Origin of the sequence: Prevotella micans F0438 (assembly GCF_000243035.1) — a bacterium.
In the GTDB taxonomy this organism is placed as follows: domain Bacteria; phylum Bacteroidota; class Bacteroidia; order Bacteroidales; family Bacteroidaceae; genus Prevotella; species Prevotella micans.
The window spans coordinates 969,369-1,084,711 of sequence record NZ_JH594521.1 but is presented as its reverse complement, the minus strand read 5'-3'; the positions used below and the strand labels follow the sequence as shown (position 1 = coordinate 1,084,711).

Annotated in this window: 91 protein-coding genes, 1 tRNA gene and 1 pseudogene (1 of these 93 only partly in view); 16 read left to right on the top strand and 77 right to left on the bottom strand. The window is 45.2% G+C overall.

Annotated elements, in window-relative coordinates:
* Together HMPREF9140_RS04485 and HMPREF9140_RS04480 are read right to left on the bottom strand one after the other, a co-directional pair.
* Window positions 1–2,059 carry the 5' portion of a putative LPS assembly protein LptD gene (locus HMPREF9140_RS04485; protein WP_006952058.1) on the bottom strand. 773 nt of this gene lie to the left of the window's left edge, so the window shows 2,059 of its 2,832 coding nt (coding positions 1–2,059); it begins with the start codon at window positions 2,057–2,059; its stop codon lies beyond the left edge, outside the window.
* Window positions 2,060–2,367: 308 nt separating this feature from the next.
* Window positions 2,368–3,666, bottom strand: a complete 1,299-nt coding sequence (locus HMPREF9140_RS04480; RefSeq protein WP_006952055.1) for a DUF6383 domain-containing protein — start codon at window positions 3,664–3,666, stop codon at window positions 2,368–2,370.
* 259 nt (window positions 3,667–3,925) lie between these two features.
* On the opposite strand from HMPREF9140_RS04480, the gene HMPREF9140_RS04475 reads away from it, so the two are divergent.
* A complete protein-coding gene (locus HMPREF9140_RS04475; protein WP_040556348.1) occupies window positions 3,926–4,234 on the top strand; it encodes a hypothetical protein in 309 nt (102 codons plus the stop codon).
* A 694-nt stretch (window positions 4,235–4,928) separates the two neighbouring features.
* Here the strand turns inward: HMPREF9140_RS04475 and HMPREF9140_RS10730 are convergent.
* The 5 genes and pseudogenes from HMPREF9140_RS10730 to HMPREF9140_RS04455 all read right to left on the bottom strand — a co-directional run bounded on the left by HMPREF9140_RS10730 (window position 4,929) and on the right by HMPREF9140_RS04455 (window position 9,566).
* Window positions 4,929–5,396: a nucleoside deaminase gene (locus HMPREF9140_RS10730; RefSeq protein WP_238300892.1), complete on the bottom strand. Its 468-nt coding sequence runs from the start codon at window positions 5,394–5,396 to the stop codon at window positions 4,929–4,931.
* A 15-nt stretch (window positions 5,397–5,411) separates the two neighbouring features.
* A pseudogene (locus HMPREF9140_RS10725) lies at window positions 5,412–6,032 on the bottom strand (HD domain-containing protein); the annotation flags it as partial.
* Window positions 6,033–6,040: 8 nt separating this feature from the next.
* Complete coding sequence (gene menA, locus HMPREF9140_RS04465; protein WP_006952052.1) at window positions 6,041–6,928, bottom strand: 1,4-dihydroxy-2-naphthoate octaprenyltransferase; 888 nt, start codon at window positions 6,926–6,928, stop codon at window positions 6,041–6,043.
* An 11-nt stretch (window positions 6,929–6,939) separates the two neighbouring features.
* The gene (locus tag HMPREF9140_RS04460; RefSeq protein ID WP_006952051.1) at window positions 6,940–9,318 is read right to left on the bottom strand and encodes a putative porin; all 2,379 of its coding nucleotides are present in this window, start codon (window positions 9,316–9,318) and stop codon (window positions 6,940–6,942) included.
* Complete coding sequence (locus HMPREF9140_RS04455; RefSeq protein WP_018572246.1) at window positions 9,318–9,566, bottom strand: hypothetical protein; 249 nt, start codon at window positions 9,564–9,566, stop codon at window positions 9,318–9,320. Before HMPREF9140_RS04455 ends, HMPREF9140_RS04460 begins: the two co-directional genes overlap by 1 nt.
* A gap of 120 nt (window positions 9,567–9,686) precedes the next feature.
* Between HMPREF9140_RS04455 and HMPREF9140_RS10460 the strand changes: the two genes are divergently transcribed.
* The gene (locus HMPREF9140_RS10460; RefSeq protein WP_155799216.1) at window positions 9,687–10,301 is read left to right on the top strand and encodes a hypothetical protein; all 615 of its coding nucleotides are present in this window, start codon (window positions 9,687–9,689) and stop codon (window positions 10,299–10,301) included.
* 185 nt (window positions 10,302–10,486) lie between these two features.
* Here the strand turns inward: HMPREF9140_RS10460 and HMPREF9140_RS04445 are convergent, their stop codons facing one another.
* Window positions 10,487–11,539, bottom strand: a complete 1,053-nt coding sequence (locus HMPREF9140_RS04445) for a DHH family phosphoesterase (RefSeq protein ID WP_006952043.1) — start codon at window positions 11,537–11,539, stop codon at window positions 10,487–10,489.
* A 75-nt stretch (window positions 11,540–11,614) separates the two neighbouring features.
* Window positions 11,615–12,526: a sugar phosphate nucleotidyltransferase gene (locus HMPREF9140_RS04440; protein ID WP_006952042.1), complete on the bottom strand. Its 912-nt coding sequence runs from the start codon at window positions 12,524–12,526 to the stop codon at window positions 11,615–11,617.
* A gap of 185 nt (window positions 12,527–12,711) precedes the next feature.
* On the opposite strand from HMPREF9140_RS04440, the gene HMPREF9140_RS04435 reads away from it, so the two are divergent.
* Together HMPREF9140_RS04435 and HMPREF9140_RS04430 are read left to right on the top strand one after the other, a co-directional pair.
* Window positions 12,712–13,155 (top strand): hypothetical protein, encoded by a 444-nt coding sequence (locus HMPREF9140_RS04435; protein WP_006952040.1) that lies wholly within the window; start codon window positions 12,712–12,714, stop codon window positions 13,153–13,155.
* Window positions 13,155–14,405, top strand: a complete 1,251-nt coding sequence (locus HMPREF9140_RS04430) for a type IX secretion system plug protein (RefSeq protein WP_006952039.1) — start codon at window positions 13,155–13,157, stop codon at window positions 14,403–14,405. The genes HMPREF9140_RS04435 and HMPREF9140_RS04430 overlap by 1 nt, the downstream gene beginning before the upstream one ends.
* 158 nt (window positions 14,406–14,563) lie before the next feature.
* Here the strand turns inward: HMPREF9140_RS04430 and HMPREF9140_RS04425 are convergent, their stop codons facing one another.
* From HMPREF9140_RS04425 to HMPREF9140_RS04405, 5 genes are read right to left on the bottom strand one after another with little or no spacing between them, the layout of a single operon-like run.
* Window positions 14,564–15,079 carry a GNAT family N-acetyltransferase gene (locus HMPREF9140_RS04425; protein ID WP_006952038.1) on the bottom strand — a complete coding sequence of 172 codons (516 nt, stop codon included), beginning with the start codon at window positions 15,077–15,079 and terminating at the stop codon, window positions 14,564–14,566.
* A gap of 9 nt (window positions 15,080–15,088) precedes the next feature.
* Window positions 15,089–16,285, bottom strand: a complete 1,197-nt coding sequence (locus HMPREF9140_RS04420) for a glycosyltransferase family 2 protein (RefSeq protein WP_006952037.1) — start codon at window positions 16,283–16,285, stop codon at window positions 15,089–15,091.
* Entirely contained in the window at window positions 16,282–16,701 is a 420-nt protein-coding gene (locus HMPREF9140_RS04415; RefSeq protein WP_006952036.1) for a hypothetical protein, read from the bottom strand. The genes HMPREF9140_RS04420 and HMPREF9140_RS04415 overlap by 4 nt, the downstream gene beginning before the upstream one ends.
* Complete coding sequence (recR, locus tag HMPREF9140_RS04410; RefSeq protein ID WP_006952035.1) at window positions 16,698–17,309, bottom strand: recombination mediator RecR; 612 nt, start codon at window positions 17,307–17,309, stop codon at window positions 16,698–16,700. Before recR ends, HMPREF9140_RS04415 begins: the two co-directional genes overlap by 4 nt.
* A 24-nt stretch (window positions 17,310–17,333) precedes the next feature.
* Window positions 17,334–17,828: a hypothetical protein gene (locus HMPREF9140_RS04405; RefSeq protein ID WP_006952034.1), complete on the bottom strand. Its 495-nt coding sequence runs from the start codon at window positions 17,826–17,828 to the stop codon at window positions 17,334–17,336.
* Between the two features lie 202 nt (window positions 17,829–18,030).
* Between HMPREF9140_RS04405 and HMPREF9140_RS04400 the strand changes: the two genes are divergently transcribed.
* From HMPREF9140_RS04400 to HMPREF9140_RS04390, 3 genes are all read left to right on the top strand, one after another.
* Entirely contained in the window at window positions 18,031–19,737 is a 1,707-nt protein-coding gene (locus HMPREF9140_RS04400) for a glycoside hydrolase family 10 protein (RefSeq protein WP_018572250.1), read from the top strand.
* Between the two features lie 448 nt (window positions 19,738–20,185).
* Window positions 20,186–21,913 carry a single-stranded-DNA-specific exonuclease RecJ gene (gene recJ / locus HMPREF9140_RS04395; protein ID WP_006952032.1) on the top strand — a complete coding sequence of 576 codons (1,728 nt, stop codon included), beginning with the start codon at window positions 20,186–20,188 and terminating at the stop codon, window positions 21,911–21,913.
* Entirely contained in the window at window positions 21,910–23,832 is a 1,923-nt protein-coding gene (locus HMPREF9140_RS04390; RefSeq protein ID WP_006952031.1) for a RecQ family ATP-dependent DNA helicase, read from the top strand. The genes recJ and HMPREF9140_RS04390 overlap by 4 nt, the downstream gene beginning before the upstream one ends.
* 70 nt (window positions 23,833–23,902) lie before the next feature.
* Here the strand turns inward: HMPREF9140_RS04390 and HMPREF9140_RS04385 are convergent, their stop codons facing one another.
* Together HMPREF9140_RS04385 and HMPREF9140_RS04380 are read right to left on the bottom strand one after the other, a co-directional pair.
* Window positions 23,903–24,877 (bottom strand): endonuclease/exonuclease/phosphatase family protein, encoded by a 975-nt coding sequence (locus tag HMPREF9140_RS04385; RefSeq protein WP_006952030.1) that lies wholly within the window; start codon window positions 24,875–24,877, stop codon window positions 23,903–23,905.
* Window positions 24,874–25,938, bottom strand: a complete 1,065-nt coding sequence (locus HMPREF9140_RS04380; protein WP_006952029.1) for a bifunctional 3-deoxy-7-phosphoheptulonate synthase/chorismate mutase type II — start codon at window positions 25,936–25,938, stop codon at window positions 24,874–24,876. Before HMPREF9140_RS04380 ends, HMPREF9140_RS04385 begins: the two co-directional genes overlap by 4 nt.
* Window positions 25,939–26,488: 550 nt before the next feature.
* Between HMPREF9140_RS04380 and HMPREF9140_RS04375 the strand changes: the two genes are divergently transcribed.
* Window positions 26,489–28,819, top strand: a complete 2,331-nt coding sequence (locus HMPREF9140_RS04375; protein ID WP_018572251.1) for a glycoside hydrolase family 3 C-terminal domain-containing protein — start codon at window positions 26,489–26,491, stop codon at window positions 28,817–28,819.
* 166 nt (window positions 28,820–28,985) lie between these two features.
* Here HMPREF9140_RS04375 and HMPREF9140_RS04370 read toward each other — a convergent pair whose 3' ends face one another.
* From HMPREF9140_RS04370 to dnaN, 9 genes are all read right to left on the bottom strand, one after another.
* The gene (locus HMPREF9140_RS04370; protein ID WP_006952027.1) at window positions 28,986–30,188 is read right to left on the bottom strand and encodes a GDP-L-fucose synthase family protein; all 1,203 of its coding nucleotides are present in this window, start codon (window positions 30,186–30,188) and stop codon (window positions 28,986–28,988) included.
* A 5-nt stretch (window positions 30,189–30,193) separates the two neighbouring features.
* The gene (gmd, locus tag HMPREF9140_RS04365; protein WP_006952026.1) at window positions 30,194–31,279 is read right to left on the bottom strand and encodes a GDP-mannose 4,6-dehydratase; all 1,086 of its coding nucleotides are present in this window, start codon (window positions 31,277–31,279) and stop codon (window positions 30,194–30,196) included.
* Window positions 31,280–31,305: 26 nt separating this feature from the next.
* On the bottom strand, window positions 31,306–32,373 hold the full coding sequence (locus tag HMPREF9140_RS04360; protein WP_018572252.1) for a mannose-1-phosphate guanylyltransferase: 1,068 nt from the start codon (window positions 32,371–32,373) through the stop codon (window positions 31,306–31,308).
* Between the two features lie 88 nt (window positions 32,374–32,461).
* Complete coding sequence (locus HMPREF9140_RS04355) at window positions 32,462–33,256, bottom strand: DUF6261 family protein (RefSeq protein WP_006952024.1); 795 nt, start codon at window positions 33,254–33,256, stop codon at window positions 32,462–32,464.
* A gap of 481 nt (window positions 33,257–33,737) precedes the next feature.
* Window positions 33,738–33,808, bottom strand: a tRNA-Gln gene (locus HMPREF9140_RS04345).
* A 115-nt stretch (window positions 33,809–33,923) separates the two neighbouring features.
* Complete coding sequence (gene porD, locus HMPREF9140_RS04340) at window positions 33,924–34,808, bottom strand: type IX secretion system protein PorD (RefSeq protein WP_006952023.1); 885 nt, start codon at window positions 34,806–34,808, stop codon at window positions 33,924–33,926.
* Window positions 34,786–35,976, bottom strand: a complete 1,191-nt coding sequence (gene coaBC / locus HMPREF9140_RS04335; RefSeq protein WP_006952022.1) for a bifunctional phosphopantothenoylcysteine decarboxylase/phosphopantothenate--cysteine ligase CoaBC — start codon at window positions 35,974–35,976, stop codon at window positions 34,786–34,788. Before coaBC ends, porD begins: the two co-directional genes overlap by 23 nt.
* 10 nt (window positions 35,977–35,986) lie before the next feature.
* Window positions 35,987–36,841, bottom strand: coding sequence for a 3'-5' exonuclease (locus HMPREF9140_RS04330; protein ID WP_006952021.1), 855 nt, complete (start codon window positions 36,839–36,841; stop codon window positions 35,987–35,989).
* 23 nt (window positions 36,842–36,864) lie between these two features.
* A complete protein-coding gene (gene dnaN, locus HMPREF9140_RS04325) occupies window positions 36,865–37,989 on the bottom strand; it encodes a DNA polymerase III subunit beta (RefSeq protein ID WP_006952020.1) in 1,125 nt (374 codons plus the stop codon).
* A 194-nt stretch (window positions 37,990–38,183) separates the two neighbouring features.
* Between dnaN and HMPREF9140_RS04320 the strand changes: the two genes are divergently transcribed.
* Window positions 38,184–38,591, top strand: coding sequence for a DUF3127 domain-containing protein (locus HMPREF9140_RS04320; RefSeq protein ID WP_018572254.1), 408 nt, complete (start codon window positions 38,184–38,186; stop codon window positions 38,589–38,591).
* A 93-nt stretch (window positions 38,592–38,684) separates the two neighbouring features.
* Here the strand turns inward: HMPREF9140_RS04320 and HMPREF9140_RS04315 are convergent, their stop codons facing one another.
* From HMPREF9140_RS04315 to lepA, 24 genes are all read right to left on the bottom strand, one after another.
* Window positions 38,685–39,647, bottom strand: coding sequence for a glycosyltransferase family 2 protein (locus HMPREF9140_RS04315; RefSeq protein ID WP_006952018.1), 963 nt, complete (start codon window positions 39,645–39,647; stop codon window positions 38,685–38,687).
* A complete protein-coding gene (locus HMPREF9140_RS04310; RefSeq protein WP_018572255.1) occupies window positions 39,644–43,030 on the bottom strand; it encodes an AAA domain-containing protein in 3,387 nt (1,128 codons plus the stop codon). Before HMPREF9140_RS04310 ends, HMPREF9140_RS04315 begins: the two co-directional genes overlap by 4 nt.
* A gap of 8 nt (window positions 43,031–43,038) precedes the next feature.
* On the bottom strand, window positions 43,039–45,063 hold the full coding sequence (gene porZ / locus HMPREF9140_RS04305; protein ID WP_006952016.1) for a type IX secretion system anionic LPS delivery protein PorZ: 2,025 nt from the start codon (window positions 45,061–45,063) through the stop codon (window positions 43,039–43,041).
* The gene (locus HMPREF9140_RS04300; RefSeq protein ID WP_006952015.1) at window positions 45,060–45,644 is read right to left on the bottom strand and encodes a non-canonical purine NTP diphosphatase; all 585 of its coding nucleotides are present in this window, start codon (window positions 45,642–45,644) and stop codon (window positions 45,060–45,062) included. The genes porZ and HMPREF9140_RS04300 overlap by 4 nt, the downstream gene beginning before the upstream one ends.
* Before the next feature lie 56 nt (window positions 45,645–45,700).
* Entirely contained in the window at window positions 45,701–46,684 is a 984-nt protein-coding gene (locus HMPREF9140_RS04295; protein WP_006952014.1) for a YitT family protein, read from the bottom strand.
* A 4-nt stretch (window positions 46,685–46,688) separates the two neighbouring features.
* A complete protein-coding gene (locus HMPREF9140_RS04290; protein ID WP_006952013.1) occupies window positions 46,689–49,739 on the bottom strand; it encodes a leucine--tRNA ligase in 3,051 nt (1,016 codons plus the stop codon).
* A gap of 916 nt (window positions 49,740–50,655) precedes the next feature.
* Window positions 50,656–54,099, bottom strand: a complete 3,444-nt coding sequence (gene mfd / locus HMPREF9140_RS04285) for a transcription-repair coupling factor (protein ID WP_006952012.1) — start codon at window positions 54,097–54,099, stop codon at window positions 50,656–50,658.
* Window positions 54,100–54,106: 7 nt separating this feature from the next.
* The gene (locus HMPREF9140_RS04280) at window positions 54,107–55,408 is read right to left on the bottom strand and encodes an NCS2 family permease (protein WP_006952011.1); all 1,302 of its coding nucleotides are present in this window, start codon (window positions 55,406–55,408) and stop codon (window positions 54,107–54,109) included.
* A 155-nt stretch (window positions 55,409–55,563) separates the two neighbouring features.
* A complete protein-coding gene (locus HMPREF9140_RS04275; RefSeq protein WP_006952010.1) occupies window positions 55,564–57,354 on the bottom strand; it encodes a bifunctional metallophosphatase/5'-nucleotidase in 1,791 nt (596 codons plus the stop codon).
* 252 nt (window positions 57,355–57,606) lie between these two features.
* Window positions 57,607–58,077: a hypothetical protein gene (locus HMPREF9140_RS04270; protein WP_006952009.1), complete on the bottom strand. Its 471-nt coding sequence runs from the start codon at window positions 58,075–58,077 to the stop codon at window positions 57,607–57,609.
* A complete protein-coding gene (locus HMPREF9140_RS04265) occupies window positions 58,067–58,579 on the bottom strand; it encodes an RNA polymerase sigma factor (RefSeq protein WP_006952008.1) in 513 nt (170 codons plus the stop codon). The genes HMPREF9140_RS04270 and HMPREF9140_RS04265 overlap by 11 nt, the downstream gene beginning before the upstream one ends.
* A gap of 81 nt (window positions 58,580–58,660) precedes the next feature.
* Complete coding sequence (speA, locus tag HMPREF9140_RS04260; protein WP_006952007.1) at window positions 58,661–60,553, bottom strand: biosynthetic arginine decarboxylase; 1,893 nt, start codon at window positions 60,551–60,553, stop codon at window positions 58,661–58,663.
* Window positions 60,554–60,571: 18 nt separating this feature from the next.
* Window positions 60,572–61,144 carry a shikimate kinase gene (locus tag HMPREF9140_RS04255; protein WP_006952006.1) on the bottom strand — a complete coding sequence of 191 codons (573 nt, stop codon included), beginning with the start codon at window positions 61,142–61,144 and terminating at the stop codon, window positions 60,572–60,574.
* Between the two features lie 20 nt (window positions 61,145–61,164).
* On the bottom strand, window positions 61,165–63,516 hold the full coding sequence (gene topA / locus HMPREF9140_RS04250) for a type I DNA topoisomerase (RefSeq protein WP_018572256.1): 2,352 nt from the start codon (window positions 63,514–63,516) through the stop codon (window positions 61,165–61,167).
* A 319-nt stretch (window positions 63,517–63,835) separates the two neighbouring features.
* Window positions 63,836–64,342, bottom strand: coding sequence for a 5-(carboxyamino)imidazole ribonucleotide mutase (purE, locus tag HMPREF9140_RS04245; protein WP_006952003.1), 507 nt, complete (start codon window positions 64,340–64,342; stop codon window positions 63,836–63,838).
* Window positions 64,343–64,355: 13 nt separating this feature from the next.
* Complete coding sequence (locus tag HMPREF9140_RS04240) at window positions 64,356–64,973, bottom strand: phosphatase PAP2 family protein (protein ID WP_006952002.1); 618 nt, start codon at window positions 64,971–64,973, stop codon at window positions 64,356–64,358.
* Window positions 64,974–64,994: 21 nt separating this feature from the next.
* Entirely contained in the window at window positions 64,995–66,500 is a 1,506-nt protein-coding gene (gene rpoN, locus HMPREF9140_RS04235; protein ID WP_006952001.1) for an RNA polymerase factor sigma-54, read from the bottom strand.
* A 93-nt stretch (window positions 66,501–66,593) separates the two neighbouring features.
* A complete protein-coding gene (locus HMPREF9140_RS04230; RefSeq protein ID WP_006952000.1) occupies window positions 66,594–68,258 on the bottom strand; it encodes an AMP-binding protein in 1,665 nt (554 codons plus the stop codon).
* A gap of 278 nt (window positions 68,259–68,536) precedes the next feature.
* Window positions 68,537–69,457 (bottom strand): hypothetical protein, encoded by a 921-nt coding sequence (locus tag HMPREF9140_RS04225; protein WP_006951999.1) that lies wholly within the window; start codon window positions 69,455–69,457, stop codon window positions 68,537–68,539.
* Between the two features lie 116 nt (window positions 69,458–69,573).
* Window positions 69,574–70,140 carry a nicotinate (nicotinamide) nucleotide adenylyltransferase gene (gene nadD / locus HMPREF9140_RS04220; protein WP_006951995.1) on the bottom strand — a complete coding sequence of 189 codons (567 nt, stop codon included), beginning with the start codon at window positions 70,138–70,140 and terminating at the stop codon, window positions 69,574–69,576.
* An 11-nt stretch (window positions 70,141–70,151) separates the two neighbouring features.
* Window positions 70,152–70,727, bottom strand: coding sequence for a guanylate kinase (gene gmk, locus HMPREF9140_RS04215; RefSeq protein ID WP_006951994.1), 576 nt, complete (start codon window positions 70,725–70,727; stop codon window positions 70,152–70,154).
* A gap of 2 nt (window positions 70,728–70,729) precedes the next feature.
* A complete protein-coding gene (locus HMPREF9140_RS04210; RefSeq protein WP_006951993.1) occupies window positions 70,730–71,608 on the bottom strand; it encodes a YicC/YloC family endoribonuclease in 879 nt (292 codons plus the stop codon).
* Between the two features lie 814 nt (window positions 71,609–72,422).
* A complete protein-coding gene (locus HMPREF9140_RS04205; RefSeq protein ID WP_006951992.1) occupies window positions 72,423–73,019 on the bottom strand; it encodes a Crp/Fnr family transcriptional regulator in 597 nt (198 codons plus the stop codon).
* A 43-nt stretch (window positions 73,020–73,062) separates the two neighbouring features.
* A complete protein-coding gene (lepA, locus tag HMPREF9140_RS04200; RefSeq protein ID WP_006951991.1) occupies window positions 73,063–74,844 on the bottom strand; it encodes a translation elongation factor 4 in 1,782 nt (593 codons plus the stop codon).
* A gap of 186 nt (window positions 74,845–75,030) precedes the next feature.
* On the opposite strand from lepA, the gene purB reads away from it, so the two are divergent.
* The 3 genes from purB to asnS all read left to right on the top strand — a co-directional run bounded on the left by purB (window position 75,031) and on the right by asnS (window position 79,384).
* A complete protein-coding gene (gene purB, locus HMPREF9140_RS04195) occupies window positions 75,031–76,377 on the top strand; it encodes an adenylosuccinate lyase (protein WP_006951990.1) in 1,347 nt (448 codons plus the stop codon).
* Between the two features lie 109 nt (window positions 76,378–76,486).
* On the top strand, window positions 76,487–77,905 hold the full coding sequence (locus tag HMPREF9140_RS04190; protein WP_006951989.1) for a pseudouridine synthase: 1,419 nt from the start codon (window positions 76,487–76,489) through the stop codon (window positions 77,903–77,905).
* A 90-nt stretch (window positions 77,906–77,995) separates the two neighbouring features.
* On the top strand, window positions 77,996–79,384 hold the full coding sequence (asnS, locus tag HMPREF9140_RS04185; RefSeq protein WP_006951988.1) for an asparagine--tRNA ligase: 1,389 nt from the start codon (window positions 77,996–77,998) through the stop codon (window positions 79,382–79,384).
* 630 nt (window positions 79,385–80,014) lie between these two features.
* Here the strand turns inward: asnS and HMPREF9140_RS04180 are convergent.
* From HMPREF9140_RS04180 to HMPREF9140_RS04045, 28 genes are all read right to left on the bottom strand, one after another.
* Complete coding sequence (locus HMPREF9140_RS04180; RefSeq protein WP_006951987.1) at window positions 80,015–80,221, bottom strand: hypothetical protein; 207 nt, start codon at window positions 80,219–80,221, stop codon at window positions 80,015–80,017.
* Window positions 80,222–80,565: 344 nt separating this feature from the next.
* Entirely contained in the window at window positions 80,566–81,681 is a 1,116-nt protein-coding gene (locus HMPREF9140_RS04175; RefSeq protein WP_006951986.1) for a nucleotidyltransferase domain-containing protein, read from the bottom strand.
* A 4-nt stretch (window positions 81,682–81,685) separates the two neighbouring features.
* Window positions 81,686–82,945, bottom strand: a complete 1,260-nt coding sequence (locus HMPREF9140_RS04170; RefSeq protein ID WP_006951985.1) for a DegT/DnrJ/EryC1/StrS family aminotransferase — start codon at window positions 82,943–82,945, stop codon at window positions 81,686–81,688.
* A gap of 20 nt (window positions 82,946–82,965) precedes the next feature.
* The gene (locus tag HMPREF9140_RS04165) at window positions 82,966–83,607 is read right to left on the bottom strand and encodes a PglD-related sugar-binding protein (protein ID WP_006951984.1); all 642 of its coding nucleotides are present in this window, start codon (window positions 83,605–83,607) and stop codon (window positions 82,966–82,968) included.
* A 1-nt stretch (window position 83,608) separates the two neighbouring features.
* A complete protein-coding gene (locus HMPREF9140_RS04160) occupies window positions 83,609–84,217 on the bottom strand; it encodes a sugar transferase (protein WP_006951983.1) in 609 nt (202 codons plus the stop codon).
* Window positions 84,218–84,364: 147 nt separating this feature from the next.
* The gene (locus HMPREF9140_RS04155; protein ID WP_006951982.1) at window positions 84,365–85,498 is read right to left on the bottom strand and encodes a glycosyltransferase family 4 protein; all 1,134 of its coding nucleotides are present in this window, start codon (window positions 85,496–85,498) and stop codon (window positions 84,365–84,367) included.
* The gene (locus tag HMPREF9140_RS04150; RefSeq protein ID WP_006951981.1) at window positions 85,495–86,580 is read right to left on the bottom strand and encodes a glycosyltransferase; all 1,086 of its coding nucleotides are present in this window, start codon (window positions 86,578–86,580) and stop codon (window positions 85,495–85,497) included. The genes HMPREF9140_RS04155 and HMPREF9140_RS04150 overlap by 4 nt, the downstream gene beginning before the upstream one ends.
* Window positions 86,577–88,304, bottom strand: coding sequence for an HAD-IIIC family phosphatase (locus tag HMPREF9140_RS04145; RefSeq protein ID WP_006951980.1), 1,728 nt, complete (start codon window positions 88,302–88,304; stop codon window positions 86,577–86,579). Before HMPREF9140_RS04145 ends, HMPREF9140_RS04150 begins: the two co-directional genes overlap by 4 nt.
* An 11-nt stretch (window positions 88,305–88,315) precedes the next feature.
* A complete protein-coding gene (locus HMPREF9140_RS04140) occupies window positions 88,316–89,110 on the bottom strand; it encodes a polysaccharide deacetylase family protein (RefSeq protein ID WP_006951979.1) in 795 nt (264 codons plus the stop codon).
* On the bottom strand, window positions 89,085–90,170 hold the full coding sequence (locus HMPREF9140_RS04135; protein WP_006951978.1) for a glycosyltransferase: 1,086 nt from the start codon (window positions 90,168–90,170) through the stop codon (window positions 89,085–89,087). The genes HMPREF9140_RS04140 and HMPREF9140_RS04135 overlap by 26 nt, the downstream gene beginning before the upstream one ends.
* Before the next feature lie 1,053 nt (window positions 90,171–91,223).
* The gene (locus HMPREF9140_RS04130) at window positions 91,224–92,177 is read right to left on the bottom strand and encodes a glycosyltransferase family 8 protein (protein WP_006951977.1); all 954 of its coding nucleotides are present in this window, start codon (window positions 92,175–92,177) and stop codon (window positions 91,224–91,226) included.
* A 75-nt stretch (window positions 92,178–92,252) separates the two neighbouring features.
* The gene (locus tag HMPREF9140_RS04125) at window positions 92,253–93,134 is read right to left on the bottom strand and encodes a glycosyltransferase family A protein (RefSeq protein WP_006951976.1); all 882 of its coding nucleotides are present in this window, start codon (window positions 93,132–93,134) and stop codon (window positions 92,253–92,255) included.
* Window positions 93,128–94,279 (bottom strand): EpsG family protein, encoded by a 1,152-nt coding sequence (locus HMPREF9140_RS04120; RefSeq protein WP_006951975.1) that lies wholly within the window; start codon window positions 94,277–94,279, stop codon window positions 93,128–93,130. The genes HMPREF9140_RS04125 and HMPREF9140_RS04120 overlap by 7 nt, the downstream gene beginning before the upstream one ends.
* A gap of 7 nt (window positions 94,280–94,286) precedes the next feature.
* On the bottom strand, window positions 94,287–95,249 hold the full coding sequence (locus tag HMPREF9140_RS04115; RefSeq protein ID WP_006951974.1) for a glycosyltransferase family 2 protein: 963 nt from the start codon (window positions 95,247–95,249) through the stop codon (window positions 94,287–94,289).
* The gene (locus HMPREF9140_RS04110) at window positions 95,246–96,085 is read right to left on the bottom strand and encodes a glycosyltransferase family 2 protein (protein ID WP_006951973.1); all 840 of its coding nucleotides are present in this window, start codon (window positions 96,083–96,085) and stop codon (window positions 95,246–95,248) included. Before HMPREF9140_RS04110 ends, HMPREF9140_RS04115 begins: the two co-directional genes overlap by 4 nt.
* 207 nt (window positions 96,086–96,292) lie before the next feature.
* Window positions 96,293–97,087 carry a hypothetical protein gene (locus tag HMPREF9140_RS04105; RefSeq protein WP_006951971.1) on the bottom strand — a complete coding sequence of 265 codons (795 nt, stop codon included), beginning with the start codon at window positions 97,085–97,087 and terminating at the stop codon, window positions 96,293–96,295.
* A gap of 162 nt (window positions 97,088–97,249) precedes the next feature.
* On the bottom strand, window positions 97,250–98,329 hold the full coding sequence (locus HMPREF9140_RS04100; RefSeq protein ID WP_006951970.1) for a glycosyltransferase family 4 protein: 1,080 nt from the start codon (window positions 98,327–98,329) through the stop codon (window positions 97,250–97,252).
* The gene (locus tag HMPREF9140_RS04095) at window positions 98,320–99,291 is read right to left on the bottom strand and encodes a glycosyltransferase family 2 protein (RefSeq protein ID WP_006951969.1); all 972 of its coding nucleotides are present in this window, start codon (window positions 99,289–99,291) and stop codon (window positions 98,320–98,322) included. The genes HMPREF9140_RS04100 and HMPREF9140_RS04095 overlap by 10 nt, the downstream gene beginning before the upstream one ends.
* A gap of 311 nt (window positions 99,292–99,602) precedes the next feature.
* On the bottom strand, window positions 99,603–101,063 hold the full coding sequence (locus HMPREF9140_RS04090) for a lipopolysaccharide biosynthesis protein (RefSeq protein ID WP_006951967.1): 1,461 nt from the start codon (window positions 101,061–101,063) through the stop codon (window positions 99,603–99,605).
* Window positions 101,064–101,072: 9 nt separating this feature from the next.
* Window positions 101,073–102,335 carry a hypothetical protein gene (locus HMPREF9140_RS04085; protein ID WP_006951966.1) on the bottom strand — a complete coding sequence of 421 codons (1,263 nt, stop codon included), beginning with the start codon at window positions 102,333–102,335 and terminating at the stop codon, window positions 101,073–101,075.
* Window positions 102,332–103,429 (bottom strand): acyltransferase, encoded by a 1,098-nt coding sequence (locus HMPREF9140_RS04080; protein WP_006951965.1) that lies wholly within the window; start codon window positions 103,427–103,429, stop codon window positions 102,332–102,334. The genes HMPREF9140_RS04085 and HMPREF9140_RS04080 overlap by 4 nt, the downstream gene beginning before the upstream one ends.
* Window positions 103,430–103,440: 11 nt before the next feature.
* A complete protein-coding gene (locus HMPREF9140_RS04075) occupies window positions 103,441–104,163 on the bottom strand; it encodes an SDR family NAD(P)-dependent oxidoreductase (protein WP_006951961.1) in 723 nt (240 codons plus the stop codon).
* Window positions 104,164–104,353: 190 nt separating this feature from the next.
* Window positions 104,354–105,568 carry an ANL family adenylate-forming protein gene (locus HMPREF9140_RS04070; RefSeq protein ID WP_006951959.1) on the bottom strand — a complete coding sequence of 405 codons (1,215 nt, stop codon included), beginning with the start codon at window positions 105,566–105,568 and terminating at the stop codon, window positions 104,354–104,356.
* Entirely contained in the window at window positions 105,568–105,792 is a 225-nt protein-coding gene (locus HMPREF9140_RS04065; protein WP_006951957.1) for an acyl carrier protein, read from the bottom strand. Before HMPREF9140_RS04065 ends, HMPREF9140_RS04070 begins: the two co-directional genes overlap by 1 nt.
* Window positions 105,793–105,797: 5 nt before the next feature.
* Window positions 105,798–106,364, bottom strand: coding sequence for an acyltransferase (locus HMPREF9140_RS04060; protein ID WP_006951954.1), 567 nt, complete (start codon window positions 106,362–106,364; stop codon window positions 105,798–105,800).
* Window positions 106,361–107,470, bottom strand: a complete 1,110-nt coding sequence (locus HMPREF9140_RS04055) for a DegT/DnrJ/EryC1/StrS family aminotransferase (RefSeq protein WP_006951952.1) — start codon at window positions 107,468–107,470, stop codon at window positions 106,361–106,363. Before HMPREF9140_RS04055 ends, HMPREF9140_RS04060 begins: the two co-directional genes overlap by 4 nt.
* Window positions 107,467–108,612, bottom strand: coding sequence for a UDP-galactopyranose mutase (gene glf / locus HMPREF9140_RS04050; RefSeq protein ID WP_006951950.1), 1,146 nt, complete (start codon window positions 108,610–108,612; stop codon window positions 107,467–107,469). Before glf ends, HMPREF9140_RS04055 begins: the two co-directional genes overlap by 4 nt.
* A gap of 294 nt (window positions 108,613–108,906) precedes the next feature.
* Complete coding sequence (locus HMPREF9140_RS04045) at window positions 108,907–109,329, bottom strand: hypothetical protein (protein ID WP_006951949.1); 423 nt, start codon at window positions 109,327–109,329, stop codon at window positions 108,907–108,909.
* A gap of 554 nt (window positions 109,330–109,883) precedes the next feature.
* Here HMPREF9140_RS04045 and HMPREF9140_RS04040 point away from each other — a divergent pair.
* From HMPREF9140_RS04040 to HMPREF9140_RS04025, 4 genes are all read left to right on the top strand, one after another.
* Window positions 109,884–110,417, top strand: coding sequence for a helix-turn-helix transcriptional regulator (locus HMPREF9140_RS04040; protein WP_006951948.1), 534 nt, complete (start codon window positions 109,884–109,886; stop codon window positions 110,415–110,417).
* A 61-nt stretch (window positions 110,418–110,478) separates the two neighbouring features.
* Window positions 110,479–113,175 (top strand): DNA gyrase/topoisomerase IV subunit A, encoded by a 2,697-nt coding sequence (locus HMPREF9140_RS04035; protein WP_006951946.1) that lies wholly within the window; start codon window positions 110,479–110,481, stop codon window positions 113,173–113,175.
* The gene (locus HMPREF9140_RS04030; RefSeq protein ID WP_006951944.1) at window positions 113,165–113,962 is read left to right on the top strand and encodes a DUF3316 domain-containing protein; all 798 of its coding nucleotides are present in this window, start codon (window positions 113,165–113,167) and stop codon (window positions 113,960–113,962) included. Before HMPREF9140_RS04035 ends, HMPREF9140_RS04030 begins: the two co-directional genes overlap by 11 nt.
* The gene (locus HMPREF9140_RS04025; RefSeq protein WP_006951943.1) at window positions 113,959–114,963 is read left to right on the top strand and encodes a S41 family peptidase; all 1,005 of its coding nucleotides are present in this window, start codon (window positions 113,959–113,961) and stop codon (window positions 114,961–114,963) included. The genes HMPREF9140_RS04030 and HMPREF9140_RS04025 overlap by 4 nt, the downstream gene beginning before the upstream one ends.
* Window positions 114,964–115,343: the final 380 nt, after the last annotated feature.

Here is a 115,343-nt window from a genome sequence, read left to right as displayed (position 1 = left end):
ACATGCTTGCGCCGAGCTCGTCAATGATACTTATTTTTCGGAAGCCGGTGGAGTCTTTGTCGCTCTTGATTTTCATTTCGATATTGTTGCTTATATCCCAGGTAACCATGCCTGTTTTACCACGTCCGGGCACGCTGTAGATTTCGTCTTGATAGGGGGAGTAGTCTATTAGTTTAACCTGTCCGTTGGCGTCGGTGTATTGGTAGCTGGAGTAGTAGCCGTAAAAAGGCGTACTGAAATCGGGTGAATAGGTGAAACTTACTTGCGGTGTGTAGACGTGGCGAATTACTTGGATTTTGTCGCCGAATATTTTTCTGTTCGGTGTCCAGAAACCATATCTCTTAGTACTGGCCGAGACGCTCATTCGCCAGTCGTAGATGTTGTGAAATCCGAAGGTTGTGTCGCGTACTTCGGTTTGTCGGGTGTTGTCCCACGAGCGCATTACTTTCCGGGTGTACATGCGGTCGTTGAGATTCATCGAGAGCGACATGTTTATATACTTGAAGAGTGTGAATGTGCCTTGGATTGGTATGCTGTGTTGCATGCCGTTCTTCCAATCTTTAAGGAGATTACTGTGTAGGATCCGATTTTCTTTTGTTGATATGGAGTTTGAGATTTGCCCGGTGTAACTCATTGAAATTTTCTCATACCAGCGTTCTTTTCCAACGGCTTTCTTGCGTTTGAAGGGATAGAATCGGCTCAGGTTTATGTTCAGGTCGGGAAGTGTGAGTTGTATGGTTGAGTCGCGTGTGTTTTGCGACAGATTCATTGTAGTGCTAAGTGAGAGGCCGATGCTCGAGAAGTTAGTACTCCAGCTCACCGACGATGTTCGAGTGGATTGTGTCATGAGCTGTGGGTTATACATACTGTTGAGATTATTTCGTTCGTAGCTTGATGTTGCGAAGTTCACGCTTGCCGAAAGCGACGAGAATGGGTTGGCTTTCGGATCTTGTCTGTGGCTCCATTGTATTTTGAAGCTTTCTTGTTCGGTGAAGTCGGGTAATCCTTTGTCGCCTGTCTTTGTATCTTGATAACTCACCAGGAGCGAACCAGAGTATTTGTAGCGTTTACGGTAGTTGCTGGCTGCACTCGCGCCCCATGAGCCGAGGGTATAGATTTCGCCGAGGAGTTTCAGGTCCCATTTGTCGTTTATGGCGAAATAGTAGCCGCCATCGCGAAGATAGAATCCCAGCGTACTTTCGTCGCCATAGCTTGGCATGATGAATCCGCTGGAATATTTCTTTGAGAATGGGAAGAAACCGTATGGTATAGCGAGTGGCAGCGGAACGTCGGCCACCACAAGATAGGCTGGTCCGAATACCACGTCTTTGTTTGGTCTTACTTTGGCTCTGGAGAGCGCTATGTAGAAGTCGGGATGCGGAGCGTCGCAGGTTGTATAGCGTCCGCGCTGTATGTATATAACTCCCGATGAGTCACGTTTGGCTCGTTCGCCGGTTAGGAATCCATCTTCTTGTTTGGTGTATACTCCACTGATGAGTCCTTTTTTCGATTTGAAGTTGAAGGCCATCGTGTCGCTTTTGTATTCGTCTTTTCCCATGGAGAAGAGTGGTCTCCCTTTTTGTCCGTCGTCGGCTGTCGAGTCGGGTGTTCCGATTGCGGTTACGGTATTCTTGGCCATATCGATACTCACTTTGTCGCTAGTGAGTTTCATGGCTTGATAGTCGACCTTCGAAGAGCCGTATAGATAGGCCATACCGCTTTCGGCGTCGTAGACCAGCGAGTCGTTGGCCGAATAGGTTACCGGCGATTCTATTCCATTCGATTTCATGCGTTGTAGACTGTCGGCTCGAATTGAATCGTCGACCGATTTATTGTGCATGTATATGGCTCGTGCGAGTGAGTCCATTCCGATGGTGTCTAGGGTAATTGATTGGGGAGCGGTTGTTGGTTTGATGTTCCGAATGAGAGAATCGACTGCCACTTCGATGCTGTCGTTAACCATTCGTCGGGGCGTCGTCCTTGAACTTGACACCTCGCGACTGGCTACAGCAAACATCACGGCTGAGAGTAGAAAGAATATGATTGTCTTATTTCTCATTTGGTTTGAAGAGTTGCAAAAGTAAATAATAAAGTCGAATAACTCCATGCTAGCCCTTAGGCAGCCTATGTATTAGGGATGTTTGGCGGGTAGCATTTCATCGGCCTGGCATCAATAACAATTATTACGTGAGTTCGGGAGGAATGTTGAATGGGGTTATGTACGTAATATTACCGGAATGCGACGTTCCGATAAACCTTTTTAGCCCCTGAAATAAAAAAATTGGGGCCGGTTCTCAATAAGAGAACCGGCCCTGTGTTTATGTTTACTCCACAAATAGGAGATGGATGATGATTGTTCAAAACAAACTAGCGTTGGGTAGCAACTTTGAGTGATTTTCCGTTAATGGAAATGATATAGACACCCTTTGAAGGCAATTCAAATGTGAAGTACGGAGAGGATATAAGGTGATTGACTACTTTCTTTCCATCGGTAGAATACACGGTCAGCATTTCGTTTATTGGGGCATTGTCGATGATGACTCTAAGATTGGATACCTTGACTTTGATGTCGTTGGTAGATACCTTGTCAACCTCGGTGAATATATTCACACCCAGTTTGTTCTTGGAATTTACTGCCACATTGCCGTTTGCCGAGATGATGGTTCCCTCGGGAATGACTATGTTGCAGCCTCTATTCGGAATTTTCACGCCGCCGAAATCGCAGAAAACAACCCATTTCCCGTTTTCTTCGGTTAGTGTTGGGGTAACTTCTTTAATCAGATTGTCGTCTGTGTCGAACAGTTGGATCTTCGGGTTGGGCGAAAGCATGATGGGTCGGTCGTAGAAGAAACGAACCTCTCCGAGCACGTCGGTGCTGTCGCGCTGGTCGTAGAGGCTGCACCATACATAGGTTATCGAGTCGGCCGGCTCGGTATATCCTCCGATGAAATCAACTCTTGCTTCTTCGTTGGTTATGTCTGTTCGGAATCTGGGGCTCAGGCTTCCTTCGGGCATCACGACAGAGTAGTGAACGTCTCTTTCGAAGTTAATTGGAGTTCCGAAGTCGACATACGCCTGTCCCAAGTTCCAATCCCAGCCCACATGAGCCTCGAAGGTTCTCACGGGAACTCCCTCACGATACAGTGTCATGGTTGGTTTTCCAATCGGTTCGGTCTCCGTTCTGTAGTAGAACCAAATCATCTGTTCAGAGTTTACATAGGAACCGTTCTTAACCGAACATTCGGCGCCTGTAATCTTTTCCGGAACTTTGAAATCGATTTTGAGATTTCCTGTTTTAACGGCTGGATTTTCTTTCAGATAAATTGCTCCCGATGGGATTTCCAATTTGTAGGATTTGCCTTTGGGAAGAGCAATATTGTCGAAGGTTATGATGGCGAAGCCTTCCGTACTATCTTTCGTATGATAGTCGTAGGATGTAATTGCACCGGTTGCCATTGTTTTGTCGCCGCACGTAATGATTGCTTTTGCGTCTTTGGCAACAGCAATGCTGCCAATGAATGCAATGCTAACCTCGTTTATAGGTTCGTACACGAGGCTGTTTTCAATGTTGCATCGGTTTGGGATGAGCGTTTCATCACCGTTGGCATAAGAGGGTGTTACGAACATTAATAGTCCGATAAAACCAAGGAATAAATGTTTTTTCATAATCAAGTTCCTTTCTTATAAATTAATTAATACTAGGGTTTGTGCCCTGCTTGTGGAGGTAAACTTTCAGGATGAATGATGGGGTTTCTTGCATATCGCGTGAATTGTTTATTGAGTTATGATTCGGAATGGAATAGTCGGTCGGAACCTTTGTTCACAAATTTAGGTAAAATGTTTTATATCACATAATTTCAGGAGATTATTCCCTTAAGTATGTTCAAGCTCTTGAGAATTAAAACGGTTCAAACCGGTCACCGGGTTGGCGTCCCTGAAACTCGGGGAGCAAAAACCTGCCACCGAGTTGGCGTCTTTGAAACTCGGGGAACAAAAAACGGTCACCGAGTTGGCGTCTTTGAAACTCGAGGAACAAAAAACGGTCACCGAGTTGGCGTCTTTGAAACTCGGGGAGCAAAAAACGGTCACCGAGTTGGCGTCTTTGAAACTCGGGGAGCAAAAAACGGTCACCGAGTTGGCGTCTTTGAAACTCGGGGAGCAAAAAACGGTCACCGAGTTGGCGTCCCTGAAACTCGGGGGGCGAAAATCGGTCACCGGGTTAGCTTTATTTTAACCCGATGGCATGATAGATATATGTGAATTCGGTTTAATAGAGTCTCCCACTCGGGCGCTAGCCCGCATGTAGGGACAGACCCCGTGTCTGTCCGCACCCGGACGATGGGGAAATATGTTATGCGGTCGGTAGACCGAGTTGGCGTGGAGGCGGACAGACACGGGGTCTGTCCCTACATGCGGGTCTTCCGCCCGAATTGGCATCCGTTGTTTGGCACTCTGTGACGGAAAAACAAAAATGATTTTCGACCGCTGGCACTCTGTGACGGAAAAACAAAAATGATTTTCGACCGCAGACACTCTGTGACGAAAAAACAAAAATGATTTTCGTCCGTAGACACTCTGTGACGGAAAAACAAAAATGATTTTCGACCGCAGACACTCTGTGATGAAAAAACAAAAAATATGCGAGCTCAGTTTGATAGAGGCTCCCACTCGGTCGGAACGACCGCATGTAGGGACAGACCCCGTGTCTGTCCGCATCCGGACGCTACAGGACTAAATATTGTTATGCGGTCGGTAAACCGAATTGATGTGGGGCTCGGACAGACACGGGGTCTGTCCCTACATATGCGGGCTAGCGCCCGAATAGGCATCCGTTGTTACACATTGGCTCATCGGAGGCTTAAGCTGGTTCTTAAACCGAACTCGGGTATAAGATATATAAGTGAGGACGGTTTATTAAAAAGGAGGGATTAGTATTCGGTCTTGTCGCTTTTCTTCTGCCACTGTTCAAAGGCTACGAGGGCGGCAGAACGCATGATGGTTTCGGATGGTTTACTGCGATATTGCGGTTGGAGGGCTAATTCTTTGTAGAGGAATTCGTCGTCGAACCCGATAGCAGCGGCGTCTTTGCGAGTGTTGGCATAGAGTATTTTGTCGAGCCGGGCCCAGTAGATTGCACCGAGGCACATTGGACATGGTTCGCATGAGGTGAAGATTACGCAACCCGACAGGTTGAACGTGCCCAGGTTTTGGCAGGCTTTACGGATGGCCGACACTTCGGCGTGGGCTGTGGGGTCGTTGCTTAGAGTTACACTGTTGCTTGCTTCGGCTATGATTTCGCCGTTGCGTGCGATGAGGGCGCCGAACGGTCCGCCACCATTAGCCACACTCTCAATTGAGAGTTCGATGGCGCGCTGCATTAGTTGTTCGTTGTTCATCAGGTGGGATGTTTCTTGCAGATAGATTCTGTCGAAGATGCTTTTGAGGGTTTCTTCATTGTCAATTGAGAAGCGAATATTTTCGAGTTTTCGGGCGTTGGGCGAATTGGGAATCCAGAGACTTATGTAGCCGTTTCGACCATATTTTTCGTGGATGTGTCGTTTGAACTGTTGCCATAATTTGTCGACCGGAGCATTTGGCGAGTTCTCAATGGCGAACTGTATGGCTCTGGTGAATACTATTTCGGGCTCCAGGTCACGGTCGGCCTCCGCAATAATTTTTCCGTATATGCTTCTCGGTGTTCGCGAACTGCTGGCCCGATGGTCTTCAACGGCTTCGCGCATGATGCGAATCTGTTCGGCCGAGAACCATTTGCGCAATCGGGCGTCGTTTTGGAGAATTTTTCCTCCGGTGAGATGATGAATTGCACGCGGACCTTCCATTCCGAGGTCGTGATAGGCTGCCACGATATAAACCATGTTGCGGTTGGCGCCGGTTATCTGTGCCAGTTCGAGTGAGTTGTTGATGACGCGCTGAACGTGTATCAGTCCGTGGGCTTTGTCGAATGTGGCATAGCGTGGCAGAATTTGCTGCTCTACGAAAGCTACTAGGTCGAGGTTTGCGTTTTGTATCATGAGAGTTTTTATGTGAGGATTATGATTGCCGAGACGATTATGCCGTAGATAAACATGTTACGGGCGGTTATGCCGAGGATTCGGTTGAGTTGTTTTCCGTGATTCGTGGCACACATTTGCCTGTAGGTAGCGATGTGTAGAGTTGCGTAGACCACGAGTGCCGTGGCTTTGATATCTGCAATTATTATGGCTTGAATTATACTGGCCACTAGGCCGAGCCACAGGTAAAGCTGTTCGGCCAGTCGACTGCCGATTCGTACAACCAGAGTTTTCTTTCCGTCGCGTCGGTCGTTGTCACGGTCGCGATAGTTATTCACAACGAGCAGAGTGTCGATAACTATTCCGCAAGCAATCGAGGATAATAATATTTCCATCGAAAGGATACGCGAGCTTACATAGGCCGTGAGACAAACGGGAACGATACCGAAGAATATGAGCACGAGCACATCGCCCAGTCCGAGATAGGAAAGTTTTGTGGTGTAGAGGAAGCAGAACAGTAGGCACAATGCGCCTACAGGAATCATTTCCCATCCGCCGAAAAGGATGAGCGGCAAGCCGAGTAGGGCCGAAACAATACTTGTGATGATTATGCCCAGGCGCATGGCTCGTACGGTTATCCATCCTTCGCTACAGGCTCGGCGTGGACCGATTCGGGTGGTTGTGTCGTCGTTGCCTTTGAGGAAATCGAAATAATCGTTTACCAGATTCGCGTCGATTTGCATCATGAAAGCAAATAGCATACAAAGCAATGCGGGCAGAGCACGAAACTCGTGCCATCCGCTAGTTTTCAAGGCATAGCTGGCACCAATCATCACAGGCACGGCGGCTCCGGTGAGGGTTTTCGGGCGGGCTGCAAGAATCCATGCCCTAGGCGAGTTTGTCTTGACATTTGTCATTCGATGGCAGATTAGTTAAAGAAATTCCAGCTTAGACCGACGCGGAATATCCGACCGTTTAGAGGATAGTGGGGCGTAAAGAAATATTCGCCGCCGCTGTAGTTGTTAACATGCGACATCATGATGAAGAAACGTGTGTGTTGAAGCAGGAAGTTTGCGTAGACGTTCACAACTGGGTAGTTGCCAATCTTGGTGCGACTGGCGGCGGTTTCTTGAATTCCGAAAGCTCCGATGCCGGGAATATATTCCGGAGCGTAGTATTCGGTGAAATATCGCAGGTCGGCACCGAGATCGCAATGCAGCACCTTGGCTATCTTGAACCGCAGGTAAAGGTTGGTGTAAGCATTGAACAATGGGACTGGCAGAACATCTTTCTTACTGGATTTCTGTAGTGTGAGTACGTTTTCCCAGTTTAGCGGACCGATGCTGAAGTTTTGTTGCAGTTGCAGTGTGAGCAGGCTTATGGCCGACGATTCCTGTCGAACATTCGTTTGAAGATTCTCGATGAGAAAATTGTCGCCGTTTGCACGTCGGTTGTTTTGTAGGCCGAAGTAGGTGTAGTTTTTCAGCAGGTCGTATCCCACGCGCACTTTCGTTCCTATCTTTTTCAGTGCAAATTCGCCCATGACGCGCGAATGTATCATTTGCTCCAGATTATTGTCCCACCAGAAGTGTCGCGAGCGGAAGGTATTCATATAAAAGGATGCGGCCGAGCGATGTAAAAAGGCTGTGGCTGCTAGTCTTACGGTATCGCCCAGTAATGAGAAGTTGAGGTCGGCGTGCCCGTCGATATGCAATTGTCCGGCTCGGTCGCCGGCTAGCCATGCTTCGGCGGCGATGTCGTAGTGCAGAGCTTTTCCTTCGGATTTCAGTAGCTGTCCGCCTATTGAAATGTCGTGTTTGTTCCAGCTTTCGTAACCGTTGAATTTAACTGACGGCGAACCTATAGGTACGTCGGTTGTGGGTAGTTCGTAGTGACGCAGCTCATGCGATGCAAATATTTTCACTCCGGCCTTTGCCCATTTATTAAATCCCTCGAGCAGGGCTACGGCAACCGTATTTTTGAGCGACCAATGGCGGGTGCGGTCATAAATGGAGTCGCCGGAAAAGGTGTTCGATGCGTAATAATTGTTCGCATAGAAATTGGCAGGTGACTGATATGCCTGGTACAGTCTTCGGAAATTGTCGAATCGCGCCGTATGAATAAAGCTGGTTACGGGTACATATTCGTCTTTCATCCACTGCGAGGCGGTATCTTTTTTTGTTGTTGGAATCTTGGCCAACTCGGCCATCTGTGCTGAATCCTGTAGGCTAACTGTGAGTCGGTCGTCGTTTGCTTTGGGCTTTGCTACCGGTGCATCGCCTGCAATACGGGCGTCGTCGGGCCTTCCACTCGAAGTGTTTTGCCGTTCGAATTCTTCTTCGTCGAATTCTTCGCCGTTTTTTTCGGCTTCTTTGCGTGCTTTTTCTTTAGCTTTTTGTTTTGCTTGGGCTTGCTGTGATTTGATGGCAAATTTCCGGGCTTCGATTTCTTCTTTAGTCATTGGAACTTTACGGAAGAATCCCAAGCTGTAGCGATGATTGTAGAATATGTGCTGATTATCGTTGCGATTCCAGTTTTGTTTCAATATGGTTGGAATTTCGTCCTCGCTATACGAGTCGCTGAACGATTCGGGATGAGTTATATAGGCATCGCTTGCAATTCCACCGTTTTCGGCTACTTTTTGATGATTAAGCGAGAGTAACAAATTGGATTGATAACGCTCGCCCTGATAGGCTGCCCACATGGAGTAATTGATGTGTGAGGTGCTTTGATTGGCATAGTATCCGCGTCCGTAGAGATAGTCTAATTGAAAACCTGCGCCCAGTTTGCGTCCGGCGTTTACGGCAAAGAGTACATTAAAATGGTCTTCGCCGTTGGTACGGTTGCCGGCTGTGTTGTAGGATGCTACCGTGATTGGCGACAGGGTTGAGGTGAACAGTACTTCGCTAGGGCGTTTTACGATGAAGTTGTATGGGTCGGTGAAAAGAAATTCCGATACGCTCGACCGGTCTATGAATATCCTGTTTTGCCGCGGTGCACCCAGATTACCCAGGGCGTTGAATTCGCTCCGCAGTCCGGTGGTGAAGATGCTGTTCATGTACATGTACGACATTGTGTCGGGTACGGCGGAGTGTTTATCGCCGAATCTCTCGTCGATTGTCCACACTCTAAGTCCTCGCGGAATTATTTTGTGATTATTCTGAATGGAATCCGAGCGGCCGAAATTTCGGTCGTTTCTATATCCGTCGGCTGCGAACGAATCGTCGTTACGATTATTCACATCTTGTGCTTTGACTACTGATGCAGCTATCAACAAAAGAATAAATGAGAAAAGTGTTCGATTCATCAACGGATAATTCGGAGTGCGGCTTCGGCGAGTTTGAAAACTATAGCGACAAGAATGATAATGGTGCCGACGGTTCTTGTTTCGGGACTTAGATATATAATTACTCCGACAATGGCTCCGAGCATAAAAATTGCGTTGAGCCATTGTCTAAGTTTCAGGAAACGGTCGTTTTTCATCGGTTCACGTCGTCTGTTTGGTCGTCGTGCCGTTGAGTTTTGTAGTTCTTCGTTCATTGTTTTGCGTTTCATTTTGTGATGGCCGAAATTCGGTTATATACCTAATTGTCTGCCTTTTTAGGTGAGCAAAGGTAAGATAATCTAAGATGAATTTAATCTGCGTTATAGCTCTTTATAGATATCGAATTCTACGTGAGAAGATTATTACGACATTCAGATTCCAAACTGTTTGGTTTCTTGCTTGCAACATTGTTGCAAGGCCCAAACTGTTTGGTTTCTTGTTTGCAATGGTGTTGCAAGGCCCAAACTGTTTGGTTTCTTGTTTGCAATGGTGTTGCAAGGCCCAAACTTTTTGGTTTCTTGTTTGCAATGGTGTTGCAAGGCCCAAACTGTTTGGTTTCTTGCTTGCAACATTGTTGCAAGGGGCAAACTTTTTGGTTTCTCGTTTGCAACGTTGTTGCAAGGCCCAAACTTTTTGGTTTCTTGTTTGCAACGTTGTTGCAGGGGCCAAACTTTTTGGTTTCTCGTTTGCAACGTTGTTGCAAGGCCCAAACTTTTTGGTTTCTTGTTTGCAACAGTGTTGTAAGGCTCAAACCTTTTAGTTTCTCGCTTGCAATGGTGTTGCAAGGCCCAAACCAAACGGTTTCATCGTTGCGGGAGTTCCGCGAGAGTCAAACCAAACGGTTTCATCGTTGCGGAAGTTCCGCGAGCATCAAACCAAATGGTTTCATCGTTGCGGAAGTTCCGCGAGCATCAAACCAAATAGTTTTATCGTTGCGGGAGTTCCGCGGGCATCAAACCAAATAGTTTTATCGTTGCGGAAGTTCCGCGAGCATCAAACCAAATAGTTTTATCGTTGCGGAAGTTCCGCGAGCATCAAACCAAATAGTTTTATCGTTGCGGGAGTTCCGCGAGCATCAAACCAAACGGTTTCTTTCTGCAGAGGCTTTAAGCGGGTTAATTTGAATTATGTTTTGGGAGTCGGCGCGAGATTATCTAGCCGACTTTTGCTGCAATTCGTTTTTATAGGCCAGGAGGGCGCGGAGGGTTATTTGTTCGGCTTCTTCGATGGTGCAAAACAGTTTGCCGCCCGATGCATCGGCATGCCCGCCGCCGTTGAAAAAGCGTGTGGCCATGGGTTGGCAGTGGAATCCGTTGCTCGAACGAAGACTAACCAGGATTAGGTTCGGTCGTTCGGTATCTTCGCGCAACGATATGCTGAGTTTCAGGCCGCGAATTTTTTGCGGAATGTTCACCAAACCTTCCATGTCGCCCTTGATGAAATGAAATTTTCGCATTTCGTCTTTGGTAACGGTGAAATAGGCGGCGTGGAGTTCTTCGATTACGTTGAGCTTGTTTAGTATTATGTGGGCCCGGAGTTTGATGGCGTTGGCCGAGAAGTTGTGATAGACGAGGTTGTAGATTTCATCTTTATTGATGCCTTTTTCGAGGAGTTTTGAGATTATGAAATAGATTTCGGGCCGGGTGGAATTGTAGGTGAATCCGCCCGTGTCGGTCATCATTCCGCAGTAGATGCAGGCGGCGCAATCGCAACTCATGCTGTCGTAGGCGCCCAGCTGCCAAATGAGGTCGAATATTATTTCGCTGGTGCTCGACATTTCGGGGTGCGAAATGGTGAGTGCGCAATTGGTGTCGGGGTCGAGATGGTGGTCGATAAGTATGCGTGGGGCTTGCGAAAGTTCGAGTGCCGCTTGCATATCGTCGAGCCGGGATGATTGGTTGAAGTCGAGACAGAACACGAGGTCGGCCTTATGGAACACTTCTTTAACCTTGTCAGGCCCCCTGTCGTAGCGTAGAATTTGCCGGTGATTGGGCAGCCAATGCAAGAAGTCGGGCGTTTGGTCGGGCAAACAAATCTGGACTTCGGTTTTCCCCGTATTTTCAAGATAATTTTTCCAGGCCAGCGCAGAGCCAACTGCGTCGCCATCGGGCGATTTATGCGCGCAAATCACTATGTGCTGTGCCTGTGATATGGTGTTTTTCAAAATATCTAGTTGCTGCGGGTTTAGTAGCGATATGTTCATCTTGTGTTTTGAGATTGAAAAGTGAAATAAGGCAGGCCGGTTTATTTTTCTTGTACCGGCCTGCGTTTTGGAGGGTTAGAAGAGTTTTGAGGGATAGGTTCCGTCGTCGACGAGGGCTTTGATTCTCTCGACCACTCCTTGGCGGTCGGCCGAATAAGTAACGCCGAACCATTTACTTGTGGTGTCGAGCACGTCGACTGTAGCAGTGCCGTCGGTAACAAGCTTGTTGACCATTGTAGGAATATAAAACTCCGATTTCAGATTACTGATGTTCTTCGGGTCGGAGAGGAATTGTTTGAAATACTCCTCACTGTGGTCGAAATATTCGGGCGTGAATCCCCATACATTCATTGAAACGGGCGTGTCGTCGGGTACAGGCACCCATAGGCCTTCTTCGTCTTTGAACATCACTTGTCCGTTGCGCCGTTCAATATCTTGACGCTCTACAACCGAAGTGAGATGTCCCTGCCCATTCTTGGTGCAGATACCGCGTGTAACGGTTCCGTTTTCGCTTAGCGTGTTGCTTATTCTGAAACCCACCATGGCATATTTGTTTTTTGAATCCTTGGGTAGGTTGGTGAGAAATCTGGAAATCACTTCAAAGCTGTCGCGGTTGTAGAAATCATCGCAGTTAATTGCACAGAAGGGTTCGTTTATAACATCTTTTGCCATGAGCACGGCATGGTTCGTGCCCCAAGGCTTTTCGCGCCCTTCGGGCAGAGCGAATCCTTCGGGCAGCGAGTTAACGCTTTGAAACACCAGTTCGGTGGGAATATGGTTCTCATATTTCGTTAGAATTTGCCGGCGAAACTGTTCTTCGAAATCTTTCCTGATGACGAACACAATCTTTCCGAATCCGGCACGAATAGCGTCGAAGATAGAATAATCCATAATGGTTTCACCGTTCGGGCCGAGACCGTCGAGCTGCTTTAAACCACCGTAGCGGCTACCCATTCCTGCAGCGAGGAGCAATAATGTTGGTTTCATAATTCTTATTGATTTTTGATGTTGTTATCACTGGATTTATGCCATGCAAAGGTAATCAGGCATCGATAATTATCTATAAGCATCGCTCTCTTAAAACTCATAATTGCCGACGTTTGATGACCGCCGATGTTTTCTCGTGGAAAAGATTACCTTTGCGCGGACACAAAAAACAAACACACAATCGAATGAAACAGGCAGAACAAACACAATTGCAAATCGAACGTTTCGTGCGTAAAATAATTCAGAAGTTTCCGCAAACCGATGACCTCTGCACAATGACCGACATTCACATCAGAGCCTCGCAGGAAAGCGGAGACCTCATGGCGTTCGACGACGATGATGAGGAAATAACCCGATGTGTCGTAGATGAGTGGATTGAAAATAAGTCGGATAATTTTAACAACGAGGCCTCCGTCCAACTGCAGACCATCTTGCATAAACTTAGCGGCGAAATCGAAAACATGGGAATAATGAAGCCTTTTAGCTTCGTGCTTGAAGACGACGAAAAAGAAAATGTGGCAGAACTCTTTCTCGTCGACGACGATATAATGATTGTGGGAAACGAACTGATGAGCAGCCTCGAAGATGATCTCAATACCTTCCTCGAAGACCTGCTTAAAAAAGAATAATGAAAAAACATCTTAACCTTATATTGTATATACTCTCGATACTCACTCCCGTGAGCATCGAGGCACAACGCCATGAAATAATCTCACAGCGAATCAAAACTCTACAAGTAGTGGCCGATGGCGACTGGCTTCAACTTCCGGTGACTGAACTCGGACGAGGCGAAATAACGATAGATTTCGACGATCTAACACACGAATACAACCGCTACACCTACACCCTCCAGCATTGTGAAGCCGACTGGCAACCATCTGTCGCTCTCTTCGAAGCCGATTTCGTGGATGGATTCGCAAGCGGAAATACTATCGACAACTTCCAGCAGTCCGAATTCACCAACACTCTCTACACCCACTATCGAATCACAATTCCCAACGAACGCTGTAAGCCTCGAATATCTGGCAATTATATTCTCACCGTTCTCGATGACAACGATGAACCCGTGCTCAAAGCCTGTTTCATGCTCACTGAACCCAAGGACAGAATGATGCACCTAGGTCTCGCGGCCACTTCTAATACCGACGCAACCGTGAACCGTGCTCATCAGCAAGTCGAAATGACACTGGCCTACGGCTCATATCGTGTCACCGACCCAGCAAAACAAATCAAAACCGTTCTGTTGCAAAACAAGAGATGGAGCGATGCTCGAATCAATATCAAACCGCAATTCTCAACCGTTGACGGAATGCGCTGGAGTCATTGCAAAGACCATATCTTTCTGGCCGGAAACGAATATCGCAAATTTGAAATTCTATCCACAAAAGTGGCTTCCATGGGAATCGAACGTGTCGCATGGGATGGCCAGAACTATAATGCTTTTCCATTCATAGCCACCGAACAACCTAATTATCTCTCCGAACGCGATGCCGATGGAGCTTTCTGTATCCGTAACTCTGACAATTGGAATAATAACACGGCAAGCGACTATCTCATAGTGAATTTTCGATTTGACAGCCCTCAACCTTTAAAAGAAGAAATTTATTTGAATGCCGATTGGACATATGACCGCCTCATGCCTGAATATCGACTCTCCTACGATGCAGAAGCTCGGCAATATAAAACTGCCATCCTCCTGAAAATGGGTTACTACAACTACCGATTCATCCAACTTGACTCCCGAAATAATGCACGCCCACTTGAAACAGACGGCAGTTTCTGGCAAACCGAAAATACCTATCAAGCCTTTGTTTACTATCGTTCTTCTGCCGCCCGTACTGACCAACTTGTGGCCTATACCACTATAAAAACACCCTAGATCTGAATATCTTCCAGATATATATTGTCTCTTTCTACGTCAGACGTGAAAAAAATACACATCAACTTTCTACCCTAGTTGAATACGTACAGTTCCTAAGTTTTATGTGTGTAAGATGTAATGTTGCGTTTAGGCTTTTGATTTGTATTCTTCGTTGATTATAGGAAATATTGCATGAAGAGTGCATCACGATATATTTCGCCATCGAAAAGCCATTGGGGAAGGAGAGCTGTGGTGCGAAATCCGGCTGATTGAAAGCAGCGCACAGAAGGGAGGTTGAGAGAATCAACGCAAGCATATATTTGGTTCAAACCAATGTTGGTATGCGAGTAGTCGAGTAATTTTTTTATGGCTGCATGGGCGTATCCGTTATGGCGATAGGCTGGTTTAATGATTATTCCAATTTGAGCACGATGATGACGGGGGTCAAAGTCGGTTAGGTCGATGAGACCGATAGTTTGCGAGTGGTTATGCTCAATGATGAGGCGTAGTTGACGGTCGGTGTATATGTCGTTAGTTGAGTTGGCAATGTAGTTCCGGAGTACGAATCGGCTGTAAGGTACGTTGGTTGTGCCGGCATTCCATGTATCGGAGTCGTTTTCGATTTCATAGAGCTCGTCGAGGTCTTCTGGCTCCATTGCTCGTAGGGTTATGCTTAGATCGGCAGTTTGCATGAGAAGAGATTAGTTCATGGTTTCGTTTATGGTTATGATTCGTTTTGTTTGTCGGTTGTATATTCCCATTGTTAGGTTATCAATTGGATTTCGGGCGAATATGTCAAGTATTTGTTGGTTGGTATAGGCATCGTTATCGTAAACCACGCATTGCGGTTGACTAGTATCTATTTGGTCGGCAAAGTCTTGGTGACCGTTAGGCATAGAGCGATTGTTGCCTTTGATGAAATGTGCGGTGAGTCCGTGATTTCGAGCGATGATACGACAGTGGTCAATGGTGCTTTGTTCGCCTATGAAGTGGTAGGTTGTTGCAGTGTGTCTGGATGGGCGGAAAAATCCGAGTGAAATCATTACTCGTCTATTGAGCATTTGGAATAGTGAGACGATAGCCTTGAAGTAAATGGCGGTTTTGATAGGGATGGTGAAGAGGAAGTTTTTGCGGGAATAGTGTTTCTTGAGGAAGGTTAGCATTGCACCGTAGAATACATGCACGTAGCGGAAACTTGATTTCTGGGTGCTTTCGCCTTTGTAGTGCAGGATTCGTTGTGGGATATACCAGTTTGTGTAGCCTCCTTTGAGTAGTCGGCAACTGAGGTCGATATCTTCAGCATACATGAAGAAGCTTTCGTCGAGGAGTCCGATTTTGTCGAGCGCGGTGCGGCGTAGCATACAGTAGGCTCCACTTATGATTTCTATTTGTGCGGGTTCATTCCAGGGGAGGTTACTCATGTAGTAGTGCCCGAACTTTGGGTGTTTGGGAAATCGGCGGCACAGACCGGTCATTTTGTAAAATGCAACCATGGGTGATGGTAATCCGCGTCGACTTTCTAGAGCTTTTGTTCCGTCGGCGTTTAGCATTTGCACTCCTAATCCGCCGGCATCGGGATGACGGTTCATGAATTCTATAGATTCGCGAATGGTATTTTCGGCCACGAGCGTATCGGGGTTGAGCAAGAGTACATAGTCACTTTCAGTTTGGCGGATAGCAAGATTGTTAGCCTTTGCGAATCCTATGTTGTGAAGCGACGAAATGAAGTGAACACCAGGGAATAGTGGTTCGAGATATTCGATGGAACCGTCGGTTGAGTTATTATCGACGACATATACTTGTGCATCTACGCATTCGAGCGCTGGAACAAGACTGTGAAGGCATTGCTCGAGATAGTATTTTACGTTGTAGTTTACGATGATAACCGTTAGTGTCATTGTAATTCTTTTTTGCAACGTGTTTCGGAGGGATAGACAAGGAAGAGACAAATGCCCAGAATTAGGAACATATAAAAATGGCCCGTTGAGAATCCCGTGGAATAGTAGAGCCATATATTTGTCACCATAGGTACACATAGCATTTGTATGCGCAGTGTCCCCCAGATGGAGAGTGCTTTAGGAGATGTGAGATTTCTCCTGATAGGGGCGATTTTAAAAAGATAGAGGGCGATGGGGCACGCCGCGAGAGTGACAAATTGCATTATGAATTGCACGATGGTAAGTTTGGCTGACTCGTCGTTGCTGAAGAGCGTACCCGGCAGGATGAGTTGAGTTTCGTAGAGAATGATTATTACTATCGAGAGCAGGGCGGCTACAAAGAGTTGGATTTGCAGTATTCGTTGTGTTTTTTTCATATGGTTTCGAGCGGGGTTCTGTTGATAATGCTTCGTCCAAGAGTCACTTCATCAGTGTATTCGAGTTCGTCGCCCACTGATATTCCGCGTGCAATTACGCTTAAGCGAACATTTGAATCCTTGAGCTTGCGGGAGATATAGAAGTTTGTTGTATCACCTTCCATAGTACTGGCCAGAGCGAGAATAACTTCGCTGATTCCATCGCAGGCCACTCTTTTAATGAGCGAATCTATTTCGATATCATTGGGCCCAATTCCGTTCATGGGCGAGATTATTCCTCCGAGTACGTGATATAGACCGGCATATTGTTGGGTGTTTTCAATGGCCATGACATCCTGGATGTTTTCAACGACACAGATAGTTGTTGTGTCGCGTTTCGGATTGGAGCATATCGGGCAGATTTCTGTGTCTGAGATATTGTGACATGTTTTACAGTGTTTGATTTCGTGTTTTGCTCTTGAAAGGGCTTCGGCGAACGAGTCGACTTGTTCGGGTGTGTTGCGAAGCAGGTGCAGAACCAGTCGGAGAGCTGTTTTCCGACCGATTCCAGGTAGTCCTGCAAATTCGTTTACAGCTTTTTCGAGTAATTGCGAAGGGAGTTGCTGCATGTCTCTAGGGTAGGGAGAAGGAGATTAATCATCGAAGAGATATATGCCTAGTCCGAGCTTCAATCCGACAGTTGAATAGTTACTGCCTTTGAAGGAATGGTCGTAGTAGAGTGATGGCTCGATGGTAACGGAGCGATTGATGAAGAACGCGTAGCCTATTTCGATTCCGGGCATGAGATCGTTGTAGTTGTGATTCGCGTGTATGAACTTTCCATTGAGCCCGAGGTAGAGTCCGTTCTGCATTATGTAGTAGCGTGCTCCGCCTCCTACTGCGATATGGTCGGCAACAGCTTCAGAGCCGTTGTGTTCAGCACTTAATGTTCCGAGAAGCATGAAGTTGTCGAGGGCAAAATATCCAGCTTTGAGTTCTAGACCGATATTGAGTCCATCTGCTGCATTGTAGTGTAGGTCGAGGCCGGTTAACGACGCTCCGAGATAGCCTTTTCCTTCTTGAAACTGTGCGTTTGCTCCTAGGGTGATCATGAGTGCTGTTACGAGTAGAATGATTTTTTTATTCATTGTTGATTTTTGTTTTGTTGCTCCTTCCGCCGGATGAGATTAGGTAGGAAGAAACGGAAATAATAATTGTATACTCTTTATAAGAATGTATGTAACACGGAGGCAAAGGTATCGGTTAAAATCGGATTATAAAAATATTGCATACCTTTGCGAACCCTTGTTTCAGGCACTTTTAGAGCCTTTTTCAATCTTTTTTCATCACATGAACAAGTCGTTAATTTTATCACTTACATGCTGTTTAGCATCCACTTTTTGCGAGGCTCAACAGAACAAGAATCCACAGCAAAATTTCAATTTGCAGAGTGCACCGAAACGCGAGGTACGGGCTGTTTGGATTACAACTCTCTCGAATATGGATTGGCCGAAAACTTATGCCAATTCGCCAGAAGGAATTCAGCGCCAGAAGGCTGAACTAATTGGTATTCTAGACCAACTATCGGCTGCAAACATAAATACGGTATTACTCCAGACTCGGGTGCGGGCGGCAACGATATATCCATCTGACATTGAGCCGTGGGATAGATGTATAACTGGACGTGAAGGACAGGCGCCGGCCGACGACTACGATCCCCTCCGGTTTGCAATCGACGAGTGCCACAAACGCGGAATGGAACTGCACGCGTGGATTGCAACCATCCCCGTTGGCGCCTGGAATTCGCTAGGCTGCCGCAGTTTGGTTGCAAAAGGATTCCGAATTCGCCGATATTCCACTGGCGCCTACATGGATCCGGGAGAAGAGCAGATGGCCGAATACATTGCCTCCATTTGTGCCGAGATTGTGCGCAAATACGATGTCGACGGAATAAACCTCGATTATATTCGATACCCCGACGGATGGCCCCAGCCGAACTACAAAAACAACGATACGCCGGCCAAGCGACGCGCCGACATAACACGAATCGTTACCGCAATCCATCGCGAGGTGAAAGCTCTTAAACCGTGGGTGAAGATGTCGTGTTCGCCGATCGGAAAATATTCTGACCTGAGCCGCTACTCATCAAGAGGGTATAACGCTCGCGACCGAGTTTTCCAGGAGGCGCAGCAGTGGCTCAAGGACGGATTAATGGACCAGCTCTACCCGATGCAGTATTTCAGGGGCGATAACTACTATCCTTTCTGCGCCGACTGGATGGAAAACTCGGACAACAAAGATGTCGCAACCGGACTTGGAACTTATTTTCTCGACCCGCGCGAGGGAAATTGGACTGCCGAAGAGCTTCAGCGACAGATGTACGTCAGTCGGCAGCTCGGAATGGGGCACGCTCACTTCCGAGGAAAATTCCTGCTCGACAACCGACAAGGAATCTACGATTTCGAAAGGATTTTCAACACCTCGCAGGCCATTCTTCCGGCTATGACCTGGGTGAAGAACATTCCCCAACCATCGGTTCCCCGTCCGGCTGCACGCTCTCTGATAAGCATCGACGAAATCGGTCGGACAAGTTTAAGTTGGCAGAGCAATGCGCCATATTTTAACATCTATATGAGTTCCACTTCGCCCGTCGACATATCCGACGCCCGAAACCTTGTTATGGCTCGCTTCACCGGCACATCGTTCATCCTCGCGCCGAGTACTGCCGAGCGTCATTTCGCAGTCACGGCAATGGATGTTTACGGTAATGAGAGTGCGCCGCTCCAGAGTTCGGAGCCTGCTAAAATCAAGAATCGTTTCATGCCCAACAACGGTAAACTGCTCATTATTCCGAACCGTTTGCAGCCTATGGACATAGATTATTATATTGTTGAAACAACCGTTGGCCGGTTTGTTAGGCGCATACGTACACCCAAGCATAAGCCTAACGAGCTCAACGTTTCTTCACTAAAGAATGGCGCCTATGTTTTGCGTGCCCACTCATCCAAACGCGATGTTAGTCATCGCCTCAGCTTTTTCATCATTAAACGCCGTTAGTTTCCTCGTGTTCGAGGTTAAGTGGAGCAAAATACGGGTCGTAGTCTGCTCTGCGACGTCAGGAAACGCCCGAATTCTATCCGAATCTACATTGATTCGGCCGTTAGGCCGCATATAGGGACAGATACGGGGACTGTCCCTACATGTGGCCGTTCCACCCGAGTTGGTACGGGGCGAGTCGCGACAAACGAAATTCAATTCTTCAAGGCGGTTGGACAAGTCAAATACGGTTGTATTTTCGTTCTCCTGGTGAAAGGACAAGCCGAACCCCTTGGGGTTTCTATTCTCCTGATAAAAGGACGGCCAAATACGGTCGTATTTTGTTCCGCGCTATTAAAAACCGCCGACAACAACATCGTCGCCGGCCGCTGCATGGCCCGGTAAGCCGACGGTAGAAATGTATTAGGCCTTTTCTTCTTACCTTTACGGGCAGAAAAAAGAAATCAAAATGCAATCTAAATGGAATTATCTCCGACAGACTAACGAACAGGAAATCGAAGCCAAAGAGCTCGGAGAAAAAATAAATATCAGCACGATTCTTGCAACATTGCTCATCCGAAGAGGAATAAAAACGGAGAGCGCAGCCAAAAGATTCTTCCGTCCACAACTGTCTGACCTCATCAACCCTTTCCTTATGAAAGATATGGATGCCGCTGTTGACAGACTCAACGACGCGATGGGACGAAAAGAACGTATTATGGTGTATGGCGACTACGACGTGGACGGATGTACGGCCGTTGCATTGGTGTATAAATTCTTGAGACAGTTCTACTCGAATATAGATTATTATATACCCGACCGATATGACGAAGGATACGGATTGAGCAAGAAAAGTATAGACTTCGCCCGAGAAACCGACGTGAAACTCATCATAATACTCGATTGTGGCATAAAAGCTACCGAAGAAATAGTCTATGCAAAAAAATATGGAATCGACTTCATTATTTGCGACCATCATATGCCCGACGAAATCCTACCGCCAGCCGTGGCAATATTGAATCCTAAACGAGAAGACGATTCATTCCCATTCAAAGAACTTTGTGGATGTTGTGTGGGATTTAAATTCATGCAGGCATTCGCAAAAAACAATAGTATTCCATTCACGCGACTTATTCCACTGCTCGATTTCTGCGCGGTGAGTATCGCAGCCGACCTTGTGCCGGTTGTCAACGAGAATCGAATACTCGCTTTCCACGGATTGAAGCAGCTGAATCAAAACCCCAATATCGGACTTAAAGCCATAATCGACGTGTGCGGACTCAACAACCGAGAACTTTCGATGACAGACATAATGTTCAAGATTGGCCCACGAATAAATGCCAGCGGACGGATGGAAAGTGGGCGTGAAAGCGTCGATTTACTTGTGGAACGCGACCTGAACGAGGCACTTAAGAAAGCAAAACACATAGACCAATACAACGACAAACGAAAAGACGTAGACAGACAAATGACCGACGAAGCTAACCAAATAGTAGCACGTTTGGAAAGCCAGAAACACCAGTCGAGCATCGTGCTCTACGACGAAAATTGGAATAAAGGCGTTATTGGTATTGTGGCTTCGAGGCTAACAGAAATTTATTATCGGCCCACCGTTGTACTCACCCGCGACGAAGACTTCGCAACCGGCTCGGCGCGCAGCGTAGCCGACTTCGATCTCTATGAAGCAATAAAAAGTTGCAGCGACCTGATGATGAACTTTGGAGGACACACCTATGCAGCCGGTCTCACTATGAAATGGGAGAACGTTAAAGAGTTCCGCCGCAGATTTCAGGAATATGTTGACAAGCACATCCGCCCCGAGCAGATGGAACATGTTCTTGACATTGATTCCATTATTGACTTCAAGGATATCACCAAGAAATTCCACAACGATTTGGCTCGATTCGCACCGTTTGGCCCGGAAAATCCAAAGCCGTTTTTTTGCACGAAGAACGTGTTCGACTTCGGAACAAGTAAAGTTGTCGGGCGCGAACAGGAACACATAAAACTCGAGCTGGTTGATTCGAAATCAAACAGCGTTATGAACGGAATAGCCTTCGGACAAAGCGCATCCGTACGCTACATCAAATCAAAACGCTCGTTCGACATCGCATATACTGTGGAAGACAACGTATTCAAACGAGGTACAATACAATTGCAGATAGAAGACATCCGGCCTTCTGAAAGCGAATCATGAAATACGAGGAAATACTTAGAAAATACTGGGGCTATACCCACTTCCGCGGAATCCAGAAAGAGTTAATCGAAAGCATCGGCGCCGGGAAAGACACAATGGGACTTATGCCCACAGGCGGTGGCAAATCGATAGCCTTCCAAGTTCCGGCATTAGCCATGGAAGGAGTTTGCTTGGTTGTAACTCCACTCATTTCGCTCATGAAAGACCAGGTTGACCGCCTGCAGAACCAACATATCAGAGCTGCCGCAATATATTCTGGCATGTTGCACAGCGAAATGATAACAATTCTCGAAAACTGCGTCTTCGGAGCAATCAAACTCCTTTACGTATCACCAGAACGACTCGGCTCCGAACTCTTCCAAGCAAAACTGAAACACATGAACGTGAGCTTCATCACCGTCGACGAAGCCCATTGTATCAGCCAATGGGGCTATGACTTTCGCCCGGCTTATCTCCAAATAGCAAATATTCGTAAGCTCGTTCCGCAAGTACCTATTCTAGCGCTCACCGCCACGGCCACGCCGATGGTTATAGACGACATTCAGAATCAGTTGCATTTCCGTGTAAAAAACGTCTTCAAAATGAGTTTTGAACGGAAAAACGTAGCCTACGTTGTACGAAAAACCGATAATAAAATTTCCGAACTGCTCCATATTCTCCAGTCGGTTCCTGGTACAGCCATTGTTTATTGTCGAAGCCGAGACCGAACTAAACAGATTGCACAGAACATTGAAAGATTTGGAATTAGTGCGACATGGTTTCATGCTGGACTAGAGCGTGCCGAAAAAGAACAAAGGCAAAACGATTGGCAAGGCAATAAAATCAGAGTCATTGTCGCCACAAACGCTTTTGGAATGGGAATTGATAAACCTGACGTGAGACTTGTTGTGCATGCCGATTTTCCCAGTTCGCTCGAAGCTTATTTCCAAGAAGCCGGTAGGGTAGGGCGCGACGGAAAGAAAGGCTATGCAGTGTTGCTATATTCACCCGGAGCCGACGAACGTCAGCTGAAAAAACGCGGTACCGATACCTTTCCACCAAAAGATTATATCCGCACTGTCTACAATCATCTAGCCTATTTCTATCAAATCGGTGTGGGCAGTGGTTACGGTGCAAGGATGGAGTTCCCGATAGATAAATTCTGTGGTATATTCAAGCATTTCCCTATTCAGGTGAACTCTGCTCTGCACATTCTTCATCGCGCCGGCTATATATTTTACGAGGAGGACCCTGACACCCGAGCTCGCGTGCATTTCCTTCTCGAGCGCGACGAACTCTACAGGCTCGACGCTCTATCCGAAAAAGAAAATGAAGTCATTACCTCGCTACTCAGAAACTATGGCGGTCTTTTTTCTGAGTTTAGATATATCGACGAAAGTTTATTGGCTCACGAAGCCTGTATCGACCGTAACGAGGCCTATATGATTCTAAAAGGTCTGGCTAAGAAACGCATCATCGACTTTATCCCGCGAAAAAATATTCCCCTCATAACCTATACCCGTGATCGTGAGGAAACCTCCCGAATTGTATTCACAAAAGAGGTCTACGAGCAAATCAAAGAACAATATGAAAACCAAATATCGGCTATCATGGAATATGCCGAGAAGGATTATATCTGTCGGAGCCGGCAGCTGTTGCGATATTTCGGCGAAATAAAATCGAACGATTGTTGTATATGCGATGTGTGCCTCTCCAGCGAAAGACAACCGGAGGCAAAACTGGTGAAAATGAAAGAACTCATTCTCGGTATGCTTTCCGATGGCAAGAAACATCTCGTAACCGAGCTATTGCAATTCCGTTCTAAAACACCCGAACTTGAGAAAGAAGTAATTTCGCCAGTATTGCAATCTATGCTAGCCGAAGAAGAAATAATAATGGACGGAAACTACATCTATATATCTCGTATGAGAGATGAATAATTTTCTTAACCATCTACGTTCGTGCAATCTTTAATCTTCCTGTATAAATGGGACAAGGGGAAGGAAACTACTAAAAGATTATTTCAAGAACCAAGGGAAGATGGTCGCTGAAACCGTTGTTGAAACGCATGCCGAGATAATTTCGGCGAGGTTTTATGCCACCATATTGCTCATCTGGCTCGGTGAGAAACGGTTGGTCGTTGATTGTGCAATTATTGACGCGGTGGGCCAGATTCGGGCTAACTAGAATGTGATCCAAACTGTGCCAAATTCCTTTATATCTATATGTGCCCTGTGCGCCATTACTACCCTTGGCATCATGTGATACATTGAAGAGATTGTGTGAATAAGCAATTTGTAGAGCTTTGCTGTCGGTATAGTCGTTGAAATCTCCCATAACGATGATGTTCGCTTTTGGATTTGCGACAAGTAACGAGTCTGTAGCAACGCACAATCGGTTAATTACATGCACTCGGTAGGGACGTGATACTATCTCACCGCCCCATCGACTGGGTGAATGAAGGACGAAAACATGCAAGGTGTCGTTGTCTACAGTTCGACCTGTGACGTGCAGGATATCGCGCGTAGGGCGCATATTCTTGAGTGGGGTTATGCGCATAGTGTCCACCCGGAGACATTGAAAAGTGAAAGGCGAATAAAGCAAGGCCACATTTATTCCGCGCAGGTCGGGAGACGACGTAACAACATATTCGTAACGGGCTTTCCTCAGTAGCGAACGGCGTGTGAGGTCGAACAAAACACTGTCGTTTTCCACTTCGCAAAGCGCTACTATATCGGGCAGAGGTCGGCCCGGAAAATATTCGCTGCATGAGATTATTTCTTTCCCAATTCGATTGATTTTCTGCCAATATTTCAGACTGTTCCAATGTCGCGGCGAGTCGGGCAGAAACTCTTGGTCGTTTTTCAGAGAGTCGTGTATCGTGTCATATAGATTCTCAGTGTTGAGCTCTACGGCGATTAAGCGTGTTTGCGCACATACCGGTATATATATTATGAGGATGACAAGCAGGAAAATATTTTTCATTTGTTTATCACGGCGAGCTGTTGTCGTATGCTTTCTTCGTGTATATGTTCGAACACACTAGCTGCAAATTCAGGGCTCATTCCACATTTCTCGGCCTGGGCTCCCCGACTTTCTAGGAGTTCGTTATAGCGTGTGGCCTGCAGAACGGTCATGTTATGCTCCTTTTTGAATGTTCCGATTTCGCGGCAGATACGGAATCTTTTAGTGAGAAGGTCCATCAGTATGTCATCTATCTCATCGATTTCAGAGCGTAGTTGTCGCAAATCTTCTGTGCTCACGGTTTTGTCGCGTATAATCAGTTGTTCGATTACGTTGCCAAGTTGCTCCGGTGTAATCTGTTGTTGGGAGTCGCTCCAGGCTTTATCGGGTGCGATATGCGATTCTATTATCAATCCGTCGAAGCCCAAATCCATGGCCTGTTGTGAGAGCGGGGCGATGAAGTCGCGACGGCCACCAATATGACTAGGGTCGCAAATTATCGGCAGATTCGGAATTCGTCGCCGCAGTTCTATTGGTATTTGCCACATTGGTTGGTTGCGATAAATTTTCTTGTCGTAGCTCGAAAATCCACGGTGAATCACGCCGATCTTTTTCACGCCAGCCTGATTGATTCGTTGTAGCGCGCCAATCCAAAGTTCGATGTCGGGGTTCATGGGATTTTTTATCAGTACCGGAATGTCCACCCCGCGTAATACATCGGCCAGTGCCTGCATGGCAAACGGATTAGTTGTTGTTCTGGCACCTATCCAAAGAAAATCCAACTCATGTTTCAACGCCAGTTCAACATGTTGTGGTGTTGCTACCTCGGTTGAAACGAGCATTCCAGTTTCGTTTTTCACGTTTTTCATCCACGGTAACGCCATTTCGCCATTGCCTTCGAATCCGCCTGGTTTGGTGCGTGGTTTCCAAATTCCTGCTCGAAAAAGCCGATATCCCTGTTCTGCTAGTGCCAATGCCGTTTGGAGTACCTGCTCTTCGGTTTCGGCTGAACAAGGGCCTGCAATAACAATAGGATGGAAGGAAGGCGTTTGAAGTTCGAGAGGTTGCAAATCTAATTCCATTGGTGTGTTTTCTCTTTCTTTGAGTGTTTGCAAACTTACAACATTATCGTTCGTCCCACCGAGAATATAAGCTCAATTCCTCTCTTTATCCTTTACCTCTTATTATAATATCCCTCGCGCGTATATGCATAGAGATTTTGATTTTTCTGTGATAGTTCGGTAGTATCTGTCCGCGCGCCCATCCGATAGGACGGGATGGATATCCGGAATTATAGGTCCGAATATGTTATGCGGTCGGTAGCTGATATTTCTCCAGACCAGACAAAAAAAACCGGAATGATCGCAATCAATCCATATAAAGTGTTTAATACTCCTTTGGCGGAAGCGTGTTATTTAAATATTTGTTCTCATGGTGGAAAAACCTCCAAATACGATTGTATTTTGCTCTGTTGAGATGGGCTGTCTTTTCGAATATAATCGAGATTTGCCAGGTGCAGCGCGGATTTCCAAACAGAGATATGTTTAACTAGCTCTTAGAGGGCCTTTTTTCACACAGATGTTTGGATGTTCTTTTGGCTATCTTTGCCACAGTATTCAATTCAAGATAACAATGAAACGATTATTTATGACTGCACTTGCTGCAGGTTTTTTATCAATTTCAATGATGGCGCAGAAGAATCCAAAACTCAATGCTGGGAACATCGATGAGGTTCTCGCGGCTATGACGCTCGAAGAAAAAGCACAACTGCTGGTAGGTGGAGCTAACAACTTTTTCAGTCAAACAGCTGTGATGGGCAACTTCGCTCAAACGGTGCCGGGAGCTGCCGGTACAACAGCTACTATCGAAAGGTTGGGAATTCCGGAAACTATCGTTACCGACGGTCCCGCGGGAGTGCACATTGACGGAACTCGGCCCGGAACATCGAAAACTTTCTATGCCACAGGATTCCCTATCGGAACTTGTTTGGCATCTACCTGGAATACCGAGCTCGTGAAAGATGTAGGGCGGGCAATCGGTAATGAAACCAAGGCCTACAAATGCGATGTTATCTTAGGACCGGGAATGAACATTCATCGCAATCCGCTTTGTGGACGAAATTTCGAATATTATAGTGAAGACCCTATACTCACTGGACGAATCGGTACGGCTTACGTACAAGGTGTTCAGAGTGAAGGCGTGGGCGTGAGTCTTAAGCATTTTGCTGTTAATTCTCAGGAAACGCAACGTGTTGTGGTCGACGAGCGACTCAGTGTTCGGGCATTGCGGGAGATTTATTTACGCGGCTTTGAAATGGTAGTACGCGAGGCTAACCCGTGGACAGTTATGAGTTCGTATAATCGGATTAATGGAGTCTTCGCACAGGGAAATTACGACCTTCTCACAAAGACTCTGCGTGAGGAATGGGGATTCCGTGGAATTGTGATGACCGACTGGATTGGTCGTCGTACAGCCTTGCCAGTGAAGCAGTGTGTTTGGGCTGGAAACGATTTGTTCATGCCCGGGCAGCCGGAGCAGTCGAAAGATATTGTCGACGCGGTTAACAACGGTACGCTCAATATCAAGGATGTCGATCGCAATGTGCGCTATATGCTCGAATATATCGTCAAGACCCCGTCATTCAACAAAACTACGGGTAACGAATCGCCCGACCTGAAAATACATGCTCAGATAACTCGCCAAAGTGCAACTGAGGGTATGGTGCTGCTTAAGAATCAAAACGCAACTTTGCCGATGAAGAACATCAAAACCGTTGCACTGTTCGGCACTGGTTCCTATCATTTCCTCTCGGGCGGTGTCGGTTCGGGCTGCGTGCACACGCCTTATATTGTCGATATGGTTGAAGGACTGAAGAACGCCGGAATATCTTCTACACCGCTCTTGACAGATATATATCGCAAGTATATCGACTATGCCAAACTGAAATTCGAGGCCGACCGCAATCCCATGCGCTGGTTCGAAAACTCCAATATGGGTGACCAGAAATATCCCGAAATTGCAATAAGTCAACGCAGCATTATAAGCGAAGTGAGCAAAGCCGACGCTGCTATAATAACCATAAGCAGGCAGGCGGGTGAAGGAGTAGACCGTATAATCGACGAAGAGTTCGGTTTGACAACCGACGAGAAGAACTTGGTGAGCGATGTTTGTGCTATATATCACCAGGTAGGTAAGCCAGTGATTGTTATCATCAACTCCGGAAGCGTACTCGAAACAGCCAGTTGGCGCCATCTGCCTGACGCTATCCTAGTGGCTTGGCAGCCCGGTGAAGAAGGTGGCAATTCAGTGGCCGATATTCTTACGGGAAAAGTTAATCCGTCGGGACGTCTGCCCATGACCTGGCCTCTATCGGTCTACGACCATCCATCGACGGCTAACTTCCCGCAAGACAAGGTGGAAATTTACGACTACGAGACTTTGAAGAGCTCGGGATATGATATCCCTAACCGCGACTACACTATGCACTCAGAAGATATATGGGTGGGCTATCGGCATTTCGACACGAATAACAAGCCCGTTGCCTATCCGTTCGGGTTCGGACTGTCTTATACAACCTTCGAATATGGTAAGCCTGCTGTTAAACGATCGGGGAACCAGATAACGGTTAGTATAACGATTCGTAACACCGGTAAAATGGCTGGCAAAGAAGTGGCTCAAGTCTATGTGTCGGCCCCGAAAGCAGCTTATGAAAAGCCGGCTAAGGAACTGAAAGCTTTTGGAAAAACCCGTCTGCTTGCTCCCGGACAAAGCGAAACGCTTAAGATGACGCTTAACGTTCGTGACCTCGCCAGCTTCTCCGAAAAAGATAACCAATGGGTAGCTGATGCGGGTTCCTATACCTTTATGGTCGGTTCGAATGTCGAAAACATAAACGGCTCGGCAACTCTTAACCTAGAAAAGTACACTGAGAAAGTAAGCGACGCGTTTGTTAGCAAAAAATAATCGCCTTCCATATAAAAAATAACGAGCTGCTCTTCTCTCGTGCGATATTTAGTCGGCGAACGAAAACCAGCTTTTTATATTGGGCAGCTTATATTCAAAAACAAGTAGGAGGAAAACTATTTAGTTTTCCTCCTACTTGTTTGTAACTGGTTGTAAAATTAGATTATTATAGCGTACTGCGATACCATTCATAGAGGCGGCGGATGCCATCGGCAATTTCAACTTTATGATGCCAACCCAGGTTGTGGAGCTTAGAAACGTCGATAAGCTTGCGAGGTGTACCGTTGGGTTTAGTGGAATCCCACAGTATTCGACCGTCGAAACCGATGGTTTCGGCAACCATTTCAGCGAGATGAGCAATGGTATGCTCACAGCCGGTTCCGACGTTGATGTGGCAGTTGCGAATCTCACCCAACGAGGGGAGAGCTCCTCCGCGAGCATCGGAGTTATTGCGGTCTACCTCGCCATCAGCCTTTGTTCCATAGAACACCGAGCTGTATTTCTCTATGCCAATAATATCCTTGAAGTCGATGTTAAGGAGAATGTATACGCTGGCGTCGGCCATATCTTCGCTCCAAAGAAATTCGCGCAGAGGCGTACCGTCTCCCCAGAGATTCACTTCATTGTCCGAGATTCCGTAGAAATGTAGTGCGCTCAATATTCGTTCATCGCTGTCGGCACCACTGATATTGCCCGTTCCGACGAGAGCCTGCAGTTTAGCTGGAGGGTTTATCGGTCGGCGATTCATATCTTTTCTCAGACTATTCCAATCATTGTCGTGAATGAGCTTTGCGAGATAGATTTTGCGCATCATGGCTGGTAGAACGTGCGAGTTTTCAAGATGGAAATTATCGTTCGGACCGTAAAGATTGGTGGGCATTACGGCGATATAGTTTGTTCCGTATTGAAGATTATAGCTTTCGCACATTTTCAAGCCGGCAATTTTTGCAATGGCATATTCCTCATTCGTGTATTCAAGTGGCGAAGTGAGCAAGGCATCCTCACGCATGGGTTGCGGGGCGTCTTTGGGATAGATGCAGGTGGAGCCGAGAAATAGCAGCTTTTTGACTCCATATTTGTAGGCCGACGATATAACATTACACTGCATTTTCATGTTCTGCATGATGAAATCGGCTCGATAGAGTTGATTAGCCATTATTCCGCCCACAAAAGCAGCGGCAAGTACAACGGCGTCGGGACGTTCGAGGGCAAAGAAATGCTCAACGGAGGCCTGATCGGTTAGGTCGAGCTCGGTATGAGTTCTACCAATTAGATTAGTGTAGCCCCGCGCCTGAAGGTTGTTCCAGATGGCAGAACCAACAAGGCCGCGATGACCCGCAACATAAATCTTGCAATCTTTTTTTAGCATAATCTTTAGTCTTCCATCTGTGTTTTAAGGTGCAGTTTGCGAACAAACTTCATGTCGTGTTCAACCATGATTTGCACGAGTTCTTTGAAGCTGGTTTTGCGAGGATTCCATCCCAATTTTTCGCGAGCTTTTGTGGGGTCGCCGAGTAGTTGTTCTACTTCGGCCGGGCGGAAATATTTCGGGTCTACTTCAACTAGTGTTTTACCTGTTTTACGGTCGATTCCCTTTTCGTTCACGCCTTGACCTTCCCATTGGAGTTCGATTCCGGTCTCGGCGAATGCCATGGTGCAGAACTCACGAACGGTGTGCATTTCGCCGGTTGCGATTACGAAATCGTCGGGTTGTTTTTGTTGCAGAATGAGCCACATGCACTCTATGTAATCGCGCGCATATCCCCAGTCGCGCCGGGCGTCGAGGTTTCCGAGATAGAGTTTATCCTGATGTCCTTGTGCGATTCGTGCTGCTGCGAGGGTTATTTTGCGGGTGACGAAGTTTTCGCCGCGTCGTTCGCTTTCGTGATTGAAGAGTATTCCGTTGCAGCAGTACATATTGTAGGATTCGCGATAGTTTTTCACAATCCAGAATCCATAGAGCTTGGCCACAGCATAGGGAGAGCGTGGATAGAAAGGAGTTGTTTCGCGTTGCGGAACTTCTTGCACTTTTCCGTAGAGTTCGGATGTCGATGCTTGATAGATTCTGCAGGTCTTGTCGAGCCCACAGATCCGAACGGCTTCGAGCAAACGTAGCACACCCACAGCATCGGTGTCGGCGGTGTATTCTGGCACATCGAAACTCACTTTTACGTGGCTCTGTGCGGCTAGATTATAAATCTCGGTGGGTTTAACTTCGGCGATAATCCGGATGAGCGACGAAGAGTCGGTCATATCGGCCCAATGCAGATTCACGAGCCTTTGTTTCTTCATATCGCGCACCCATTCGTCGAGATAGAGGTGTTCAATACGCCCGGTATTGAACGACGAACTGCGGCGCAATAGGCCGTGGACCTCATAACCTTTGTCGATTAAAAACTCGGCCAGATAGCTTCCGTCCTGCCCGGTGATACCTGTGATGAGTGCTACTTTTCTTTCCATTCTGATGTTATGTTTTATTATTAATCTTATGATTCTTCCGAGAATTGTTTTATCCGTTGCTCCTCGCTCATTCGGCAAACCAGCAACACGTTGTCTTTTTCGGCCACGATGTAGCCGTCCAGCCCCTGTACCACAACCATTTTTTCTTCGGTGGCGTGCACGATGGTATTTTTCGTATCGTATAGATGAATATTTTGTCCGATGGCAGCGTTGCCGTAAAGGTCGCGCTTTGATTGCAACAATAGCGACCCCCATGTACCAAGGTCGCTCCATCCGAAGTCGGCCGGACAAACAAAGATTTCCTCGGCTTTTTCCATAATGGCATAGTCAACCGAAATGTTCTCACATTCGCCATAGACTTCGTTGATTATTTGTTGTTCGGAGGCTGTTCCAAGTTGGTCGATTATTCGTTCAAAAATCCGTGCAATACCTGGCTCGTAGATTCTGAAGGCATTCACGATTGTCGATACGCTCCACACGAATATACCTGCATTCCAAAAGAAGTTGCTCTGTTTTATGTAGCGTTCGGCCGTTTCGAGATTTGGCTTTTCACGGAACTGGTCGACTCTGAATATTTCGCGATTGCGAGCCGATGAGGTTGTTAAATCGGCTTGGATATATCCGTAGCCTGTTTCTGGTCTGTTAGGCTTTATTCCCAGTGTCACAATGGCATCTGTTTCCGCAGTGAATTGTAGGCAATTCACAACTATCCGACGAAATTCCTCGGGATTGGTTACAATATGGTCGCTCGGTGTTACAACGATATTCGCCTTTGCGTTCAATTTTTTAATTCTCCAGCTCACATAGGCAATGCATGGAGCAGTATTTCGTCGGCACGGTTCGCTGAGCACGTTTTCTTTCGGAACCTCTGGCAGTTGTTTTTCCACCAGTTCGGTGTAGTTCGCATTTGTGACAATCCATACATTCTCTGGTGGCACGATGGTTTTGAATCTGTCGTAGGTTAGTTGCAACAGCGAGCGTCCTACGCCCAGCACGTCGATAAATTGTTTCGGACATTCGTGTGTACTCATCGGCCAGAATCGGCTTCCGACTCCTCCGGCCATAATCACAAGATGGTTGTTAGTTAGCGTCATAATCTAAAATGTTAATATGTTATTAAATGCTGAGATGCAAATGTAGGCAGATGTTCACAATTAAACGTATATATACATTTTCAGTTTGTTATAATGGGCTAGACGGGGGGGCATCTACCTGCAACTCGATTTCTTTTTCATTGAATTCATCATCATTCTGTTCTGACTGATTTTTCGGGATTTTTTTGGCCCTTTTCCGTTTCTTCCTCGTGCCGACAGATTTAATCTTCACGTTGAACCATTTAATCAGCAGCTCAAGGGTTTCGGAGCTTTCGATGACGAAGAGCGCGTTTATTTTTTCAACCAGTTCTCGGTAGATTCTTTCAGTCTCGACGCGTGCTTTCCGAACTCTACCTGCAACTTTCCCTGCCCGCTCCTGATTTCGGCTATCCATCAGCGAAATGAGCAGCTCGTTTTGCTTCTGAAGCTCTTCGATAACAGTTTCGAGCGAGAGCGCGGCTATGTCGTCTTTATAGATGTTTTTCAGTTTAGCTAGCATATGCATCAATAGACCGCTTTTCCGGTCGCGCTGCATTTTCAAACTGATTCCATAATTTTTAAGCAACTGATTGAGCTTTTTCGCCGAGCTTCTCACATTTTCCATGGGGTGTTTGAGCCAGGTTCTCACCGTAACCCGAAATATGCTATAGAGTTCTCCGCGTCGTTTTTCGGCCTTGTTGATGCTGTCGGTTATCAAACTTTTTCTCGATACTCTCATCGCTTCTTGCTCCTCGTCTACGGCGGCCTTAAATTCCTCTAAATCGGTTTTTAAGTGCTTATTGAGGCTCTTCGAAGCATTGATTTGCTGCAGAACTTGTGTCATGAACATGAGATGCAGACCATTACTGACTGAATGTAGGTCGATGTTTTTAATCTTTCTCATTTTGCAATTATGTTACAGGCTTGAAATCTTTTTCAAAGATATATTATTCTTATTTTACATTCGGCATAAGATTGCGGATTTTTAATTTCTTTATTAAAATACATCATCCGCAATTTCGGTAATAGTATTTATTAATGGAATTACATCACACGATATTTCGGCAAATGTATTTCCAAAAAGAATTTAATCTGCCGAATATTCGGCAGTCGTATTTCTTTAAAGAATTATATCTGCCGGATTTCCGTTTGATGTATTTCTTCCTCGAAATTAAATATCCGAACTTTTCAAGATATTGTTTTGATCTGAAAAATAGTTTCCTAAAGAAGAATATGGTCTGTTTACTTTGAATAACAAACAGATGAAACTTGATTCTTGTCTGTATATGATTTTTTTAGCGGTATATAAATTTTGCACAGGCCTATATACAAAAAGAGAGCTCCGATTTTCTCGAAGCTCTCTTTTGTTTCTTTTTCTCTTGTTGTTGGGATACCCGGATTCGAACCAGGAATGACAGGACCAGAATCTGTAGTGTTACCATTACACCATATCCCAAAAAATTTTTTATGTGTTTCACCTCTGTGATTGCATCGGCAAAGGTAGAGTCTTTTTGTTTAAATGCGCAAAGGGTGTTCGTGTTTTTTACTTTTAGCAGATGGCGGCGAGCTTATCACTGTTTTATTTTTTCCCAGGTGTTGTTTTGGCTGGCGTTGATGCTGAAAAGTATGCTGTAAACGGTTTCTTTTTCTTTTTGGGTGCCTTTTCCTTTGTAGATGTTGGCGAGTTCATCTTTCTTGAAGTCGGTCCAAATTTGCGGTAGCATGCTGAGTGGACGGTCTTCGTGGGCCTTTTTGAGGTTTTTCTCGAGTGCGGCGGTTATGTTGTTACGTCCGCGTTCGGCGTTGTTAGCCATTTCGTCGAGCCCGTTTCTGTAGTATTCGTATTGAAGTTGCCGGAATGGGCGCATTGCTCCGTCGAGGTAATCGTTTATGATTGCAAATCGGTTTTTGGAGTTATCGAATGCTTTCCATCCTGTAAAGTTCAGATTCTGCGCGTTGTTGGTGAGATTCATGCAACGTTGAAGAATGTCTTCGCCGCCCATCGGTGAGAATGAGTCGAGGTCGAGGCCTATTATGAGATAGGCGTAATAGGCTATGAGAGCTGTTAGCTGGTTGTCGATGTTTTCTTCGTTGAAGATGAGCTGGTCGAATTGTGCGAACTCGAAGTTGAAATCTCCGTCCTGGTTGTTGTAGAGCATTGTTGTGTAGGCGGAGTTGAACACGGGGCGGTTGGCCTGAATGAGGGCTGTGCAGGTGAAGGTGTTTGAACTGGGGTCGTATTTCGTAACGGTTATGTTGAAGTTGCAAACGATGCGTTCTTTCTTTTGGAATTTGAGGGCCGTCCACTGTCGTTCGTTTATGAATTGTTCGAGGGTTTGTTGCAGATTTTCGAATAAGGAAGCGTCGGTACCTTGAATTTGATTGCGGTTTATGGTTACTTTGGCTTGCAATTCCTGTGCTTTCAGGGGCTGACTAAAGAATAAGAGCAAGCTCATCGATGATATCGCTAGCCACCTCGTTTTTGGATTTTTTCTCATAGCTTTTCTTTCCTTTTTTTGAGATGATGGTTATTTGATTGTCGTCCGATTTGAATGTTGTGCCTGGATTTTGTGTTGAGTTCAGCACCACAAAATCGGCGTTTTTCTTTTCGAGTTTGCGCAGGGCATTTGCTTCTTCGTTCTCGGTTTCGAGTGCAAAGATTATCAATCGCTGGTCGGTACGCTTGGTTCGGCCTAGGGTTGACGCAATGTCGCTGGTGGGTTTGAGACGGAGTTCGAGTTGCACGTCGGTGCGCTTGATTTTTTGCGCGGCAACTTCTTCGGGAGTGAAATCGGAAACGGCTGCACAAAGAATCGCGGCGTCGGCTATAGGATAGTTCTTTGTTACTTCGGATAGCATTTCTTGACAGCTTTCTACGTTTATTCGGTTGATTTCCGATGAACATTCGAGATTCACCGGACCGGTGATGAGCGTAACTCTGGCTCCGCGTTTTCTGCATTCTTCGGCTAGCGCAAAGCCCATCTTACCGGAAGAATAATTGCCGATGAAGCGTACAGGGTCTATTTTTTCGTATGTCGGTCCGGCTGTTATTAGGATATTTTTTCCTTCAAGGTCGTGAGCTCTACCAATTCTTTCGTCCAGGATTTTCACGATAGCCATGGGTTCTTCCATTCGTCCTTTTCCTTCGAGTCCACTTGCAAGGAATCCTGTTCCAGGCTCAATGATGGTAGTGCCGTAAGAACGAAGCATACGGATGTTTGCTTGGGTTGCAGGATGGCTGAACATGTCTAGATCCATTGCCGGGGCAATGAACACGGGCGCTTTCATCGATAGATAGGTTGTGATGAGCATATTGTCGGCTACTGCATTTGCCATTTTCCCGAGCGTTGCGGCAGTGCATGGGGCAATGAGCATGGCATCGGCCCACAGTCCAAGGTCTACGTGCGAATGCCATGTTCCGTCGCGCTGTGCAAAGAAATCGCTAATCACGGGTTTGGAGGTTAGCGCCGAAAGAGTCACGGGGGTAATGAATTCTTTCCCGGCTGGGGTGATGACTACCTGAACATCGGCGCCACGCTTGATGAACTCGCGAATGATAATACAGCTTTTGTATGCGGCTATGGAACCGGTTATTCCTAAAACAATCTTCTTTCCTTGAAGCATGACCGAGTTTTTATTTATTGTTGAATTCACGAAGGCGGATTCGGGTGAGTACCTGTTTTGTGTCGTAGGTGAAATCGCTGGAGAGAATCCAACTGTAGTATCCGGGGTCTTTTCTAAGTACTTCAGAGACGTCCATTCCTTTGTATTTCCCGAAGTTGAAAACTTCGTGCTTTCGTGGTTTATTTTGTTTGTCGAAGAGCACTTTACCATTTCCATCTGTTAGCTCTTTCCACACTATTCTTCCAGCGAAATCAACAAAATCGTTCATTCGCGAAAAGGCATCGAGTTCGTCCATGTCGTTTCGTAGAATACGCTCTGGGTCGTCTTGCTTGTCGGGCGAATACATGTCGAGTTGTCCTTGCAATACGCGCCATGTGGCCTCAGTGTCCTGGTCGGCGCGATGGGCTTTGAAGTCATCGTCCATGTTTCGGTTACAATAGAATTTATATGCGGCAGCTAGGTTGCGTCGTTCCATCTTCTGGAAAATATTCATTGCGTCAATTTGCCGGCATTTAGAGAAATCGAAATCTATTTCAGCACGCAAAAACTCTTCGGCTAGGAGCGGCAGGTCGAATCTGTTGGAGTTGTAGCCTGCAAAATCGCATCCCGTGAATCGATCGGCCAATTCTTTGGCTTTCTCCTTAAATGTCGGAGCATCCTTAACATCTTCATCATTAATCCCTGTCAATTCGGTAACGATTTTTGGAATCGGGCATTCGGGATTGATGAAAAGATTATCGCGCTCTTCCTTTCCGTCGGGGTATATTTTGATGAAAGAAATTTGGATTATTCTGTCCCTAACAAGATCAAGCCCCGTTGCTTCGAGGTCGAAAACAATCAGGGGCTTAGTCAGATTCAATTTCATAAGGTATAAGGTTTAAATACCTTTTAATCGTTGAGCAGCATGGGCATTATGAGCATCAGAATCTCTTGGTTTTCTTCCTGCCCGTCGGGCTCAATAACACCAGCTCGCGATGGGTCGGCTAACCGAACGGCAACATTCTCGCTCTGTAGGTTATTCAGAATTTCTAACATGCTCGAACCTTTGAAACCAATCTGCATCGGAGTGCCTTCATATTCGCATGTGATACTTTCTTTCGCACGTGTCGAGAAGTCAACATCTTCTGCGCTAAGTTCAAGCTGCCCATTACCAACTTTGTAGCGAATGAGCTGTGACGAGTCGCTCGAAAATGGAAGTACACGACGTAATGCACCAATGAACGACTTGCGGTCAATCACGATGTGATTAGGATTATCTTTCGGAATAACGCTATCGTAGTTCGGATAACGCCCTTCTATCAAACGGCAATTTAGCTTTCCATCAGTGAATGTTATCTCGGCTGAATGTTGGTCGAAGCGAATCATTACGTTGCTACCATCTTTCACAAGCACATTCTTTAACAGCGTTGCAGGTTTCCTGGGAAGAATGAAAGCGGATGGAGCATCACTTTTAATGTTCAGATTCTTGTTGCGCACCAACTTGTGTCCGTCACTTGCAACGATGGCTAGATAGTCGGCTGTAAGGTCGAAATAAATACCATTCATCACTGGTCGCAGCTCATCCTGAGCGGTTGCAAAGAGTGAACGCGAAATATTGTCGGCTAGCACACCCGAGTCGATGGTCATAGAAATTGCCCCCTCGTCTACAGCCTGTACCTGAGGATATTCCTCTGCATTTTGTATCGGAAAATCGTAGTAACCATTTTGGTAGGTTACATAAATTTTCAGTTCTCCCAGATTGATGTCTATGTTAAGTGGTTGCTCAGGCAGTTCCTTCACCGCATCAATGATAGTCTGACTATTAACCGCAAACATCCCTTCGCCTTCGAAACTTTCAAGAGGCATTGTTGACTGCATCACATTCTCGCTGTCGGATGCCGTAACAATTAATTGCCCGTCGCGAACTTCGAAAAGGAAGCAATCAAGAATGGGGAGTGTGTTTTTGCTGTTTATAACTCGCGAAAGAGAAAGCAATCTGCTATTGAGTGCAGTGCTCGAAATAGTAAATCTCATCAGTATACTTATTTTAGTTATTATTTCGTGTGGGGAATGTGTGTGAAACAAATGGTTCTTATACCACGTTTTTTCTGTTCACAAAAATACGAAAAACGGGTGAGGCACAAAAAATAATAGTGAAAGATTCCCCTACTAGGCTCTATTTTAGTAATTTCGCGAACACATAAAAATATACTTTAATACACGTTCTAATGGATTTACAAGGAAAAGTTATTGCAGTTATGGAGCCTCGCGAGGGTACATCAGCTCGTGGCCCATGGAAGAGTCAAGATTATGTTATAGAAACCCATGATTCATATCCAAAGAAGATGGTTTTCTCAATCTTTGGCGCTGACCGCATAGAGCAGTTCAAAATTAGGGCTGGAGAAGAAATCATAGTTAGTTTCGATATTGACGCCCACGAATATAATGGTCGTTGGTTTAACAGCATTAGAGCTTGGAATATTCAGCGTTTAGATTCGGCTGCCGCACAAGCTGCCGCTGCTCCCGTGGGTGCAATTCCAACAAGTACTCCTCAACCTGCAGCCCCAGTAGGAGGTACACAAGCCCCTTTCCCGCCGACAACGGAAAGTAGTTCAACCGATGACCTCCCTTTCTAAGAAAGTTTTTGTTATACTTAAATTCTCCGAGTCTCTTCTTTTTTGAAGAGACTTGTTTTTTTTGTAATTGTTTGTTCTCAAGTTATCTTGTCTCTAGAAACGAGAGTAAATATAGAACTTGCGATATAAAGAGAAGAGTTTGTCGGGGATGGAGAATGAGAGAGTGGGGGAATGGAACATGCGGAAGAAGAGTTTATCTATGGGATTCTTTGAATGGTAGTTGAGAATTTTGTCGATTTCAGAGAATAAACTAAGTGGAATGCGATGACGGTGAGCGTCGCGATAAACAGTTAGCATGCCAAGGTTGATAGCATTACGATAGTATCTGCGCTTGTCGTGCTTGATGAAATAACGATTCACAACTACGTTGGCGCGAGCTCCCGAGAGAATCGATTTTAAGTTGATGCGATGGGTGTACGATTCGAAGTTGTTGCAGCGATAGTTGTAGACAACATCGTCTGTCCATGTTCGCCGGCCTTTAAATAACAAGCATGGCAGAACCGAATAGTCTTCCGAAAAGCTTATTTGGTCGCTGAACCCAATGGAATTGTCTGTAAACAAACTGCGACGGAACAGTTTCGCCCAAATGAATCCGTTGCCCTTGTGGCAAAGCAGCATTCGCAGCCGCTTTTTGGAAGACACGTGTTGTGGTAGGACGTTCTTTTCGTGCTTGCAACCTATTTTACGATAGGCTCCTTCGATAATGTCGAAGTTGCCCGATTCGGCTTTAGCTACTAGACTTTGAATGGCGGTTGGGGGTATGAAATCGTCGCTATCTACAAAGGTTATGTATTCTCCCGTGGCTGCATCGATGCCCTTTTGTCGTACAATTCCGATGCCGCAATTGTACTCGTTATGAATGATGCGTACTTGCGCTTGTCGGTTGGGATGCCTTTCTATGCAGGTTTTAAGAATGTCGATGCTGCGGTCGGGCGAGCAATCGTCTACAAATATGTATTCAAGGTTGTTATAGGTTTGCACGAATAAACTTTCGACGCATTGTTCGATGTATTTTTCTACGCCATATACGGGAACGAGGACTGAAACTTTCATCATTTCTTTTCAGAATTAAAATATTTTGGCGGCAAAGGTAGTGCTTCAGCGTCGAGATAACCGCCGCTTTGGCGCGTACTGTCTATTAGCTTGGCGAATATTTCAGATTGCTGAAGGATTTGTTCGTTGCCAGTCATTATGAGTTGCTTTCGTGCTCGGGTTATGGCCACGTTGAGTTTGCGATCTATTATCTGCCCGTTTTCTACAAATGTATTGGCCGTGAGGAAGTCGAGTTGGTAGGTCCGCTGAACGGTGAACGAGTAGATTATGATGTCGCGCTGACTGCCTTGGTATCGCTCCACGGTGTCGATGGTTATGTCGAGCAGTTTGGGTATTTGCAGTTTATGAATGGCCTTGCGAATCATGGCTATTTGGTTTCGATATGGCACGATTACGCCCACCGACTGTGGGGAAAAATCGGCTCCGAGCATGCGATGTACCCTACTAAGCACGAGGGCGGTTATATCGGCTTCGTGAACGTTTACCTTGTCTGAAAGATTTGGCTGACGGCAGTTTCTTGAGGGAATGAAAATCATTCGGTGGGCAGTTAAGAATCTGTCGAACTCACTCGTTGCCGGTTGCATGTGAGAGATGTTGCTCTCGGTTTGATGTGCCAGTGGAACGGGCCTTAGTTGTTCGTTGGCATAGAAATGGGCTGACGGAAATTGGGCTATGTCGGGGTGCATGCGCCCTTGCTTACGCAGCGTGCCGATGAATTGCTCTCGATTGGCGGCACGCTCAATTCTTATTAATCGTTCGAAAAGCGAATCGGCGCAGTTTGTTAAATGGATGCCGTTTAGCAACGAGTTATTTACTTGTGCCTCGGCTGTGCTTTGCTGCACTACGGCGGGCAGCTGTTTGTAGTCGCCTATGAGGATGAATTTTCTAATTTGGCACTCGCCGTCTTGATGGGCGGCGAGTAGGCCAATGATGTTCGGCTCGAGAATCTGACTCGCTTCGTCGACTATGGCCAGGTCGAAATGCTTAATCTTGAAAAGATAATCGCGCGCGCCGACGGTGGATGTCGTTCCTACGATGATGCGCGTGTCGGCAATGAGCTGTTTGATGGCCGAAAGGTTGGGCTGCTTTTCAACAATTTCAGAGATTAAATGCGGGGCGAATTGCGGATCGCAGCTCAGTGGATTGCCCAAGCGGATATAGTCGAAACCTGAGGTAGAGAGCATGACGCAAATTTCGTCGACGGCGCGATTGGTATAAGCCATAAGGAGGATGTTTCCGTCGAGATGTTCGCTAACGAGAAACTGCAGCGCCTGCGATGTTTTGCCGGTTCCGGGAGGGCCGATGAGCAGGAAATAATCTTTGGATTGGCGGGCGCGTAGAATTATGTTATCGTAGTCGGCGCTGTATGTTTTCGATAGCTGCACATTGTTGTCGGCCTGTGGTTCGCGCATTCCGAAAAGCAATTTCCTACGTTCAGCGGGCGTAGTTATAAAGGTGTATAGTCCGCGCAGAGCGGTGGTGCCGCTTATGTCGCTTGAGGCATGCTCTATGGCGAAGCAATCGTCGGAGATGAGGTCGGCGTTTTGTTGCCCGTCGTTCAGTTTAATAATTATTCGTTCGGGCATAATTTCCTGCAACGTTCCTTTGAAAAGAATGCTTTTCCGCACGTCTGGTTCGTTTTTCGGTTCGTAGGCATACAGGTAAATCATGTCGCCGCGACGAAAGTTGGGTAAGAAGTTTTGAGTTTGCTGCGGCTGAATATCCAATGTTATAATGTCGAATCCGCTGAACTCTGTGCTAGCTTGCTTGTCGGCAATGGTTAAGTCGGTAAAGATGTTGCCGGTTTCAATCTTTTCGCTCAGCGGCATGTTCCAAAGGTCGGCGTGGCAGCTCGATACCCCTTCGCGTGCGCCGACTTTTGAAATAAGTTGCTCTTTCATTACGAAAGTTATCATGCGCGAAAGGTAAGCCCGTTCGGTTTCGGGCATTTGGTGAAGCGGATTTAGAATTTTATTGAGCTGCGGAAGTAGATAACGATGATAGAATGTTGAATTTAAACCATTGACATTTAGATTTTCTGGTGTAAGGCGGTCAATCACACCTTCGAATCCGTTTTGTGCAATCCAATATTCGGTAGCTACGGTTGTATTGCGAAATTTAATGGCCTCGGCCAGCAGTTTTCGTAGCGGCGATACGTCGAGTAATCCGCTCGGCAGAGGATATTTTGAGTAAAGCAGGCTAATGTGAGCCTTCTTTGCGCTCACGCCGAAGTTGTATTGCAGTATGCCGAAGTAAAGTAGCAGCTGAACGTAATGCTTTTCGATGTGCAGCGAGCCGTAATGGTTGCCCTGCTTGCGCTCGATGAACAGATTTTTGCCCGACTTTTGCTCAACTAATAGTTTAAAGTCGGTCGTCATGAGGTCGACCCTCCCCTGGATACCCAGCTTTTCGCATACAAACGAAGGTTCGAGTAAAGCTTTTTCTCTACTGAATTCGCTGAATAGTTCTTCGGTTATGGCTTCGATATTTCTGGCTTGACGGACGCATTCCTGCTTGAATTCTTCGCTCGAGAAATCAGTGCAGGCTGCAAAGTCGAGTGCCTTTTTGCGGAAGTTAGCTCGAAAAGTATTTGTAATGTCATAGTTGTTGGGATGGTTAATGATGTCGTCGAGCGCCGCGCCGGCAAAGTTTCCCAGTAAAGTGTACTTGTTGTTAGGCCTTTCTGAAAACCGTTTTACGGTGAATAACAGCGGATGATGACCATACTCTTCGAAACAGTTCGCGATGGCAGAGATGTCTAGCAGATAATCAGGTTCAACCACAATCATTCCAGGAATAATCCGCCGTCTCTTTATTCGACAATCCAGTAGATTGAGTTGCATGCCCTCGCATAGAATCCGGCGTAGATACGAATGGTCGATATAATCCGGCGTGTCCGAATAGTATACTGTTAGCAATTGGTTTCTGTAGTCATTACTAATCACGGCTACATGAATGGTGTGGTTATCCCATGAGCGTACCACACAACGAATATATTTATGGTCGATTGTTTGTCTGGCTGTAGTTTGTCTGCCAACTGCTGGAATCTTTTGCAATAAGTCTGCCGGGATGTCTTCGTTGAATATGGCAGAAATGAATATGGCTAACGCTCGACAATCGAACAACAAATCGTCGGGCAATATTCGGGCCATTGAATAGCTGTGTCGTTGCATAGTATTTATCGCTGCGGTATCTTTTGGATTTATTTTTTGATCGCGACAAAGTCTATCCACTTGAGATGCCAGATTACCAAACCCGTATTTTGAATCTTTTAATGCTTCTCTGCAAGCTGTTGCAAGCGTTTGGTACATTAGCCGATTTTGTATTTCGGGCTCGGTCGAAAGGATTTCATTTATCTGTGAGAATAATTCTTCGGAGATTGTCATATGTGTGGTTAATTCACTACGGCTATCTTGCAAACGGTACCTTGTTTCCCGTTCTGGTCGGCCGAGAGAACCATATAGACACCTGAACTAACACGCTTGCCATGCCTATCGTTACCGTTCCATGTGAATGTGCCGCCGTTTGCCATGCCTTCGGCTACGAGAGCTCCGGTAGAAGTGACAATCTTTACGGTGGCGTTGTGGACAAGACCTCCTACGGTTATCAGGCCTTTGTAACCTGGCTTAACCGGATTAGGATAGGCATAGGCGGTTGCAGAACCCGGATTGTCGGGCGATTCGGTGGCATCGGATGCGTATGAGCAGAGGCCCTTGTCGGTACCGAAGAACACCTCGCCCGTTGCGTGGTTTATGGCGATAGACTGGATGTTATTCGATAGGAGCGGACTGTTTGTCGAGAGGAAATGCTGCAACTGGGTCATGTTGTCGGAGCTGATGAGATAGACTCCGTTATCGTTTGTGCCGAACCATTTACGACCGCCGGCATCAATGGCAATGCAGGTTATGTCTACTCCCGATAGCAGGTAGTCGGCCAGGTTGGTACCGTCGTTGCGCGGAATTTTTACTTGCGTAAATATGGGGTTGTCGAGGTTGGAAAACTGCGATGTTTCGAGCACGATTGGGCCCACGTTGGTACCTAGCCAGATGTTGCCCTGATGGTCTTCGGCTACGCAGTGCGATATGCTGGCCTGCACTTCGCGGCTGTCTTGATTATAGAATCGCCTTACTGAGAAGAGGGTGTCGCGAGCGATATTGTAGCAAAACAGGCCCTTGTCGTCGTAATAATCGTTACAAAACCAAAGTAGGCCGCGACTGTCTACAAGGGGTGATGAAAGAACGGTTAGACTTCGGCCGTCTTCGATGATTGTTCGTTGCGAGTGCGAGGTCATTTCGCCGCCGAATGGAATGCTTAGAATGTTCTGATTGCGGGCCTGACTGTTTAGAATCCAAAGCGTGCCATTAGGTGCAAAGGTTAGTCCGTTGATAAGCACATAGTCGTTGCCGAGTTCCTTGTTTTTGTTGTCGATAGCCCCGCCTAGCAAACTGTTATCGCGATTGTAGAACTTGGCCAACTGGCCGTTATTGAATTCGTATAAGCCGGTTCGCCCGCCCACGAACACGCGATTGGGGTTGCGCGGGTCCACGGCTATGGTATTGTTGTCTTCATATGCGTAGCCGGTTGTTGAAGATACATTTTCCTGGAAGATGTTCCACTCGCCATTGCGCAGTACTTGAACGATTCCGGGTAGGTTGAGCTGCGATTTACCCGACTGGTATAGGCCGCCCACGGTGTAGAGTGCGCCAGATGTGAAGCGCATAAAGGCAAAGTGGTTGTATTTAGGACCGCCGGGTTGGAGAGTTTTCACGATGTCGAGCAGTTCGGCGGGTATGGTTCGTGGTTGGGCTTTGTAGTTGTCGATGAATTGCCAGTTGCTTTTATCTAGTAGGTTCGAGGTGTTCCATCCCCTGAACAGACCTTTGGTTCGGCAGGCTGCATAAACGGCGTCGCGGTCAGTGTAGCAATAATCCACTTTGAATCCCAGCTTATAGGTGTCGCTTATTTCAGCTTGGGCTATGTTGAGTTTCATAATTCCGAATCCGGTAGAGATGTAGCAGTACGGGCCGCTCATGTAGAGATGGTTAACGGTTTTGTCTTCGGGCATCGATTTGTTTTGATAGTCGGATATGTTGACCACTTCGCCCCGGTCGTCGAGCAAATCGATATTATAGTTGTCGTAGACGATAACAAGCTTGCGCACGCTACTGTTCCATGCTATCATGTGGATTCCACAATCGTTGAGAACGTTTGTTTTATCGAACGTTTCGATGCTTTGGTCGTTACGGTTGTAGGCGTAGAGATTTCCCGACGCAAGTACATAGAGCTTGTGTGCGGTGGGCTCTATCCACGTTACATCGCTATAGGCCATGTGGGCTTTCCATGAGCCGATGGCCTGTGCGGTGGCGTTGGTTGCGATGAGGATTATCGACGCCAGGCTTAGCAGGATTTTTCTTTTCATACGTGTTGCTGCTTTATGTGTTCGGCAAGTTTTCTGACTGCGCGTGCTCTGTGCGATATTTGATTTTTTACCTCGTCGCCCAGTTCGGCGAAGCTTTTGTCGTAGCCATCAGGAATGAACACTGGGTCGTAGCCAAATCCTCTCACGCCGCTTGGCTGGTGGGCTATACGCCCTTCGACAATTCCTTCAAAGCGATGTTCTTTGCCGTGGACTATTAACGAAATAACGGTTCTGAATCGTGCTTTGCGGTTGTTATTGTTTCCTAATTTATCAAGTAGTTTGGCCATGTTGGCTTGGCTATCGTGGTCGGTTTCTTTGGCGTATCGGGCCGAGTGTACGCCAGGTTGCCCGCCGAGGGCGTCAACTTCGAGTCCGGTGTCGTCGGCGAAGCAGTCGAGAGCGTATCGACTGGCGATGTAGTTTGATTTCTGACTGGCATTTTCTTCGAGCGTGTCGCCGGTTTCTGGAATGTCGTCGTGGCATCCGATGTCGTTGAGCGACACGATGTTGAATTCCTGGCCGAGGATATTCTTTATCTCATCGAGTTTGTGTTGGTTGTTGGTTACGAATACTATTTTCATTGTTTCGTTATGCAATTTTATGGTGAGGAGTGTCCGAGGGCCATAACGGAAGTTATTTAGGACCTGGGGGCTGATTCGTCATCCAATACATCTTCGGGTATCTGATAACGCTTCTTGGTTTTTACTTTGATATTGTCGAATCCTTCACCGAACACACCGATAACCGAGCTTTGACTCACAAAGGCACGGGGGTCGATCATTTTTATCAGTCGAAAGATGGTTTGACTTTCGTTGCGTCGGGCTAGGAGGCAAATAACCTTGATGTCTTCGCCGGTGTACCATCCATGACCGTCGAGAATTGTCAAACCGCGGTCAGTTTCACGAGTAATTGCTCTGGCGATACGTTCGTGTTCGCGCGAGTATATCATGAATTGAACAGATTGGCGCCGCATATTCATCACATAATCCAGCATGAAACACTCGATGAACATGGTGCAATAGCCAAACACCATCTTATGGATTCGCTCAACGTAGGTGCCGAATTGGGGGAAGAGCAGGCAGCTACCGATAACCATGATGTCGACGAGCATGAGTACCTGGCCGAGCGATATGTCGTAGTACTTGTTGACGCAGGCCGCGATGATGTCCGTTCCGCCAGTACTGCTGTTGTTGAGGAACACTATTGCGAGTCCGGTTCCGGTGAGACAGCAACCCACGATGAGCGACATGAACTCCTGACCTTCGCCAAGAATCTTGACAAAATGACCGGAACCATCAACCGGCATGAGCTCTTGCGCAAACTTAAGCATAAAGTAGAGTGCAACAATGGCGTAGATGGTTTTCACCATGAACTTGAAACCGAGTATTTTCAGCGCTACAACCAGTAGGGTGAGATTGATTATGAGATAGCTGTTCTCGATTTTGAAACCGGTGGCGTAGTAGATGATGGCCGACATACCGGTGACGCCGCCCGTTACTATTTCATAGGGCAACAGAAAAACTGTCCAACTGGCGGCATAGACCAACAAACCGAGCGTGAGGAAAATGTAGTCCTTTGCCTCGGCGTAGAATATCGCCTTGTCTATCTTCAGAGCATTCATAAGCTTATTTCAAAACTATATTGATGATTTTTCCAGGCACAATGATGACCTTCACAATGCTTTTTCCCTCGAGATAGCGACCTGAACGTTCGTCGTTTATTGCTGCTTTCTCGATGGCTTCCTTGCCGGCATCGGTGGGGAGAGTTATTTGGTAGCGCGCCTTACCGTTAAACGAAACGGTGAGATTCATCTCGTTTTCCACCAGATAGACCTCGTTATATTCGGGCCATGGAGCGTTGTAAACGGTTGTTTCGCCGCCGAGCCGGCCCCATAGCTCTTCGGCAATATGGGGAGTGAACGGGGCGATGAGTAAAACGAGCTGCCGAAGTATGTCACGGTTGGTGCAACTCTGGGCAGAGAGTTCGTTCACGCAAATCATGAAGGCCGACACGGCGGTGTTGTAGGAAAACTGCTCGATATCTGCAGTGATTTTCTTGGTGAGTTTATTGATGCTTTTGAGCATATCGGCTGATGGGGCGTCGTTGGTGAGTGGCTGCTGACAGAGCTTCCAGAACTTTTTGAGGAAGCGGAAACAGCCGTCAATACCGTTCGTGTCCCACGGCTTACTAGCTTCTACCGGCCCTAGAAACATTTCGTAGAGGCGAAGCGTATCTGCACCATATTGCTCAATGATGTCGTCTGGATTAACAACGTTGAACATCGATTTGGACATCTTTTCTACAGCCCATCCGCAAATATATTTCCCGTCCTCGAGAATGAACTCGGCGTTGCTGTATTCCGGTCGCCACTTTTTGAAAGCGTTGAGGTTGAGCACATCATTCTTCACGAAGTTTACGTCAACGTGGATCGGGGTGTATGATATGGTCTTTTTACTATTAGCAATTAATGAATTTAAAAGCCTTTCACAAATGAATGTCGGATATTCTGTAGAAAAACTTATAGCCTTTTTCCTTAAGTGAATGACAGTATAGCCTTCAGGTACACCTTTATTAATTGGCCTTCGTATTTTTCTAGAAGCATATATATACTTATTCTTATGGTCAACAAAGCAGTTATTAATCCCATTAAAGGCTTTGTAAAACTTCCGTTTTATTCTTCTATCTATATTCTTAGTATTAGCTAAGCGATAAACGAAGCTCGACCGACCTTGGATCATTCCCTGATTGATGAGTTTATCGTAAGGTTCCTCCTTACAGCTGTAACCATAGTCGAAGAGGAACTTATTCCAAAAACGCGAATATATAAGGTGGCCAGTAGCATGCTCGGTTCCGCCAACATAAAGGTCAACATTCTGCCAATACTCATCGGCCTCCTTGGAAACGAGCTCTTTGTCGTTGTGCGGGTCCATGTAGCGCAGATAGTAAGCCGAACTGCCAGCAAAGCCCGGCATGGTGCACAGCTCAAGGGGGAAGATATTCGTTCCATCGATGAGACTCTTATCGACGACTTTCTGCTCGGCTTCGTTCCAGGCCCATTTGGCGGCCCGCCCGAGTGGTGGCTCGCCCGATTCAGTTGGCTCGTATTTGTCAATCTCTGGGAGTTCGAGCGGCAGGCATTTCTCGGGAATCATGTAGGGCAGGTTATTTTTATAGTAAACTGGGAATGGTTCGCCCCAATAGCGTTGCCGTGAGAAGGTGGCGTCGCGCAAACGGTAGTTGGTCTTGATACGCCCTATGCCAGTTTGCTCGAGATACTCTTTGGTGCGAGAGATGGCTTCCTTCACCGTGAGCCCGTTGAGAGTGAAATCACCTTCCTTTGGGTTGCGCGGACTGTTCATCATGATACCTTCCTTAGCGTCGAAGCTCTCTTCCGTTACGTCGGCGCCCTCAATGAGCGGAACTATCGGCAGGTTGAAATGGCGGGCGAAGGCATGGTCGCGACTGTCGTGCCCAGGTACGGCCATAATTGCGCCGGTGCCATAGCCGGCAAGAACGTATTCTGAAATCCAAATAGGAATCTGCTCACCTGTGAATGGATTTACGGCAAACGAACCCGTGAACACGCCCGTAACCTTGCGGTCGCTCATGCGCTCGAGCTCGGTGCGCTTCTCAACGTAGGCGAGATATTCCTTTACGGCATTTTGCTGCTCGATTGTGGTTAGTTTGTCGATGAGCTCGGACTCTGGTGCGAGAACGATGAATGTTACTCCGAACATTGTGTCGGCACGAGTTGTGAACACGGTCATATGGCCTTTTTGTTCGCCATCGGCTGTGGGTGTTATGGTTTTGAAGTTTACTTCCGCACCCTCCGATCGGCCAATCCAATTGCGTTGCGTTTCCTTTAGAGAATCGGTCCAGTTCACCGTTTCCAGTCCGTTGAGGAGTCGTTCGGCATAGGCCGACACGCGCAGGCACCATTGCTTCATCTTCATTTGTACAACGGGGAATCCGCCTCGTTCGCTCACTCCATTCACCACTTCGTCGTTAGCCAGAACGGTACCTAGTTCGGCGCACCAGTTCACCATCGTTTCGCCGAGATAGGCAATGCGATAGTTCATCAGAACCCGTTGCTGTTCGTCGTTGTTCATACTTAGCCAGTCACGAGCTGAAAATATCTTTTCCTCGCTCTGTGCAACGTTCATGTTGAGCGTACCCTCTTCTTCGAAGTGGCGAATGAGTTCGGCAATCGGACGGGCTTTCTGTTGTCTGTAGTCATAGAACGAATTGAACATTTTCTGGAAGGCCCACTGTGTCCAGCGATAATACTTTGGGTCGCATGTGCGCACTTCTCTGCTCCAGTCGAATGAGAAGCCTATGCGGTCGAGCTGACTGCGATAGCGTGCGATATTCTCTTCGGTTGTTAGGGCCGGATGCTGTCCGGTTTGGATGGCATATTGCTCAGCAGGTAATCCATAAGCGTCATATCCCATGGGGTTAAGTACGTTATAACCGCACATATGCTTATAACGAGCATATATGTCACTGGCGATGTAGCCTAGCGGATGTCCAACGTGTAGTCCTGCTCCTGAGGGGTAGGGGAACATGTTGAGTACATAGAATTTCTTTTTGTCGGCTTGCTCGGCGACGCGATATATTTTGTCTTTGTTCCAGCGTTGTTGCCATTTCTTCTCAATGTCTCTGAAGTTATATTCCATTTTGTTCTATATCTGTTTTATTCTTATTTCGTCTACGTTCGTTCTCCAATTGGTATATCAGGTCGCTGATAGTCTTCTTTTGTTTTTCTTTCTGGGTACTATGATTTCCTTTTTATAGGAATTGATTCGGTTGGAGGATTCTACATCGCTCATGATTTCCTGCTTCATTGTCTTGTATTCGTGACTCATCTTCAAAGTAAATATCTGGTTTTACGACGATGGGTGGTATTGTTGACCTTTGGGTACGTCATCGGCAGGTAAGGGATAAATAAAGGTCGTATTGGTTGGAGTGAATGCAAAAGTACGTAAAAAGAAAGAGATATTTCCATTTGTCAAACCTCCCGGAGTGTTGGCGGTGTGATGATGACGGGTAAAAGGATGTATTGTATTTCTCTGTCCGCCCGATCCGGTAGTATGAGATGCGTCACGCGGCAGTAGACTGAATCGGTATGGGAATCCGGACAGACACGGGGGATGTCCCTACATACGGGCGAGCGCCCGAGTTAGCCCCATGTCCGTCATCCACCATCTCCTCCGAGGCTTATGCAGGTTCTTAAATCTAACTCATGTTATTTTAAGCCGTTCGGGAGAGATAGTGTCTGTCCTGTATGACCGATATAAGGAGTCGATGAGGAGTCCTTATAGGAGTTGTCGAGGATTCCCACTGGGGAAGGTTAAGGATTCCCACTGGGGAAGGTCAAGGATTCCCATTGGGAAAGGTCGAGGATTCCCATTGGGGAAGGTTAAGGATTCCCACTGGGGAAGGTCAAGGATTCCCATTGGGAAAGGTCGAGGATTCCCATTGGGAATAGTCAGGTATTCCCAATGGGTATGTAATTGTGTTGATATTGATTGGTATCTGAGAATGCCTTTGCGAGTGAATTCCGGAAGATGATGGGTGAGAGTGGGGGATGAACTAATCTAGGCTTTCTATTTCTTTGAGAATCTCGACTGCGGCAGTAACGGTGGGAACTTCGGTTATGAGCATGGAACGCTTGTTGTTTTTTTCTTTCAGATTACAACGACGGGGCTGGGAGGTGATGAAAGTGAGAATCTTGCCGAATGCCTTACTGCGGTAGTAGAAACTCGTGGGAATAGACACGAATTGAAGTTGCATGAAGTTTTGCTTGAGGATGATTTTTTCACAGCCGAGCTTTTTGCCTATCCTACGGAGGAGTACTACCTGGAGAAGCTCTTCGCCTTGCTTAGGTATGGGGCCGAAACGGTCTTCCATTCGTTTACGGTATTGAAGAAGGTCATCGTCGCATTCGATGGTGTCGAGTTCTCGATAGAGTAACATTCGTTCGCTGCTTCCTGGTACGTAGGTTTCAGGAAAATACATTTCAAGATCGCTTTCAATTGCGCAATCGTCCACGAAGTCGGTAGTTGAGTTCCCGGATGCATTGCTTTCGATGAGATCTTGAAATTCGTCGTTCCGGAGTTCGTTCACAGCCTGGCGGAGTATTTTTTGATAGGTTTCATATCCGAGTTCTTGCATGAATCCGCTTTGCTCGGTCCCGAGGAGATTTCCGGCTCCACGAATGTCAAGATCTTGCATGGCTATGCTGAATCCACTTCCGAGTTCAGAGAATGTTTCGAGCGCTTCGAGTCGACGTCGGGCATCAACGCTTAGGGCTGCGAGTGGCGGTGCTATGAGATAGCAGAAAGCCTTTTTGTTTGCTCTACCTACTCGTCCACGCATCTGATGGAGATCGGATAGACCGAATTGATGGGCGTCGTTGATGATAATTGTGTTTGCATTGGGAATGTCGACTCCGCTTTCAACGATGGTTGTCGAAACGAGCACATCGTAATCGTGGTTTATGAATCCCATGACGATATCTTCGAGTTCTTCGGGTTTCATCTGGCCGTGTCCTATTGCCACGCGGCAGTCGGGAACGTATTTCTTTATCATGGAGGCTAGTTGTGGCAGTTGCGATATTCGCCGGTTAACGATGAATGTTTGTCCGTTCCGGCTCATTTCGAAGTTTATGGCATCGGCTATGACTTCGTGCGAGAAGGTACTTATTTCCGTCCATACTGGGTGACGATTGGGTGGTGGAATGCGCATGATGCTCATGTCACGTGCTCCCATGAGAGAGAATTGAAGTGTACGCGGAATAGGAGTTGCGGAGAGGGTGAGGGTGTCGATGTTAGTACGTAGCTGGCGGAGTTTTTCTTTTGTTGTGACTCCGAATTTTTGTTCTTCGTCAATGATAAGAAGACCGAGATCTTTCCAGACTATATTTTTACTGATTAGTTTATGCGTTCCTATGAGGATGTCGATTTTTCCTTCAGCAAGATCGGTAAGCACTTGTTTTGTTTGCCTAGCTGTTCGAGCTCTCGAGAAATAATCTACTCTTACGGGCATGTTTTCTAGTCGGTAGGTAAAAGTTCTGTAGTGTTGGAAAGCGAGCACGGTTGTGGGTACTAGTACGGCCACTTGTTTGTTATCGGCTGCGGCTTTGAAAGCAGCCCGAATGGCAACCTCTGTTTTTCCGAATCCTACGTCGCCACACACTAATCGGTCCATTGGTCGCGAGCTTTCCATATCTTGTTTTATTTCGTTGGTTGCTTTCAATTGATCTGGGGTATCTTCATAGAAAAACGATGCTTCGAGTTCGTGTTGCATAAAAGAATCGGGCGAGAATGCGAAACCCTTTTCGTGTTGACGCCGAGCATAGAGTTTAATCAGGTCGCGTGCAATATTCTTTATATTCTTTTTAGCTTTCTCTTTGAGTCGTTCCCATGCTCCGGAACCGAGCACGGAAAGCTGAGGCGGCTCATTGCTTTCGGCACGACGATATTTACTGATTTTGTAGAGCGAATGTATGGAAACGTCAACAATATCACCTCGCTGATAAACTAGACGTATAACTTCTTGATAGGATTCACCCGAAGGTACACGTACCAGTCCAGCAAATTTTCCGATTCCGAAATCGATATGTACAAGGAAATCGCCTGGGTCCATTTCCTGAAGTTCTTTCATCGTGAGGGCGGCTTTCCCGAGTCGTGCTTTGTCTGATTTCAGATTGTATTTATGGAATCTGTCGAAGATTTGATGGTCGGTGAAGAAGCATTCTTTTTGTGTGTTATTGATGAATCCTTCGTGTAGGGTTTGGTTTATTGGGGTGAAAGGGATGGGTGTTGCTCGGTGCGAACTGTCCATCGTATCGAAGATGTCATGTAATCGGTCGGTTTGTTTCTTACTGTCGGCAAGGATGTAGAGTTTGTAGCCTTTGGCAATGTAGTCACGCAGCGTTCGTGCAAGCAGTTCGAAGTTCTTGTGGAATAGTGGTTGAGCCATTATATCAAATGTTAGAACGGCGTTGTTTTCTTCGCGTTTAGATGCTTCGATTGTACTGCTGGCTCCGAATTCCACGCGCCTGAAGTGTTCGGCCAGTTCGGTAAACCAAGTAGGCGAGACCAATTGCAGTTCTCGTTGCAGTTCTTTCCTGATTTCTTGCTGTTCAGTTTCGGTGTGGTTTGCAAGCTGTTCGTCAAGAGCTTTAGCAGAGAATCCTTCTTCGTAGATTCGGCCGACTGCCTGACACATGTATTTAAAATCTTTCGTTACGAGTAGAGCATCCTTCGGCAAGAGTTCGAAGAAAGGTACTTTCCCGCTAGGAGTTGACGAGAGCTCTGGTAGAATTTCAATCCGTTCACGTTGTTCGAGTGAGAGTTGATTTTCAATTTCGAAGGTTCGAATACTGTCTATTTCATCACCAAAGAAATCTATGCGAAAAGGTAGTTCGCTAGAGAACGAATAAACGTCGAGAATACTTCCGCGAAGAGCAAAATGACCGGGTTCGTAAACATAGTCAACGCGTCTGAAACCTAATTTGAGTAGTTGTTTCTCTAGGTCAACGATGTCTTTTCTGCCACCTTTGCGTAGCGATATTGTTTGCTCGTCGATTCGCTTCTTCGAAACAACAAGTTCGGCTATAGCCGATGGTTCTGTGACGATGAAAAGAGACGTTCTGCTTTTGTTATTGAATGCACCAAGTGCGGCCATAACCTCTGTTCGGAGAATTTCGTTTGCTGAGTCGCGTTGTCCATATTTTACCGAACGTTTGTAGGATGAAGGCAAACAAAGTACTCTTGCGATAGAGTCGTCGCTTTCAGAGGCGATTATTGTTTTGAGGTCGTTATAAAAATATCCAGCCTCGTCGTTGTCATTCAAGACAAAAAGAATCGTTCGGTTAATCTTCCCGGCAATTGTTGCGAATAGCATTGGGGCCGATGAGGCTACAAGTCCTCTGAGATAGAGTGTTTCCTTAGAGTTTTTTGCCAGCATCGTTTGCAAGGCCATTGCTTCGGCCGACGTTGCATAGCGATTCTTTATGTCTTGAATATTCATAGAATTTTTAGCCGAAGATGAAGTTCAGAATGAAAAGTATGGATAGTATACAGAGTGTCCAATTGAGGCTTTTAATTTTTCCGGTACAGAGCTTCATTATTACATAGGAGAGGATACCTAGGCATATTCCGTCAGCTATCGAATAGCATAGCACCATAGTTATCATGGTTATGAACGCTGGGAACGATTCGGTGATATTTTCCAGGTCGAGTTTCTTTACCGAGTCAAGCATCAGCACACCAACCATCACTAGTGCTCCGCTTGTTGCCGAACTTGGAATAAGAAGGAAGATGGGCGATAGAAATAGCGAAATGATGAAAAACACACCGACAACGAATGCCGTTACGCCCGACCGTCCACCTTCGGCTATTCCGCTAGCGCTTTCAACATAGGTTGTCAGGGTTGAGCTGCCCAGCACCGCACCACAGGTTGTTCCTATGGCATCGCTCATCATGGCTTCTTTCACTCGCGGGATGGTTCCATCAGGTTGCACGATACCGGTTTTGTCGGCCAATCCCATAAGTGTACCAATGGTATCGAAAATATTGATGATTAGCAGCGAAAACACTACCAGAACGGTTTTGAGATTAAGCAGTCCGCTGAAATCGAACTTGGCGAATATGGGCGACAAGTTTTGCGGAATCGAAACCGGTATCCACGAGTTAGGGAGCTGTGTTACGCCCATTGGTATACCTGCAAGCGTGGCTACGATTATGCTCCAGAAAAGTGCGCCCTTAACGTTATGTGCCATGAGGATTCCGCTGAGCAATATTGCCAGTATACCAAGCAGACATGGGCCTGTGAACGCACCAAGACCAACGAACGTTCCTTCATTAGCTACGATTATACCGGCATTCTTCAGTCCGATGAAAGCGATGAACATTCCTATTCCGGCCGATATGGCATAGCGTAGATTGGCTGGGATGGAGTCGAGAATTATTTCCCTGACGTTGAAGAAGGTTATGATGATGAACACAACTCCCTCGATGAACATTATAGCGAGCGAATGTTGCCACGTGAAGCCCATTGCCTGACAAAGCGTGTATGCGAAGAATGCGTTCAATCCCATTGACGGTGCCTGCGCAAAAGGAAGTTTGGCCATGAAAGCCAGTAGTAGAGTTGCAATTGCTGCAGATAGAGCTGTGGCTGTGAATAGCGCGCCTTTGTCCATTCCGGTAAACGATAAGATTGAAGGATTCACGGCTAGAATGTAGCTCATGGTTAGAAAGGTTGTTGCGCCCGCAATAAGTTCGGTGCGTAGTTTCATGCTTTTAGGGTCGAATCCTAAAGCTTTTTCTAAGAGTCTCATTATGTGTTGTATAAGGGTTTGTTATTTCGTTTTCGATGAAAGGTAATATCGTTTCTGATGAAAGGTACTATCGTTTTCAGAAAAAGGTACTATCGTTTTGGGCAAAAAGTACTATCGTTTTGGGCAAAAAGTACTATCGTTTTTGGTAAAAGGTACTATCGTTTTTGGTGAAAGGTACTATCGTTTTTCTGAAAGGTACTATCGTTGTCGCCGAAAAGCAGTTTACGGTCGCGAAGTGCAGCCGGAATTGTCCACTTCTCGGGTACGAATTTCCAGTTGCCTAGCGGTTTCGGATTCATCTCGCCGGCTTTCTTGATTTCTTCGATTAGATAGTACCGCTGGTCGCGCTCACTTTTCCAAACTATTCGTCCTTTGAGTGCATCGTGAGCAATACCGGCTCCTTTAGTTAGGAGTTCGCCACCACCGTTACCGCGATAGCTGTTTATAGCGACATTGTAGAACTTATTTTCGTCGAACGGTTCGCCGCTGCTCATTCGTATTATTCTTACCTTCTTGCCGTTGGGTTTGGTTACATCGACTTCATAATCTATTCCGGCAGCCGAGTCGAAGTTGAATGCCAGATTCTTGAATCCGGCTCGTTGTGAATCGTTCTTTGTATTAGCCAGAAGCAATAAGTGGTCGTCGGCGCTACGCATAGTGTTAGTCCACAGAGCATAGCTCATTTCGAGATATTGCTTTATTTCGCGTCCAGTTAGCCGCATCACATAGAGTCCGTTTTCATATTTGTAGAGCTTGAACATGTCGGCAATCGTTATCGGACCGGCTTTTATTTCCGTATTGAACTGCAACGGCGCATTGAAAGCAATATCGGAATGTGTGATGTCGAGCTCGAGTTGAAGAATAAGGTCGTTGAAAGCCGAACTGCCGAAATAGCAATCTTTGCTTGATATTGTTTCTTTGAAACGACCGATTTCCTCGGCAGACCATGCTTTTACCTCGTTGATTTCGTTTTTGAAATGTTCTTCGAACACACTGTCGGGTTCCAGTTTCCGAACATCAACTAGTTCGCCAGACTTTTCCTTTATCTCAAACCTCCCTTTTCGTTTCACCAATCTAACTGTTGCCAGCGCAACTCGCATAGCATTATTAGCCGGATTGAGACACAATACCGTTCGCCCGTCTTCGTGTTTCACTACTGAGTTGTGTATTGTGTGGTCGTGCCCGAAGAAAATTACGTCGAATCCCTGTACTTGTTTCGCCACCTGTTCAGCTGCATCCTCGTCGTAGGTTTCAGTTTTGATTCCTCCGTTCCATCCCGAATGAAAGAGTCCTACGATTATATCGGGGTGCTCTTTTTTCTTTACCTCATCAATTGTTCGTTGTGCACACGACACGATTTCCTCGAAGCTTATACCGCTCCAAAGTTCTTCCTCAAGCCAATTAGGAATTGCGGGTGTGAGCATTCCGATGATGCTTATGCGCACGCCATTTCTCTTCACAATCGTTGTATAGGGAAGAAAATAGGGCCGACCGCTTCTTGTGTTGATAACGTTAGCTCCGAGCAACGGGCAGGTAAGTTCATTTTTCCATTTATCATAGACAGCATGCCCCGTTTCAAGGTCGTGATTACCGATGGTTGCAGCGTCGTACTTCATGAAATTCAGTACTTCAGCTGCGATATTATCTCGGTTGGTTTGTACATAGTTATAATAATATGATATGGGTTGTCCCTGAAGAATGTCTCCATTATCGAGTAGGCATACTGCATCGTTGCCAATCTTATTTCTTACGTTGTTTACAAATGTCATCACTCTGGCCATCGAACCTTTTGCTGGTTGTTTAGCCAGGAAATCATATGCAAAGAAAGCGCCATGAACATCCGATGTTGCTATCAATTTTATGGTTGTTTCTGAGCCCTTATGTGCTGATAATACGGCACTGCTTGTAGTCAATAAAGTCATAGTTACAATGATGAATCGTTTCATATTATGTTATTGAGTAAAATATTGCATGCAAAAGTAACAATAAGTGCCTGTAAGCATATTATGTTCTCGTTGTATCTCCTTATTTTAAGTTTAGAAATCCGACGGTACCTTTTTTCTAAAGTTTAGTCATTTATTACATATAAATATTCGCATTAGTAGTCGTCTTAAAATAAGAACCGACATCTTTTTTAAGGATGTCGGTTCTGGTTGTTTTATTAAACACGAATTGTTTATAGAGAAAGCATAAAATTTCTATTTGATGATTGGAGCCTCTGCCGGAGTATTGTGTTGCAGAGAGTCGGTTTTTGTAGAGTCGGCCTTTGCAACCGATGGGCCTTCTTGAGTTTTATTTATTCTAGCTGTGTTTGAAACGTTCTGTGTTGTGTTTTCTGTGAATGCATTCTGTATTGCGTTGCCGAGTGTCAGTATTATTGCTACAATAGCTGCGGCTTTAAAGAGGGGCATGAAGCGTTGGTGTATTGTGATAATGCATGCTTTGACCGGTTTTTCATTAATAATGGACAGGATTTTTTTGTCAAAATCGTCGTTTAATTTGACAGTATCTTTCTCGGAATGTTCGTAAATGAATAAATCTTTATAAGATACCAAACCTACAGGAACATTCTTTTGTGAGAAGAATGTACGTAGGATTTTCTCTTCTTGAAGTGAGGTTTCGCAGTGCCAATAACGCTCCAGCAATTGCTCTATATACTTATAATCCATAATCTTCTATTTTCTTGTATTTCTGCTTTACAGTTTGACGTGCTCGGAATATATTCACTTTGACTTGTTCTTCCGTTATATCAAGAATAGCAGCGATTTCTTTATATTGTTTCCCCTCAAAATCGCGTAGTTGCATGCAACTACGTTGTTTTTCTGGAAGTGAGTCGACGATTTCTTTTATGAGCCGAACTTTATCCCGCTGAATCATTCTGTCTTGCGGAGTATATGAGGTTTGCGGTTCATCTATGTTCACATCCTCAAGGGAGTTATTGTTGTTGTCTCTGAGTTTGCTTCGATCGAGTGCTAGATTATGGCATATTTTCAAACTGAATGCTTCGATCGATTCTATTGTTTCCCAGTCGGTGTGTTTATTCCAAACCTTTATCAGTGTATCTTGCACGATGTCTTCTGCTTCTGCACTATCGAGAGTTATACGGAAAGCCAATCTAAAGAGCTGATTCTTCATTGGCAGTATATCGTTTCGGAAACTTATCTTGTTCATTCTCTCTATTTCAATGACGATTTTGATAGGGATATTGTTACAAGCAAGATGTGTTTTAACTTTATTTTAGAATGTTGTATATTATTCGAGGTAGGTATATCCGTATAATCCGCTACGATAGTTGCTGAGGAATTCTTTTCCTTCTTCGAGTGATATTCTGCCCTGTTTGACGCTTTTTGTAACCCATATTTCTAGTTGGCGAACTAGTTTTTTGGGGTTATACTGTACGTATTCCAACACTTCTTCTACAGTTTCACCATCGAATATTTGATCTATGTGATAAGAACCATCTTTCACAGAAACATGTACTGCATTTGTGTCGCCGAAAAGATTATGCATGTCGCCGAGTATTTCCTGGTAGGCTCCGATGAGGAATACTCCGAGGTAATATGGTTCCGTGCGTTTTAGTGGATGTACGGGTAAGACGTGTCCAATACGATTACCGGTAACAAAGTTGGTTATTTTCCCGTCACTATCGCAGGTAATGTCTTGTAGGGTTGCATTTCTCGAAGGGCATTCGTTTAGTCTTTGGATTGGCATAACAGGAAACAGTTGGTCTATAGCCCAACTGTCGGGCAGAGATTGGAAGAGCGAGAAGTTACAGAAATATTTATCTGCTAATAGTTTATCGAGATTACGAAGCTCTTCTGGGACATGTTTCATGTTCTTTGCGATGTTATTGATTTCATGACAAACGCTCCAGTACATCGCTTCTATTTCGGCCCTAGTTTTAAGGTCTACCATTCCATGTGAGAAAAGTTCGAGTGCTTCTTCACGGATCTGTTCTGCATCGTGCCAATCTTCAAGCATGTTTCGTGAGTCAATATTGTCCCAAATATCGTATAGGTCACGTACTAATTGATGGTCGGATTCTTTTGCTTCAAATTCTTCAGGCATTTCGGGTAGAGAGGCTGTTTCCAACACGTCTATGATAAGCACTGAATGGTGTGCAGCTAAGCTTCTTCCGCTTTCGGTGATGATATTTGGATGTTCTATTTCACTTTTATTTGCAGCATCGACGAATGCATATACACAATCGTTCACATACTCCTGGATACTATAGTTTACAGAGCTTCCACTGTTTGATGAGCGTGTCCCGTCATAGTCGACTCCTAATCCACCACCACAATCAACGAAATCAACATTATATCCCATTTTTCGGAGATTGACATAATATTGTGCTGCTTCTGTAAGCGCAGTTTGAATGCGACGTATCTTGGTTATTTGTGAGCCAATATGGAAATGAATAAGTCGCAGACTATCGTGCAAACCTTTTTCGTCGAGAGTGGTCAAGGCTTGCAGAAGTTCTGAGGAGGTTAGTCCGAATTTCGAAGCATCACCTCCACTTTCAGCCCATTTACCCGAGCCACTTGAAGCGAGTTTGATTCTGATTCCGAGATTCGGCTTGACGTTGAGCTTTTTTGCAGCTTGCGCTATGATATCTATTTCGTTGAGCTTTTCAACGACAATAAAGATGCGTTTCCCCATCTTTTGGGCCAACAAAGCAAGCTCAATATAGCTTTGGTCTTTATATCCATTGCAGATTATTAGAGAATCGCTTTGACACTGCACAGCAATGACGGCGTGAAGTTCTGGCTTTGAACCGGCCTCCAATCCGAGGTTGAATTTGCGACCGTGCGAAATAATCTCCTCCACGACCGGTTGCATCTGGTTCACCTTTATGGGATAGATGATGAAGTTCTCACCTTTATAATCATACTTCTGTTTGGCCTTCTCAAAACAATATGATGTTTTTTCAATGCGACTGTCTAGAATGTCCGGGAAACGCAACAATACTGGAGGAGTTACGTCGCGGAGGATAAGTTCATCCATGATATCGCGGAGATCAATTTCAGTGTTGTTTTTGCATGGTGTGACATAGATATCACCTTTCGAATTGATTCCGAAATAGGATGTTCCCCAGCCGCTTATATTATATAGTTCTTTCGAATCTTCTATTGTCCATTTCTTCATTAGATACGAGTGTTTTATTTAATTGTCGTGTTTGTCGGCTTTACAGAAAAGCAAGCTATGTATCTGCTCAACCGAAGTTTGAATTTTTTCGTAGTTGTCCAATAGGCTTACGTCAAGAATGTACTGTGCCTTTTCATAGAAAGGTGTACGATTTGTGAGTTGTTCAACGATAAATTCTTTCATTTCTTGCTCGCTCTTATCTAAGATCAATGGTCTTATACTCTTACCCATTTTGAGATGTCTGAGAAGGACTTTAGGCTCAGCTTTCAGATAAACTGTTTTGCCCTGATTGTTGAGATAATCCATATTATCATAAAAGCAAGGTGTTCCACCACCGCATGAAACAACCACGTTCTCGAACTCTGCAACTTCGTGTAGCATATTGTGTTCTATGGTGCGAAATCCTTCTTCGCCTCGTTCGTCGAACAGTTGTTTGACAGTTTTTCGCATACGACTTTCGATATACCAATCTAAATCGTAGAATGCAAAACCTACCCGTTTTGCCAGTTCTATTCCTACAGTTGTTTTTCCGGAACCCATATAGCCGATGATGATTACTCTAGTTACTTCGGTTTCTGTGGCTTTTATCATGATGTTTGGAATATTTATGTTTATTGTTTCTTTCCTCTTCTTGGCTTAGGTTCGGGGGCATTCTTTACGATATCCACGCATTGTTCGTAGGTGAGTTCGGATGCTTTTTCATGAAAATTCTTTGGGATGCGATAGTTCTTACCGTTGTGTAAAATATATGGTCCATATTTGCCGTTCATCACCTCCATATTTTCATCTTCTTCGAATTTTTTGATGTGACGTTGAGCCTCCAGAGCACGTTTATTCTGGATTAAATGAATAGCTGTGTTTAGCGAAATTGTGAACGGGTCTTCTTCTTTAGGAATCGAAACATATTTTTTGTCGTGCAACACATAAGGACCGAAACGACCGGTTCCAATAATTATATCTGCTCCTTCAAACTGTCCAACTGTTCTGGGTAGTTTGAAAAGCTCGAGGGCTTCTTCTAATGTTATGGTTTCCATGCTTTTGCTTGAAGGAATTTGCGAAAAGCGGGGCTTTTCCTCGTCGTCAGCTGTGCCTATTTGAATAACAGGACCATAGCGACCTATTTTCACGAACACTGGTTTATTTGTTTTAGGATCTATTCCTAATTGACGCTCGCCTGCCTTATGTTCTGAACGGGTATTCATAACCGAATCAACTTCGGGTGCGAAGTTTTTATAGAAACTCAGCATTTCTTTATGCCATTCGGCCTTACCTTCAGAAATCTTATCGAAATCCTGCTCTATTTTCGCCGTGAAATTATAGTCCATAATATTTGGGAAGTGCCCGAGTAGGAAATCAGTTACGACTATTCCGATATCAGTGGGGATTAGTTTGCCTTTATCGGCCCCAGCCATTTCTGTTTTGATGCATGAATTGATTTGTGAATCTTGAAGCGTGTCTACAACATACTCCCGTTTCGTTCCTTCTTTATCGCCTTTCTGAACATATCCCCGTTGTTGAATTGTCGATATGGTAGGAGCATAGGTCGATGGGCGTCCGATTCCCAATTCTTCTAGCTTATGTACCAAGCTAGCTTCTGTGTATCGGTTTGGTCCCATTGAATGGCGTTCAGTCGAAACGATTTTGTGACGTTCTAGTTCTTCTCCTTCGTGCATCGAGGGTAGGATGTGCGATTCTTCTTCGTCCTGTTCGTCGTCGTCTTTCGATTCGCGATAGACTTTTAGGAATCCGTCGAAAACCATCGTTTCACCTACGACGATGAACTGCAAATCTTTTAGGGCGTTCTTCTCTGATTCGGGAGTTATGCTGATGCTAACGGTTGTTTTTTCAATCTGTGCGTCAACCATCTGCGATGCGGCTGTGCGTTTCCAAATCAAGTCATAGAGACGTTTTTCCTGATTGGTTCCTTCTATCGCGGTTGTTTTCATATAGGTGGGACGAATGGCTTCGTGTGCTTCCTGAGCACCTTTACTATTGGTATGATATTGTCGTACTTTACTATAATTCTCTCCATAGAGTCGGGTAATTTCTTCCTTGCTCGTGTTTATGGCTAAGCCTGAAAGATTCACACTATCTGTTCGCATATAGGTTATTCGACCGGCTTCGTAGAGGCGTTGGGCAACCATCATGGTTTGGGCTACGGTAAATCCCAGTTTACGAGCTGCTTCCTGTTGCAGGGTTGAGGTTGTGAATGGTGGAGCAGGGGTGCGTTTCAACGGTTTTTTGGTAATTGACGAAACGATGAAATGCCCGTTTTTGCATTGTTCCAAAAATGCCAATGCTTCTTCATTATTTGAGAAGCGTTTGTTCAGTTCTGCATGTATTTCACTCTTTGTACTATCTTGATTTTCAATTACGAACACTGCATTAACCCTGTAATATGCCTCTGATTTAAAGTTTTGTATTTCGCGCTCGCGTTCAACGATTAGTCTTACGGCTACGCTTTGCACACGACCTGCACTGAGGGCTGGTTTGACTTTACGCCATAGTACCGGCGAGAGTTTGAAACCTACCAAGCGATCGAGAACCCGGCGTGCTTGTTGTGCGTTGACAAGATTCATGTTTAGGTGGCGTGGGTGTTCGATGGCTTCGAGGATTGCAGGTTTGGTTATTTCGTGAAAGACTATACGATTTGTGTTTTTTTCGTCGAGTTCGAGTACTTCGCACAAATGCCAGCTTATGGCTTCTCCTTCGCGGTCTTCATCGGATGCGAGCCAGACTTTTTTTGCGGTTTTTGCATTTTTCTTCAGTTCGCTGACGACTTTTTTCTTTTCGTCAGGCACCTCGTAGTCGGGCATTAGGGTGTCGACATCTATGCTAAGTTCTTTTTTTTTCAAGTCGCGAATGTGTCCGTATGACGACATCACTTTATAATCTTTTCCCAGGAATTTTTCGATGGTTTTGGCTTTCGCCGGACTCTCGACAATCACTAAATTTTCTTGCATAACAATCAGTATAACATTTCTTAAGGGCGCAAAAGTAGCTAAACTTTCTACTTGCACTAATCTTTTCTAGAATTTTAATTGGGTGCCTGTTTATTATTATTACGGGTCATTGAAGTCTGTTCTTATATACTGGTTTTGGATAAGAGAACTTATGTTGGCTGTCAGTTTGGTAGTTCGAATGCTGTTTTTGGAAACCTCGGAACGCTGTGTTCCAGCAATTACGTTCATAAAATCATTCATTTCTTAGCAGTAAACTTGCATAACCTAAACCTTGCTTTTTCCGGAACGATGCATTTTGCAAACCCGACACCAATAAAGCTCAACATTTGAATTTATAGTCGCTTATTCCGGCAAGTTCCTTATTTGCTTGTTCTATTTTCAAACCGAGAGACGATTTCCAAATCTTCACCTTCTGGGTAATCTGTTCATCACCTAAAGATATCATCTCGGCAGCCAGTATGGCAGCATTTTGTGCACCGTTCACACCAACCGTGGCCACCGGAATTCCGGGTGGCATCTGAACAATCGATAGCAGAGAGTCCAAGCCGTCGAGCATTCCTTTTATTGGTACTCCGATAACCGGCAACGATGTAGATGCGGCTATCACTCCTGGCAGAGCAGCAGCCATTCCGGCACCGGCAATAATCACTTTAACTCCGCGGTGTTCGGCTTCGTGAGCGAATTGCTCCACAGCCTCTGGAGTACGGTGCGCAGAGAGAGCATTCATTTCGAACGGGATTTCTTGTTCTTCTAGCCATTTACAGGCTTTTTCCATCACGGGTAAGTCGCTTGTCGACCCCATGATTATACTAACTAAAGGTTTCATTGATATTGATATTTTAAATGAGAATAATCGTAATAAAAGAACTAACCAGTCCTAGTAATAAGCCGCATGTGACCTGTGTTTGACTGTGCTGACGTAAAATTATTCTGCTCGACCCAACCACTCCCGATACCACAATGGTTAGGCATAGCCACCAAATTGGATTAAAATTCAGCAGTATCGAAAAAGCTAGTAAGGAACCCACTACACCGCCGACAGCCGCCGTGTGAGTCGAAATTTTCCACCACACATTTATCACCGCACACAGAATTTGAATCACGAGGGCTACCATTAGAATCGAAGTAAGAAGATGGGGTAGGTGCAGTCTGTTCATTATATAGAAACACGTCAGATAACACATAATCGACATCACATAGGGCACCATTCGTCGTTCACGTTGTCCGAGTTGAATGAGAGTCCAGCCATGGTATGTCCTATAAATATGGATGAGAAGTGTAGGAATGAGAACCGTAAAAAGGTAAACCATCAAAACGAGCGACAGTTTGGTTTGCCACGGAAACATATTCAGATAACTGAATATAAAAACAGCAATCACACCCATAACTGGTAAGTAAAAAGGTGTGATAAGCATACTAGCCACTCGGGCTGCGAGAATGATATTCTTTTCGGTCATTATTTCTTTATGATGGCTTTTTTAACGGCGTAGTCTAGCAATAGGCAATCCGAGTTGTTCACGATATTTGGCTACTGTTCTACGGGCAATTGGAAAACCTTTTTGTTTCATGATTTTTGCTAGTGCTTCGTCGCTTAGCGGATTGCTTTTATCTTCTAGGGTAATTACTTCTTTGAGCGTCATCTTAATTTTACGAGTCGACATTTCCTCGCCTTCGTCGGTTGTATAGCTGTCGGTAAAGAAAAATCTAAGCGGAAAAGTTCCCCAGCGTGTTTGAGCATATTTGATATTGCTCACTCGCGAAATGGTTGATATATCAAGCCCAGTAATATCAGCAATATCTTTCAAAATCATAGGTTTGAGATCGGCCTCATCACCATCCTGGAAAAATTTTCGCTGAATTTCGATGATGGCCTGCATAGTTATACGAAGTGTTTCGCGACGTTGCTTTACTGCATCGATAAATCCTTGTGCCTTATCGACCTTTTCCTTTATATAGAGCAATGCCTCCTTCGCCTGCCGACTCATACTTTGCTTGTTATCGCGATAAGCTGTAAGCATCTCGGCAAAAGCTGTCGACACATGTAATTCAGGCAGATTTCCATTATTGAGTGTGAATGTTATGTTACCGTTGTCGTCGGTCTCAACAATGAAGTCGGGAGTTATTTGCTGAACATTACGTCCCTGCGTTTCGCCCATCGATGAGCCCGGCTTCGGATTCAGTTTTCTGATTTCGGTTTCTAGCCGGGCTGTTCCATCGTTAGAGAGTCCGAGGAGAGAGCCTATCTTATCCCAACGTTTCCTTGTGAACAGTTCGAAATACGATGAAATGGTGCGACGAATATTCTTATACATCTCATCATTCTCTTTCCATTCACCATTTTGCACTCTACGTTCAATTTGCAGCAGCAAACACTCCTGCAACGATCGTGCGCCGATTCCGGGAGGGTCGAACTCCTGAAGAATCTTCAACACGTTCTCAATTTCCTTCGGGGAAGCCTCGATACCGTGATATATTGCGAGTTCATCGCTTATGACATCAAGTTTCTTCCTGAGCAATCCGTCATCGTCAAGACTTCCTATTAGATATTCCATTATTTTTCTTTGATGGTTGGTTAGGCGGTGTTCGCCTATCTGTTCATTTAGTTTGTCTATGAATGAAGTGGTATCTCCGTACACAATTTCTTCATAATCCGCATTATTGTCGTGCTGCCTAGTGTCATAAACCGGTAAATCATCGTCCGACCGCATTCTCTCCAATGCCGTATCTAGTGCATCTTGCCTTTCTTCGCGTTCATGTTGTGTGTCGAAATCTTCGTGTTCTTCAGTTTCAAAATCTTGGGAGCCGTTTTTTTCATCTTCAATTCCAATTTCGAGAGCCGGATTGTCATCAAGTTCGGCATTCACATTTTCTTCGAGTTCGGTAAGTGGCATTTCCAGCAGTCTAACCACTTGTAATTGTTGTTGCGAGAGTCGTTGTAATTGCTGTTGTTTTTGCGTTTGAATCTGTATTTGTTCTTGTGTCATTCTAACCTTGAAAATTTGTTGGCAAAGTTACAAAAGAGCGAGGAGTTATCACTTTGATAACTCCTCGCTCTTTATATTCAGTTCGATGCCTAGTTACTTCTGATACAAATAACGTTTGATTGATTTTTTCGGAGTCTTTTCAAATTCTTCTTCCTGAATTCTGATAACGGAAATTTTAGAATAAATAGGCATTTCTTCATTGAGTTGTTGGCGGTTATGCTCCATAATCTCGCTAATGTCGCCGGTGTTAAGCCCAAGTATGTTAGCTTCGTCGTAGTCTGGATGAACAAGGGCAACGAGTTTCTCACCTTCCTGAATCACTAATCCTTCAGAGACTAGAGTGAGCGAATTTAGTTTGTCTTCAATTTCCTCAGGATAAATGTTCTGTCCGTTGCTACCAAGAAGCATATTCTTTGAACGACCTTTAATGAAAACATTACCGTCAGAATCCATAGTTGCGAGGTCACCGGTATGGAACCATCCATTACTGTCAATGGCTGTTTGGGTGGCTTCATCATTTTTGTAATATCCTAACAAAACATTAGGTCCTTTGGTGAGAATCTCACCCGGAGTGTTCTCGGGGTCGGTACTGTCTATACGAACTTCTTGATGTAATGCGGCTTGTCCACAAGAACCTGGAACGAAAGTTTTCCAATCGCGATAGCAAATTATTGGCGCGCATTCGGTGGCTCCATAACCCACGGTGAAAGGAAATTCTATTTGTTTTAGGAAATGTTCAACCTCACCATTCAAGGCTGCACCACCAATTATGATTTCGTAGAGATTACCTCCGAACGCTTCATAAACCTGTTCCTTAATCTTCTCGCGCACTTTTTTGTTGATTACGGGGGTGTTGAGGAGAATCTTCATTTTATTATTCTGAATTTTAGGGAATACTTTTTTTCGGATAATCTTCTCTATCACCAGTGGAACAGCAATCATTATGGCAGGCTTCACGTCTTGCAGAGCTTGTGCAATGATTGCCGGTGAAGGAATTCGGGTTAGATAGAAAATGTGCAAACCGCAGATGAACTCGAAAATAAATTCGAATGCCATTCCATACATGTGGGCCATGGGGAGAATACTGATAATATTGTCGCCTGGCTTTAGTTTGTCGCCCAATACGTTCATCGCAAAATCGGCATTACTCCACATTGCACGATAGGGAATCATAACCCCTTTCGAATGTCCAGTTGTGCCGCTGGTGTAGTTGATGAGCGCGAGTTCATCAGGATTTTTTTCGCGATAATAATGTACGTGTTCAGCTCGGAAATACTTAGGGTATTTTTGACCGAACATTTCGTTGAGATGTTCGCGTGTATAGGTGAGTTTTTCGGTTCGGCTAAGGATGAGTGATAGGTCAGGCAGATAAATAATTCCTTCAATATTCGGCATTTGAGCTGCATCGATTTGTGTACTTACAACATCGCCTGCGAAAAGCAGCTTCGCATCGGAATGATTAACGATATTATGTATTTGCTCAGCGGTGAATTCATGAAGAATCGGCACGGCAATAGCTCCATAAGTCAATATCGCAAGGAATGTTGCGGCCCACATCGAAGAGTTTCTCCCGCAAATGGCAATTTTGTCACCTTGTTTCACTCCACTAGCCTCGAACATAATATGTAATTTTTCGATCTTTCGTGCCACGTCATGATATTGTAGCGTTCTACCTTTATAATCCGTGAGAGCATCAAGATCCCAATGCTCTATAATGCTTCGTTCAATCAACTCATTAAAACTTGGGATATTTTCCATATTGTGAATTAAATTATCTACGCGCAAAGGTATTGATTTGTCTGCACAAATCAAAAAAAGATGTGCAACTATAAGCACCTTAACTCCATACTCTATAACAAGAAACGGAACTACACATCACGTGCAATTCCGCTCTCTAAATCTATTAACTCTTTAAAATTGTAGATTCAGTTTGTACTAATAATCAATCTTATTCCTTTTATTATCTTATGCTTTATGAAGAACTTCGAGTATAGTGTGGCGTGTCTTAAAAATCTCAGGTTTGCAATTATATCTTTTTATCTGTGACCGCTAAATGTCCCACTACCGAAAGAACGACTTGGACTGCTGCCGAACGTTCTACTTGGAGTGCTTAAAGAATTACTTCCTTGTGAGGGCGAGAACGAACGACTCGGAAGTTGAGACGACGAACGAGGTGTTTGTGAGGGTGAGAACGAACGATTTGGTTCGTTGAATGAACGACTTGGAGTTCCGTTTCCAAAGCTGCGACTACCTTCAAACGAATTATTACGCATTACTCCGGGATAACGTCCAACCGTGGTGCGTGTGGAACTTTCTCGTGAAGGGGCATATCCTCCTCCATAATAACGATTAGGTGTTGAGCCGAAAGAACGGGTACGATCATTCTGGAAATCTCGGCGTGGTGCACGAACTCCACTGAAACGGTATTCATCTCCATAGTATCCACGGTCGAATTGGTCGCGCATTCCGAAATCACGGCCTTGGCGTGGACTTACAAAATCACGCTCATAATACCAGCTTCTGCCACCATTCATTTGCCAACTGTGTCCACCTCGATAGACGGTGTAGAATCGTGGTTCGCCGAAGTAGAAATAATCGCGACGTGGATAGCGGGCATATATTCCGAAACTCCAATATCCTCTATTCATCCATACGGGACGATAGAAATATGAAGTATTTACAAATGCACGATATTGCCAGTCAAAAAGGATATAACTAAAATCAAGATTCCGATAAGTCCAATAGGCACCGTATAAATCATCGACCGTGTTCAGACTCATCAAATAATCCATGTTGATTTCATAGGCAGCCTCATATTGCTCTTCAGTTAGGTTGAGCTCGTAGGCCATTTTGTCTGTTAGAAACAATGCTTGAAGGCGTGCTTGCTGATAGCCCATTGCGTTGCTCGAGATTGAAAACGTTAGGAACGCAACGATTGTAAATATTAACTGTTTCATAATCGTTTGCTTTTTGCGTTGTTAGAAATTATGTTTGTGCGATGTAACGTTGGCAAAGGAAAGGTAAAAGGGAGGTCCTTCAGAAAGGTGATTCCCTAAGTGCCTTTGGGAATCACCTAAAGATAGAGATTTCTTACTTGTTGCAGAATGCAGGCTGGTATCATTTTGTCGATGGATTCACCTTGCTTGATTCGTCTGCGTATATCAGAACTGCTGATGTCCAGTAGTGGTGTTTGAAGAATTTGTTGTCCTGCTTTTAGTAGTTGTTTATCTAACGGATATCCTCGTCGCGGAAAGATTGCTATGGGATAATTTGCAAGGATATCGGCTGCATGAGACCAGCGATTAAAAGCCGCCCAGTTGTCGCCGCCAATCAAGAGTGTGAAATTTGTTTGTGGATAATCTTTTTTCAGTGATTGCAGTGTGTTCCATGTGTAAGATGGTTTGGGAAGATGGAATTCATAATCAGAAACTTTCAGCTTCGGGTAATTGGCAACGGCTTGCTTTCCGAGTTCGAGACGCTTGTCGTCGTCGAGTAGTTCTGCTTTTGTTTTGAATGGGTTTTGAGGTGTTACCATCAACCAAACTTCGTCTAACGAGCATTGTTCCAAGAATGTTTCGGCCAGGATGATATGGCCATTGTGGATTGGATTGAACGAGCCACCGAAGATGCCGATTTCCATAGAATTCTGCTTCAACGATTCAAGAAGTTAACCACTGTTTTATAGACTTTTTCTTGAGCTAACGTAAGTTCGTCGTTCACTATCACTGTGTCGAACCGGTCGGCAAAGGTCATTTCGTATTCTGCTTTTGCAATTCTACTTTGAATTGCTTCTGCAGAATCGGTTCCGCGCTGTTCAAGTCGGCGCCGGAGTTCGTTTACCGACGGCGGTTGAATGAATATGCTGAGTGCCCTGTTACCATAGAACTTCTTGATGTTACAACCGCCCTTAACGTCTACATCGAATATCACGTTCTGACCGGCCGACAATTGTCGCTCAACCTGCGTCTTCAATGTTCCATAGAAACGACCGGCATAAACCTCCTCGTATTCTATGAATTCATCAGACGCGATACGCTCCTTGAATTCTTCGGTAGAAAGGAAGATATATTCTACTCCATTCTTTTCATTGCCTCGTGGTTCGCGAGTTGTGCAACTCACCGAGAATGTTAGTTTGAGTTCCGGATGTTCAGCCATCAACCAACCAACGAGTGTACTCTTACCCGAACCTGATGGCGCCGAAAAAACAATCAATTTACCCTGCTGCATAATCACATTACGTTCAACACTTGTTCCTTGATTTGTTCAAGCTCGTCTTTCATCCGGATAACGATATTCTGCATCTCGGCCTGATTACTTTTTGCACCGGTCGTGTTTATTTCCCGACCCATTTCCTGGGCAATGAATCCGAGTTTTTTGCCCACTCCATGGGCTCCCTCCTGCATTGTTTCGCGGAAATATTTCAGATGATTCAGCAGACGTTGTTTTTCCTCGCTTATATCGAGCTTCTCGATATAGTATATAAGTTCCTGTTCCAAACGATTTCTGTCGTAATCAACACTAGTGAGTTGTTTTAATCCCTCTTCGATTCGCTCTTTTATTTTCTCGACGCGATGTTCTTCAAACGGTGCAATTGAAGCCAGCAGATTCTCGATATTATTAATCTTCTCATTGAACTTATTGAACAATGCTTCGCCCTCTTGTTTTCTGAAATCATTCAGCAGTCCGAGCGCTTCATCTATAGCCTGTTGAGCCATGTGCCATTCGTCTTCGTTGAGTTCTTCAATTTCGGGTTGTGTCATCACATCGGGCATTCTAACCAACAGTCCGAACCAATCTGCAGGTTCAGCGATACCCGTCTTAGCCGAAATCTCTTTAATCTGGTTATAATAATTTTCCACCAGTGCGGCATTTATTGGTGTAGCATCGTTCGCGACATCTTTCTCTACCCAGATATAAAAGTCGACCTTCCCCCGTTCGAGCTCTTTAGCCAGATGATGCCTAATTTCCATTTCTTTTTCTCGATATATTGGCGTGATACGCACAGAAAGGTCGAGCGCCTTACTGTTGAGCGATTTAATTTCTACGTGAATTTTCTTCTCCTTATAGGCCACGACAGATTTACCGTAGCCTGTCATCGATAATATCATGATTCGATTCCTTATTTTAGTTCACCGCAAAAGTACGAAAAACATAACGATATGTTTTCCACCCTCCAATCTCACGATTTGTTCGAATTGAACCGATTTATAAGACTTGGTCTAACAAATAAAACGGGCAGACTTTGTTTAGGTTACACCCCATATCGAAGGATGTGTGGGTTCGGTTTAAGAGTATCTCACGTTCGCCCTTTGGCGAAGCTTTGCCGCCGTTGGATTTAACTCGTCGCCTTTTGGCGAAACGTTCCCGCCGTTGGATTCGGCTCGTCGCCCTTTGGCGAAACGTTCCCGCCGTTGGATTTAACTCGTCGCCCTTTGGCGAAGCGTTCTCGCCATTGGATTTAGCTCGTCGCCCTTTGGCGAAGCGTTCTCGCCATTGGATTTAGCTCGTCGCCCTTTGGCGAAACGTTGCCGCCGTTGGATTTGATTCGTCGCCCTTTGGCGAAACGTTGCCGCCGTTGGATTTAACTCGTCGCCCTTTGGCGAAGCGTTCTCGCCGTTGGATTTAACTCGTCGCCCTTTGGCGAAGCGTTCTCGCCGTTGGAAATACCTATCGGGGTGCGGGTGCCTTTGTCGGACAGACACGGGGTCTGTCCCTACATGCGGCCTACCGGCCGAATTGGCATCCGTTGTTTATTACCCATTGGCTCCGCGGAGGCTTAAGCAGATTCTTAAACCGAACTCACGCAAGAGATGAGTATTAAGAAGTAGTTGAGGTTATAAAAAAATCGTCGTCAGGCTTTTGTTTATCCCAACGACGTGTAAGTCCGACAGTTAATAAATATAGAGTAGTACTTGAAATCGATTAGTCGAGCAACATTGCTGCGCGTACGCGACTCAGTGTTTCGGGTGTCATTTGCAGATAGCTGGCAATGTAGACCAGCGGCGCTCTCAGAATTACCTGCGGATTGAGTTTACACATACGTTTATACCTAGCCTGTGCAGTTTCAAATCTAACAAGGTCGGCGTGCACCTGCGATATAATCAAGCTCTCTTCCAATATTTTTCTATATAGAATCTGAATATTCACATTGTGGAGCGCCACCTGTTCGAGTTTCTGTTTGGGAATGGCGTAGACGATTGTGGGCTCAATAGCTTCGACCTGGAGTTTAGTGGGCTCTTCGCGAAACAAACTTTCAATACACATGAAGATTGTATGGTCTTCGCCAAGATGTTCGGTTATCTGCTTGCCGTTCTTGAAATAGAACTGTCTGATGAGCCCGCGCTCAATGTAGTATATGCTGTCGCACACCTGTCCTTCGTTTATAATCATTTGCCCTTTTGCATACTTCTGAGGAACGAGTATGCTCTCAAGCGCATCGAGCTCATCGTGAGTCATCGTGCTGTATTTTCTCGCCAGTTCGCGAGCAATATCTCTGGTGTCAATTGTAGGTCTCTTCATTGTTCTTCGATTTAAATTTTAACTATATAGCTTCTTATCTTCTTTAATCTAATTTGAGTACTGCCAGGAAGGCCTTTTGCGGCACTTGCACATTGCCGATTTGCTTCATTCTCTTCTTGCCTTTCTTTTGCTTCTCGAGCAATTTGCGTTTTCGGCTCACGTCGCCGCCGTAGCATTTTGCCGTTACGTCTTTTCTGACTTGTTTAACCGTCTCGCGCGCTATGATTTTTGCTCCGATTGCAGCCTGTATGGCTATGTCGAACTGTTGACGCGGGATAAGGTCTTTTAGTTTCTCACACATCCGTCTACCAAAGTTCACGGCATTGCTGTCGTGCGTAAGAGTCGACAAAGCATCAACCGGTTCGCCGTTCAGAAGGATGTCGAGCTTTGCGAGTTTCGATGGGCGGAAAGAGTCGATGTGATAATCGAACGATGCATAGCCTTTTGATATGCTCTTCAGCTTGTCATAGAAATCGATTACTATTTCTCCGAGTGGAATCATGAATATCAGTTCCAATCGATTTCCGCTAACATAGTTCTGACTAACCAGTTCGCCACGTTTGTCAAGACAGAGAGTCATAATCGGCCCGATATAATCGCTCAGTGTGATTATGGATGCTTTGATATAAGGCTCCTCAATATGTTCAATCATCGTGGGGTCGGGTAGCCCCGACGGGTTATGAACTTCCTTACTGTTCCCGAGCTTGTCGTACACCATGTAGCTCACGTTCGGCACAGTTGTAATCACGTCCATATTGAATTCCCGGTCGAGCCGCTCCTGTATTATCTCCATATGCAACAGCCCCAGAAATCCGCATCTGAAACCGAATCCCAGTGCCTGCGAACTTTCCGGTTGAAAGGTTAGTGATGCATCGTTGAGTTGCAGTTTTTCGAGCGATGCTCGCAAGTTTTCATAGTCGTTCGGGTCAATAGGGTAGACTCCGGCAAACACCATCGGCTTCACTACTTGGAAACCTTCGATGGCATTCGAACAAGGCTTGTTCACATGAGTTACCGTGTCGCCTACTTTCACCTCGGTTGCTGTTTTGATTCCCGAAATGATGTATCCCACTTCGCCGGTTGCGAGTTCTTTGGTTGGTTTCATCTCCATTTTCAAAACCCCAACCTCGTCGGCTGTATATTCCATTCCGGTTTGAACGAACTTCACTTTGTCACCTTTCCTGATGCAACCATTTTCAACCTTACAAAGGGTTATGATTCCGCGGAACGAGTTGAAAATCGAGTCGAATATCAGGGCCTGCAGTGGTTCAGCCGGACTTCCAGTCGGACAGGGAATGCGTCTAATAATTGCTTCGAGAATTTCCTTAACTCCTTCGCCCGTTTTTCCGCTGGCTCGGATAATCTCTTCGGTTTTACAACCTAATAACTCCACAATTTCGTCTTCCACCTCTTCAGGCATGGCGTTGGGCATGTCAATTTTGTTAATCACTGGAATTATTTCCAGGTTATGGTCGATAGCCATATAGAGGTTTGAAATTGTTTGTGCTTGCACGCCTTGTGTTGCGTCGACTACTAATAAAGCTCCTTCACATGCGGCAATGCTTCTCGATACTTCATACGAGAAATCGACATGTCCCGGTGTGTCGATGAGATTCAAAACATACTGTTCACCCTCGAGTACGTACTCCATTTGTATGGCGTGACTCTTGATGGTTATTCCTCTTTCGCGTTCGAGCTCCATGTCGTCTAGCATTTGTCCACCAGTTATCTGGATGGTATTGGTATACTCCAGGAGTCTGTCGGCCAGGGTTGATTTACCATGGTCGATATGGGCGATGATGCAGAAATTACGTATATGTTTCATGTATCTGACTCTGTTTTTCTGCCGCAAATTTACAAAAATTCGGCATAAACCTCTTTTGACCTATCCGTCCCTCCTTGACTTTGTTACACGTACTTGTACAGAAGTTGTAAACTATTTTTTGATATAGCTAGATCTGTACCTTTATGGGATTTATTCTTACTTTTGCATCACACAATATCACACAATATGTACCTTGATACGCTGACAGCCGTTTCACCAGTTGACGGCCGATATAGAAATAAAACAGAAAGTCTAGCCGACTATTTTTCAGAATTTGCACTTATTCGTTATCGTGTTCGAGTTGAGATTGAATATTTCATCACTCTATGCGAAATACCTTTGCCACAACTGGCAAAGATTAATCATAATCAGCTTGATGAGTTGCGAAAAATATATCTCGAGATGAATGAGAAAGATGCCGAACGGGTGAAGGATATTGAAAAGGTGACGAACCACGACGTTAAAGCTGTTGAATATTTCATTAAAGAACAATTCGATAAAATCGATGGATTGGAACCCTATAAGGAGTTTATACATTTCGGACTCACCTCGCAGGACATAAACAATACTAGTGTGCCGTTGTCGTTGCTCGAGGCTTTGAAGAATGTTTACTATCCACAAATCGACGAACTCATTACACTTCTGAAACAATATTCTGAGCAGTGGAAAGATGTTCCAATGTTAGCTCGCACACATGGACAACCGGCATCGCCAACTCGCTTGGGAAAAGAAATCGGAGTATTTGTTTACAGGTTAGAAGAGCAGTTTGCATTGCTGAAACAATGCAAACTCACAGCAAAATTTGGTGGAGCAACCGGAAATTTCAATGCTCATCATGTAGCTTATCCCCACTACGATTGGAAAGAGATTGCAAACTCTTTCGTAAGCGAAAAACTCGGATTGCAACGTGAACAGCAAACAACACAGATTAGCAATTACGATCATCTTGGAAGTATATTCGATGCTATCCGAAGAATAAATACCATTATAATAGATCTTGACAGAGATGTGTGGATGTATATTTCGATGGACTATTTCAAGCAGAAAATAAAAGCTGGCGAAGTAGGGTCGAGTGCAATGCCTCACAAGGTGAATCCGATAGATTTCGAAAACAGTGAAGGTAATCTGGGAATAGCCAACGCAATTCTTCAGTTTCTCTCAAGGAAACTGCCTGTTAGTCGACTACAGCGCGACCTGACCGACTCAACGGTTTTGCGTAACATTGGAGTGCCGTTCGGACATTCTATAATCGCCATTCAGAGCACCCTGAAAGGATTACACAAACTTATTCTCAACGAAGATAGACTTAGGCAGGACCTCGATAATTCTTGGTCGGTAGTAGCCGAGGCAATTCAAACAATTCTTAGACGTGAGGCCTATCCCAATCCTTACGAAGCATTGAAAGCTTTAACAAGAACGAATGAAAAGATGACGAAAGAAGTCATACACAATTTTATTACCACCCTCAACGTTAGTAACGAGGTGAGAGAAGAATTGATGACAATCACACCCCAAAACTATACAGGCGTGTGATTCTCCCATCTCTATTCAATATTTAATTATCATATAAGGTGAATTTTTATTATTAGTGTTTTTCAATTCCGACCGGGAGGGTTGGAATAATTCAATTAAGGAAAAAACTATGGAAGAAGAATTAGAAAAGAAAGAAATCAGAACAGAACAAGGTGAGATTAACCGTGATGGAGTTAACTCAAATGAAAGTCAAGAAGATTATCGTGAGCCGGTACGTCCACAGCGTCCCCGCATTCATTCCCAACGCGCTTATGGTAGTAGCGAAGATGGAGCATTCCGTCCGGAAGGATTTGGAGCTGGTCTCCAAAATCCCAATACACAACAACGCGGAGGTTATCGCCAGCAACGTAATAACTATGGTGGTGGTTATCAGCAACCGCGTCAAGGTTATCAGCAACCGCGTCAGCCACAAGGATATCGTCAGCGTTATGGCGATGACGGAGGTTATCAGCAACCGCGTCAGGGAGGATATCAACAAATGCGTCAAGGTTATCAGCAACCGCGTCAGCCACAAGGATATCGTCAGCGTTATGGCGATGACGGAGGTTATCAGCAACCGCGTCAGGGAGGATATCAGCAAATGCGTCAAGGTTATCAGCAACCGCGTCAGCCACAAGGATATCAGCAGCGTTACAATGGTAACAACCGCCAAGGTTATAACAACTATCCGAGTTATCAGAATCGTTACAATCCTCGTCAGGGCTATCAGCAGTCGAACAATCGCTTACAGCATGCTCCCGGTTACGATTCTAATGCAAAGTACTCTCTCAAGAAGCGCATAGAATACAAAGAAGAAAATATTGACCCGAATGAGCCCATACGCCTAAATAAATATTTGGCAAATGCAGGAGTTTGCTCCCGTAGAGAAGCCGATGAATTTATTCAGGCTGGAGGCATAACCGTGAATGGGGAAGTTGTAACGGAACTCGGAACGAAGATTCTGCGTTCTGATGAAGTGAAGTTCCGTGATAAGATTGTTTCATTGGAAAAGAAAGTTTATGTGCTACTTAACAAGCCAAAGGATTACGTAACTACGAGCGATGACCCACAGCAGCGCAAAACAGTTATGGATCTTGTCAAAGGTGCATGCCCTGAGAGAATCTATCCGGTTGGTAGATTGGACAGAAATACTACTGGTGTGCTCTTGCTGACAAATGACGGCAATCTTGCCAGCAAGCTAACTCATCCAAAGTTCCTGAAGAAAAAAGTTTATCACGTGTTCCTCGATAAACCGGTTACTGCGCAGCATCTGCAACAGATTTCTGAAGGAATAATACTTGAAGACGGCGAGGTAAAAGCTGATGCTGTTGAGTACGCAAGCGATAAAGATCAGAAGCAAGTGGGAATTGAAATCCACAGCGGAAAGAATCGTATTGTACGCAGGATTTTTGAGAGCTTAGGCTATCGCGTAACGAAGCTCGACAGGGTTCAGTTTGCGGGATTGACAAAGAAAAACGTACGTCGAGGCGATTGGAGATTCCTCACAGAACAGGAAGTTGACATGCTTCGCATGGGTGCTTTCGAATAGATAGAAAAAACAAGTAAGGATGGCGAGCGAAACCAGGGCATAATTGAAACCCTGATCGCCCGCCATTATTATGTTGATAAATCAAGAACAATGAAAAGAACAAAAATCATAGATGCACTGAGCAGCACAGATTTCGGAAAGGAAATAAACGTGAAAGGATGGGTGCGCTCGCACCGTAGTAGTAAGGCGGTGGACTTTATCGCACTGAACGATGGCTCTACGATAAAAAATATTCAGATAGTGGTTGAGCCCAACAGCTTTGACGCCGAAATAATCAAGAGTATCACAACGGGAGCATGCCTAAATGTGACAGGATTGCTTGTGGAGAGTCAGGGTAAAGGACAAACGTCGGAGATAAAAGCAGAGTCGATTGAAGTATATGGGCTTTCGCCGACCGATTATCCGATGCAGAAGAAGGGACAAACGTTCGAATACATGCGAAAATACGGTCATTTACGTCTCAGGACTAACACTTTCGGGGCGGTTTTCCGTATTCGCCACAATATGGCCATCGCTATTCACGAATATTTCCACTCTCACGGGTTCTACTATTTCCACACGCCGATAATTACCGGAAGTGATGCGGAAGGGGCTGGAAATATGTTTCAAGTAACGACTCTTGACCCCGGCAGGATTGCAAAAGAGGGAAAAGTTGAGTATGATGATGACTTCTTCGGACGAAAAACAAATCTTACAGTCTCAGGTCAGCTCGAAGGAGAGCTCGGCGCAACTTCGTTAGGTGCAATCTACACCTTCGGCCCTACTTTCCGCGCCGAAAATTCGAATACTCCGAGGCACTTGGCTGAGTTCTGGATGATTGAACCCGAAGTTGCTTTCGTCGACAAAGAGGATTTGATGGATTTGGAGGAAGACTTTATTAAATTCTGCGTGAAATGGGCGCTGGATAACTGTCATGATGACCTCGAGTTCCTAAATTCGATGATTGATAAGGGCTTGATTGAGCGGCTGAAGGGGATTCTGAACGAAAAATTCGTGAGACTGACCTATACCGAGGGGATAAAAATTCTCGAAGAGGCCTCGTGCAGTGGGCACAAGTTCGAAAATGAGGTTAGTTGGGGGATGGATCTTGCGAGCGAACACGAAAGGTTCCTTGTGGAAGAACACTTCCGCCGTCCGGTTATCATGTCTGACTATCCAAAAGACATTAAAGCGTTCTACATGAAGATAAACGACGACGATAAAACCGTTCAGGGAACCGACGTACTTTTCCCACAGATAGGCGAAATCATCGGCGGCTCGGTGCGTGAGGAGAATTATGACAAATTAATGGGCGAGATCGAGCGGCGGCATATCCCTATGAAGGATATGTGGTGGTATCTCGATACGCGCAAGTACGGTACGTGTCCTCACGGGGGCTTCGGCTTAGGGTTTGAGCGGCTCATTTTGTTCGTAACCGGGATGCAGAATATCCGCGATGTGATTCCTTTCCCCCGCACGCCCAAGACGGCTGAGTTTTAGTGGTTTCATGAGGATTTTTCGCACTTGTGCAGGGTGTGAGAGTTAAATAAAATTATAATATTAAGAATGCTAAGTATAAACGAGTTTATTTTTATACTTTTGTAATGCTCTCTTACAGAGTTTATATTAATAACAAAAAGTCTTTTTTGCTCCGGAATCGCAAGCGTGCGGTTCCGGAGCTTTATTTTTGGGGTATGGTGTTTACAAGAATGGAATTCTGGGGTGAAGAGGTGATTATGATGACTCCTTGAATGGAAAATTCAGACTAAATTATACTTATGCAGACTCCTTGAATGGGAAATTAAGGCTAAATTATACTTATGATGACTCCTTGAATGGGAAATTAAGGCTAAATTATACTTATGATGACTCCTTGAATGGAAAATTCGGACTAAATTATACTTATGATGACTCCTTGAATGGAAAATTAATGGTGAATTCGATTTGTGTAGACTGGGTAAATGAGATTATGGATTCTGATTTTACTCATGCGGGCTGCAGAAATGGAAAATTGGATCTAGATTTGACTTGTGCAGTGTGCAGATGGTTAATTTGGTTAACATAATCGACTTGTGCAGTCTGTATATGTTAAATCTAGTTCACATATAGCACTTGTGCAGTCTGCATGTGTTAAATCTGATTCACAAAAAGCACTTGTGCAGTGTGCATGAGTTGTTTCGAGGTCTTGTTTTCGACTTGTGCAGTGCGCATGAGTGATTTCGAGGTCTTGTTTTCGACTTGTGCAGTGCGCATGAGTGGTTTCGAGGTCTTATTTTCGACTTGTGCAGTGTGCATGAGTGGTTTTGAGGTCTTATTTTCGACTTGTGTAGTGCGCATAAGTGGTATTGTTTTGAAAAAATGCAGAATCTTGATGCCAATGTTCGGGTTTTACTGTTTTTTGGGAACTCGATGGGCTGTTGGCTATACTGATATGCTATTTTTTTTGACTTGAGGTGTGTGGGAGAGTGAGAACGGGAGGAATGAAATGAGTCGTGTGTGGTGGGAGAGTGAGAACGGGAGGAATGAAATGAATCGTGCGTGGTGTGAGTGTGGAGTAGGGAGGGATAAAATGGAACGAGGAGTGTTGAGATGTGGTAAATCTCAACACTCCTCGTTAGGTGTGGTGTGGTGGAGTGGGTTTATTTCGTATGATGGTGGAGGTGGAGTGTTTTCGAGTGGGTTTATTTCGTAGGACGGAGGAGGCGGAGTATTTTCGAGGGGATTTCTTTGGTTAGGACGGCTTTGTTTTCGGTGGGGGCGAGGGAATATAGGTGGAAATAGTGGGAGAGTTTGATGAATGATTGCTCGATGTAGTAGCCGAGTCCGGAGCGCACGGCGGTTGTGCGTCCGTATTGTCCGAAATTGCCCCGTTTGAATACGATTCTGAGGATGTAGGGTGTTTTACGTCGGTCGTGCTTGGTGAGAGGTAGTGGAAATTCGTTGGCGGGGAGGTCTAGATGGTCGACTAACAGGGTTCCGATGGCTTTGAATGCGGAGGTGAAGTCTAAACGATCGAGAATTTCGGTGAGGAGGGCGCTGTTGATTTGTGCATGAGTGCGATGGCAGAGCACGGCGACGTCGCAAAATTGCCGCAGACCTATTCCCAGTTCTATTAAATGGTGGAAGAGATGCAGGAAGGTGAAGATTAAATTCATTGTTGGGTTGAGGGTGGGTATGCATGAGTGGTTTATTTGGATTTGGGAGAGGGGTTGCGTGCGTAGGAGGTGGTTGAAGTAGGTTGAGTTTTGACTTGCGACGAAGTGGAACAGGCAAAAATGGAGTTCGAATGGGATTCCGTTGTGTGTGAATGCGTAATGTTGGTTGGATTCTCCGCGGTTGATGTTGACATGCCACTCGTCGGTTAGTATTTTTATGGTCTTGTCGACGTCTTCCGGGTAGCAATAGAAGTCGATGTCGCCTGCGAGGCGTGCATCTGGGCGTGGATAGAGTGCGGCGAGGGTTTGTCCTTTGACGATGAAGAATTTTATGTTGTTTTTTTTGAGAAGTGCGGTGAGCTGGAGTGTGTAAAAATTGATTTTTTCGTTAGTTTTTCTCACGCTCTCTAGTGTTAGGAATGTTTGAATGGCGTCGTGCTGTGTGAGAGATACGTTTTTGTTGTCTAGGGATGCACAGAAGAGGCCTTGGACTGTTTGTTCTTTGGCGCATTTTAGTGCTGATGCGAACTTCGCCTCCGGGAGCGAATCGATTGATAGCTGGGAGGCGAAGAGTGCGTGCCGAATTGTTTGGAGGACGAGCTGTTGTTGTGGCTTCACGATTGGTTTTTGTTTTATGGTCATCGGTCTAGATGATATTTTCTTTGATTTTTTGGACGATGAATTGTGCGTCGCTTTCTGTTACCATGGGTCCTGATGGCAGGCAGAGACCTGTTTTGAATAATTGTTCGCTTACGCCGTTTGTGAATGCGGGGTTGGAGGCGTAGACTGGTTGTTTGTGCATTGGTTTCCATAGTGGGCGGCTTTCAACTCCGGCTTCGTCGAGTGCTTTTCGCATTGCTTCGACGTTGGGATTGGGTTCGCAGTCGGTGTGTGCGCTCGTGGCCTTGTGTACTGTGCCTGCTGCTCCTCCTACGGCGGTTGTGATGGTTTCGGAATAGGCTTTTTCTTGATTTTTTACGCGGAGTGAGGGTGAGAGTGTGATTGTGTTGAGCCAGAAATTGGAGTCGGAGTGTGCGGATGGGTTATCGTGGAATTCGATTCCGGGAGTTGCGGCAAATGCCTGTGCATAAAGATGTGCAAGATGGCGATGGTGTGCGATGTGAGAGTCGATAACGGTCATTTGTCCGCGTCCTATTCCGGCGCATATGTTGCTTAAACGGTAATTAAAGCCTATGTGTTCGTGTTGATAGTATGGATAGGCTTCTCGTGCTTGAGTTGCGTAGTACATGACTCTCTGTTTTGTTTCTTCGTCGGGACAGATGAGTGCTCCGCCTCCGGATGTTGTTATCATTTTGTTTCCGTTGAAGCTTAGGACTCCGAAATCTCCGAACGTTCCGGCTTGCTTGCCGTCGTAACGAGTGCCAAATCCTTCGGCGGCATCCTCAATCAGAGGTATCTTGTGTCGTTTTGTGACTTCCAGAATGCGGTCGAGCTGTGCGGGCATGCCGTAAAGGTGGACTGCGATTACAGCCTTGGGCTTTCGTCCTGTGGTTTCTGTTCGTTTTTTTATAGCCTCGTCGAGTAAGAGAGGGTCAATGTTCCAGCTGTTTTGCTCTGAATCAATGAACACGGGTGTCGCGCCGACGTAAGTTACCGGGTGTGCACTGGCACAGAATGTAAAACTTTGGCATAAAACCTCGTCTCCTGGCTGCACGCCTAGTGCAACGAGCGCAAGATGGATTGCTGCAGTGCCGGAGGATAGTGCCACGGTTCGTTTTTGGGCAAGTTCTGGGTGCGAGTCTTGTAAAAATCGGTCTAAATCCTGTTCAAAACCGTTCACGTTCGGTCCGAGAGGCACCACCCAGTTGGTGTTGAATGCGTCTTGGATGAATTTCATTTCGTTTCCGCTCATGTGAGCTAAGCAGAGGTGGATTCTTTTTTGCATATTTTATTCTCCTTATAATATTACTTCTTTTTTTGTGCGGGGATTCCGGTGTAGAGGCCTGCTGATGTGATGTTTTGCATCACGATTGCACCTGCGCCCACTCTAACATCGTTGGCTATGGTGAGATATTGTGTGGCGGAGGATGCAAGACCGAAAAAATTTCGATTGCCAAGGGTTGTGCCGCCCGAAACTTTGACGCCTGGCATGAGGGAATTGCAGCTGCCGAGTGTGACATCGTGTCTTAGACTTACGTCGCCGTTGAGGATGTTGAAATGACCGATTTCTACGTTGCACGAGATTCGGCAGCCGGGACAGAGAATGTTTCCGTGACCCATTTTCAGACTCTCGGGGTGCATGAAATCGGTCGTGGGGTCGATTATGTTGGGGAAGCTGATGTTGGGATTGGTAATTTCTTGTACGATTCGGGAGATGATTTGCGGATTCCCGATTGCGATGGCCACGGCAAGGGGGCTGCGCTCTGCATTTATCTGGTCTATGCCTCCGAGAACGGGGCCGAAGGCGGTGGCTGTGCCTGCTGGGATTCCGTCGTCGAAAAAGCCTACTAAGTGCCAGGTGTCTGGGGCTTTTTTGTTAATCCTGCTTACTACACAAGCGGTTTCGCGCCCCATTCCGCCTGCGCCGTAGATTGCGAGTCTGTTCATTTTAATTTTTTCCGTTGAAGGGCTCCATGGTTGCGTGCCCTTTTTTTGATATTCCGTCCCGCCGGATGACGGAACGGAGGGTTTTGAGAATTATTTTGAGGTCGACCGCAAAGCATAAGTGGTCGACATACCATACATCATAGTCGAACTTCTCCGACCAGCTGATTGCGTTTCGCCCATGGCACTGGGCCCAACCGGATATGCCCGGTCGAACTTCATGACGGCGGGCCTGATGAGGGGAATAGAGCGATAAATACTCCGGAAGGAGGGGCCGCGGACCGAGAAGGGACATTTCTCCCTTCAAAACGTTGATGAGCTGTGGGAGCTCGTCGATTGAAGTCGACCGAACGAACTTGCCGACTGTGGTTAACCGCTTTTCGTCGGGCAGAAGGCAACCGTTCGCATCGCACTCGTCGGTCATGGTCTTGAATTTGATAACGTGGAATATGCGGCCGTGCAATCCTGGTCGTTTTTGGGTGAAGAACACACCCGCTCCGCGGTTTGCGAAGTGTAGCCAGAGGGTGATGAGTGCGAGAAAAGGACTAATGAGAATTAAAACGGTGAGGGAGACGGTGAAGTCGATGAATCTTTTGAAAAAATGTTTGTACATGAGTGTGGGAGATTGCTTTTAGTGGGTTGTTTTTCGTTCTTTGTTTTAGCATGAGTGCTTGCTGGGCAATTTTTTCGGTTCGGGCAGCCGGCAAGAGTGGGGTGGGGAAGCGTTTTTGGAAAGCCGGAGATTGCAACAGCGGGATTTTCATTCCAAATTGCGATACTCCTCTAGCAACGCCTGCCAAACGTCGTGTTGTTCGTAACGGGTGCATATCATTTCTCTGGCCTGGGTGGCCATTTTTTGAATCTCGCGCGGATTGTCAACGAAAAATTGCATCATTTTATGAAGCGCGTCGGCATCGCGAGGGGGAATTATCCGTCCGTTCCGACTTTCGACGATGATTTCATTGCAACCGTTTATGTCGGTTACGATTGCGGGGAGCGACATTGCGCCTGCTTGCATCACGACGTTCGGGAAGCCCTCTCTATAACTGGGAAAAACAAGCGCGTCGGCAGCCTCGAGGTAGGGACGAACGTCGTTTTGGAATCCTACGAAGCGGATGTTCGGGGCGGTTTTGAAAAATTGCTCGTTGTCGTCGGAGAGGGGGTCGAGGTCTGTCTCGAAATTTCCAACGAGAATAAGCTTGCAGTGCGGATGAGTGCTCTCCAGACGTCGCATGCAAGTTGCGAGCTCGTTCATTCCCTTGTCGGCAACGATTCGGCCGATGAAGATGAACGCGAAATCGGTTTCTGCGAGGTTTAGGGCGGTTCTGCGCTCCGCACGAGTGCCTTTTGGGGCGAAAAAAGCGGTGTCGATGCCGTTGATATTGCCGTTTAACACAATTTTCAGGGGCTTGCGGGTTATATGGTCGGCTTCCAAGGCCTTTTTTACGCCTGCTCCTTCGGGAATAACCTTGTTCGCGCATAAACATGTGAGTCGTTCCATCGTCATGAGTACTTTTCTGAGCATTCCGCGGGCTCCCTGATAGCGCAACCCCGTAACCGTATAAATTCTGTGCGGAACGCGGGCGAACATGCCTGCAATCATGGCCAATAAACTGCCTTTCGGAGTGTTGGCGTGCAGAATATACGGTCGTTCGCGGAGAAACAGTCTGTACAAGAGCCATAAACATTTCAGGTCGGCGAGTGGTGCAATCTCCCTGTGCATGGGAATTTCCACCGTTCGCACTCTCTCGCGCTGCGCAACCGCTTCGAGCTTGCCGGTATTGTTCGATACACCCACAACCTCATAAAATTGGCTCATGAAATGGAGCTGCCCCTTGATGAGCGAGTCCAAACTGATGTCGGAAGTGGTGAGCCGCAGGAGTTTCTTCTTCATTCTTGGTTGAGAATTTGCCTGTAGATTGCTTCGTAAGCGTCAATCATTCGCTTGATGTCGAACATGCAGGCGCGGCGATAGCAATCTTCGGCCGTTTTTTGGTAGTATGCTTTGTCATCGCGCAGTTTCTTGATGATTTTTGCGAGAGCTGCAGCGTCCTCGTGCGGAAAAAGAATTCCATATCCTGCCGTCACTTCGCGCAACCCATCAACATCGGTCGCAATAAAGGGTCGACCGGCCGACATGCCCTCAAGATTGGAGAGCGAAAGGCCTTCGTAATGCGACGACATGCAAATCGCGTCGGCCGTATGCAGAAGATTGGGCACATCGGTTCGGTTTCCAAGAAATTTAACCTGTTGTGCAAGGTTCTTATCCACAACAAATTGCTCAATTTCGGCTCGTGTGTCTCCATCGCCCGCAAGCCAGAGTTCAAATTCCTGTTGTGGAAGCTGCGCGATTGCTTCGATGAGCGTTTTTTGGTCTTTCTGCTTCCGAAAGGCTGCCACCATCACCACAACGAACTTGTTTGCGGGGTGCATGCCTGCAATCGGTTCAGCCGAATGGCATGCGTCGACATCGATACCGTTGTAAATTGTCGTTATGGGCGTGTGATGCTTGCTGCCGAGGTGTGTGCGGAGATTTTTTTCGGCCTGGTCGGATATGCATATCACATGTCTGTATCGATTATACATCCAGCGGTCTATCGGTCTCCACAATTTATTGTTTCTACGGCGGTTAGACGTGTTGTGCTCGGTAGTTACGGCCGCAATTTTACTCGTGAACACACTCGCTATGGCCGTAAAAAATTGCGGAGAGGTGTTGTGCGTATGCACGATGTCGTAATCACGCATAATTTTCCGTAGGTCGAGTATGTATCTGGGGTTATAAACCGACCCGCCGATGGAAAGCAGATAGATTCTGCACCCGGTTCTTTCCAATTGTCGCATGAACGGCGTCTCCACCCCGTTAAAAACAACCACGTCGACCACGTGCCCATATTCCCTGAGCCTTTTTGTTATGTCGACGATGAGTCGCTCTGCTCCGCCGGTCATTAATGACGTAATTACTTGCAGGATTCTCATAACGTTTCTTTCAAGGAAACTACTTTCGGGTATTCTGCATTAAACACGCACATATATTGGTCTAATTCCTTCGTCTCTTTTTCTTTTTTCATACCTAATTCCTCTATAACATTAAACATCGGGCCATTTCGAGATGTTTTTTTATAGTTGAATAAGATCTGGTTTCCGTATTTCTCCGCCAGTTTATTTATTATAGTCGGTTCTATTTTCTTATTTGCAACACGACATGAAATAACAAAGTCTGTAATTGTTGGTATTGAGTCTTTTCTATCAACAATTAGGAAACCGATAATCCCGTAATCTCCAAATTTATCAGATGATCTCAAAGCATAAGAATCGTAATTGGAACTATTTACTATTTCTACAACTTGTTCCATTGTCAATCTTCTTCCCGAAGAATTAAGCTGATTGGTTCGCTGTAAAAGTTCAAAACAACGAGGTATCATATTTTTAGTGGGCGGTATTATCTCTACCTCGATGTGACAGTTTATTAAAAAGTCATCTATGTTACCTTTCCATTCTTCTTCTTCATTCTTTAATGCCTCAAGCATTTTATACGTGTCTCTTCGCTTTTTAGAATCTTCTGTTACAGTCATTCTAAAACGTTCTGACTTTGAAAACTCAATAAGCTCTGAAGGATCTATACATGTTATATTAGGATGTTGCTGAATTACCTCAAGCCTTTCAAATGGATTATCATCAACAAATACAATTGTATTTGCGTTGATGTTCATTTCCTTTATAATCTTCGAAACATTTATACTTTTAGGATTCCAGTTGATTTTTACAAAAACAAAATATTCTTCAATACCCATTTCTCTTAACTTTCCAATAACCTTATCGTAATCATTCTTTGAAGCAATGGAGTTTACGATACCACAACTATCTATTTTTTTTATTAGCTCTATGAAAGTGTATCTAACTTTTATGTTCTCGTCTTCGATAAGAACACCATCCCAAAGAGTATTGTCTAAATCCCAAATAACACATTTTATTTTCTTCCCTATTGTTATAGTTCTTGGAAGTAATTCTAATCTTTGGAAATTTATAGTTATATGTTCTTCGGCATTGGCAGGATGAATATTTATGAAATATTGTTCTTTAGAATCCTCGTAAGGCGGTATGGCAATTTCAAAATGAGAGGAGTCTAAAGGGACAGAAATACTTTCTCTAAAAAGAAGTTTATCTACCGTTTTAATATCAATAAGTAGCTTTGTTGGTTTGTCGTTATTTTTTAAGTCTACTTGTAATTCAAGATGGGTAATACTTTGCCTCTTTCTAATCTTATAATTTATATACTTTTGCCTATAGCTAAACCACCCAAGGTTAATAAAACGGCATATTGATTTTATTGGTATGATAGAGTTGAAAAGTTTTACAAGATACCCCAATCTGGTTATAACACTATAAACTGTTGCATATGTCTTACCGGATAGTGGACGAATTTTAAGTTGTGATTCTATTTTCCCCCATGTCCTAAATTCAAGAAGTGCACCTAATTGACTATTATAGTCGATTGGAGTTATTCCATTCACGATTCTAATACATTCTCCATCTTCTCTTTGTTTGTATCTAGGACAAGTAGTGTAACACAATGGAGCAGCGCACTCAATACAATGCTCTGTCCAAAAAAGAGGAATAATTTGTTTCTCTTTTTTATACTCTTTATCGATGAGCCGGTATATCTTCTTTACTCGTTTTTTAGAATGAATGTATTCGAACATAAGTATTATTTTTATCTTAAATTCTTAAAGATATCCATAGATGTCGTTAGTCGCAATAAGCCTTTATCTTGTAGCATAGTAAGTTCTTGAAGTAGTTTTATGAATTTATCTACTTCGTAATCCCAAGGATCACATACTGCATTCTTTTCTACTATACTGTGTAACATCAGAACACATGCTTTCTTATCCATAACTGCCTGGTTTATTATTGCCATTATTTCTTTAACAGTAATGGAACTTAGTACAGGTATTGAGTATAGAAATTTATCATCATGTTCATCCATCAGTGTGTCCTTATAAGCTAATCTATAGAGGAAAGGCCAATGTAAAATTCTACTGGCTTTTCTTGCTAAACTTCTGATTCTCTTCATTGACATATTTCTGAGGGAAAGTCGAATATAAGTTAGGTCAATATGTTCCAGTTCTATTTCCATGTCTTTTTTGTAGGTATCTTTATTCAAACCGGTACCGGGACTAGCAAAACCATTTCCATAAGATGTCAATTTTTCTACTCCAAGTTCTCCCTTAAGAGTAACTATTCCTTCTATAATATCTTTAAGAGAATTATTATGCCAATATCCATGTCCAGCTATTTCTATTGTAGGATCTTGAAATACTTCTTTTACCATATCCATGGTCATTGGAGGGCCATAAGTAAGCTCTCCGGGCTTAAATTCTCCTTTCACAAATCCTGTTGTTATATTGAAAGTTGCAGGACATTTAAATCTCTTCAATATCGGGTATGCTATTGTGTAATTGTTTAACCTCCCATCATCAAAGCTAAAATTTATAAGTGCCTTTTCCATTCTTTTCTATTCTGATAAATTCAATAATACGTGTTATAACCTTGGTTGGAGCGAGCCATTGTTCGTAGTATGCTCGGGCGCCCTGTTCCAACTGTTCTCTATATGCTCTGTTCTGGTTTATCTCGACCACGGCCTGATAGATTTCTTCGGGAGAGGAAATGAAATGCACGTTCTTGCCATGAATTAATCCTTCGCCGGGCATTTCGCGCTTTAGTGGAGTGGAGATTATCGCTTTGCCCATGCACAGATATTCCGCTAACTTCCAGCCGTGGCACTCGCAAACAGATGGCGTGTTGAACACCACGACGCTTTGTTTTGTTTTCTCAATGTAGGCATCCATCGACAGGCGATGGTTATAGATAAAATCCTTGTAGAGCTCCTTGTACTTCGGATAGGTTGGCATTTCCTTGAGCGGCGCCTCTCCTTCGACATAGAACAGTCCGCCTTCAATCTCCAGTCCGGCCTGCTTACAAGCTTTCAGGAACTCGCCCCGATACATGTTCGTGTCGGTCGAGGCGAACTCATTATACCATAGCGTGGAGGCATGAAAGACGTAATTCGGACGAACGGCAGCCGCCCTTTCGTAGGCCTTCAATGAACGCCGTCTGATGTATGGGTAAACGTAGGTTTGCACGTATCTGCTAAGCGGAACGTTGGAGCGTCTGCAACCTTTCAGATAGTTTTTCAGGCCGAACCAACCCAGGCCGATTGCGCTTCTGTTTCTCAATCCGAACTCCGGTCCTGTGACAATCAGCTTCGGATATTTCGAGGTCTCTCCCGGAGCCACGTTCACTTTGCCATAAACGTCGGCCCATTCGTATTTGTCGGCCTCGATGGTTGCAACGTCTTTTATGTCGAGGAAGACTTTGTGTTCAGTTCCGTTGTCTTCAACAAGAATGAATTGCATACCGGCGCCGAACTGCTCGTTTGTGTTGCATTCCAAGTCTAAGAACGGGCCGACGCTGTAGCTTATGTTTCTGCTGCCGAAGAGTCGATACAGGCCCAGTCTGTAGAAAGACGAATACCGGTATTCCACTCGGGGGTCGATGATGATTCTCATTTTTAGTCTTTAATATTTGAGGTGAAAGTTCTGCCGCCCCGTCGGTCGGGGAGTTGCGCCCCTGCCTGCGTTCCGTCGCCCCATTGCGTCTCTGGATTGTACGGTCAGCCTGCGCCATTGTGGCCCTGGATTGTACGGTCTGATTACATTCCGTCGCCCCTTTGGGGCTCCATTTGATTGGGGCGTTTCCGTTTACAGGGGTTCCGCCTTGTCGGGTTCCACCGCCTGCCTGCGGTCTGTCGCCCCGTCGGGGCTCACCGGGGTCGGCTGTTATCTCCGCTAGGAACGACACTTGCTCTCCGCTAGGAACGGCACTTGCTCTTCGCTAGGAACGGCACTTGCTCTTCGCTAGGAACGACGATTGCCCACTCGTCGAAACGATGATTGCCCGCTCGTTGGGTTGACATTTATCATTTAGGTTGAACGACATTTATCACTTAAGTTAGACGACGGTTGCCGTTCAAGTTAGACGACGATTGACGCTTAAATTGAGCGGCAGAACCCCGTAGGGGTGGCAAGACCACAGGCAGGTGGTGGAGCGACAGCGGAACCCCTGTAAACGGAACCACCCGAAATGGGGAACCCCGTAGGGGTGGCAAGACCACAGGCAGGCGGTGGAGCGATAGCGGAACCCCTGTAAACGGAACCATCGCGGATGGGGAACCCCGTAGGGGTGGCAAGACCACAGGCAGGTGGTGGAGCGATAGCGGAACCCCTGTAAACGGAACCACCCGAAACGGGGAACCCCGGAGGGGTGACGGACACCATCAATCGCCCGTCACGTTCCGCCCGTCGCATGCACTCTCCATTTCTCTCCATTTCTCTCCATTTCCCCGCGCTCCTCTGTTGCCCCGCCGTTCGGGGTTGCGCTATCTGACCACATTCCGTCGCCCTTTCAGGGCTCCATTTGATTGGGGCGTTTCCGTTTACAGGGGTTGCGCTATCGCTCCACCACCTGCCTGTGGTCTGTTGCCCCGTCGGGGCTCGCTGGGGTCGGCTGTTATCCTCCACTCGGGGGCGGCGACTGCCCACTCGTCGAAGCGATAATTACTCTCACTTTTTAACTCCGTCTCTAATTCTTAAAGTTAGGTAGTAGAGTGGCCTGATATTGTAATATAAGAAGGCCAACAGTTTTAGTTTTGCGGGGCGATTATCTTTCGCAAGCGGTTCGTTTTTATACGAAGAGAGGCTTTTGTATTTCAGAAAGATTTGTTTTAATGGATGTTTGCAATTCTCCATCCAAGGGCGATTGGCTACGCCTGCGGTGAAATGAATAAATACCGGGTTCTTTTTGCCGTCTTCCATTTCCTCTTCGGTATAGAAAGGGGTCTGCTTGAAGCTAGAGTATGGAAATACAAAGAAGTTGGTAACCATATTGTAGTTTACCGGGAGAACGTATTTCTTATTGCAAACGGCGTTTATTAATCCTTGGTCGTGATGATAGACTTTCCCATTGTGCGCCAAAAGATAATCCAGTATTTTCCGTTCCATACCCTCTTGTCGCCAAAGAGCCAGATTGATTAAAAGGAAGCCCGAATTCAGATAGATATCATTCTTTTTCAATCCAATAGCAGATTTTGCATAGGGAAGAACATCATCAAGTACGCCTGCTACATGATAGTCTCTTAAATCCATAGTCCATAGATGGGAAAGACTTCCATTTACGACGGCATCGGTGTCAAGATAAAGAATCTTATCTATATCATTCGAGACTATTGTCTCTAAGAACAATCGAGAGTATGCACTAATGGAAATGGTTGGAGGGACCGACACCCCGAGTCTCTTTTGAATATCGCTTATATCGTAGATCTCTAAATAGCCTCTGTTTTGAGGGATATGTTTTTTTATTTCGTTCAGGGTTTCATCATCAATTCCGTTCGACAATAAATGCACGGTTATGTCTTTGAAGTCCGGGTTATTGTCGAACAACGAAACGATGAGAATAGAAACGAACTTCGCATAATTATCATCGGATGCTAATGCTACATGTAAGTGTTGATTGGTCATTACATAATAATTTATTGGGGGAACGAACCTTTGGATAGCGCCGTCATAATTTATTTCGGAGCCCTCTTGGAAGGTTTACGAACCATTATTATTTAGAATTCGGATGTCGTTCAAATGCAGAAGCAATCCTAACGGGAATGCCCACCACCAAAGGGGCGACACGCTGGGCTTGCTTTTGCTCGGCGTGCTGCAGAGCCTAAATCGCCAATAATTGATGGCGGCTCTCGTTTTGATACGTAGCGGAAGGTTGTGTGTGAGCATCTCCGAGTAGGTCATCATGCTGAGCGTTGGACTTTGCATTCTGTTGGCCGTTATGTTGGCCGTTATTCCGGTGGGCTGATAATCGGCCGTATAGACTGCCCGGTTCAGGAAGCGCATTTTATATTTCCTGGAAATGCGGAACCACACCAGCACCTCCGGACAGAACTTCTCTCCTTCTACCTCCGGGAATGGATATTGCTTTAGGACTCCGGTTCGGAATACTTCTTTCAAATCTCCACAGACATGATATTTGTGGCTTATCTCTGTTGGATGGCAGTTTATAATGTCTTCAGGCAACCCGGTACCGATTATCTTTCCAGAGAAATCCTGGTCTAATCCGCAAATGCCGGAGAAGGAGTCGTCGTTTCTTATCTTTTCAAACTCTTGGGTGATGATTTGCAGAGAGTCGTAGGGCAGCAGGTCGTCGCTGTCGGCAATGAAGAACAGTTCTCCCTTTGCTTCTTTAATGCCTCGGTTGATGGCGGTGTGCTTTCCGCCGTTCTCTTTGTCGATTACGACGATGTTAAAGAAATGGTCTTTGCTTTTGATGTTTGCAAGAACCTCATCGGTAGAGTCGGTGCTGCCGTCGTTGACAATCAGCCATTCAAAGTCTTTGTAGGTTTGGCTGCACAGACTCGAGTAAAGTCGCTCCAGCGTGTTGGCTCGATTATAAACCGGCGTAAAAACGGTTACCATATCTTATAGAGTTTGTCTTCGTCGTAACGGTGGTCGTATTCGTTTTCCTCCCATATGAAGTCGTCTTCTCTGACGCCGTTGGTAAGGAATGTTTTGTATGGACTGAGTAGGAGGCCCCAGCTCAATAATATTCGGAAGTAAAGAAGCCCCATAACGCAGAAGGTGAGAATGCGAACCAAACCTCTTTTGGGAGATTTCGCATAGATGTTAGCCACCGAAACGGCTATGCCTATCAGGAAATACCAGCTGAACCGCCCACCGTCTGAAAATCGCACAAGAAATATCAGCGTGAACACGAACAGCAGGGCGATGTTGAGGAAGGCGATGGTTTGCTTGTTTTCTTGCAGCTTTCGATATTGCGACAGAAGAATCCACAGGAAGAACACGGCCTCGATGATGTATTCAATACGCGCCGAACCTATTCCGGAGAGCGATTGTTCTGTTTTCTGACTGTTGATGTTTTCACCTACGAATTGCATCAGAAATGAGCCGAGAGGAGTTAATCCTAAAAGCAAACCGATGACAAAATAGGTTACAACCTGCCTGCGCGTGAATTGTCGGTTTACGACGAAATAGGTTACGCTGAAAAACAGTGCGCTGTTATGGAACGAAGTTGCCAATGCCACGATGGCAAAGAACTGTACGGGCTTCCGCTTGATTGCGAATGGAATTGCATACCAGGCTATCAATGCGGCCATGACTTGGCGCAGATAGGTGAAGGTGAAAAAGTAGAACAAACAGAAGATGATGAAAGAGGCGTATGTGGGGTAGTTGCTGTACTTGATGATATGGCGCCCCAAGATGGCATATATTATTATCGATGTAACGAAGAGGAATATATATCTGTTCTCCACTACGATGCCGATGAGCACGTTATAGAGTGCATATCCCAACTCAGTGGGGTTGTAGGTGAACGTGTAGGTATGATTGAAAGGAATGCCTTTTCGAAGGTCTTCCGCGGTGAGGTCGAATATTTCGCCGTAGATATATCCGTCGAAGCCGCCCAACATGTCGCGCAATGCGCAAAGCAGCATCACGTATATCCACCATACGTATAGCAGCTTGCGATGTTCTTTTTGCTTTTCGGGAGAGGAGTAGAGCAGCAAAAGAAAGATGAATAAGAAACCGATTAGATATGGAATCATGCGTGGGTTATGTTAGGAGCTTATAAAGCCTGGTGAAAAGAACGAATAGTGTTTTGCGGTTGGCCAGCAGCAGGAACTTGTTTGTTCTCTGGTGGCTCGTCTTTGGTACGGGATAGAAACCGGCTGTACGATATTTGTTTATGTTTCTTCTTAAATATCCGGGCGAATAGAAGCGCATCAAACTGTAGAGATGACCGGCTATGCTTTTGTTGAGCATTTCTTTATAGATGCTTGCTCGTTGCTTGTCGTTGCACTGCGCAATGTCCTTGGCTATGGCCCAGTGTATGGTCAGACTGTCCTGATTTAACTTAACGAGGTTGCGCAGGCTCTGGTCTTTCGATGTTGATGCCTGGTTTGTGTTGTTATAGTAATATCCGATGTCGGTAAGGCATCTGATATTAATGGCCTTCGGAATAACCTTTAGGTTGAAATAGGCATCTTCCAGGTTCTTCGTTCCGGCGAGGAAACGGGTTGAACTTATCAGTTCTCTCCGGTAGATTTTGTTCCAAAGGAAGCCCGATGCGTTACCCGAATAGAATTGGATGCCATCGATAGTCTTCTCTTCGGCATAATCTATACAAGTGTCTGTTCGGTCTTTGAAAACCCGATAATGATTGAAGCAGAACAGTTCTGTTGTGCTGTCGTGTTTCATTACATCGACCATCTTTATGAAAAAGTGGGGAACCAATTTGTCGTCGGCATCGACAAACCAAACGAACTCGCCTTTAGCCACGTTTAAGCCAGCGTTTCTTGCGGCAGACGCTCCTTGGTTTTCCTGACTTATCAGATGAAGATTTGAATGCTCGTTTGCAAATGCTTGACAAACCATCGGCCCATTGTCTTTGCTCCCATCGTTAACGATGATTACTTCGAAGTCGCGCTCGTCGACCTCCGAGCCGTATATGCCGTTCAGACAGTCGGCAACATAGGCTTCGCAATTGTATAGCGGGATGATAAAAGATAGTGTCATCTTAGATATAAAGATTTGAGAAATGTTCGGGCGTCCTGATTTCCTAAATGCGGCAGGCAAATAACAGTGTATAGCAGAGTGTAGAACATTCTAAGGAGAAAGTAGTTCGCGAATGTTGCGTGTTTACGAAGAATGTAGAAATGACTTTCCATCTTTATGGTCAGCTTCTTGTATGATTCGCCCATGCTCTGACCTTCCAGATGAACAATTTTCGGAGTATTGATAAGCATTCGCTTGTAGCCTTTCTTCATCATTCTACGCTGCAACTCACCTTCTTCACCATACAGGAAAATGTTCTCGTCGAACATTCCGGCTTCTGCAATCGCCTCGCGAGGAACAAACATATCGGCCCCGCAAATGCACTCAACTTCTTTGTTGGTGTAGTCGGGAGCGTAACTCTTCTTATAGAACTTGTCTTTGATGAAATCGCCGACCGTGAACGATGGGAAATAATGGAACGACCCGCTATAACTCCCGTCATCCTTTTGAAGGTAGCATCCATATATCGCTTTCAGAGCATGCGTTTCGGCATAATCGTAAAACTCCTTGATTGCATTGTTAAGCAACAGAGTGTCTGAGTTAAGGAACAGTAAATACTTACCCTTTGCATGATTAATCCCGATGTTATTGCCGTAGCCGAAGCCGCCGTTCTTTGCGCTGTATATGTAAACGATATCCCGATTATTCTCGAACAGCTCCCTTGAGCCGTCGGTTGAGCCATTATCCACAACTATTATCTCATAATCCACACCATGCGTTTTCTCCTTAATACTTTCGATACAATCCCTTGTCAATCGAAGTGTATTATAGTTCACGATAATTATTGAGACATCCATTAGGGTACTTATATGTTTATCCGCTTTAGAACCTTACCACCTATTATCGCGGCATAGTTCGGGAAATCGCTCTTATACAATCCACTTCCAATAAAGCTGTATATCTCTTCGGCTTCTGAGAGCATATAATAATCAAGGAAGAGTTTGATATTTCCATCGTCATTATCATCTGCGACATTATCGATGTGTCTTATTTGCCCTGGGATACTATATATAAGGAAGCCTGATCTTAGCTTTCTCCATGAAAACATTGCTGTCTGTCGATAGTAGATAGCGCTTCGAATTACCATTACATTGTCTTAATTCTTCGATTTTCTTTATACAGCATTCCATAAGTTCGTCAGCAGATTCCTTATCTAGTTTTTTATATGCCGGATTGTTTTCATTGTCATCTCCCAATAGGTTTAAAAACCTTATATGTATGGCATAGTATGGCATTTTGTTGTCATCCTCCCTGGTAGTTTTTATTTGATAGAGATTGATTAACTGCTGAAGACGATATCTAGGCTTGAAGAGTTCATCATATAATTCTTTCCAGTCGAAAGATGTTCCGTATTTCTTGTTTATTCTATCCAGTATGTTATAGCCGAAATAATAATGTACTTCGCCCAGTCGTTTCAGCATTATTCGCCAAGGATACATGAATTCGAAGTATCCGATAATCGGTTTCGTTGCTGGATAGTTATAATCGATTTGGCTTTCATCTATCGTCCAGTCGTATCGGTTAGGTTCGAGATAATTGCGCAAATCGAAAGGATGAGTGAAGGAAAGTTTAAAGTCTTTGCCATGTACTTTGCTCAAAGCGAAGATGGATATGGCACCTTTCATTCTATCGAAGAATCCTCCATGATTCATATATCCGTCACACTTAAGAATATAACGATTCTTTGATGGAGACAAGCTGAAATGATATTTCGTCCGAATAAGTTTACGCTCTATATGGAAAACATCATATCTGATCTGCTTAAAGGCATGCCATATATTCTTTAGTTTATTGATCATATTTTGAAGTTGTTGGCACAATAATAATTCTACTAGGTGTATCTGAATTTGTCTTTGATAGAACATGGTGTTCCAGATAGTTCTTTGTACATACCTAACATATGACGGTACGAATATAGCATCAATATATAATAAATAGTCTTTCTTTAATTTTTTACATGCTCATTTGATTAGAAAATCACGGAACATCTGGTAAGACTTATTTATATCCAAACTTTGAATAAATTCATTTCCTCTCTTAGCTATATCATACCGTAAAGAGTCTTTCTCTATAAATCTGATAATATTATTTGCTAATTCAGTAGTATCTCCTACATGAGCAACTAGTGCCGTCTTCTCGTTACAGGCCATTTCAAGATAGCCTTTATTGTCCGTGCATGCTACAGCACAACCACATTGCATTGCTTCTCCAACAGTGAGTCCCCAACCTTCAACTTTACTGGAGCCAACATAAATAGCAGCATTGTTATAGAGTTGATTGAATTGTTCATGGTCGGGACGCTGAATATAGCTATACCAGTTTGGTAAATCAGGCTTTGGAAAGGTTCCGAACATGGTTACATGTAGTTCGGGATGCTTCCGTTTCACTATCTCGAAAGCCTTGAATGCTGTTGGTAAATCTTTTCTTTCGTCTTGATGATACATGCAAATCACGGAGTGTTTATTTCTTGTTTCGATTTCCCTTTCTAGTTTGAAATTGTTGAAATCGAATCCATTAGGTATAAGAAAAGCCTCTTCTCCTTCTCTGTTTACTATGTTTTTGAGCCAATTGGAAATCACGATTTTCTCCATCGGAAACCTATAACTGGCATTCACTTCTTCATCAGTGTATCTCCAATTCTCATAATCTTGGATGAAATAGACTTGTCTCTTAATATCTTCTGAATGTTTATTCCTTTGGAGAGAAAATGCTGTTTCAATTGCGGTTGCAATCACAACGGCATTACAGTCGATGTTACAACTATCAAGACACCAAACCCATCGTTGTTTGATTTGTGAGTGAAGGCTGAACCATCTAGGTTTATAAGCTCCAGTGAGCCATCTGTAGATGAAAATTAATCTGTAGGCTACAGCATGAAGCAAGTCGTACTGGGCATCTTTCTGTACCATTGGATAAACAATTTCAACCTCCACGCCATCCTTAACGAGCCTGTTGGCATATTCAAAAACTACCTTGAACCCGCCTGCAGGCTCCATACAAGCTCGTGGCATGAGGAAAATCACCTTTTTATTCATAGCCATCCTATTAATCTTTTTTGTGCACGATACAGACAAATCTGTTTGTTGTGTAAGTGATACAACAGCAATTTCAGATTGAATGTTATTTGTTTACTCTTCCAAATGGCACGGTCGGCTTCGGGGAAGGTGAGAATCCAGCGGAGGAGGGACACTTTATTGTTTTCAATCAGTTCGTTTTTGGCAATCAGTTTCCATTCATTGGCGGCGCGTTCTATGTCGCCTTGCATCCATCCGATAGTTTTGAGGAAATCGCAGGCCATTGTTATATTGCCAATCCGCTCCATGGCGCGTTTGCGTTGTTTACCTTTCATTGTGCTGATGATGGAGTTGGGGTTGGTTTGCATGTAGTGATAGTAGGCCTTATTGATAAAACCGATTCGGTTAGTGAGGGCAAATAGGCGTACGTTCAGGCCGACATCTTCGTAAAGGTCTAATCCGTCGATGTATCTCTGCCCGCTGTTCAGAATGAACTCTCTCTTAATAAGCTTGTTCCAGGATGAGCCGTGCATGCGCATTCCTATCATTGCAAGGACGCATTCTTTGCCGGTTGTACCACGATATTGCTCTATTAACTTCACGGATTGTCCGCGGTCTTCGTAGTAATTGCAATAAACAATATCCAGATCATCAGCTATTGCTTTGTCGTATAACTCCTGCAGAGCGTTCGGTTCTAACCAATCGTCACCGTCGGCAAATGTTATGTACTCTCCGCGGGCAGCATCCAATCCGCTATTACGGGCGGTTGCCGAGCCGGAGTTTATTTGATGGCGGATGATTTTAATGTTCCTTACAGGGTGCTTTGCGGCACATTGCTTTAGGATTTCTATGGTTTTATCGGTCGATGCGTCGTCCACGAAAATGAATTCGGTTTCATCTAATGTTTGCTTGAACAGACTTTCAGCACATCTCACGATGAAATCCTGTACATTATATAATGGTATAATGACGGAAACTTTAGGTCTCATAATGGGCTTTCTGCGTGCTTTTGAAATTACATACGGTTGCGCATAAATTTCTATACGTATCCCGATAAATTTTTATACGGGAAGAAATTTACGGGGATACGGGAAGAAATTTGCGGGCATACGTATAGAAATTTATGCGCAACCGTATGCATTTTCCAGAGAAAACGAGAAGCTCCCTGAAGCAAGGCGTTCCGACTATTTTCAGAACCTTAGAAAACAGTCTCCGGACTGCGAAATGAAATGCCATTAGGTACCCTATCACTACCAATTGAATGGCTATTCCTTTTGCTCTGTCAATGTACTCGATTCTCTTATTCATGCTTTGTTATAGCTGATGTTCTGTTTTTGATGATTTCCACTATATACCTTAATTCTCTGGATCGGGTTAAATAGGCTACAGTGAAAAAGAAAATAGCTCCGAGACAGGTACCGAAACCAAGTCTTATAAATTGATTTTCAGTCCATATTGTTGCAAAAAATATTACTGCTCCTGTCGAGAAAGCGTAAAGAATTGAGGGGAGCATATCGCGGAATTGCTTTATGATTCCAAAGTTCATGAGGCGCCCCGTGTAATAAGAATTGATAATCATACTAAGAATCGCACCCACAACTGAGCCGATACACATGTAGACTATACCCATCGGGACTGTCAAAATGAGAATTACTATGGTGAGTATCTTCTTTATTACTTCGAGTTTGAAGAAGAGGTCGGAGCGTCCTTTGGCTTTTAATAGACTTAAATTGAGTACATGTACGTGCCACCACATTCGGTCGAGACAGAGTATTTGAAGATATATCACGCACGGAAGCCATTTCTCTGTAACGAGAACAACGATGAGCGGCTTGGCGAGTGTTGCCAACCATATCATTATAGGGAAGATTACGAATGCCGAAGTACGGAGCATTCGGCGGAAAGATGATAGCAGAGCTTCGTCGTCGTCCTGAAGTTCGCTAAGTACAGGATAGGCCACGCTCTCAACAACTCCGGTTATGGTCTTGGTTGGAAGGTTTGCATATCCATCGCTTCGGGAATAATATCCGAGGTCTTTAGCCGAGAATGCTCTTCCGATGATGATTGAATATAGGTTCTCGAAGATGGTTGCCAGGATGGAAGATGCGAGTATTTTGGAGCCGAACCCGAATAGGGCTTTAAATGATTTCTTGGAGAATTGCAGCTTGGGAATCCAATGCTGATAGTACCAATAAAGAATGTATTTCAGCAAAAGGGTGAGGAATAGAGGATAAACCAACGACCAAACGCCGAAGTCCATAAAAGCTAACGCGATGGCGAATAAGCCTGAAACAACGGTGGTTATTACGTTGATGATACTCTTCTTGCGGAATTCCAGATGGATGGAAAGCCTTACATCCTGAATGCTTACAAAAGATGTGAGAAAGATGAGGAGCGCATAAACACTGACTATCTTTTGCAAGATGGGCTCGTGGTAGAAGTCGGCAATAAGCGAACTGCATAAAAACAGTATGAGACTTATAAGGGATGACATGCCGACATTGACTAGAAAGACCGTAGAATAGTCTTTTTCGGTTCGGTTCTTCTTTTGGATTAACGCCGTACCAAAGCCGGAATCAATCAACGCATAGGCTAACATCATGAAAATTCCGACCATAGCTATTAGTCCATAGTCGGAAGGCGATAGCAAACGGGCCAAGATTACTCCTTGAATAAACCCGAATGCCTGGATGGAAAACTTCTCTATAAAGCCCCAAAGAACTCCGGAGATTGTTTTATTTCGGATATTTCCTTTCTCCATCGATGATGTTTAAGCGTGCGAAAGACCTGCTTTCCAAAGCAAGAACCTGGCTTCTGCGTTGTGTAATCCGTTATAGATTTTGAGTCCTAAGAGAGTTCTGAAGAAGCGTTTCCATCTTCTTTTCTTCGAAACTCCGAGCTTCTCCATGTCGTAATACTCTTTTGTCGGGACAGAATTTTCCATGAATTGAATGTGCTCCGCAAACTTCTCTTTAATGAATAGCCAGTCGTTCTCGTAGTTTTGGGGTAAAGGGGCGGGGGCATTTTGTTTTACTAGAATCCATTCCAGATAATCGGACACGGTGTTTCCAAGTGGACATTTGGCGTATTCTTTGAACTCGTAGTCGAGCATTAATCCTAAAGTCTCGTAGCTTAGCATGTCTATCATCACTGAACGTACACCAGCTTTTGCGGCAGTTAATGAACTTCCGGCCCCCGAAACGAATACATCAATCTTCTTTAAAGCCTTCAGTGGCAGCGGAAACAGATAGCCGGTGATGATTAATCGCACATTTTGAAGTGGCTCGAATTGAGCTTTTATCCGGTCGATTGTCTTTTGTTCGAATGCCCCTCCAAAGAAGACGACGGTTATTGCACTGTCTGAATGCTTTTCTGCAAAGTTGATGAACCCTTGAATTATTGGCGGAATGAAAGGTTTTTCGAGTCGTCCGATGTATCCGATATTGTATTCACTCCGCTCTATTTGCTTAATTAGCGGATGTTCATAATCCTCTATCGAATTATGGCAACAGCATGCCAAACTGCGACATTCATCGAGTTGCAAGTCCATATATCCCTTAAAGAAATGCTGCATCACCTCATTGGTGATGCAAGCCATCTCTCTGCGAGCATATTTAAACTCATAGAACTCGATTACTTTCTCGTCTACCCGCTCGTTTTGTTCATCAAGAAAAATAACGATATGCTTTGCTCCGATACGCTCTGCAAGCGCTTCTCCCCAATAGCAGGTGTAGTCTGTTCCGGTTTCAATAACTACTTCGTCTTGATTTTGAGGAATGAACCTTTCAAAGATATCGACAAGTTTACGCCGTTGCTTTTTGCTATACTCGCTCGGCATGTCGAGTATAAAAGGAATGTATGGCCCAAGGAACCTCTCCATTCCTTGAATAAGAACCTTCTTGCCGCCGCTGGTTGGAATCACAACAACATTCCATCCCTGCGCTTCCATATATATTATCTTGTTGCGATAGTATATCGGTCCGCCGGCAACGACATCTGCAAATCCGCAAATAACAACGTAGGTTTTATTCATTCCCCCAACGATAGACTCTTACGAGAATCGAATGCTTTAAATATGGGCTTCTCTACAAACCGGATTCTCAATAAATCAATGACTACACAAACAAGATATACAAGCAGAACGGATAGCAAGGCATGAAGCCACATGTAAGACGAATTATAGAAAGACGCATTCTTCAACACATCACCCCACAACCACTCGCGCATGGCATCGCTGTTGCCATGTATTAAAAGGACTCCAAAAGTGGCTGTTGCAATCTTGTTAATCCAACGATTGTTTTTCATCTTCAAATCTTTAAAGAACAAGAACATGGAAACCGAACACAACAAGGCCATTATCTTGTTAGAGTTACTCACAAAGTAATAAGTGTCCCAAATACTAGTGTTGATGCCTCTATACTTGAAGAAGTAGAACAGCAAAAGAATACTCGCCATTGCCGTTATCAAACTCGTTGCCATGAATAGGAAGCTGTGTTTCGAGAATATAGGCATGCCATATAAGCGTATGTAGGAGCCAATTAAATATATCACCACGAACCATGCGATATTCTCATAAAACCCGAACGGGATGAATGTTCCAATAACGGAATATATTCCAACCAAGAGAATAAGAAGATAGCGGAACTCTCTTTCGTTCATCGAGTGTATCAACTTATTCACAAAGGGAATTAGCAGATAAAGGCATAGAAACGAGCCGACGAAAGATTGACCAACTCCCAAAGGAATAGCGAGGAGCATCTGATAGAGTTCACCCCATGAGAAACTCCTCCCGCTAAGGAGAAACAACAGGTATATAACCGTTGTATAGAACTGAACTTCGAAAACCAGCTTGAAAAACTTCTGCCACGAGAAACTTTTCTGACACATGAAATACCCGGTTATTAGCACAAAACAGTTTATACCCGTTTTTCCACCCCATCCATATAAAGTCATGAACAACATATTAGCTGTGGGATGAGTCGGATTGAAGAAATCTGCAATTTCACTGTTCACCACATAATGATGCGCAATAATCATTAGCATCAATAGGATGCGGAACAGCTCTAAATTGGAACTTCTAACTGTAGGTGAAACAATGGGTTCTGTTCTTGTTGCTTCGTGATTCATCTTCTCGATGTCTATATTGTTCCGGAATCTACGTGTATATTTTGTCCTGTGATGCTCTGTGCCTTATCGCTCAGGATAAAGGCCACTGTTTCGGCAACGGAGTTAATCGAAGTTGCTTTTTTGAGTGAAGTGCGCTTGTATATTCTGTCTTTTTGCTCTTCGGTTAGTGTGGAACTCATGCTTGTTTCCATGAAGCCGGGAACCACGATATTGCTTCTGATGCCGAGCTCGCCCCATTCTCTTGCAGTATCTTTCGAGAAAGCCTCCAAAGCTCCCTTCGATGAGGCATACATGGCCAGACCTTTATAGCCGGTGTGGGCGCTGATGGACGAGATGTGAACAATGCAGCCTCGGGTGTGATGCAGCAGCATATTGCGAATGGCATATTTGGTTATCATCATCGGCGTGAACACGTTTACGGCATACATCGCTTGAAGTTTTGCGAGGTTCAGATTGGTCACAATGTCGTCGTAAGCGATGGCGGCGTTATTCACGAAGCCGTGTAAGCGTACTTTGTTCGATACGAAGTCTTTAAAAATAGATTGCCTGACGTTATCGGAGTCCGACAAGTCTACGCTTTTGAAATATAGACGGTCTTGGTATTCTCCTTGCAGCTTTTGAAACTCTTCGCTGAAACTGCGGGCAATACCGTAAACGGTATGACCTTGTTGCAAAAGCACTCTGCATATCTCGAGTCCGACGCCACGGGAGCAACCTGTTACTAAATAGTTCATCTTTTTTATTCTATTCTGGAATATGAGTAATTCTATATCTTGTCTGTCCTAGGAGTAGACGTCATCTGTCCTAGGAGTAGATGCTGCCTGTCCTAGGAGTAGACGAGCACAAGTATAGGACTTGTTGAGCACGGGTATAGGACTTGTTCCATTTGGTAATGTATTAGAATGTGATGCACTCCCCAATTACTTATCGTTTTAGTTTGCCTGTTCGCGTTAGTGAAAAGGCCTCTACGAATTTTATTCTGCGGGGAATCTTGAAATCCTGCAACCTGCTTTGCAGCTGTTGTCTTACGTCTAATTCCGTGAGTTGCGCCCCTTCATCCAATTGCAGTTCTGCGCAAAGAACGTTGCCAAGTATGGCGTTGGCTTTACCATATACCAAGGATTGACGCACGCCTTGAATGCTGTTGATAACCTCTTCAACCTCTTGCGGATTTACCTTGTAGCCTCCAACGTTGATGAGTTCGTTCTTTCGGCTTTTGAATTTGAATAGCCCGGCAGCTTCATCCACCCATTCTATCAGGTCGCCCGAATGATAATAGTCGCCATCGAAAGCGAAACTATTTGATTGGCCTAATAAGGAACGATGAATCAACAACTCGTCGTCTACCACTCGGAACAGGCTTCTATTCCTTTCCGGTATCTGGAAATATTCGCCTTTAGCTGCGAACAACGTGCCCGCTTCGGTGGAAGCATACACGTTGTTAATCTTTGCTTGCGGGAATATCCTGTGTATCTCTTCGTGCAAATGCGTATCCGACTTCTCGCCTCCCAGCGTAACACGAACAACCGATGGATATTCCTTCTCAACAGGCAGCAATAAACGATAGAATGTGGGGGTGGCTGAGATGTGGGTAATACCATACTCGGCAATCTTGCGATACACTTCTTTCCGACTGTCGTTGAACACATCAACCAGTGTGTTTTTATTCTCGAAAGCCTGAAAGAACACCTGTAAGCCGGCCATGTGAGTGGGATTATAGGCATAGCCCCACACCTGATCCCGATATTTATCGCCTGTACGAACAGAGCGTGTGAGCGTGTCGATGGAATGAACTACTTGTTTCGGCTGTCCGGTTGTCCCCGATGTGAAAATCGTAATCGTGGAAGTAGATTTCTGCATAGCCGTTATAAGCTCGTCGATATGCTTAAAAGAGTATTTGGGCAGTGCCACCGGCTTGTTGATAAGCATGGGGTCTATGCCCGACATTTCAGAAATCGACAGATCGGAATCCAACAGCACCAAAGGCTGGTTCGTAGCAATTGCCTTTACCAGATTTGCGAAGAACGCGAAGAGCGTATCGGCCTTATGATAGGGATAGTATTCCTTGTGCAGCTGAATCTCCTCCAGCAGCATAGCATACGAATACGCTCGGTCTCTGTCATAAAGGAATATCGCCATTACTTCTTTAGTTTAGCATAAATCTCTGAAACTGTGTTCACGAGTCCGTCTTCAAAGATGTCGATATCGAAAGCATCTTCTATCTTCACTGTCAGTTCTGCTAAGTCGAAGGATGTTAGGCCAAGGTCATCGCGAAGATTATCTCCTTCGTGAATTTCCTGTAGCAGTTCTAACCCTTTTACTGCTCGTATTTCATTGATAATTTCTAATACCTTTTCTTCCATTATATTCACTTTAATAAATTCTTTTCTAACTCTTTGTATTTTTGTGCTCTAGGGATAATAGCCTTTAAGGGATTTCCACTATATATAGTATTCGCCTTACAATTGGACACGACGACAGATAATGCGCCAATTGCTGCTCCTTCTTTGATCACAACACCAGGTAATATGACTGAGCCGCACCCTATGATTACATGTTTCTCTAATATTACTGGAGAGTTTTGAACATTAGTATAAATATCCGGCACCATGGGATTCGACATCGCATTGCCTGAATAATCGTCACTGCTCGAATAGATACTCACCCTCCCAGACACTCCACAGAAATCAGAGATCACAATCTTTTCGTTCCCTATTAATGATACATAGCAAGCGATGTGTACATAGTTCCCAATTTCTATCGATTTACCTGCAGATATGATGGAAAAGTCATCTATCCTAACATGATTTCCAATCGAGACATTCTGTGGGTTATATATCCGACTATAGCGACTGATGAATACATCGTTTCCATACGATTTGAGTCCTAATACAGATAGTTCTTCTTCTGAATAAAAAGATGTTTCCCTTTTCATTTTATGACACAATCAATGGTTCTTTGGATGTCTTCTTCACTCAACGCGTGATGCATCGGCAGGCAGATTACGCTGTTTGCCATCTTTGTGGCTTGCGGAAGATTGGAAGGATTGGCACCTTCTAATCCACGGTAGGTGGAGAACTCGCTGATGAGGGGATAGAAATAACGGCGTCCCCAGATACCTTGGGATTTCATTTTGAAGTAAAGTTCATCGCGGGTGAGACCGTATTTTTCGGAGTTGACGAAAATGGGGAAATAACTGTAGTTGTGGCGAACGCCGGGCATGTCGTTCCAGAAAGATATGCCTTCGACATGCTGTAAAGCTGTGCGATAGGTTTGGGCTACCTGACGGCGGGCGGCGATGGCGGCATCTACTTGTCGAAGGTTCAACAGCCCATAGGCTGAGCGAATTTCGTCCATTTTACTGTTAATGCCTGGAGCGACGACTTCTGTTTCACCGGCGAATCCGAAGTTTTTGAGGTAGTCGATGCGTTTTTTTGTTTTTTCGTCGTGCATCACAAGTGCTCCGCCTTCAACGGTATTGAAAACTTTGGTGGCGTGGAAGCTGAGGGTTGCCATATCGCCGGCATTTATGATGCTTTGGTCGTTCACTTTGACTCCAAAGGCGTGGGCGGCATCGTAGATGACTTTTAGGCCGTATTTATCGGCTATTTCCTGGATGGAGTCGGTGGCGCATGGTTTTCCGTAGACGTGTACGGGCATGATGGCTGTTGTGCGTGGGGTTATGGCGGCTTCTATCTTATTTGGGTCGATATTGCCTGTTTTTGGGTCGATGTCGACGAAGACGGGTTTGATTCCGTTCCACCAAAGGGCGTGGGTTGTTGCTACGAAGCTGTAGGGTGTTGTTATTACTTCGCCTGTGATGTGGAGGGCTTGCAGAGCTGTGATTAGGGGCAGGGTTCCGTTGGTGAAGAGGCTTATGTAGGGTACACCGAGATATTTGCAGAGTGCTTCTTCGAGTTGTTGATGAAACGACCCGTTATTGGTTATCCATTTGCTTTCCCAGATTTGTTCGAGGAGTTTTTGGAACTCATCGAGATTGGGCAAGAGTGGTGAGGTGACGGTTATGATGTCTTGATTCATCGTTGTGTGTTTTGAAAGGTTTGAATGGCTCTTTCGATGATTGGTGCCATGTCGTAGTATTTGTATTCGGCCAGTCGACCGCCGAAGATGACATTTGTTTCGTTGTCGGCAAGACTACGATATTGTTCGTAGAGTTTTGTGTTTCGCTGGTTGTTCACGGGATAGTAGGGTTCCATTCCGGGTTTCCATTCTTGTGGGTATTCGTGTGATACTACGGTATGGGGATTTTTATAGACATCCTGTCCGAATGTTTCGAAGTGTTTGTGTTCGATTATTCGTGTGTAGGGTATGGATGCTTCGGTATAGTTTACTACGGCGTTGCCTTGGAAGTTTGGTGTTTGTAGTGTTTTGTGTTCGAAGCGTACGGTTCGATATTCCAGGTTTCCGAAGCGATAATCGTAGAACTGGTCTATTTGTCCTGTGAATATTATTTTTTTGGCGATGGAGTTGAAGTAGTTTCGTTCGGAAAAATAGTTGGTTTCGAGTTGTGTTTCGATTCCTTCCAGCATTGTGTTGATTAATCGGTTGTATCCGCCGATTGGGATGCCTTGGAAGGTGTCGTTGAAGTAGTTATTGTCGAAGGTGAACCGAACCGGGAGTCGTTTGATGATGAACGCGGGTAGTTCGCTGCATTTTCGTCCCCATTGTTTTTCTGTGTATCCTTTTACGAGTCGTTGGTAGATGTCTTTTCCAACTAGCGTGAGTGCTTGTTCTTCCAGATTGCGTGGTGTGACGATGCCTTGTGTTTTGATGTTTTCGAGTGCTTCGCTGCGTTGTTCGTTGATTTTTGCTTCGGCTTCTTCGGGTGTTTTTGTGCCCCACATTTGGTTGAATGTGTTCATATTGAAGGGCAGGTTGTATAGTTTTCCCTGATAGTTGGCTACGGGTGAGTTTGTGAATCGGTTGAATTCCACGAGCGAATTTACGAACTGCCAAATCTCTCGGTTGGATGTATGGAAGATGTGTGCGCCGTATTTGTGTACGTTTATGCCTTCGAGTTCTTGGCAATGAAGATTTCCTCCTGTGTGTGTGCGTTTGTCTATCACCAGGGAGTTTTTTCCTGCCTTTTTGGCTTGGTAGGCGAACACTGCGCCATAGAGGCCGGCGCCAACGATGAGGAAGTCGTATTTTGGATTATTCATTGAATGAGGATGGAGTGGGGTAGAGTGTCGTTCTTTTTACGAGGGGGTGGGATTGGTTGAGTCTGAGAAAATATGGAGGCTTGGTTGGGAAACAATTCGTTCTCCCTCTGTTTTGCGAACGGAGGTTGTTTCATCCGGTAAAATAGCCTCCGCTTCAGGGTTTTTGTGATGTTGATTTTGCCCGCAGAGTTATTTAGTCAGAATCGTTGTGAAGTTGTGTTTGCAAAGTTAAATATTCGTGTGTAAACGGCAAATAAAAAGGCTTCCGCGATTGGAAGCCTTTTTATTTATGAGTTATTGGTTTACTACTTCTACTCGATGATCCATTTTTGCGAGTTTTGCTTTGATGGCTTTTTTCTTTTTGTCGAGTTTCTGAACCTTTTTCCTACTGCATGCCAGTTTTGCGTTTGCTTTCTTCACCTTTTTGAGCATTTTCACTCGCTCTTTGGCGTATTGGGCTGTTTCGGCGGCGTTTTGGGTTGAATATCCAACTGGCCTGCTTACGTTTGCATTGGCGTTTGCTTCGGCTGCCTCTTTTTCGAGGTCGATGGTTTTGTCGACTGCTTTTTGATATTCGATTTCAGTCTTTGTGAGTTCGGTGTTGAGTTCCAGAACTTTTTTTTGCTGCTTCATTGCAGAAATAGTTGAGTCTGATTGAGCGTGACAAGGTGTGATAAATGCCATAACTGTGATGGCTGCTAAAATCTTTTTCTTCATATTATAAATTGTTTATCCTAAATTTTTCTGTGGCAAAGTTAAGATTGGTTGTGCGAGAGAACCAAATTATGGGAGAAGGAATCTGTGAATTGCCGTATTTTATTGATTTATGACAGATAAAACGTGTGTAGAGTGGGGGAGGAGTGGTTTTTAGGTAGTATAATCGTTTTTATTTGATAATATTTCGATTATTTCGTAGCCAGGAGTTTATTATGTATGAAAAAAGATTTTTCTCTATAGTCGAATATTTGTTTTACGAGAAAAAACATTTGTATCGATAGCTGCATATTTGCTTTACATGAAAAAAATGTTTTCTCTATAGCTGTATTTTTGTTTTACGAGAAAAAAGAGTTTTCTCTATAGCCGAAAATGTGTTTTGCCAGAAAAAAATGTTTTTTCTATAGCAATACTTGTCTGCTGTAAATTATAAGCGTTTTTTATGGAAAATAAATTTATAATCGAGTGGTTTTTTTGATTTTTTGTTTCTCTACGCTTGTCGAGCTCGTTTAAATGGGTTAGTTTTGCTGTCCGTAAACGTTTAATGTCTAAAAAAAATGGATAATAAGGAATTCAACGATTCGAGTGCTCTCGAAAATCAGTTAACCAAGACCCCAAAGCCCCGCAAGAACGAATATTGTGAAGGTTCGCAATACACTTTCGATGACCTCTATGTAACGCCTTTCAAACAGAAGCGCGTCTACGACCCGGATGGCAATATAAGTTATGTTCCGATTGAGCGCAATCTTCATCCAACGGGAATAGATGTGCTCGACGAGTTTTTGCTTGGTATGAGTAGCGGCGAAATGGGTACTTATAAGAAATATGGTTTCAGTACACACAACATTCACAACATTTTGTTTGTTCTCACCGGAATACAGGGAGTGCAGTTTGTGAACAAATGGCGAGTAAAAGTGGCCATGGATTTGCTTCGCTATACCGACCTCGCCATGCCCGAAGTAGCCAATTATAGCGCGATGGGCACAACCAGTAACCTGTTTTATTTCATGCAACGCGAAGCTAAGACCTCGCCGCTGCGCTATCGCCATTGGGTGCGCGAAAAGGGCGACCTGGGACGGTTCAAACTGTGATTTGAGGGGAGAATGGGTAATTTTGCCTCCGCGAAACTGAAAAAATAAGATTCGAAACTAGATGGACGAAGAAATTGTTGACATGGAAAACACGTTCGACGAACAAACCGACGCCGAACATTCCGACTATAAACCAACCGATAGATTCGATGCCTCGGCCGTGCATCATCTCTCGGGAATGTATAAGAATTGGTTCCTCGACTATGCAAGCTACGTTATCCTGGAGCGCGCCGTGCCTAGCATCGACGACGGATTGAAACCCGTGCAACGTCGCATACTGCACTCCATGAAACGAATGGACGACGGGAGATACAACAAAGTGGCCAATATCGTTGGACACACAATGCAGTTCCATCCGCACGGAGATGCCTCAATCGGCGACGCGCTGGTGCAAATGGGACAAAAGAATCTGCTTGTCGACACACAGGGCAACTGGGGAAACATTCTTACCGGCGACCGGGCCGCTGCACCACGCTACATCGAGTCGCGACTGTCGAAATTCGCCCTCGAAACGGTGTTCAACCCCAAAACAACCGACTGGCAACTGTCGTACGACGGCCGAAACAAAGAACCCATCACGCTGCCCGTAAAATTTCCACTCCTACTAGCCCAGGGCGCCGAAGGAATTGCCGTCGGACTGTCGTCGAAGATTCTACCCCACAATCTGAACGAAATTTGCGACTCGGCCGTGAAATATCTTCGCGGCGAAGAGTTCAAAATCTTTCCCGACTTCGCCACAGGCGGAAGCATCGACGTTTCCCGATATAACGACGGCGCAAGGGGCGGAACACTCAAAGTGAGAGCGAAAATCGAAAAACTGGATAGCAAAACACTCGTAATTCGCGAAGTTCCATTCACCAAAACCGCCAGCTCGCTGCAAGAATCGATAACCAAAGCCGTGGAGAAAGGGAAATTGAAAATTCGGCGAGTTGAAGACATGACAGCCTCCGAGGTCGAAATTCATCTCCACCTCTCGCCCGGCACGTCGAGCGACAAAACAATCGACGCGCTATACGCCTTCTCCGATTGCGAAATCAGCATATCGCCCAACTGTTGCGTCATTGCCGACAACAAACCCGTCTTCCTTTCGGTGAGCGACGTACTCAGACATTCGGTTGACCACACCCAAAACCTTCTCCGCAAAGAATTAGAGATTCATCGAACCGAACTTCTGGAACAACTCTTCTTCAACTCCCTCGAACGAATCTTCATCGAAGAACGCATATACAAGGAAAGAGAGTTCGAAATGGCGAAAAACATCGACCGAGTAGTTGCATTTGTCGACTCGAAACTCGAACCATTCAAAAAAGACTTCATACGTGAAGTTGGACGCGAAGATATACTCCGGCTGCTCGAAATCAAGATGCAACGAATCTTGAAATTCAATAAAGACAAAGCCGATGAACTAATTCAAAAAATAAAAGACGAAATAGCCGCGATAGACAAGGATTTGTCGGAAATGACGCGAGTTACAATCGAATGGTTCCTGCACCTGAAAGAAAAATATGGCTCCGAGCATCCGCGACTCACCGAAATAAAAAGTTTCGACACAATAATAGCCGCAAAGGTGGTCGACGCCAACGAAAAACTCTACATCGACCGTCAGGAAGGATTTATCGGAACAGGATTGAAGAAAGCCGAGTTTGTACAGAACTGCTCCGACCTGGACGACGTGATAATCTTCTATAAAGATGGAAAATATAAGGTGACTAAGATTGCCGATAAAGTGTTCATCGGAAAAGGAGTTCTGCACGTGCAGGTGTTCAAAAAGAACGACAAACGAACAATTTATAACGTGGTTTATCGCGACGGACGCGACGGACCATGCTATATAAAAAGGTTCAACGTTACGTCAATCACCCGCGATAAAGAATACAACATTACGCAAGGCGTCGAAGGCTCGAAAATAATGTATTTCACAGCCAATCCTAACGGAGAGGCCGAAACACTCAAAATAACTCTCGACCCGATTCCGCGAGCTCGAAATCAAAACATATTCCTCGACTACGACTTCTCGAAACTAGCCATCAAAGGGCGTAATTCAAAAGGCAACCTGCTCACAAAACGAAGCGTTCACCGAATCTCGCTCAAAAACCACGGACACTCCACACTTGGAGGACGAAAGGTGTGGTTCGACCCCGATGTAAACCGAATAAATTATGAAGAACACGGAAAATTCCTCGGAGAGTTCTTCGATACCGATAATATTCTTGTCGTACTCAAGGATGGCTCGTTCTACACAAGTTCCATCGAGCCCACGAATCATTATGAAGACAACATTCTTTATATAGAAAAGTTCGACCACGACAAGGTGTGGACAGCCGTTTTGCTGGATGCCGACAACCAAGGATATGCCTATCTCAAACGTTTTCAAATGGAAAACACACGCCGACATCAAAATTTCATGGGCGAAAATCAGGAATCAAAACTTCTGCTTCTCACCGACGAACAAAACCCAATGATTCGCATCACCTTTGGAGGAGCCGACGCCGTGCGCGGAACCGAAGAGGTCGACGCTGAACAATTCGTGGGCGTAAAGAGCTTTAAAGCTAAAGGACGCAGACTTTCAACCTGGCTCGTGGCTAAAGTAGAAGAGTTGGAGCCAATTCGGAAACCGGAGCCCGATACTGAAGATGAGCCTCGAAACGATATAAACGAAGAAAACCTCGACCCGGATGCCGGTAAGAGTCAGCAACAGGTAATCGACGAAATAACCGGTCAGCTGAATCTTTTCTCTGAAAAAACCGATGAAGAATAGTGCGCTTCTCCTCATTATCTTGTTTTTCGCCCTAACCGCTGCGGCGCAAGATACAATACAGAGCAAAAAAATAATAACCACCGCGCGAATGCTCGGATTAGGCTTTACAAACAGACTCGACACCTATCTGTCGGCCGAGGAATACACCGGTTCCGAACTACGATTCGTTTCGCAAACCGTTCGCGAAAATGGAAGCCGAATCTCACGCGCTGTGAATCATCAAGCAAACATCGCAAAGATGAATAATAGCGCCGGCAACGGAAACGAAATCGGAGCACTATATTCCTTTGCCTACGACTGTAATTATCTTCTTCTACGACGCCAACTTGAAATCAGAGCCGGCGTCGGACTCGAATCTTCCTTGGGTTTCCTCTACAATACCCGAAATACAAACAATATCGCACAAGCCTATCTCGCGGCAAACCTTGAAGCCGGAATAATCGCTGCATACCCTTTCCGACTTCTTAACCTGCCGATGGAAGCCAGATGGGAAGCCCATTTCCCACTCGGAGGGTTAATGTTCTCACCTAACTACGGCCAGAGCTACTACGAAATATTTTCGCGCGGAAATTACGACCGTAATATCGTTCCCACGACTGTTTTTTCAACTCCGTCGCTCCGCCAACAACTCACACTCGATTTCACGGTAGCCCGAACAACCGTACGACTCGGATATATGAACGACATCCGACAGTCATCCGTGAATGGTTTGAAACAACATGCCTGGAGCCACCTCTTCCTCGTTGGAATAGTGCGAAAATTCTCAATCACGCACATAATCCCATGAAAAATCTTCTTCTAGTCGTTTTTGCATTGAGCATCGTCTTCTCGTCATGCATAACAAACGAAACGCCCGACAATAATCCGCGCGGCAATCTCGAAGCTCTCTGGAAAATAATGGACGAGCATTATTGCTTCTTCTCGCAAAAAGGAATCGATTGGGACGCTGTCCACGCGAAATATTCGGCACAAATAAACAACTCTCTCAGCGAGCGACAACAATTCGAAATCATGGCTAACATGCTTTCTGAACTTCGCGACGGACACGTGAATCTTTACACGGCATTCGACATTGCACGCTATTGGGCGTGGCACGAAAACTATCCTAAAAACTTTTCAGACTCACTGCTGAGGCGATATCTCAAAAACGATTATTTCCTGGCTAGCGGAATGGATTACACCATCTTAGACGACAACATCGGCTATCTGCGCTGCGCCAGTTTTCAGCGCGGAATCGGTTCGAGCAATCTCAACGAAATAATGCTCTATCTGCAACCCTGCCGTGGTCTGATTGTAGACATTCGCAACAACGGCGGCGGCTCGATAAGTAATGCCGAAGAACTTGCAGCCCGCTTCACCAACGAATCTCTCCTTGTGGGCTACATGCAGCATAAAACAGGTCGTGGACATGACGATTTTTCACCCATGCAGCAACAAATTCTTCATCCGGGCCGCGGAATTCGTTGGCAAAAGCCAGTAGTGGTGCTCACGAATCGAAGCGTATTCTCGGCTGCCAACGAATTTGTGAAATACATGAAATGTTTCCCAAATGTTCGAGTCGTAGGCGACCGCACTGGCGGCGGTTCGGGTATGCCATTCTCTAGCGAGCTTCCTAATGGATGGGGCGTTCGTTTTTCTGCTTGTCCGATGTTCGACCGTACCGGCGCTCTAACCGAATTCGGTATCGACCCCGACTACAAACTGAATCTTCTGCAAAAAGACTTTCTCCTGGGCCGCGACACTATGATAGAGTTTGCTCGCAAACTACTCGTCTCTAATGAATATTGAACATTTCGCAATCACTGTCTTTTGCAGAAGTCTTAACCCCAAAATCTCTTTCAGCAGGCGCCTCACACGATTTAATCTAAATTCCTCCACCTTGTTCTAAATCAAGAAAGCAGCCTCATATTTTGCCCGAATGAATTGATTAATATACCTTTGCCGCCGTGAGTTACATAGCAACATATTCCATCGCCCCCGCGACGCAGAGAAATTTCGATTTCTCTGTGATTTTTTCGTCTGAATATTTGGCGGGTTCGGAAAAAGTGCTAACACACACACACACACACACACACACACACACACACACACACACACACACACACACACACACACACACACACACACACACACACACACACACACACACACACACACACACACACACG

What these genes read in the sequence shown, in the direction of transcription:
- HMPREF9140_RS04480 (WP_006952055.1), bottom strand. Translation starts at nt 3,666, where the DNA reads ATGAAAAAACATTTATTCCTTGGTTTTATCGGACTATTAATGTTCGTA.
- HMPREF9140_RS10730 (WP_238300892.1), bottom strand. Translation starts at nt 5,396, where the DNA reads ATGAACAACGAACAACTAATGCAGCGCGCCATCGAACTCTCAATTGAG.
- menA (WP_006952052.1), bottom strand. Translation starts at nt 6,928, where the DNA reads ATGACAAATGTCAAGACAAACTCGCCTAGGGCATGGATTCTTGCAGCC.
- HMPREF9140_RS04460 (WP_006952051.1), bottom strand. Translation starts at nt 9,318, where the DNA reads ATGAATCGAACACTTTTCTCATTTATTCTTTTGTTGATAGCTGCATCA.
- HMPREF9140_RS04455 (WP_018572246.1), bottom strand. Translation starts at nt 9,566, where the DNA reads ATGAAACGCAAAACAATGAACGAAGAACTACAAAACTCAACGGCACGA.
- HMPREF9140_RS04445 (WP_006952043.1), bottom strand. Translation starts at nt 11,539, where the DNA reads ATGAACATATCGCTACTAAACCCGCAGCAACTAGATATTTTGAAAAAC.
- HMPREF9140_RS04440 (WP_006952042.1), bottom strand. Translation starts at nt 12,526, where the DNA reads ATGAAACCAACATTATTGCTCCTCGCTGCAGGAATGGGTAGCCGCTAC.
- HMPREF9140_RS04435 (WP_006952040.1), top strand. Translation starts at nt 12,712, where the DNA reads ATGAAACAGGCAGAACAAACACAATTGCAAATCGAACGTTTCGTGCGT.
- HMPREF9140_RS04430 (WP_006952039.1), top strand. Translation starts at nt 13,155, where the DNA reads ATGAAAAAACATCTTAACCTTATATTGTATATACTCTCGATACTCACT.
- HMPREF9140_RS04425 (WP_006952038.1), bottom strand. Translation starts at nt 15,079, where the DNA reads ATGCAAACTGCCGATCTAAGCATAACCCTACGAGCAATGGAGCCAGAA.
- HMPREF9140_RS04420 (WP_006952037.1), bottom strand. Translation starts at nt 16,285, where the DNA reads ATGACACTAACGGTTATCATCGTAAACTACAACGTAAAATACTATCTC.
- HMPREF9140_RS04415 (WP_006952036.1), bottom strand. Translation starts at nt 16,701, where the DNA reads ATGAAAAAAACACAACGAATACTGCAAATCCAACTCTTTGTAGCCGCC.
- recR (WP_006952035.1), bottom strand. Translation starts at nt 17,309, where the DNA reads ATGCAGCAACTCCCTTCGCAATTACTCGAAAAAGCTGTAAACGAATTT.
- HMPREF9140_RS04405 (WP_006952034.1), bottom strand. Translation starts at nt 17,828, where the DNA reads ATGAATAAAAAAATCATTCTACTCGTAACAGCACTCATGATCACCCTA.
- HMPREF9140_RS04400 (WP_018572250.1), top strand. Translation starts at nt 18,031, where the DNA reads ATGAACAAGTCGTTAATTTTATCACTTACATGCTGTTTAGCATCCACT.
- recJ (WP_006952032.1), top strand. Translation starts at nt 20,186, where the DNA reads ATGCAATCTAAATGGAATTATCTCCGACAGACTAACGAACAGGAAATC.
- HMPREF9140_RS04390 (WP_006952031.1), top strand. Translation starts at nt 21,910, where the DNA reads ATGAAATACGAGGAAATACTTAGAAAATACTGGGGCTATACCCACTTC.
- HMPREF9140_RS04385 (WP_006952030.1), bottom strand. Translation starts at nt 24,877, where the DNA reads ATGAAAAATATTTTCCTGCTTGTCATCCTCATAATATATATACCGGTA.
- HMPREF9140_RS04380 (WP_006952029.1), bottom strand. Translation starts at nt 25,938, where the DNA reads ATGGAATTAGATTTGCAACCTCTCGAACTTCAAACGCCTTCCTTCCAT.
- HMPREF9140_RS04375 (WP_018572251.1), top strand. Translation starts at nt 26,489, where the DNA reads ATGAAACGATTATTTATGACTGCACTTGCTGCAGGTTTTTTATCAATT.
- HMPREF9140_RS04370 (WP_006952027.1), bottom strand. Translation starts at nt 30,188, where the DNA reads ATGCTAAAAAAAGATTGCAAGATTTATGTTGCGGGTCATCGCGGCCTT.
- gmd (WP_006952026.1), bottom strand. Translation starts at nt 31,279, where the DNA reads ATGGAAAGAAAAGTAGCACTCATCACAGGTATCACCGGGCAGGACGGA.
- HMPREF9140_RS04360 (WP_018572252.1), bottom strand. Translation starts at nt 32,373, where the DNA reads ATGACGCTAACTAACAACCATCTTGTGATTATGGCCGGAGGAGTCGGA.
- HMPREF9140_RS04355 (WP_006952024.1), bottom strand. Translation starts at nt 33,256, where the DNA reads ATGAGAAAGATTAAAAACATCGACCTACATTCAGTCAGTAATGGTCTG.
- porD (WP_006952023.1), bottom strand. Translation starts at nt 34,808, where the DNA reads ATGAGCTTGCTCTTATTCTTTAGTCAGCCCCTGAAAGCACAGGAATTG.
- coaBC (WP_006952022.1), bottom strand. Translation starts at nt 35,976, where the DNA reads ATGCTTCAAGGAAAGAAGATTGTTTTAGGAATAACCGGTTCCATAGCC.
- HMPREF9140_RS04330 (WP_006952021.1), bottom strand. Translation starts at nt 36,841, where the DNA reads ATGAAATTGAATCTGACTAAGCCCCTGATTGTTTTCGACCTCGAAGCA.
- dnaN (WP_006952020.1), bottom strand. Translation starts at nt 37,989, where the DNA reads ATGAGATTTACTATTTCGAGCACTGCACTCAATAGCAGATTGCTTTCT.
- HMPREF9140_RS04320 (WP_018572254.1), top strand. Translation starts at nt 38,184, where the DNA reads ATGGATTTACAAGGAAAAGTTATTGCAGTTATGGAGCCTCGCGAGGGT.
- HMPREF9140_RS04315 (WP_006952018.1), bottom strand. Translation starts at nt 39,647, where the DNA reads ATGATGAAAGTTTCAGTCCTCGTTCCCGTATATGGCGTAGAAAAATAC.
- HMPREF9140_RS04310 (WP_018572255.1), bottom strand. Translation starts at nt 43,030, where the DNA reads ATGACAATCTCCGAAGAATTATTCTCACAGATAAATGAAATCCTTTCG.
- porZ (WP_006952016.1), bottom strand. Translation starts at nt 45,063, where the DNA reads ATGAAAAGAAAAATCCTGCTAAGCCTGGCGTCGATAATCCTCATCGCA.
- HMPREF9140_RS04300 (WP_006952015.1), bottom strand. Translation starts at nt 45,644, where the DNA reads ATGAAAATAGTATTCGTAACCAACAACCAACACAAACTCGATGAGATA.
- HMPREF9140_RS04295 (WP_006952014.1), bottom strand. Translation starts at nt 46,684, where the DNA reads ATGAATGCTCTGAAGATAGACAAGGCGATATTCTACGCCGAGGCAAAG.
- HMPREF9140_RS04290 (WP_006952013.1), bottom strand. Translation starts at nt 49,739, where the DNA reads ATGGAATATAACTTCAGAGACATTGAGAAGAAATGGCAACAACGCTGG.
- mfd (WP_006952012.1), bottom strand. Translation starts at nt 54,099, where the DNA reads ATGAATATTCAAGACATAAAGAATCGCTATGCAACGTCGGCCGAAGCA.
- HMPREF9140_RS04280 (WP_006952011.1), bottom strand. Translation starts at nt 55,408, where the DNA reads ATGAGACTCTTAGAAAAAGCTTTAGGATTCGACCCTAAAAGCATGAAA.
- HMPREF9140_RS04275 (WP_006952010.1), bottom strand. Translation starts at nt 57,354, where the DNA reads ATGAAACGATTCATCATTGTAACTATGACTTTATTGACTACAAGCAGT.
- HMPREF9140_RS04270 (WP_006952009.1), bottom strand. Translation starts at nt 58,077, where the DNA reads ATGGATTATAAGTATATAGAGCAATTGCTGGAGCGTTATTGGCACTGC.
- HMPREF9140_RS04265 (WP_006952008.1), bottom strand. Translation starts at nt 58,579, where the DNA reads ATGAACAAGATAAGTTTCCGAAACGATATACTGCCAATGAAGAATCAG.
- speA (WP_006952007.1), bottom strand. Translation starts at nt 60,553, where the DNA reads ATGAAGAAATGGACAATAGAAGATTCGAAAGAACTATATAATATAAGC.
- HMPREF9140_RS04255 (WP_006952006.1), bottom strand. Translation starts at nt 61,144, where the DNA reads ATGATAAAAGCCACAGAAACCGAAGTAACTAGAGTAATCATCATCGGC.
- topA (WP_018572256.1), bottom strand. Translation starts at nt 63,516, where the DNA reads ATGCAAGAAAATTTAGTGATTGTCGAGAGTCCGGCGAAAGCCAAAACC.
- purE (WP_006952003.1), bottom strand. Translation starts at nt 64,342, where the DNA reads ATGAAACCTTTAGTTAGTATAATCATGGGGTCGACAAGCGACTTACCC.
- HMPREF9140_RS04240 (WP_006952002.1), bottom strand. Translation starts at nt 64,973, where the DNA reads ATGACCGAAAAGAATATCATTCTCGCAGCCCGAGTGGCTAGTATGCTT.
- rpoN (WP_006952001.1), bottom strand. Translation starts at nt 66,500, where the DNA reads ATGACACAAGAACAAATACAGATTCAAACGCAAAAACAACAGCAATTA.
- HMPREF9140_RS04230 (WP_006952000.1), bottom strand. Translation starts at nt 68,258, where the DNA reads ATGGAAAATATCCCAAGTTTTAATGAGTTGATTGAACGAAGCATTATA.
- HMPREF9140_RS04225 (WP_006951999.1), bottom strand. Translation starts at nt 69,457, where the DNA reads ATGAAACAGTTAATATTTACAATCGTTGCGTTCCTAACGTTTTCAATC.
- nadD (WP_006951995.1), bottom strand. Translation starts at nt 70,140, where the DNA reads ATGGAAATCGGCATCTTCGGTGGCTCGTTCAATCCAATCCACAATGGC.
- gmk (WP_006951994.1), bottom strand. Translation starts at nt 70,727, where the DNA reads ATGCAGCAGGGTAAATTGATTGTTTTTTCGGCGCCATCAGGTTCGGGT.
- HMPREF9140_RS04210 (WP_006951993.1), bottom strand. Translation starts at nt 71,608, where the DNA reads ATGATATTATCGATGACAGGCTACGGTAAATCTGTCGTGGCCTATAAG.
- HMPREF9140_RS04205 (WP_006951992.1), bottom strand. Translation starts at nt 73,019, where the DNA reads ATGAAGAGACCTACAATTGACACCAGAGATATTGCTCGCGAACTGGCG.
- lepA (WP_006951991.1), bottom strand. Translation starts at nt 74,844, where the DNA reads ATGAAACATATACGTAATTTCTGCATCATCGCCCATATCGACCATGGT.
- purB (WP_006951990.1), top strand. Translation starts at nt 75,031, where the DNA reads ATGTACCTTGATACGCTGACAGCCGTTTCACCAGTTGACGGCCGATAT.
- HMPREF9140_RS04190 (WP_006951989.1), top strand. Translation starts at nt 76,487, where the DNA reads ATGGAAGAAGAATTAGAAAAGAAAGAAATCAGAACAGAACAAGGTGAG.
- asnS (WP_006951988.1), top strand. Translation starts at nt 77,996, where the DNA reads ATGAAAAGAACAAAAATCATAGATGCACTGAGCAGCACAGATTTCGGA.
- HMPREF9140_RS04180 (WP_006951987.1), bottom strand. Translation starts at nt 80,221, where the DNA reads ATGCGCACTACACAAGTCGAAAATAAGACCTCAAAACCACTCATGCAC.
- HMPREF9140_RS04175 (WP_006951986.1), bottom strand. Translation starts at nt 81,681, where the DNA reads ATGACCATAAAACAAAAACCAATCGTGAAGCCACAACAACAGCTCGTC.
- HMPREF9140_RS04170 (WP_006951985.1), bottom strand. Translation starts at nt 82,945, where the DNA reads ATGCAAAAAAGAATCCACCTCTGCTTAGCTCACATGAGCGGAAACGAA.
- HMPREF9140_RS04165 (WP_006951984.1), bottom strand. Translation starts at nt 83,607, where the DNA reads ATGAACAGACTCGCAATCTACGGCGCAGGCGGAATGGGGCGCGAAACC.
- HMPREF9140_RS04160 (WP_006951983.1), bottom strand. Translation starts at nt 84,217, where the DNA reads ATGTACAAACATTTTTTCAAAAGATTCATCGACTTCACCGTCTCCCTC.
- HMPREF9140_RS04155 (WP_006951982.1), bottom strand. Translation starts at nt 85,498, where the DNA reads ATGAAGAAGAAACTCCTGCGGCTCACCACTTCCGACATCAGTTTGGAC.
- HMPREF9140_RS04150 (WP_006951981.1), bottom strand. Translation starts at nt 86,580, where the DNA reads ATGAGAATCCTGCAAGTAATTACGTCATTAATGACCGGCGGAGCAGAG.
- HMPREF9140_RS04145 (WP_006951980.1), bottom strand. Translation starts at nt 88,304, where the DNA reads ATGTTCGAATACATTCATTCTAAAAAACGAGTAAAGAAGATATACCGG.
- HMPREF9140_RS04140 (WP_006951979.1), bottom strand. Translation starts at nt 89,110, where the DNA reads ATGGAAAAGGCACTTATAAATTTTAGCTTTGATGATGGGAGGTTAAAC.
- HMPREF9140_RS04135 (WP_006951978.1), bottom strand. Translation starts at nt 90,170, where the DNA reads ATGAGAATCATCATCGACCCCCGAGTGGAATACCGGTATTCGTCTTTC.
- HMPREF9140_RS04130 (WP_006951977.1), bottom strand. Translation starts at nt 92,177, where the DNA reads ATGACCAATCAACACTTACATGTAGCATTAGCATCCGATGATAATTAT.
- HMPREF9140_RS04125 (WP_006951976.1), bottom strand. Translation starts at nt 93,134, where the DNA reads ATGGTAACCGTTTTTACGCCGGTTTATAATCGAGCCAACACGCTGGAG.
- HMPREF9140_RS04120 (WP_006951975.1), bottom strand. Translation starts at nt 94,279, where the DNA reads ATGATTCCATATCTAATCGGTTTCTTATTCATCTTTCTTTTGCTGCTC.
- HMPREF9140_RS04115 (WP_006951974.1), bottom strand. Translation starts at nt 95,249, where the DNA reads ATGACACTATCTTTTATCATCCCGCTATACAATTGCGAAGCCTATGTT.
- HMPREF9140_RS04110 (WP_006951973.1), bottom strand. Translation starts at nt 96,085, where the DNA reads ATGGATGTCTCAATAATTATCGTGAACTATAATACACTTCGATTGACA.
- HMPREF9140_RS04105 (WP_006951971.1), bottom strand. Translation starts at nt 97,087, where the DNA reads ATGATCAATAAACTAAAGAATATATGGCATGCCTTTAAGCAGATCAGA.
- HMPREF9140_RS04100 (WP_006951970.1), bottom strand. Translation starts at nt 98,329, where the DNA reads ATGGCTATGAATAAAAAGGTGATTTTCCTCATGCCACGAGCTTGTATG.
- HMPREF9140_RS04095 (WP_006951969.1), bottom strand. Translation starts at nt 99,291, where the DNA reads ATGAGACCTAAAGTTTCCGTCATTATACCATTATATAATGTACAGGAT.
- HMPREF9140_RS04090 (WP_006951967.1), bottom strand. Translation starts at nt 101,063, where the DNA reads ATGGAGAAAGGAAATATCCGAAATAAAACAATCTCCGGAGTTCTTTGG.
- HMPREF9140_RS04085 (WP_006951966.1), bottom strand. Translation starts at nt 102,335, where the DNA reads ATGAATAAAACCTACGTTGTTATTTGCGGATTTGCAGATGTCGTTGCC.
- HMPREF9140_RS04080 (WP_006951965.1), bottom strand. Translation starts at nt 103,429, where the DNA reads ATGAATCACGAAGCAACAAGAACAGAACCCATTGTTTCACCTACAGTT.
- HMPREF9140_RS04075 (WP_006951961.1), bottom strand. Translation starts at nt 104,163, where the DNA reads ATGAACTATTTAGTAACAGGTTGCTCCCGTGGCGTCGGACTCGAGATA.
- HMPREF9140_RS04070 (WP_006951959.1), bottom strand. Translation starts at nt 105,568, where the DNA reads ATGGCGATATTCCTTTATGACAGAGACCGAGCGTATTCGTATGCTATG.
- HMPREF9140_RS04065 (WP_006951957.1), bottom strand. Translation starts at nt 105,792, where the DNA reads ATGGAAGAAAAGGTATTAGAAATTATCAATGAAATACGAGCAGTAAAA.
- HMPREF9140_RS04060 (WP_006951954.1), bottom strand. Translation starts at nt 106,364, where the DNA reads ATGAAAAGGGAAACATCTTTTTATTCAGAAGAAGAACTATCTGTATTA.
- HMPREF9140_RS04055 (WP_006951952.1), bottom strand. Translation starts at nt 107,470, where the DNA reads ATGAATCAAGACATCATAACCGTCACCTCACCACTCTTGCCCAATCTC.
- glf (WP_006951950.1), bottom strand. Translation starts at nt 108,612, where the DNA reads ATGAATAATCCAAAATACGACTTCCTCATCGTTGGCGCCGGCCTCTAT.
- HMPREF9140_RS04045 (WP_006951949.1), bottom strand. Translation starts at nt 109,329, where the DNA reads ATGAAGAAAAAGATTTTAGCAGCCATCACAGTTATGGCATTTATCACA.
- HMPREF9140_RS04040 (WP_006951948.1), top strand. Translation starts at nt 109,884, where the DNA reads ATGGATAATAAGGAATTCAACGATTCGAGTGCTCTCGAAAATCAGTTA.
- HMPREF9140_RS04035 (WP_006951946.1), top strand. Translation starts at nt 110,479, where the DNA reads ATGGACGAAGAAATTGTTGACATGGAAAACACGTTCGACGAACAAACC.
- HMPREF9140_RS04030 (WP_006951944.1), top strand. Translation starts at nt 113,165, where the DNA reads ATGAAGAATAGTGCGCTTCTCCTCATTATCTTGTTTTTCGCCCTAACC.
- HMPREF9140_RS04025 (WP_006951943.1), top strand. Translation starts at nt 113,959, where the DNA reads ATGAAAAATCTTCTTCTAGTCGTTTTTGCATTGAGCATCGTCTTCTCG.